This is a genomic window from Streptomyces sp. CLV115 (assembly GCF_038448545.1).
Classification (GTDB): Bacteria; Actinomycetota; Actinomycetes; order Streptomycetales; family Streptomycetaceae; genus Streptomyces; species Streptomyces sanglieri.
The window spans coordinates 1-115,343 of sequence record NZ_JBCEWQ010000009.1 but is presented as its reverse complement, the minus strand read 5'-3'; the positions used below and the strand labels follow the sequence as shown (position 1 = coordinate 115,343).

At 69.0% G+C, this 115,343-nt stretch carries 101 protein-coding genes, 3 tRNA genes and 2 pseudogenes (1 of these 106 running past the window's edge); 61 read left to right on the top strand and 45 right to left on the bottom strand.

Going from position 1 to position 115,343, the window contains the following annotated elements; genetic code table 11:
• The 3 genes from AADR41_RS05840 to AADR41_RS05830 all read left to right on the top strand — a co-directional run.
• Positions 1 to 140 carry the end of a cystathionine gamma-lyase gene (locus AADR41_RS05840; RefSeq protein ID WP_342280278.1) on the top strand. Its footprint begins 991 nt before the window's first position, so the window shows 140 of its 1,131 coding nt (coding positions 992–1,131); its start codon lies off the left edge, out of view; it ends in the stop codon at positions 138 to 140.
• 189 nt (positions 141 to 329) lie between these two features.
• The gene (locus tag AADR41_RS05835; protein ID WP_342280277.1) at positions 330 to 1,226 is read left to right on the top strand and encodes a LysR family transcriptional regulator; all 897 of its coding nucleotides are present in this window, start codon (positions 330 to 332) and stop codon (positions 1,224 to 1,226) included.
• Between the two features lie 63 nt (positions 1,227 to 1,289).
• Positions 1,290 to 1,769, top strand: a complete 480-nt coding sequence (locus AADR41_RS05830) for an NUDIX hydrolase (protein ID WP_342280276.1) — start codon at positions 1,290 to 1,292, stop codon at positions 1,767 to 1,769.
• Between the two features lie 162 nt (positions 1,770 to 1,931).
• Here the strand turns inward: AADR41_RS05830 and AADR41_RS05825 are convergent, their stop codons facing one another.
• Complete coding sequence (locus tag AADR41_RS05825) at positions 1,932 to 3,305, bottom strand: globin domain-containing protein (RefSeq protein WP_446750983.1); 1,374 nt, start codon at positions 3,303 to 3,305, stop codon at positions 1,932 to 1,934.
• A gap of 134 nt (positions 3,306 to 3,439) precedes the next feature.
• On the opposite strand from AADR41_RS05825, the gene AADR41_RS05820 reads away from it, so the two are divergent.
• Positions 3,440 to 3,967, top strand: coding sequence for a DUF2269 family protein (locus AADR41_RS05820; RefSeq protein WP_342280274.1), 528 nt, complete (start codon positions 3,440 to 3,442; stop codon positions 3,965 to 3,967).
• Positions 3,968 to 3,972: 5 nt separating this feature from the next.
• Positions 3,973 to 4,842: a GNAT family N-acetyltransferase gene (locus tag AADR41_RS05815; RefSeq protein ID WP_342280273.1), complete on the top strand. Its 870-nt coding sequence runs from the start codon at positions 3,973 to 3,975 to the stop codon at positions 4,840 to 4,842.
• Between the two features lie 17 nt (positions 4,843 to 4,859).
• Here the strand turns inward: AADR41_RS05815 and AADR41_RS05810 are convergent, their stop codons facing one another.
• Together AADR41_RS05810 and AADR41_RS05805 are read right to left on the bottom strand one after the other, a co-directional pair.
• Positions 4,860 to 5,285: a GlcG/HbpS family heme-binding protein gene (locus tag AADR41_RS05810; protein ID WP_342280272.1), complete on the bottom strand. Its 426-nt coding sequence runs from the start codon at positions 5,283 to 5,285 to the stop codon at positions 4,860 to 4,862.
• 126 nt (positions 5,286 to 5,411) lie between these two features.
• Entirely contained in the window at positions 5,412 to 6,623 is a 1,212-nt protein-coding gene (locus tag AADR41_RS05805) for an MFS transporter (RefSeq protein ID WP_342280271.1), read from the bottom strand.
• 141 nt (positions 6,624 to 6,764) lie between these two features.
• Here AADR41_RS05805 and AADR41_RS05800 point away from each other — a divergent pair, with 141 nt between their 5' ends.
• Together AADR41_RS05800 and AADR41_RS05795 are read left to right on the top strand one after the other, a co-directional pair.
• Complete coding sequence (locus tag AADR41_RS05800; RefSeq protein WP_342280270.1) at positions 6,765 to 7,232, top strand: MarR family winged helix-turn-helix transcriptional regulator; 468 nt, start codon at positions 6,765 to 6,767, stop codon at positions 7,230 to 7,232.
• A gap of 74 nt (positions 7,233 to 7,306) precedes the next feature.
• Positions 7,307 to 7,759 (top strand): GNAT family N-acetyltransferase, encoded by a 453-nt coding sequence (locus tag AADR41_RS05795; RefSeq protein WP_342280269.1) that lies wholly within the window; start codon positions 7,307 to 7,309, stop codon positions 7,757 to 7,759.
• 292 nt (positions 7,760 to 8,051) lie between these two features.
• Here the strand turns inward: AADR41_RS05795 and AADR41_RS05790 are convergent, their stop codons facing one another.
• The 5 genes and pseudogenes from AADR41_RS05790 to dnaB form a co-directional block, all read right to left on the bottom strand.
• Entirely contained in the window at positions 8,052 to 9,428 is a 1,377-nt protein-coding gene (locus tag AADR41_RS05790; protein WP_342280268.1) for a serine hydrolase domain-containing protein, read from the bottom strand.
• Positions 9,429 to 9,834: 406 nt separating this feature from the next.
• Complete coding sequence (locus AADR41_RS05785; protein WP_342280267.1) at positions 9,835 to 10,980, bottom strand: cytochrome P450; 1,146 nt, start codon at positions 10,978 to 10,980, stop codon at positions 9,835 to 9,837.
• Positions 10,981 to 11,481: 501 nt separating this feature from the next.
• Positions 11,482 to 12,371, bottom strand: a pseudogene (locus tag AADR41_RS05780) (MFS transporter); the annotation flags it as partial.
• A 722-nt stretch (positions 12,372 to 13,093) separates the two neighbouring features.
• Entirely contained in the window at positions 13,094 to 13,525 is a 432-nt protein-coding gene (locus AADR41_RS05775) for a DUF5958 family protein (protein ID WP_342280266.1), read from the bottom strand.
• Between the two features lie 221 nt (positions 13,526 to 13,746).
• A complete protein-coding gene (dnaB, locus tag AADR41_RS05770; RefSeq protein ID WP_342280286.1) occupies positions 13,747 to 15,207 on the bottom strand; it encodes a replicative DNA helicase in 1,461 nt (486 codons plus the stop codon).
• Positions 15,208 to 15,684: 477 nt separating this feature from the next.
• On the opposite strand from dnaB, the gene AADR41_RS05765 reads away from it, so the two are divergent.
• The gene (locus AADR41_RS05765) at positions 15,685 to 17,022 is read left to right on the top strand and encodes an MATE family efflux transporter (RefSeq protein WP_342280265.1); all 1,338 of its coding nucleotides are present in this window, start codon (positions 15,685 to 15,687) and stop codon (positions 17,020 to 17,022) included.
• A 194-nt stretch (positions 17,023 to 17,216) separates the two neighbouring features.
• Here the strand turns inward: AADR41_RS05765 and rplI are convergent, their stop codons facing one another.
• The 4 genes from rplI to rpsF form a co-directional block, all read right to left on the bottom strand.
• Positions 17,217 to 17,663: a 50S ribosomal protein L9 gene (rplI, locus tag AADR41_RS05760; RefSeq protein ID WP_342280264.1), complete on the bottom strand. Its 447-nt coding sequence runs from the start codon at positions 17,661 to 17,663 to the stop codon at positions 17,217 to 17,219.
• Positions 17,664 to 17,681: 18 nt separating this feature from the next.
• The gene (rpsR, locus tag AADR41_RS05755) at positions 17,682 to 17,918 is read right to left on the bottom strand and encodes a 30S ribosomal protein S18 (protein ID WP_003967857.1); all 237 of its coding nucleotides are present in this window, start codon (positions 17,916 to 17,918) and stop codon (positions 17,682 to 17,684) included.
• A gap of 43 nt (positions 17,919 to 17,961) precedes the next feature.
• The gene (locus AADR41_RS05750; RefSeq protein WP_124719894.1) at positions 17,962 to 18,576 is read right to left on the bottom strand and encodes a single-stranded DNA-binding protein; all 615 of its coding nucleotides are present in this window, start codon (positions 18,574 to 18,576) and stop codon (positions 17,962 to 17,964) included.
• Positions 18,577 to 18,650: 74 nt separating this feature from the next.
• Positions 18,651 to 18,941, bottom strand: a complete 291-nt coding sequence (gene rpsF, locus AADR41_RS05745) for a 30S ribosomal protein S6 (protein WP_072487610.1) — start codon at positions 18,939 to 18,941, stop codon at positions 18,651 to 18,653.
• A gap of 276 nt (positions 18,942 to 19,217) precedes the next feature.
• On the opposite strand from rpsF, the gene AADR41_RS05740 reads away from it, so the two are divergent.
• The 3 genes from AADR41_RS05740 (at position 19,218) to AADR41_RS05730 (ending at position 22,058) form a co-directional block, all read left to right on the top strand.
• The gene (locus tag AADR41_RS05740; RefSeq protein WP_342280263.1) at positions 19,218 to 19,532 is read left to right on the top strand and encodes a hypothetical protein; all 315 of its coding nucleotides are present in this window, start codon (positions 19,218 to 19,220) and stop codon (positions 19,530 to 19,532) included.
• Between the two features lie 226 nt (positions 19,533 to 19,758).
• On the top strand, positions 19,759 to 20,877 hold the full coding sequence (locus AADR41_RS05735; protein WP_124719892.1) for a lipid II:glycine glycyltransferase FemX: 1,119 nt from the start codon (positions 19,759 to 19,761) through the stop codon (positions 20,875 to 20,877).
• 149 nt (positions 20,878 to 21,026) lie between these two features.
• The gene (locus AADR41_RS05730; RefSeq protein WP_124719891.1) at positions 21,027 to 22,058 is read left to right on the top strand and encodes an alanine racemase; all 1,032 of its coding nucleotides are present in this window, start codon (positions 21,027 to 21,029) and stop codon (positions 22,056 to 22,058) included.
• 67 nt (positions 22,059 to 22,125) lie between these two features.
• Here the strand turns inward: AADR41_RS05730 and AADR41_RS05725 are convergent, their stop codons facing one another.
• Positions 22,126 to 23,625, bottom strand: a complete 1,500-nt coding sequence (locus tag AADR41_RS05725; protein WP_342280262.1) for a glycosyltransferase family 87 protein — start codon at positions 23,623 to 23,625, stop codon at positions 22,126 to 22,128.
• Positions 23,626 to 23,727: 102 nt separating this feature from the next.
• Complete coding sequence (locus AADR41_RS05720; RefSeq protein WP_342280261.1) at positions 23,728 to 26,460, bottom strand: transglycosylase domain-containing protein; 2,733 nt, start codon at positions 26,458 to 26,460, stop codon at positions 23,728 to 23,730.
• Between the two features lie 400 nt (positions 26,461 to 26,860).
• On the opposite strand from AADR41_RS05720, the gene AADR41_RS05715 reads away from it, so the two are divergent.
• The 3 genes from AADR41_RS05715 to AADR41_RS05705 all read left to right on the top strand — a co-directional run bounded on the left by AADR41_RS05715 (position 26,861) and on the right by AADR41_RS05705 (position 30,105).
• On the top strand, positions 26,861 to 27,568 hold the full coding sequence (locus tag AADR41_RS05715; RefSeq protein ID WP_342280260.1) for a PadR family transcriptional regulator: 708 nt from the start codon (positions 26,861 to 26,863) through the stop codon (positions 27,566 to 27,568).
• A 62-nt stretch (positions 27,569 to 27,630) separates the two neighbouring features.
• Positions 27,631 to 28,713: an inositol-3-phosphate synthase gene (locus AADR41_RS05710; RefSeq protein WP_266731319.1), complete on the top strand. Its 1,083-nt coding sequence runs from the start codon at positions 27,631 to 27,633 to the stop codon at positions 28,711 to 28,713.
• 123 nt (positions 28,714 to 28,836) lie between these two features.
• The gene (locus tag AADR41_RS05705) at positions 28,837 to 30,105 is read left to right on the top strand and encodes an MFS transporter (protein WP_342280285.1); all 1,269 of its coding nucleotides are present in this window, start codon (positions 28,837 to 28,839) and stop codon (positions 30,103 to 30,105) included.
• Positions 30,106 to 30,163: 58 nt separating this feature from the next.
• On the opposite strand, the gene AADR41_RS05700 is transcribed toward AADR41_RS05705, so the two are convergent.
• Positions 30,164 to 31,606, bottom strand: coding sequence for a CCA tRNA nucleotidyltransferase (locus AADR41_RS05700; protein WP_342280259.1), 1,443 nt, complete (start codon positions 31,604 to 31,606; stop codon positions 30,164 to 30,166).
• A 182-nt stretch (positions 31,607 to 31,788) separates the two neighbouring features.
• Here AADR41_RS05700 and AADR41_RS05695 point away from each other — a divergent pair, with 182 nt between their 5' ends.
• The 8 genes from AADR41_RS05695 (at position 31,789) to trxA (ending at position 41,897) form a co-directional block, all read left to right on the top strand.
• Positions 31,789 to 34,086, top strand: coding sequence for a DUF6049 family protein (locus AADR41_RS05695; protein ID WP_342280258.1), 2,298 nt, complete (start codon positions 31,789 to 31,791; stop codon positions 34,084 to 34,086).
• Positions 34,087 to 34,135: 49 nt separating this feature from the next.
• A complete protein-coding gene (murJ, locus tag AADR41_RS05690; protein WP_342280257.1) occupies positions 34,136 to 36,295 on the top strand; it encodes a murein biosynthesis integral membrane protein MurJ in 2,160 nt (719 codons plus the stop codon).
• 127 nt (positions 36,296 to 36,422) lie between these two features.
• The gene (locus tag AADR41_RS05685; protein ID WP_342280256.1) at positions 36,423 to 38,144 is read left to right on the top strand and encodes a protein kinase family protein; all 1,722 of its coding nucleotides are present in this window, start codon (positions 36,423 to 36,425) and stop codon (positions 38,142 to 38,144) included.
• Between the two features lie 71 nt (positions 38,145 to 38,215).
• Positions 38,216 to 38,665: a hypothetical protein gene (locus AADR41_RS05680; protein ID WP_342280255.1), complete on the top strand. Its 450-nt coding sequence runs from the start codon at positions 38,216 to 38,218 to the stop codon at positions 38,663 to 38,665.
• 109 nt (positions 38,666 to 38,774) lie between these two features.
• Positions 38,775 to 39,482: an RNA polymerase sigma factor SigM gene (sigM, locus tag AADR41_RS05675; protein WP_342280254.1), complete on the top strand. Its 708-nt coding sequence runs from the start codon at positions 38,775 to 38,777 to the stop codon at positions 39,480 to 39,482.
• Entirely contained in the window at positions 39,479 to 40,435 is a 957-nt protein-coding gene (locus tag AADR41_RS05670; protein ID WP_342280253.1) for a hypothetical protein, read from the top strand. Before sigM ends, AADR41_RS05670 begins: the two co-directional genes overlap by 4 nt.
• A gap of 121 nt (positions 40,436 to 40,556) precedes the next feature.
• Positions 40,557 to 41,519 (top strand): thioredoxin-disulfide reductase, encoded by a 963-nt coding sequence (gene trxB / locus AADR41_RS05665; RefSeq protein ID WP_342280252.1) that lies wholly within the window; start codon positions 40,557 to 40,559, stop codon positions 41,517 to 41,519.
• 48 nt (positions 41,520 to 41,567) lie between these two features.
• Entirely contained in the window at positions 41,568 to 41,897 is a 330-nt protein-coding gene (gene trxA / locus AADR41_RS05660) for a thioredoxin (protein WP_266731331.1), read from the top strand.
• A 78-nt stretch (positions 41,898 to 41,975) separates the two neighbouring features.
• Here the strand turns inward: trxA and AADR41_RS05655 are convergent, their stop codons facing one another.
• From AADR41_RS05655 to rpmH, 9 genes are all read right to left on the bottom strand, one after another.
• Complete coding sequence (locus tag AADR41_RS05655; protein WP_342280251.1) at positions 41,976 to 42,593, bottom strand: GNAT family N-acetyltransferase; 618 nt, start codon at positions 42,591 to 42,593, stop codon at positions 41,976 to 41,978.
• A gap of 297 nt (positions 42,594 to 42,890) precedes the next feature.
• The gene (locus AADR41_RS05650) at positions 42,891 to 43,991 is read right to left on the bottom strand and encodes a ParB/RepB/Spo0J family partition protein (protein ID WP_342280250.1); all 1,101 of its coding nucleotides are present in this window, start codon (positions 43,989 to 43,991) and stop codon (positions 42,891 to 42,893) included.
• A complete protein-coding gene (locus AADR41_RS05645; RefSeq protein ID WP_124720173.1) occupies positions 43,988 to 45,064 on the bottom strand; it encodes a ParA family protein in 1,077 nt (358 codons plus the stop codon). The genes AADR41_RS05650 and AADR41_RS05645 overlap by 4 nt, the downstream gene beginning before the upstream one ends.
• A gap of 301 nt (positions 45,065 to 45,365) precedes the next feature.
• Positions 45,366 to 46,082: a 16S rRNA (guanine(527)-N(7))-methyltransferase RsmG gene (rsmG, locus tag AADR41_RS05640; RefSeq protein WP_072487588.1), complete on the bottom strand. Its 717-nt coding sequence runs from the start codon at positions 46,080 to 46,082 to the stop codon at positions 45,366 to 45,368.
• Between the two features lie 110 nt (positions 46,083 to 46,192).
• Positions 46,193 to 46,702: a Jag family protein gene (locus tag AADR41_RS05635; protein WP_124719874.1), complete on the bottom strand. Its 510-nt coding sequence runs from the start codon at positions 46,700 to 46,702 to the stop codon at positions 46,193 to 46,195.
• A gap of 14 nt (positions 46,703 to 46,716) precedes the next feature.
• Positions 46,717 to 47,979 (bottom strand): membrane protein insertase YidC, encoded by a 1,263-nt coding sequence (yidC, locus tag AADR41_RS05630; protein ID WP_342280249.1) that lies wholly within the window; start codon positions 47,977 to 47,979, stop codon positions 46,717 to 46,719.
• 3 nt (positions 47,980 to 47,982) lie between these two features.
• Complete coding sequence (yidD, locus tag AADR41_RS05625) at positions 47,983 to 48,342, bottom strand: membrane protein insertion efficiency factor YidD (protein WP_342280248.1); 360 nt, start codon at positions 48,340 to 48,342, stop codon at positions 47,983 to 47,985.
• Positions 48,339 to 48,710, bottom strand: a complete 372-nt coding sequence (gene rnpA / locus AADR41_RS05620; RefSeq protein ID WP_093895046.1) for a ribonuclease P protein component — start codon at positions 48,708 to 48,710, stop codon at positions 48,339 to 48,341. Before rnpA ends, yidD begins: the two co-directional genes overlap by 4 nt.
• Before the next feature lie 18 nt (positions 48,711 to 48,728).
• Entirely contained in the window at positions 48,729 to 48,866 is a 138-nt protein-coding gene (gene rpmH / locus AADR41_RS05615) for a 50S ribosomal protein L34 (RefSeq protein WP_030930485.1), read from the bottom strand.
• 380 nt (positions 48,867 to 49,246) lie between these two features.
• Here rpmH and dnaA point away from each other — a divergent pair, with 380 nt between their 5' ends.
• From dnaA to AADR41_RS05565, 10 genes are all read left to right on the top strand, one after another.
• Positions 49,247 to 51,064 (top strand): chromosomal replication initiator protein DnaA, encoded by a 1,818-nt coding sequence (dnaA, locus tag AADR41_RS05610; protein ID WP_342280247.1) that lies wholly within the window; start codon positions 49,247 to 49,249, stop codon positions 51,062 to 51,064.
• Between the two features lie 1,138 nt (positions 51,065 to 52,202).
• Entirely contained in the window at positions 52,203 to 53,333 is a 1,131-nt protein-coding gene (gene dnaN, locus AADR41_RS05605; RefSeq protein WP_072487582.1) for a DNA polymerase III subunit beta, read from the top strand.
• 165 nt (positions 53,334 to 53,498) lie between these two features.
• Complete coding sequence (gene gnd / locus AADR41_RS05600) at positions 53,499 to 54,377, top strand: phosphogluconate dehydrogenase (NAD(+)-dependent, decarboxylating) (RefSeq protein WP_124719870.1); 879 nt, start codon at positions 53,499 to 53,501, stop codon at positions 54,375 to 54,377.
• An 84-nt stretch (positions 54,378 to 54,461) separates the two neighbouring features.
• A complete protein-coding gene (recF, locus tag AADR41_RS05595; protein WP_342280246.1) occupies positions 54,462 to 55,592 on the top strand; it encodes a DNA replication/repair protein RecF in 1,131 nt (376 codons plus the stop codon).
• Positions 55,589 to 56,161 (top strand): DUF721 domain-containing protein, encoded by a 573-nt coding sequence (locus tag AADR41_RS05590; protein WP_342280245.1) that lies wholly within the window; start codon positions 55,589 to 55,591, stop codon positions 56,159 to 56,161. The genes recF and AADR41_RS05590 overlap by 4 nt, the downstream gene beginning before the upstream one ends.
• A 414-nt stretch (positions 56,162 to 56,575) precedes the next feature.
• The gene (gyrB, locus tag AADR41_RS05585; RefSeq protein ID WP_342280244.1) at positions 56,576 to 58,681 is read left to right on the top strand and encodes a DNA topoisomerase (ATP-hydrolyzing) subunit B; all 2,106 of its coding nucleotides are present in this window, start codon (positions 56,576 to 56,578) and stop codon (positions 58,679 to 58,681) included.
• Positions 58,682 to 58,727: 46 nt separating this feature from the next.
• Positions 58,728 to 61,358 (top strand): DNA gyrase subunit A, encoded by a 2,631-nt coding sequence (gene gyrA / locus AADR41_RS05580; protein WP_342280243.1) that lies wholly within the window; start codon positions 58,728 to 58,730, stop codon positions 61,356 to 61,358.
• Between the two features lie 93 nt (positions 61,359 to 61,451).
• Positions 61,452 to 62,060 (top strand): DUF3566 domain-containing protein, encoded by a 609-nt coding sequence (locus tag AADR41_RS05575; RefSeq protein ID WP_342280242.1) that lies wholly within the window; start codon positions 61,452 to 61,454, stop codon positions 62,058 to 62,060.
• A gap of 71 nt (positions 62,061 to 62,131) precedes the next feature.
• Positions 62,132 to 62,208, top strand: a tRNA-Ile gene (locus tag AADR41_RS05570).
• Positions 62,209 to 62,303: 95 nt separating this feature from the next.
• Positions 62,304 to 62,702, top strand: a complete 399-nt coding sequence (locus AADR41_RS05565) for a hypothetical protein (protein WP_342280241.1) — start codon at positions 62,304 to 62,306, stop codon at positions 62,700 to 62,702.
• A gap of 37 nt (positions 62,703 to 62,739) precedes the next feature.
• Here AADR41_RS05565 and AADR41_RS05560 read toward each other — a convergent pair whose 3' ends face one another.
• Positions 62,740 to 63,111: a DUF6344 domain-containing protein gene (locus tag AADR41_RS05560; RefSeq protein WP_342280240.1), complete on the bottom strand. Its 372-nt coding sequence runs from the start codon at positions 63,109 to 63,111 to the stop codon at positions 62,740 to 62,742.
• A gap of 308 nt (positions 63,112 to 63,419) precedes the next feature.
• Between AADR41_RS05560 and AADR41_RS05555 the strand changes: the two genes are divergently transcribed.
• The 3 genes from AADR41_RS05555 to AADR41_RS05545 all read left to right on the top strand — a co-directional run bounded on the left by AADR41_RS05555 (position 63,420) and on the right by AADR41_RS05545 (position 66,997).
• Complete coding sequence (locus AADR41_RS05555) at positions 63,420 to 63,554, top strand: DLW-39 family protein (RefSeq protein ID WP_003958712.1); 135 nt, start codon at positions 63,420 to 63,422, stop codon at positions 63,552 to 63,554.
• Between the two features lie 147 nt (positions 63,555 to 63,701).
• Positions 63,702 to 65,654 carry a vWA domain-containing protein gene (locus AADR41_RS05550; RefSeq protein WP_342280239.1) on the top strand — a complete coding sequence of 651 codons (1,953 nt, stop codon included), beginning with the start codon at positions 63,702 to 63,704 and terminating at the stop codon, positions 65,652 to 65,654.
• Entirely contained in the window at positions 65,654 to 66,997 is a 1,344-nt protein-coding gene (locus AADR41_RS05545) for a hypothetical protein (RefSeq protein WP_342280238.1), read from the top strand. Before AADR41_RS05550 ends, AADR41_RS05545 begins: the two co-directional genes overlap by 1 nt.
• Positions 66,998 to 67,076: 79 nt before the next feature.
• Here AADR41_RS05545 and AADR41_RS05540 read toward each other — a convergent pair whose 3' ends face one another.
• On the bottom strand, positions 67,077 to 68,432 hold the full coding sequence (locus AADR41_RS05540) for a serine/threonine-protein kinase (protein WP_342280237.1): 1,356 nt from the start codon (positions 68,430 to 68,432) through the stop codon (positions 67,077 to 67,079).
• An 86-nt stretch (positions 68,433 to 68,518) separates the two neighbouring features.
• Positions 68,519 to 69,067 carry a helix-turn-helix domain-containing protein gene (locus tag AADR41_RS05535; protein WP_342280236.1) on the bottom strand — a complete coding sequence of 183 codons (549 nt, stop codon included), beginning with the start codon at positions 69,065 to 69,067 and terminating at the stop codon, positions 68,519 to 68,521.
• 171 nt (positions 69,068 to 69,238) lie between these two features.
• Here AADR41_RS05535 and AADR41_RS05530 point away from each other — a divergent pair.
• Positions 69,239 to 69,311 (top strand) — tRNA-Ala (locus tag AADR41_RS05530).
• Between the two features lie 170 nt (positions 69,312 to 69,481).
• On the opposite strand, the gene AADR41_RS05525 is transcribed toward AADR41_RS05530, so the two are convergent.
• Positions 69,482 to 70,216, bottom strand: coding sequence for a DUF5324 family protein (locus AADR41_RS05525; RefSeq protein ID WP_342280235.1), 735 nt, complete (start codon positions 70,214 to 70,216; stop codon positions 69,482 to 69,484).
• Between the two features lie 391 nt (positions 70,217 to 70,607).
• Between AADR41_RS05525 and AADR41_RS05520 the strand changes: the two genes are divergently transcribed.
• Together AADR41_RS05520 and AADR41_RS05515 are read left to right on the top strand one after the other, a co-directional pair.
• Positions 70,608 to 71,135, top strand: coding sequence for a peptidylprolyl isomerase (locus AADR41_RS05520; RefSeq protein ID WP_342280234.1), 528 nt, complete (start codon positions 70,608 to 70,610; stop codon positions 71,133 to 71,135).
• A gap of 156 nt (positions 71,136 to 71,291) precedes the next feature.
• Positions 71,292 to 72,194 carry a rhomboid family intramembrane serine protease gene (locus tag AADR41_RS05515; protein ID WP_342280284.1) on the top strand — a complete coding sequence of 301 codons (903 nt, stop codon included), beginning with the start codon at positions 71,292 to 71,294 and terminating at the stop codon, positions 72,192 to 72,194.
• A gap of 358 nt (positions 72,195 to 72,552) precedes the next feature.
• Here the strand turns inward: AADR41_RS05515 and crgA are convergent, their stop codons facing one another.
• The gene (gene crgA / locus AADR41_RS05510; RefSeq protein ID WP_093548084.1) at positions 72,553 to 72,807 is read right to left on the bottom strand and encodes a cell division protein CrgA; all 255 of its coding nucleotides are present in this window, start codon (positions 72,805 to 72,807) and stop codon (positions 72,553 to 72,555) included.
• A 140-nt stretch (positions 72,808 to 72,947) separates the two neighbouring features.
• Between crgA and AADR41_RS05505 the strand changes: the two genes are divergently transcribed.
• The 7 genes and pseudogenes from AADR41_RS05505 to AADR41_RS05475 all read left to right on the top strand — a co-directional run.
• Complete coding sequence (locus tag AADR41_RS05505; protein WP_342280233.1) at positions 72,948 to 73,718, top strand: DUF881 domain-containing protein; 771 nt, start codon at positions 72,948 to 72,950, stop codon at positions 73,716 to 73,718.
• Between the two features lie 52 nt (positions 73,719 to 73,770).
• Positions 73,771 to 74,487: a class E sortase gene (locus AADR41_RS05500; RefSeq protein ID WP_342280232.1), complete on the top strand. Its 717-nt coding sequence runs from the start codon at positions 73,771 to 73,773 to the stop codon at positions 74,485 to 74,487.
• 56 nt (positions 74,488 to 74,543) lie between these two features.
• Positions 74,544 to 74,726 (top strand): hypothetical protein, encoded by a 183-nt coding sequence (locus AADR41_RS05495; RefSeq protein WP_266914546.1) that lies wholly within the window; start codon positions 74,544 to 74,546, stop codon positions 74,724 to 74,726.
• Positions 74,723 to 75,361, top strand: coding sequence for an aminodeoxychorismate/anthranilate synthase component II (locus AADR41_RS05490; RefSeq protein WP_342280231.1), 639 nt, complete (start codon positions 74,723 to 74,725; stop codon positions 75,359 to 75,361). The genes AADR41_RS05495 and AADR41_RS05490 overlap by 4 nt, the downstream gene beginning before the upstream one ends.
• On the top strand, positions 75,358 to 76,917 hold the full coding sequence (locus AADR41_RS05485) for a class E sortase (protein ID WP_342280230.1): 1,560 nt from the start codon (positions 75,358 to 75,360) through the stop codon (positions 76,915 to 76,917). Before AADR41_RS05490 ends, AADR41_RS05485 begins: the two co-directional genes overlap by 4 nt.
• A 27-nt stretch (positions 76,918 to 76,944) precedes the next feature.
• Positions 76,945 to 77,673, top strand: a complete 729-nt coding sequence (locus tag AADR41_RS05480) for a class E sortase (protein WP_342280229.1) — start codon at positions 76,945 to 76,947, stop codon at positions 77,671 to 77,673.
• A 250-nt stretch (positions 77,674 to 77,923) separates the two neighbouring features.
• A pseudogene (locus tag AADR41_RS05475) lies at positions 77,924 to 78,148 on the top strand (IS481 family transposase); the annotation flags it as partial.
• Between the two features lie 2,112 nt (positions 78,149 to 80,260).
• Here the strand turns inward: AADR41_RS05475 and AADR41_RS05470 are convergent.
• From AADR41_RS05470 to AADR41_RS05440, 7 genes are all read right to left on the bottom strand, one after another.
• Positions 80,261 to 81,072, bottom strand: a protein-coding gene (locus AADR41_RS05470; protein ID WP_446750982.1) for an IS5 family transposase whose coding sequence is annotated in 2 segments (ribosomal slippage) — positions 80,261 to 80,721 and positions 80,721 to 81,072 — 813 coding nt in all. Because the reading frame shifts where the segments join, the coding sequence is not laid out codon by codon here.
• A gap of 273 nt (positions 81,073 to 81,345) precedes the next feature.
• On the bottom strand, positions 81,346 to 83,328 hold the full coding sequence (gene pknB, locus AADR41_RS05465; protein WP_342280227.1) for a Stk1 family PASTA domain-containing Ser/Thr kinase: 1,983 nt from the start codon (positions 83,326 to 83,328) through the stop codon (positions 81,346 to 81,348).
• A 167-nt stretch (positions 83,329 to 83,495) separates the two neighbouring features.
• Positions 83,496 to 84,953, bottom strand: a complete 1,458-nt coding sequence (locus AADR41_RS05460) for a penicillin-binding transpeptidase domain-containing protein (RefSeq protein ID WP_342280226.1) — start codon at positions 84,951 to 84,953, stop codon at positions 83,496 to 83,498.
• Entirely contained in the window at positions 84,950 to 86,350 is a 1,401-nt protein-coding gene (locus AADR41_RS05455; RefSeq protein ID WP_342280225.1) for an FtsW/RodA/SpoVE family cell cycle protein, read from the bottom strand. Before AADR41_RS05455 ends, AADR41_RS05460 begins: the two co-directional genes overlap by 4 nt.
• Positions 86,351 to 86,373: 23 nt before the next feature.
• Positions 86,374 to 87,885 (bottom strand): PP2C family protein-serine/threonine phosphatase, encoded by a 1,512-nt coding sequence (locus tag AADR41_RS05450; protein ID WP_342280224.1) that lies wholly within the window; start codon positions 87,883 to 87,885, stop codon positions 86,374 to 86,376.
• 129 nt (positions 87,886 to 88,014) lie between these two features.
• A complete protein-coding gene (locus AADR41_RS05445) occupies positions 88,015 to 88,530 on the bottom strand; it encodes an FHA domain-containing protein FhaB/FipA (RefSeq protein WP_326766599.1) in 516 nt (171 codons plus the stop codon).
• A 10-nt stretch (positions 88,531 to 88,540) separates the two neighbouring features.
• Positions 88,541 to 89,410 (bottom strand): DUF3662 and FHA domain-containing protein, encoded by an 870-nt coding sequence (locus AADR41_RS05440; protein WP_342280223.1) that lies wholly within the window; start codon positions 89,408 to 89,410, stop codon positions 88,541 to 88,543.
• Between the two features lie 317 nt (positions 89,411 to 89,727).
• On the opposite strand from AADR41_RS05440, the gene AADR41_RS05435 reads away from it, so the two are divergent.
• Positions 89,728 to 89,810, top strand: a tRNA-Leu gene (locus tag AADR41_RS05435).
• Between the two features lie 176 nt (positions 89,811 to 89,986).
• Here the strand turns inward: AADR41_RS05435 and AADR41_RS05430 are convergent.
• Positions 89,987 to 90,457: a MarR family winged helix-turn-helix transcriptional regulator gene (locus tag AADR41_RS05430; RefSeq protein WP_342280222.1), complete on the bottom strand. Its 471-nt coding sequence runs from the start codon at positions 90,455 to 90,457 to the stop codon at positions 89,987 to 89,989.
• A gap of 90 nt (positions 90,458 to 90,547) precedes the next feature.
• Between AADR41_RS05430 and AADR41_RS05425 the strand changes: the two genes are divergently transcribed.
• The 4 genes from AADR41_RS05425 (at position 90,548) to AADR41_RS05410 (ending at position 94,854) form a co-directional block, all read left to right on the top strand.
• Positions 90,548 to 91,699: a hypothetical protein gene (locus AADR41_RS05425; protein ID WP_342280221.1), complete on the top strand. Its 1,152-nt coding sequence runs from the start codon at positions 90,548 to 90,550 to the stop codon at positions 91,697 to 91,699.
• 159 nt (positions 91,700 to 91,858) lie between these two features.
• On the top strand, positions 91,859 to 93,310 hold the full coding sequence (locus AADR41_RS05420) for a DUF2252 domain-containing protein (RefSeq protein ID WP_342280220.1): 1,452 nt from the start codon (positions 91,859 to 91,861) through the stop codon (positions 93,308 to 93,310).
• 58 nt (positions 93,311 to 93,368) lie between these two features.
• The gene (locus tag AADR41_RS05415; protein ID WP_342280219.1) at positions 93,369 to 94,463 is read left to right on the top strand and encodes a J domain-containing protein; all 1,095 of its coding nucleotides are present in this window, start codon (positions 93,369 to 93,371) and stop codon (positions 94,461 to 94,463) included.
• A 46-nt stretch (positions 94,464 to 94,509) separates the two neighbouring features.
• Positions 94,510 to 94,854, top strand: a complete 345-nt coding sequence (locus AADR41_RS05410; RefSeq protein WP_342280218.1) for a rhodanese-like domain-containing protein — start codon at positions 94,510 to 94,512, stop codon at positions 94,852 to 94,854.
• Positions 94,855 to 95,006: 152 nt separating this feature from the next.
• Here the strand turns inward: AADR41_RS05410 and AADR41_RS05405 are convergent, their stop codons facing one another.
• The 6 genes from AADR41_RS05405 to paaA form a co-directional block, all read right to left on the bottom strand.
• Entirely contained in the window at positions 95,007 to 96,206 is a 1,200-nt protein-coding gene (locus AADR41_RS05405; RefSeq protein WP_342280217.1) for an acyl-CoA dehydrogenase family protein, read from the bottom strand.
• A 115-nt stretch (positions 96,207 to 96,321) separates the two neighbouring features.
• A complete protein-coding gene (locus AADR41_RS05400; RefSeq protein WP_342280216.1) occupies positions 96,322 to 97,380 on the bottom strand; it encodes a 2Fe-2S iron-sulfur cluster-binding protein in 1,059 nt (352 codons plus the stop codon).
• Positions 97,381 to 97,887 carry a 1,2-phenylacetyl-CoA epoxidase subunit PaaD gene (paaD, locus tag AADR41_RS05395; protein WP_342280215.1) on the bottom strand — a complete coding sequence of 169 codons (507 nt, stop codon included), beginning with the start codon at positions 97,885 to 97,887 and terminating at the stop codon, positions 97,381 to 97,383.
• Complete coding sequence (gene paaC, locus AADR41_RS05390; protein WP_342280214.1) at positions 97,881 to 98,582, bottom strand: 1,2-phenylacetyl-CoA epoxidase subunit PaaC; 702 nt, start codon at positions 98,580 to 98,582, stop codon at positions 97,881 to 97,883. The genes paaD and paaC overlap by 7 nt, the downstream gene beginning before the upstream one ends.
• On the bottom strand, positions 98,579 to 98,869 hold the full coding sequence (gene paaB, locus AADR41_RS05385; protein WP_093548044.1) for a 1,2-phenylacetyl-CoA epoxidase subunit PaaB: 291 nt from the start codon (positions 98,867 to 98,869) through the stop codon (positions 98,579 to 98,581). Before paaB ends, paaC begins: the two co-directional genes overlap by 4 nt.
• On the bottom strand, positions 98,866 to 99,882 hold the full coding sequence (paaA, locus tag AADR41_RS05380; RefSeq protein ID WP_342280213.1) for a 1,2-phenylacetyl-CoA epoxidase subunit PaaA: 1,017 nt from the start codon (positions 99,880 to 99,882) through the stop codon (positions 98,866 to 98,868). The genes paaB and paaA overlap by 4 nt, the downstream gene beginning before the upstream one ends.
• 115 nt (positions 99,883 to 99,997) lie before the next feature.
• Here paaA and AADR41_RS05375 point away from each other — a divergent pair, with 115 nt between their 5' ends.
• The 3 genes from AADR41_RS05375 (at position 99,998) to AADR41_RS05365 (ending at position 102,809) form a co-directional block, all read left to right on the top strand.
• On the top strand, positions 99,998 to 100,759 hold the full coding sequence (locus AADR41_RS05375) for a DUF5819 family protein (RefSeq protein ID WP_342280212.1): 762 nt from the start codon (positions 99,998 to 100,000) through the stop codon (positions 100,757 to 100,759).
• Positions 100,654 to 102,009, top strand: a complete 1,356-nt coding sequence (locus AADR41_RS05370; RefSeq protein WP_342280211.1) for an HTTM domain-containing protein — start codon at positions 100,654 to 100,656, stop codon at positions 102,007 to 102,009. Before AADR41_RS05375 ends, AADR41_RS05370 begins: the two co-directional genes overlap by 106 nt.
• Before the next feature lie 155 nt (positions 102,010 to 102,164).
• Positions 102,165 to 102,809 (top strand): TrmH family RNA methyltransferase, encoded by a 645-nt coding sequence (locus tag AADR41_RS05365; RefSeq protein ID WP_342280210.1) that lies wholly within the window; start codon positions 102,165 to 102,167, stop codon positions 102,807 to 102,809.
• 146 nt (positions 102,810 to 102,955) lie between these two features.
• Here the strand turns inward: AADR41_RS05365 and paaN are convergent, their stop codons facing one another.
• Entirely contained in the window at positions 102,956 to 104,656 is a 1,701-nt protein-coding gene (gene paaN, locus AADR41_RS05360; RefSeq protein WP_342280209.1) for a phenylacetic acid degradation protein PaaN, read from the bottom strand.
• A gap of 123 nt (positions 104,657 to 104,779) precedes the next feature.
• On the opposite strand from paaN, the gene AADR41_RS05355 reads away from it, so the two are divergent.
• Positions 104,780 to 105,373: a TetR/AcrR family transcriptional regulator gene (locus AADR41_RS05355; protein ID WP_259930212.1), complete on the top strand. Its 594-nt coding sequence runs from the start codon at positions 104,780 to 104,782 to the stop codon at positions 105,371 to 105,373.
• Positions 105,374 to 105,485: 112 nt separating this feature from the next.
• On the opposite strand, the gene AADR41_RS05350 is transcribed toward AADR41_RS05355, so the two are convergent.
• A complete protein-coding gene (locus AADR41_RS05350; RefSeq protein WP_124720168.1) occupies positions 105,486 to 105,992 on the bottom strand; it encodes an Lrp/AsnC family transcriptional regulator in 507 nt (168 codons plus the stop codon).
• Between the two features lie 264 nt (positions 105,993 to 106,256).
• On the opposite strand from AADR41_RS05350, the gene pdhA reads away from it, so the two are divergent.
• The 7 genes from pdhA (at position 106,257) to AADR41_RS05315 (ending at position 115,181) form a co-directional block, all read left to right on the top strand.
• Positions 106,257 to 107,420 carry a pyruvate dehydrogenase (acetyl-transferring) E1 component subunit alpha gene (gene pdhA, locus AADR41_RS05345; RefSeq protein WP_342280208.1) on the top strand — a complete coding sequence of 388 codons (1,164 nt, stop codon included), beginning with the start codon at positions 106,257 to 106,259 and terminating at the stop codon, positions 107,418 to 107,420.
• A complete protein-coding gene (locus tag AADR41_RS05340) occupies positions 107,417 to 108,448 on the top strand; it encodes an alpha-ketoacid dehydrogenase subunit beta (protein ID WP_342280207.1) in 1,032 nt (343 codons plus the stop codon). The genes pdhA and AADR41_RS05340 overlap by 4 nt, the downstream gene beginning before the upstream one ends.
• Complete coding sequence (locus tag AADR41_RS05335) at positions 108,448 to 109,980, top strand: dihydrolipoamide acetyltransferase family protein (protein ID WP_342280206.1); 1,533 nt, start codon at positions 108,448 to 108,450, stop codon at positions 109,978 to 109,980. Before AADR41_RS05340 ends, AADR41_RS05335 begins: the two co-directional genes overlap by 1 nt.
• Before the next feature lie 109 nt (positions 109,981 to 110,089).
• On the top strand, positions 110,090 to 110,938 hold the full coding sequence (locus AADR41_RS05330; RefSeq protein WP_342280205.1) for an NTP transferase domain-containing protein: 849 nt from the start codon (positions 110,090 to 110,092) through the stop codon (positions 110,936 to 110,938).
• Positions 110,939 to 111,327: 389 nt separating this feature from the next.
• On the top strand, positions 111,328 to 112,932 hold the full coding sequence (locus AADR41_RS05325; protein WP_446750981.1) for a molybdopterin-binding protein: 1,605 nt from the start codon (positions 111,328 to 111,330) through the stop codon (positions 112,930 to 112,932).
• The gene (locus AADR41_RS05320) at positions 112,890 to 114,032 is read left to right on the top strand and encodes a potassium channel family protein (RefSeq protein WP_342280204.1); all 1,143 of its coding nucleotides are present in this window, start codon (positions 112,890 to 112,892) and stop codon (positions 114,030 to 114,032) included. The genes AADR41_RS05325 and AADR41_RS05320 overlap by 43 nt, the downstream gene beginning before the upstream one ends.
• A gap of 162 nt (positions 114,033 to 114,194) precedes the next feature.
• Positions 114,195 to 115,181 (top strand): NAD(P)H-quinone oxidoreductase, encoded by a 987-nt coding sequence (locus AADR41_RS05315; protein WP_342280203.1) that lies wholly within the window; start codon positions 114,195 to 114,197, stop codon positions 115,179 to 115,181.
• Positions 115,182 to 115,343 lie beyond the last annotated feature (162 nt).

The window sequence follows — 115,343 nt, the reverse complement described above, 5'->3', positions numbered from 1 at the left end:
CCACCGCCGAGCGCCGGGCGCGCTGGGGCGGTGACGCGGTGCCCGAGGGCTTCATCCGCTTCTCGGTCGGCGCGGAAAGCCCCGACGACCTGGTCGCGGATGTGGAACGGGCACTCGACGCGGCATTGGGCGAGCGCTGACCGACGGTGGTACGGGTGGTCCGAGCCTCCCCCCTCGCGGCTCGGACCACCCCGGTTCCCCTGCGAAGAACCGCCCGAACAAGGCTAGTTGACTCTCCGTCAGTGTCCAATCACAGTAGCGACAGCGACCTATCGACATATTTATAGGTGTACGGGCCCGAAGCGTCACGAGGCTGGGAGGGACAGGGCATGGACCTGACCCTGCTGCGCACATTCGTCATGGTGCACCGGGCCGGTTCCTTCACCAGGGCCGCTGCCCTGCTCGGCCTCTCCCAGCCCGCGGTCACCTCACAGATCCGGACCCTGGAGCGGCAGCTGGGCCGCCCGCTCTTCCTGCGCAGGGCCCGCGGTGTGACCCCGACGACCATCGGCGACGAACTCGCGCACCGGGCGGCGCCCCATCTGGACGCGCTGATCGAGATCGCCGAGGCGGAGCTCGACGAGGAGTCGGGCGTACGGACGCTGCATCTGGCCGGACCGCCCGAGTTCACATCGATGCGCGCCCTGCCCGCGCTCACCCCGCTCGTCGCGCAGGGCCTGGCCCTGCGCAGTTCCTTCTTCACCGGCGCCGAGGAAGCGCTGGAGGGGCTGGCCGCCGGACACCATGACCTGGCCGTCGCGACGGCCCGTCCGCGCGGTGGTCTGCTCGCCGCGACCGCGCTCTGCGACGAGGAGCACGTACTGGTTGCCGCGCCACGCTGGGCCGGGCGCCTCGGTCCGGGGGCGCTGCGGCGCAAGGGGCCCGTGGTGCTGGAGCAGCTGCCGGTCGTGGAGGTCCATGAGAGCCTGCCGCTCGTCTCCCGCTACTGGGCCGCCGTCTTCGAGAGCCGGCCCGCACTCGCGGGAACGGTCGTCGTGCCCGATCTCCGGGCGGTCCTGGAGTGCACCGCGGCGGGCGCCGGACTCGCCGTGCTGCCGCGCTATCTGTGCGAGAAGGCGCTGGAGCGGGGCGAGGTGGTGGCCCTCCTCGATCCTCCGGTTCCGCCGCTGCGCACCTACTTCCTGGCGGTGCGGACCGGCACACTCGCGCTGCCCCACATCGCGCGGGCGCACGAGTGGCTGCTGCGTGCTGCCGCCGGCTGGTGAGCGCAGGGCCGCCCAGCACCGGTCCGGTGTTTCAGAACCGGTTCTGCGGGCCACTCTCTTGCCATGACCGAACGTCCCGTGGTCAAGCGCACCGCACGCGCCATCCTGCTCGACGGCAACGACCTGATCCTCATCAAGCGCACCAAGCCCGGAGTGGATCCCTACTGGCTCACGCCCGGCGGCGGGGTCGAACCCGAGGACGCAACCGTCGTCGAGGCCCTGCACCGCGAACTGGACGAGGAACTCGGCGCCAAGATCACCGATGTGGTGCCCTGCTTCGTGGACACCGTGGAGCACATCGAGGGCGGCGGGGTGAAGGGCGTGAAGGTCCAGCACTTCTTCGTCTGCCGACTGGATTCGATGGACCTGTCCCGGCGGCACGGCCCGGAGATCGACGATCCCTGCGGGGAGTACGACGTCGTGCGGGTGCCGTTCAGCCGGATGGGAATCGCCGCCGTCCACCTCGTACCGCTGTCGCTGCGGCACTATCTGGACGGCAACATCGAGGGCGTACGCGCGATGCACGCACCCGATCTGGGCTGAACGCAGCCGGTGGTCCGGGGCCCGTGGTCCCGAGCTGGTGGTCTGTGGCCGGTGGTGGCCCGGGACCGGTGGTGGTCCGGGGCTGCGGTGGCGGCCGCGGTTCCGGGGTGATCGCCTCTGCCGTGGTGGTGACCGCCTGCGCCGTGACCGCCTGCGCCGTGGTCAGGCGGGGCCGGTCGCGGCCAGTCCGTCGAAGAAGTCGTGCCGGATGCGCTCGGCCGGCATTCCGATGCCCCGGAGCACGTCCACCCCGCTGCGGATCATGCCGGGCGGGCCCGAGAGATAGGCCTCGTACTCGGGCCACGGGCCGCACTCCCGCACCGCCTCGGGCAGCAGCCCCCGCATCAGGCCCCCTCCCGTTCCCCGGCCCGTGGAGACCACCGGCCGGACCGCGAGCCAGGGATAGGTGTTCTGGAGCCGCATCATCGTGTCGATGTCGTACAGGTCGTGATCGCTGCGTGCCCCGTAGAAAACCTCCACCGGACGCCGGTCGCCGTGCTCCGCGACGTCCTCGACGAGCGCCTTGATCGGTGCGATGCCCGTGCCTCCGCCCAGGCAGAGCAGACCATTGTGGGTGGAGTGGTCGACCGTCATCGAGCCCGTGGGAGGGCCGAGGCGCAGGATGTCCCCGGGCCGGGCCCGGTGCACCAGGGCGTTGGAGACCCAGCCGGCCGGAACCGCCTTGATGTGGAAGGTGAGCAGACCGTCGGGGCGGGGTGCCGAGGCGAAGGAGTAGTGCCGCCAGTTCCGGGGCCACCACGGGGTCTCGACGGCCGTGTACTGGCCGGCGAGAAAGGGGTAGGCCTGGTCGGGGCGGAGCGTGAGCACCGCTATGTCCCGGGTCCTGAGATCGTGGGACACGATCTCCGCGTGCCACCAGGCAGGAGACCACCGTTCGTCCTCGGCGGCTGCGTCGATCATGATCTGCGATATCGCGGTGTAGGCGCGCACCCACGCAGCTTCTGTCTCCCCGTCCCAGGTGGTGGTCGCGTAACGGCTCAGCGCGCCCATGAGCGCCTCCCCCACCGCGGGATAGTGCACGGGCCGCGTGCCGTACTTGCGATGGCCCCGCCCCAGTCCGCCGAGATACTCGGCAAGTGCCTGCGGATCGTCCAGCCGATCGGCCGCGGTGAGGATGGCCCGGAGGAGCCGGTCGCGCTGGACGTCCATCGCGACCGGGAACAGCTCCCTCAGCTCCGGGTGGCGCACGAAGAGCAGCGCGTAGAAGTATGAGGTCGCCTGGTCCGCGACGGGCGAGATCTCGGTCAGGGTGCGATGGATCAGGATCGCGTCGGCGGATCTGCCCGTTCCGTCTTCGGTCCACCCGGTGGCCGGAGCATCCATACTTGTGCCTCGCCTCGTACGTCTCGTGGTCGCCTTACGCACCAGCACGGCCCGTGGTCCCCTTTGCCCGCGAACGCGGTCTGGCCCCGCTGACGGCCTTCGTACGGCCACCGTCCCCGATTCCCCGGCCCAGCATGCCTTGCGACGGACACGGGCAGGTCGTGAACCGATGACTGGCGCCCATGAGCGCATCAGCACCGGGCAGAACAGAGACTCGCCCGGCAGGGAAGCCCGCAGATGAACGTTTGCCGTACGCCGAGGCTAGTACGAGCGATTACTCCCGCTGTCAGACGCCCGATCGTCTCGCTCCCGGCACCGTGTTTCACGTGAAACCACTCAAACGCTCCGCCCGCCGAAGCCTCCTGGTGGCCCATGTCGCGGTATCCGTGAGCTGGCTGGGACTGACTGTCGGACTGCTCACGCTCGGAATCGCGGCCTTCTCCACCGGGGATCCCGCCACCGCGCAGGCCGCCACCCGCGCCATGAAGATCTTCGGGGACTGGCTGATCGTGCCGATCTCCCTGTTCTCGCTGATCAGCGGCCTCGTCCTGGCACTGCGCACCCCGTGGGGACTGGCCAGGCACCGGTGGGTCCTGACGAAGTTCTGGCTCACCCTGATCACCGTGGCGCTGTCCATCTTCTCCCTGCGGCCCGGCATCGACGAGGCCGTGGCACGGGGGGCCGTCGACATCGATCTGGTGGTCGCACCGTCGGTGGCGACGGCGACGTACCTCTTCGTCACCGCGATATCGGTACTGAAACCCTGGGGGCCGACCCGGCGCGGCCGTCGGCTGCGCCGTTCGTCCGGAGTCGGTAAAGGGGTGGACGAGCGAACATGGGGTCGTACAGCCTGACCTTCATGCCCAGCTCACTGCCCCTTCCGATCACCGAACTGCCTGTCCGGCGCCTCACCCCGGGCGACCTGGTCGCCTGCGCCGATCTCAGCGAAGACCGTGGCTGGCCACGAGATGAGCACAGATGGGGCCTGCTCCTCGCGGCCGGAGCCGGCTACGGCGTGGACGACCCCGAGGGCAAGGGCCTGATGGCCAGCTGCGTGGTGACCTCCTACGGCCCCCGGCTGGCCGCCATCGGCATGGTGCTCGTCGCGGAGCGCTACGCACGGCAGGGAGTCGCACGGCAGCTGATGCTCCGTGTGCTCGCCGAGGCCGGGGACACTCCGCTCAGTCTCTACGCGACAACCGCGGGGCAGCCGCTCTACGAACAGCTCGGTTTCTCGGTCGTGGGCCACGCCCAACGGGTCACCGGCTTCTTCCGGCCGGCCGGCGGCAGGCCCCCGGCCGCGACCGTCCGCCCGGCCACGGCGGAGGACCTGCAGGCCATGGTCCGGCTGGACGCGGATGTCTTCGGCGCCGACCGGACCCATGTCCTCGCCCGGCTGCCCGCGTTCGCCGACCACATCCGCGTGGCGCACGACGCAGGACGTCTCATCGGCTACGCGGCCGCCTGGCCGAGCGACCGGACGTATGCGGTCGGCCCTCTGGTCGCGCGCGACACCGCCACGGCCCGGGCCCTCGTCTCCTCGCTCGCGGAGGCGACGGATCGGCCGCTGCGCGCGGACATCGACGCACGCCATACCGAACTGCTCGACTGGTTCGAGGAGTGCGGCCTGCAATCCGGCTCCACGACCGCGGTGATGTCACGTGGAGCCTCGGACCTGCCCGGCGACTGGACCCGTCGCTACGCCTCGCTGACCGTGGCGATGGGCTGACCGCCGACGCGAGCTCTTCAGGCGAGCGACCGTACTGCGGCCGTCGCGAAGCCGTGGTCCTGGTCGGGGGCGCCGCCACCGACGCCGATGGCGCCTATGAGGCGGCCGCCGCGGTGCACCGGAACGCCACCTGCGATGAAGAGCAGCGGCCGGTCGAGGGCGGTGGGCAGAGTGTGGAAGAGCCCGCCGGGCTGGACGGCGTCGACCAGGTCGGCCGTGGGGGCATTGAGCTGAAGGGCCGTGTACGCCTTGCGGGTGCTGGTCTCGCCGGCGACGAGGACGGCCCGGTCGTCCCGCCGGAAGGCCAGCAGGTGACCGCCCGCGTCGAGGACGGTGACGGCCACCGCGACGTCGGCGGCCTCTGCGGTGGCACGGGCCGCGTCGATGAGTGCTTCGGCTTCCTGGGTCGTCAGCGGGGCGACGGCGACAGTGGTGGTGCTCATGGGGTGACTCCTTGGTGCGCTGTGGTGCGACGAAGTTCTGTGCGGTGGGGTTCTGTGCGGTGCGGTGAAGCGTGGTGCGGCTCTCTGTGGTGCGGCGAGGCCCTGCGTGTCGCTCTGTGAGCGGGGTCAATTCCGGGACGCGGAGGTCAGGACCGGCTCGGGGCTGTGCCTGGCGACGAGCCGACTGGGTGTGACCGTGCGGCGTTCCAGCGCGCCGGAGACGATCGCGAGGGCCAGGGCGGAGGCAGCCAGTGCTGCGCCGACCCAGTTGGGCGCGGTGTAGCCGAGGCCGGCCGCGATGACGACGCCACCGAGCCACGCCGAGAGCGCGTTGCCGAGGTTGAAGGCGCCGATGTTGGCCGCGGAGGCGAGGGTCGGGGCACCTGCCGCCTGGTCGAGCACCCTCTTCTGCAACGGCGGTACGGTCGCGAAGCCCAGGCCACCGATCAGCACGATGGTGACTGCTGCGGTGATCTTGTTGTGCGCGGTCAGGGTGAACAGGGCAAGGACCACGGCGAGGGCGCCCAGCGACACGTACAGCATGGGCATCAGACGGCGGTCGGCGAACTTGCCGCCGATCAGATTGCCGCCCACCATGCCCAGTCCGAGAAGGACGAGCAGCCAGGTGACGGACGACGTGGAGTAGCCGGCGACCCCGGTCATCATCGGAGTGATGTAGGTGATCGCGGCGAAGACTCCGCCGAAGCCCAGCACGGTCATTCCCATGGCGAGCAGGACCTGCACATTGCGGAACGCGGCCAGTTCGTCGCGGAGCCGCACGGCTTCGTTCCGCGGCTGTTCGGGGACGAGCCTGGCGACACCGAGAAGGCCGACGACGCCGATCGCGGCGACGACGAAGAACGTGGTGCGCCAGCCGACGCTCTGCCCGATGTAGGTGCCCAGCGGAACGCCGACGACATTGGCCACGGTGAGGCCGGTGAACATCATGGCGATCGCGCCGGCCCTCTTCTGGGGAGCGACCAGGTCCGCCGCGACGACCGTTCCGATGCCGAAGAAGGCACCGTGGGTGAGCGAGGCGATCAACCGGCCGACGAGCATCACGCCGAAGACCGGGGCGACCGCGGAGACGACGTTGCCCACGACGAACAGCCCCATGAGCAGTACCAGCATGCGTTTGCGGGTGATCCGGGTACCGAGGGCCGTCATCAGCGGGGCGCCGAGGACGACGCCGAGGGCGTATCCCGTGACGAGGAATCCCGCGGTGGGGATCGAGACCTGGAAGTCCGCGGCCACCTCGGGGAGCAACCCCATGATCACGAACTCGGTGGTCCCGATACCGAAAGCCCCGATGGCGAGGGCCAGAAGCGCCAGCGGCATGGGTTTCACCTTCCTTGAAGATTGCGTATGCGCCTTATGAACGCCCACAATAATTGCAGGCGCCGTTTAATTGCAAACGCGGGCTATTGCGGCAGTCGCCTATCCTGGAGGCAAGCGGCTTTGAGACGGAGGAAAGACCTCATGACAGCGACAGACCCCGCACCCACCGCCCTCGCCCAGGGCTGGTGCGCTCTCTCCTTGCTCCACGGAAGGATCGAGACCCGTATCGAGCGGGCACTGCAGTCCGGGCACGGACTCAGCGTGCGGGAGTACTCCCTGCTCGGCGTTCTGAGCAAGCAGCACAACGGTCCCGGTGGGCATCTCCAGATGAAGCAGGTCGCGGACGCGGTCGTGCTCAGCCAGAGCGCCACCACCCGCCTGGTCACCCGCCTTGAGGACCGCGGACTGCTGACGCGGTATCTCTGCGACACCGATCGCCGCGGCATCTACACCGATGTCACCGAGGCCGGCCTGGCCCTGCTCCATGAGGCCCGGCCGACCAACGACAGCGCGCTGCGTGCCGCGCTGGACGAAGCCGCGAAGAGCCCCGAACTGGCCCCGCTGGTCGAGGCCGTCGAAGCGCTGAAGGCCCCCGTACCGGCCGTGTGAGCCGCCCGGCCTCGGACCGCCCCCGTCGGGCCTGACCCGCGCGCCGCCCGGCCGGTCTGCGTAACCTGCGGATCATGAGTGATCTGGAGATACGCCCTGCCGCCCTCACCGACATCCCGGTGATTGTTGCCATGCTCGCCGACGATCCGCTGGGCGCCCGGCGTGAGTCGCCGGACGATCTCACCCCGTACCGCACCGCGTTCCAGCGCCTGGCGGACGACCCGAACCAGCACCTGATGGTTGCCGTGCGCGAGGGCCGCGTCGTCGGCACTCTGCAACTGACGGTGATTCCCGGGCTCTCCAGGCGCGGCTCGACCCGCTCGGTCATCGAGGGCGTACGCATCCACGCCGACGAACGCGGCAGCGGCCTCGGCACCCTGCTGATCGAATGGGCCGTGGACGAATCCCGGCGCCAGGACTGCCAGTTGGTGCAGCTGACGTCCGACGCGACCCGGACCGATGCCCATCGCTTCTACGAGCGGCTCGGCTTCACCGCCAGCCATGTGGGCTTCAAGCTCGCCCTCTGACCGCAGCCCGAATCCGGGGGCGCCCGTGTGGATCTTCCCGGCCTTCGTGGCCGACGCGGCTCTCCACGGGGGTGTCCCGCCGGCCCGGCGGCTCTTCGTGCGAAACGCCTTCTTCGTCAGGCTGTAGGACATCGGCCGGGATGCTTCTGCCGCAATCGAGGCGCAAGCATCCCGGCTTTCGCGATGGGTGGGTCAGGCCCTGGTCACCCCAGGCTTCCGTGCCCCGCTGGAACGGGAGTTGACGGCCTGGGCCGACCCTCGCTCCGTTTCACGTGAAACATGGCGCCCGGCCTCACAGACCCCGCCAGCCGCCCTCGTCCACGCCGCCAGGAACCGCTGCCGCCGGGTCGTACGGCTCCCGAGTGAAGACGAACGACCCCAGGTCCAGGTGGTTCACACTGCCGTCACCGTTACGGACCACGCGCAGCGTCTCCCCCGCGTAGTAGCCGTCGAGACCGGTCCAGGTGCCGTCCGGCTGAGCGGTGAACCGGGCACCTCGGCCGACGCCCTGCAGGGGGCCAAGCTCCAGCCCACCGTCCGGGGCCATCCGCAGAACGTTCGCACGCGTGCCCCAGTACCAGGGACCGGTCAGCGCGAGCAGTTCGGCATCCACCTCCGGCAGCGGGCGCCAGGGCTCCGGAATGCGGGGCTCGGCCTCGGCCACGATGTCCACGAGGTCGGCTGCGACGCCACCGACCATCAGTCCCGCCGTCGTGTTGGTGAGCACGACCGCCGCCACATCGTCCTCGACACTGATCCACAGGGCGGCCAGGAATCCGGGCAGCGAGCCCGTGTGGCCGATCAGCGTGCGGTTGCCGCTCCGTACCACCTGGAGGCCCAGACCGTAATTGAACTGCCAGTCACCGGGCTCACCCGGCGCGGACGGTTCACGCATCTGCTCCACGGAGGCGGTACGGAGCACCCGGTCGTCGCCATCGGCCAGGAAGGACGCGAAGCGCAGGAGGTCATCGGTCGTGGACCAGAGCTGACCTGCCGGAGCCATCAGTCCGAGATCCTCGGCCGGTTCGGCCAGCATGACATCGGCCCAGGGATGCACGGCCCAGCCGCCCGCGTGCGGTGCCTGCGGCTGGGGGCCGGTGCGGTGCATGCCGAGCGGTTCCAGGATCTCGCTGCGGAGCACCTCCGCCCAGCTCGCCCCGCGCACCTTCTCGACGAGTGCGCCCAGCAGCGTGTAGCCGGGGTTCGAGTAGTGGTGACGGTGCCCCGGACTGTGCATCCGCGTCTGCGCGCCGAGCACGTCGGCCAACTCGGGCCGCAACGTACCCGGGGTCCGCTCCCACCAGGGCGCGGGGGACTCGGCGCCGAGTCCCGCACTGTGTCCGAGCAGTTGATGGATCGTCACATCGCCGACTCCGGTGCCCGGCAGATGCTTCTCCAGCGGATCCTCCAGATCCAGCAGCCCCTCGTCACGCAGGCGCAGCACCAGCACCGAGGTGAAGGTCTTGGTCAGGGAGCCGATCCTGAACTGCGTGTCGCCGTCCGGGGCGTGCCCGTCCACACAACTGCGGGCACCGCTCCAGACGGTCTGCCCCTGCCTCCGCACCGCGGCGACGAGCGAGGGCGTCCGGCCCTCCGACTGAGCGGTGGCGATGCGGTGCAGCAGGGCGCGCTGCGTCCCCGGAAGCAACTGTTCGACTGAGTAGGTCATGCTCAAACAACTACCCGCAGAACCGGGTGGAGGCGAGCCCATTTCCCCGGTACTCCGCCCGGGGCCCCGGGCAGGCTGCGGAAACTCGCGATCCGCGCCCCAGACGATCGCTCTGACCTGCGGTTCTTGAAGGTTCCTCATGAAATGTCATGGCGGGTTCGTCTCAGGATGCGCGTCATTTCCTAGGGTGCAGGCCGAAGCCTCCGGCCTGCACCCGAGGGCAACCACCTGTGGTTCGCGGCCTACGTGAGATCTGCGGCCGGCCGGGTTCCCGTGGCCCGTAGTGGGCAGCTGCTGCCCCTCCCTGAGCAAGTGCCGGCGGTCCCTGCACCGGCAGCGGTCGCCGCATTCACCGTGCGGACGGAGAGGTCGCTGCATCGTCTCGGGGGAGCCTCATCGGTCGCCGTCACCAGGTCGCGGGCAGGTGGAGGGGGCTGCGCGTGACGGTGCCGTGCCGCCATACGAGGTCGTCGGCGGTGATGGTGAGGCGCAGGGCGGGCAGACGGGTGGCGAGGCGGTGGAGGGCGAGCTGGAGTTCGGCGCGGGCGAGCCAGGTGCCCAGGCAGTAGTGCCGGCCCACGCCGAAGGAGAGGGAGGGCTTCGGCAAGGGGGTGAACAGATTGTCGTGGTCGTGGGGGTCGCCCGGGAAGGCCGCCGGGTCGCGGTTGGCGGCGACATGGTCGGTCGTGACGAAATCGCCGGTGCGGATCATCACGCCGCCGAGCAGGGTGTCCGTGGTGGCGGCGAGGACATGACCGAGGCGTTCCTCGCGGTCGCCGAGAGGAATCAGGTGGATCAGGCGCTCGGTGAGTACCTCGGCGGCCTGTTCGTCGGAGCCGAGCCGCGCCCAGGCCTTGTCCTGCTCGGTCAGCAGGTAGAGCAGAGAGTTGCTGAGCATGGTCATGGTGGTGTCGTGACCGCCGACGATCATGGTGGAGATCAGGTTGACCAGCGTGGCCTCGGAGATGCCGCCCTCATGGTCGGTGGCGCGGACGACCGAGCTGACCAGGTCGTCGCCGGGGTCTTTGCGCCGCTTGGCGATCAGCGCGGTGGTGAAGTCGGTCAGTTCGCAACGGGCTCGGTCCCCCTCTTCCGGCGTCGCGGTCGCTCCGGCAAAGGCGTGTTCGGCCCAGTGGAACAGCTGCTCGGTGGGAACGTCGTCCACGGCCAGCAGCCGGTGGATGACCCTGCAGGGCAGGGGCAGGGCGAAGTCGGTGACGAGGTCGGCAGGCGGCCCCTGTACGACGAGGCCGTCGAGGAGCTGGTCGACGACGCCGGCCACCCACGGCCGCATGTGCTCGACCGCGCGCGGAGTGAAGGCCCGGCCAACAGCACGCCGGAGGCGCAGATGCGCGTCGCCGTCCTGCCGCCCGATGGAGTCGCGGCTGTCCAGCAGGCTGGGGCTTTCGACGATCGGTGGCGTGTCGGGGGCATGGACCGGTGCGCGTTCGAAGTGGGGGTCGGAGAGAACCTGGTGCACGTCGTCGTACCGGGTGACGAGCCAGACCGGGGTTCCGTTCGGCAGTTCGATGAGCCGGGGTGGCCCCGGCACCGGGGCAGATACCCGGTGCAGAGGGACAGTGCGGGCGACGGGCACGGTGTTCCTTCCTGCTTCGACGGCAGCCCGGACGGCCGGGCACACCTCACACCCGATCAACGACATACCCTGCCCCAGGTCATCAGGCGGTTCAGGAACCGTCCGGGCGTCGGCCGAGGCCCTGACCAGGTCGGAACAGCAGTTCGCGCCCTGGTGGGGACACTCGCCCGCAAGCTTGTTGCCGCCGACCGGCGGCCAAGGTTCGGCGGCGAGGCCGAGGACGCCCCTGGGCAGTCCGGCCCTGTCGGCGTGCTGGTCGGTGAGCGCGGTGCGGACCATGGCGACGAAGGCTGTTCCGGCTGAGCACGAAGCACAACCGGGGCATCGCCGATCGGCCGTGTGGCATGGAGGACGTCCATGTCCCCGCTCGCGGCCGGAGCGAGTGGCCGGACTCGCACGGTGCGTGTCACTTTCCTCAACAGACGGAAAGCTGCCGGCCGCCAACGGGCGGTGGATCTACTCGACGGACTCCAGTCCCGAACGCAGCAGTCGGCCGCCGAGCAGCACAACGCAGGCCGCGGTGGTCAGCAGCCCGCCGGCGAGGAAGGTGCCCCGCACGCCGGCCAGTGGCAGGATCAGCCCGCCGAGCGCGGCGCCCGCCGCGATGCCGGCGTTGTACAGACCGGAGTTGGCCGCGAGCGCGAAATCCGTTCGGCCCGGCGCGCAATGCAGCATCGCGTTCTGGGTGGTCATGAACACCGGCCCGAGTGCACCGCCCGTCATCACCAGGAACACCGCCGCGGCCACTGGATCGCTGCCGACCGCGCAGAGGCCGAGCATGCCCACCGCCTGCGTCACCACGGCAGTGGTCAGCGTCGCCTGCGGAAAGCGGTCCAGCAGCACCCCGGTGATGCTCACCCCGGCAAGACACGCCACGCCGAAAACCACGAGCAGGGCGCTGACCGCGCTCGGGGAGAACCCGCTCACGTCGCCCAGGAACTTCACGATGTAGGTGTAGCCGGCGAACGCCCCGGCGGCGGACAAGGTCCCGGCCGCCAGCACGATCCCGAACCGGCGGGCGTCGGGACTGCTCCCGTAGGCAGCAGCCTCTTCCTCCGGCCGCGAGGTCGGCAGCAGGACGGCGATCGTCATCAGAGAGACGAGCCCCAGCGCCGCCAGCAGGGCGACGGGCACCGGCCAGCCGTTCTGTCGGCCCAGCCAGGTCCCGCCGGGAACCCCGAGCACGAGGGCGAGCGAACCGGCGACGGACAGCGCTCCGACCACACGTCCACGGACCTCGGACGCGACAGGCCCACCGCGACGGGCCCCATCACGGCCCAGATCAGCGCCTGGGCGAGCGCGGTCAGCAGCCGCGCGAAGAGGAGCACCCAGTAGGAGGTAGCCAGCGTCCTGCTCCGCGGCACTTCCCATGCAGGCAGCTCACCGGGCTGCCCAGTCCCACCGCAACCGAATTCGTCTGCCGTGCGGGGAGCTCGGAGGATCGAGCCCGGCCTTCGTGGATCACCGTTCGGGGCGGGTCAGGTGTCCGCAGGGCCTGGTCTCGTGGCAGAGGCTTGCGGGCCATGCCGTCCAGGTGGGCCTTGAGCAGAAAGGGCCGGGCGACGATGTGCCGCACCTCCGGAGCGGAGTGGGCGGACAGCAGCCGGTCCGGCTCCGGCCGCGATCGTAGCTGCCGTGATCGCCCGCGGTCGCCGACCAGTACGTGTCCGAGCAGCGCTGCCGCCCCCTGGGACCACCGTGTCCTGTTGGCCACGCGGTGGCCGTCGCTGATGGAGAGCGGCCACGGGATCTGGATACCTGCGGCCAAGCTGTAGGTTCTCACTTTCGGTGTCAGGCGCCGACGCTGTGACCTGGACGTTCCCCTCCAGTCTCACGACGTTTCGGCAGGCGGCTGTCTCAGATCGGTGTCATTTCCTCAGACTGTCAGTCGGCTGCCCCGGACCTCATGAGCCTGTGATGAGGCTCGTTGAATTTCCCCACCCGATGCTCAGAGGTTCCCCAGGCCTGCTCACACTTCTCCCCACCCGCAGCGCGTGGACCTGCGGACGGATGTCACTCAGGAGGGGCCGCTCGATAACCAGCCCAGCCCGAGCTGGAACGGCCGATGCTATGGATGCTCGGTCGCCGCCGGCAGGTTGTGCCATGCATGTCCGCAGGCGCCTTTGCAGTACCTCTCGCGGCGGCGAGTGTCAGCAACGGCGAACACGGAAACGAGGACGCGGAACGCCTTGACGTGTTCGGCGGAGGGCAGGCCCGCAAACCCGTAACGGGGCGGGTCCATGCAGATCATGACCGAGGGGTTAGCCGTGGGCTTCACACCAGACCGCGCCACCCCCGCACGGCCGTCCGCACCTGTAATGTGCGCCTGCATCGCATAGCCAGCGACTTCCTGAAGAACCATCTGCTGGCGTGTCGGGGCGAGGTCGGAGAACCAGCTCACCCCAGCGTCCAACGTGCGGAGTCCTTGGGCGATCTCGTTGACGACCCGCTCGGTCTCGCGCCGGAACGTGCGGCCGTCGTCGCTGCTCGGTTCAGTCATCGCTGGATGATTTTACGACGCTGCTTCCGGGCGAGGGCCGGCACCAGCACCCGACAAAGCACGGGCGCCCCGGCCATCGTTGCCTCCGGCAATCAAGCGGGGGCGACGAGCAGCACTGGCGATTTCACAGATCCTCGTCACCTGCATCGGCGGCCGTCCGTTCCATATGCAGTCGGCCCTGAGATTATGAAGCTGAATTTGAGACCCTACACAAGCGCCGATCAGGTCTGCGCCATGTCCACGAAGCGCGAGTAGTGGCCCTGGAAGGCCACCGTGATCGTTGCCGTCGGACCGTTTCGGTGCTTGGCCACGATCAGGTCGGCCTCGCCGGCGCGGGGGGACTCCTTCTCGTACGCGTCCTCGCGGTGCAGCAGGATCACCATGTCGGCGTCCTGCTCGATGGACCCGGATTCACGCAGGTCGGAGACCATCGGCTTCTTGTCCGTGCGCTGCTCGGGACCACGGTTCAGCTGAGAGAGCGCGATGACCGGAAGCTGAAGCTCCTTGGCCAGCAGCTTGAGGTTTCGGGACATGTCCGAGACTTCCTGCTGGCGGCTCTCGGCTCGCTTGGAGCCGCCGGACTGCATCAGCTGCAGATAGTCGATGACCACGAGCTTGAGGTCGTTGCGCTGCTTGAGGCGCCGGCACTTCGCCCGGATCTCCATCATGGAGAGGTTCGGGGAGTCGTCGATGTAGAGCGGGGCGGCCGAGACATCGGGCATCCGGCGGGCCAGCCGCGTCCAGTCCTCGTCGGTCATCGTGCCGGAGCGCATGTGGTGCAGCGCCACCCGGGCCTCGGCGGAGAGCAGACGCATCGCGATCTCGTTGCGTCCCATTTCGAGGGAGAAGATAACGCTGGGCAGATTGCTCTTGATCGAACAGGCCCGCGCGAAGTCGAGAGCCAGTGTGGACTTACCCATGGCGGGGCGGGCGGCGATGACGACCATCTGGCCCGGGTGCAGGCCGTTCGTCAGGGCATCGAGGTCGGTGAAACCGGTCGGCACTCCGGTCATCTCACCGCTGCGCGAACCGATCGCCTCGATCTCGTCGAGCGCGCCCTCCATGATGTCGCCGAGCGGCAGGTAGTCCTCGCTGGTGCGCTGCTCGGTGACCGCGTAGATCTCGGCCTGCGCCGAGTTCACGATGTCGTCGACATCGCCGTCCGCCGCGTATCCCATCTGCGTGATCTTCGTGCCGGCCTCGACGAGCCGCCGCAGCACCGCCCGCTCATGGACGATCTCCGCGTAGTACGAAGCGTTGGCCGCGGTCGGTACGGACTGGACCAGGGTGTGCAGATACGGCGCCCCGCCCACCTTGGTGATCTCGCCGCGTTTGACCAGCTCGGCCGCCACCGTGATCGGGTCGGCAGGCTCGCCCTTGGCGTAGAGGTCGAGGATCGCCTGGTAGACGGTCTCGTGCGCGGGGCGGTAGAAGTCGTGGCCCTTGATGATCTCCACGACATCGGCGATGGCGTCCTTGGACAGGAGCATGCCGCCGAGGACCGACTGCTCGGCATCGAGGTCCTGGGGCGGAACCCGCTCGAAACCGGGCGATCCGTCCTCCCAGCCGCCGCTCTCCCTGCCGCGTTCGTGCTGCTCGCCGCGGTCCCTGCCCTCACCGCGGCGCTGCCGGGAAACGGGCAGACGGTCGCTGGGACCGGCCTCGGCCCAGGGGTCGTCCAAAGGCTCGGGAATGCTCACCGGGCCACCTCCTCCCGTCCGCTCCGCGGACCTCGCCATGCCACTCTTTCTTACGGCACAGCACCGACAAACAAGACGCCCGACTCCGGTTCCGGGGCGTCGAGTTCTGAGTGGTTCCGGGTCCGGAACGGGGTGCGGGCGCCGGTCCACGGTAGGCCGCTCGGCACCGTCAGCCAATCTGGTTATCCACAGGGCATGTGGACGACCGACCAGATGCTGTGGAGAACTCCGCGGATCCTGTGCACGGAGCGGGGGACAGCACTGTGGACAAACTCATAACACCCACAGCATCACCGCGCTGACCTGGCCTTTCCCCATCCACGGCCTGTGGGGGAGAAAAACTTTCCGAGTCAGCACAAGATCACGACAAACGGCCCACGGGAGAACGCCGAGCGCGAGCAAATGTAAGGGCTACTAAGCCATTGCATCTATTACCTGTGGAAGATTAGATTGGCCCCCATGATCCAGGCCCCGGCGCCCCCGCCACCCAGTCGTCGACGGCACGACCGCGAGATCATCTCGCTCGCCGTACCCGCCTTCGGCGCACTCGTCGCCGAGCCGCTCTTCGTCATGGTCGACAGCGCCATCGTCGGCCATCTCGGTACGCCGCAACTGGCCGGCCTGGCCGTCGCCGCCGCTCTGCTGACCACTGCTGTCAGCATCTTCGTCTTCCTCGCCTACGCCACCACCGCGGCAGTGGCACGGCGGGTCGGAGCGGGTGACCTGGCCTCAGCGATCCGGCAGGGCATGGACGGCATCTGGCTGGCGATCCTGCTGGGCATCGCCGTCATCGCCGTCACCCTCCCCACGGCCCCCTGGCTGGTGGATGTCTTCGGCGCATCCGACACGGCCGCCCCCTACGCGATCACCTATCTGCGGATCTCCAGCCTCGGTATCCCGGCCATGCTCGTGGTGCTGGCAGCGACCGGTGTTCTCCGCGGCCTGCAGGACACCAGGACCCCGCTCTACGTCGCCATCGGAGGCTTCGCCGCCAACGGAGCCCTCAACGCGGGACTGGTCTACGGCGCCGGCCTCGGGATCGCCGGATCGGCCTGGGGCACCGTGATCGCCCAGGTTTCGATGGCAGTCGCCTATCTGATCGTGGTGGTACGGGGAGCCAGGCGGCACGGCGCCTCGCTGCGTCCCGATGCCGCAGGTATCAGAACCAGCGCCCGGGCCGGCGTGCCACTGCTGGTCCGTACGCTGTCGCTCCGCGCGGTACTGATGATTGCCACAGCCGTTGCCGCCCGCCTCGGAGACACCGAGATCGCCGCGCACCAGATCATCCTCTCGCTCTGGAGCCTGATGGCCTTCGCCCTCGATGCCATCGCCATCGCCGGTCAGGCGATCATCGGCCGCTATCTGGGGGCCGACGACGCCGAGGGCGCGCGCGAGGCATGCCGTCGTATGGTCCAGTGGGGCATCGTCTCCGGGGTGGTGTTCGGAGCACTGATCGTCCTCGCCCGACCGCTGTTCGTGCCCTTGTTCACCAGCGACGGGGCCGTACAGGACACCCTGATCCCGGCACTGCTGGTGGTGGCACTGTCCCAGCCGATCGCAGGAGTGGTATTCGTCCTGGACGGAGTACTGATGGGTGCAGGCGACGGGCGGTACCTGGCCTGGGCCATGCTCGTCACTCTCGCGGTCTTCGCCCCGGTCGCCCTGCTGGTGCCGGTGATCGGTGGCGGCCTGACGGCGCTGTGGTGGGCGATGGCCCTGATGATGACCGTCCGCATGGTGACGCTCTGGCTGCGCACCCGCTCCGGCAAGTGGATAGTCACCGGGGCCACCCGCTGAGCCACCCGGCCGCGTTCCTGTTTCACGTGAAACAGGAGAACCGAGGAGCCGGTCGACACCACTCGCCGCCGCTCAGCGCCGCCGAAAGAAGCTCAGCGCCGCCGAAAGACACGGCGAAACCTACGACGAAGCCCACGGCGAAGGGCCGCACCCCGTGGGGTGCGGCCCTTCAACTGCTCAGGTGAGCTGTGCCCTTAGGCAGCAACGACCTCGATGCCGAGGCTCGCAGCGACCTCGGGGTGCAGACGCACGGAGACCTGGTGTCCGCCGAGCGTCTTGATCGGCGAGCCGAGCTCGACGCGACGCTTGTCGACGTCGGGGCCACCGGCGGCCTTGATCGCCGAGGCGATGTCGGCCGGGGTCACGGAGCCGAAGAGACGGCCGGCGTCGCCGGAGCGAACGGCCAGACGGACCTTCACGGCCTCAAGCTTGTTCTTGATCTCGTTGGCCTGCTCGATCGTGGCGATCTCGTGGATCTTGCGGGCGCGGCGGATCTGCGCCACGTCCTTCTCGCCACCCTTGGTCCAGCGGATGGCGAAGCCACGCGGAACCAGGTAGTTACGGGCGTACCCGTCCTTGACGTCGACGACGTCGCCCGCAGCACCGAGGCCGGAGACCTCGTGGGTGAGGATGATCTTCATGATTCGGTCACCCTTCCCTTATCGCGCGGTGGACGTGTAGGGCAGCAGCGCCATCTCACGGCTGTTCTTGACTGCCGTGGCGACGTCACGCTGGTGCTGCGTGCAGTTGCCGGTGACGCGGCGGGCACGGATCTTGCCGCGGTCGGAAATGAACTTCCGCAGCATGTTCGTGTCCTTGTAGTCCACGTACTGGGTCTTGTCCTTGCAGAACGCGCAGACCTTCTTCTTAGGCTTGCGCACAGGCGGCTTCGCCATGGTGTTTCTCCTGTGTGATCAAGAAGTGGGGGTACGAGCTGCCCTAGAAGGGGGGCTCGTCCGAGTAGCCGCCGCCAGAGCCGCCGGAACCGCCGGAGCTTCCGCCCCAGCCGCCTCCGCCGCCCTGCTGACCCCCGCCCTGCTGACCGCCGGACGGCGCGCCAGTGGCCCACGGGTCGTCGGCGGGAGCGCCGCCGCCGCCCTGCTGGCCACCGCCACCGGGACCGCCGCCCCAGTTGCCGCCGCCCTGCTGGCCACCGCCGTATCCACCCTGGCCGCCCTGACCACCGCGACCGGTGGTCTTGGTGACCTTGGCCGTGGCGTTCTTCAGGCTGGGGCCGACTTCCTCGACGTCCAGCTCGTAGACCGTGCGCTTGACGCCCTCGCGGTCTTCGTACGACCGCTGCTTCAGCCGGCCCTGCACGACAACGCGCATGCCTCGCTGGAGCGACTCGGCGACGTTCTCCGCCGCCTGCCGCCAGACCGAGCAGGTGAGGAACAGGCCTTCGCCGTCCTTCCACTCATTGGTCTGCCGGTCGAAGATGCGGGGAGTGGACGCGACACGGAACTTCGCGACCGCCGCACCGGACGGGGTGAAGCGCAGCTCGGGGTCGTCGACGAGATTGCCGACGACCGTGATGACGGTCTCGCCTGCCATGGGTGAACCTCTCGGCGGGGATTGCTTCTGGCTGCTTGCTGCTACTCGAACCCGATGACCACTGAGCTAGATGCTCAGTGGGACTCGGGACGGAGGACCTTGGTCCGGAGGACCGACTCGTTCAGGTTCATCTGGCGGTCGAGCTCCTTGACGACCGCAGGCTCGGCCTGCAGGTCGATGACCGAGTAGATGCCCTCGGGCTTCTTCTTGATCTCGTAAGCGAGACGACGACGGCCCCAGGTGTCGACCTTCTCGACCTTTCCGTTGCCCTCACGGACGACGGAGAGGAAGTTCTCGATCAGCGGGGAGACAGCGCGCTCCTCGAGATCGGGGTCGAGGATGACCATCACCTCGTAGTGACGCATGTGGAACCCACCTCCTTTGGACTCAGCGGCCACGGTCGTTCCGTGGCAGGAGGGTCGTGATGCGTGAGCATCGGTGTCTCCGAGTAGAACAGCCGCCACTGACAACGCCCTCCATGGAGAGGGGTTGCCGTGCTGGCCTGGGCAGACACCGGTGCAGACCGTACAGAGTACCCGCACAACGGCTTCCGGTTGAAATCCGGTGGTCAGGAGACGCAATCTGGACACATCGGGTGTGAGCGGCGCCACCACGCGCCCCATTCGGCCAGGAGGTACTCCATGGCACAGGCAATACGACCCCGTCCCCCCGTTTCCCTGCTCGCCACGGACGGCAAGTCCCATCCGCTCCAGGAAACCCTGGTGGCGGTGACACTGATCCTCGGTGTGCTCGCCTTCGTGACGGCGATGTTCCACAACCTGCATCTGATCAGTTCGTGGGCCGGACTCATCGGGATCCTCACGGGTGCGTACGGGCAGTACGTCTCGGTGACCACCCGCGAACGGTTCCCGCTGATCATCGGCATGGGCGCGGCCGCGATCGGCTTCTTCCTGGGCATGGCCCACGGCGGCCTCTTCGGCGGCTTGGTGGGCTGAATCGCGACAGACACAGCAGTCACAACCGGACAGGCGGAACGGCGCGGGAACCTCACGGGGTCTCCGCGCCGTTCCCCGTGGGAAAGGACCCGGCAACCCGGGTCGCGACGGCGGCGGAGCGGCAAGGCCATAGGGCCAGACGGTGTACTCGTCGGCCACAGTAGGCTTCGGCGCGAGAGCCGGAGCCCCTGACCGATGGGGACACACCTGCCGAGGAGCGCCCCGCATGAGCCTGACCCTGAGGACCATCAGCCGAGAGCAGCATCTGGCATACATCCAGAATCTGCCCGCGGCGAGTCACATGCAGGTCCCGGCATGGGCAGATGTGAAGGCCGAGTGGCGCTCGGAGAGCCTCGGCTGGTTCGACGGGAACGGACAGCTCGTCGGCGCCGGCCTGGTGCTCTACCGGCAGCTGCCCAAGATCAAGCGGTACCTCGCCTATCTGCCCGAGGGCCCGGTCATCAACTGGTACGCCCCGAATCTGGACGACTGGCTGCGGCCGATGCTGGCGCACCTCAAGCAGCAGGGCGCCTTCTCCGTGAAGATGGGCCCGCCCGTCATCATCCGCCGCTGGGACGCGGCCGCCATCAAGTCGGGCATCCAGGACCCGGAAGTGAAGCGCCTGCGCGACGTCGAGGCCACCCACATCGAGCCGCGTGCCTTCGAAGTGGCGGACCGGCTGCGGAAGATGGGCTGGCAGCAGGGCGAGGACGGCGGCGCCGGATTCGGTGACGTACAGCCCCGCTACGTCTTCCAGGTGCCGCTGGCCAACCGGTCGCTCGAAGACGTCCACAAGGGCTTCAACCAGCTGTGGCGACGCAACATCAAGAAGGCCGAGAAGGCCGGCGTCGAGGTCGTGCAGGGCAGCTACGCCGACCTCGCCGAGTGGCAGCGTCTTTACGAGATCACGGCGGAGCGCGACCACTTCCGGCCGCGTCCGCTGGGCTACTTCCAGCGCATGTGGACGGCCCTCAACAACGAGGACCCGAACCGGATGCGGCTGTACTTCGCCCGGCACGAGGGCGAGAACGTCGCGGCCGCGACCATGCTGATCGTCGGCGGGCACGTCTGGTACTCCTACGGCGCCTCCGCCAACCACAAGCGCGAGGTCCGGCCCTCGAACGCGATGCAGTGGCGGATGCTGCGCGACGCGTACGCCATGGGAGCCACCGTCTACGACCTGCGCGGCATCTCCGACTCGCTGGACGAGACCGACCACCTCTTCGGTCTGATCCAGTTCAAGGTGGGCACCGGCGGCCAGGCGGCCGAGTACCTCGGCGAGTGGGACTTCCCGCTCAACAAGCTGCTGCACAAGGCGCTCGACATCTACATGTCGCGCCGCTGACCCGCGTCGCACCGTTCGCGTCGCACCGCTGACCCGCGTCGCCTGTTACGCGTCGCCCCGCTGACGAAACCGGCTTCATTGGTTTCAATGGGGGCTTCGGCTTCACACACCTCCCACACAGCAGCCACCAGAAGGGTTCCGGACCGGCCATGGCGCTCTCCCTCTACGTCGACACCGCGCGCTGGCGGGCGCACCAGAAATCCGTCCTCGACCAGTTCCCCGGCCTCGTGCCGGTCTGCAAGGGCAACGGATACGGCTTCGGCCACGAGCGGCTGGCCGACGAGGCCATCCGCTTCGGCTCCGACATGCTCGCCGTCGGGACCACCTACGAGGCGGCCCGCATCAAGGACTGGTTCAGCGGCGATCTTCTGGTCCTCACCCCGTTCCGCCGGGGCGAGGAGCCGGTACCGCTGCCCGACCGTGTGATCCGGTCGGTTTCCTCCGTGGACGGCGTCCACGCCCTGGTGGGCGCGCGGGTCGTCATCGAGTGCATGAGCTCGATGAAGCGCCACGGCGTCAAGGAGGAGGAGCTCGGACAGCTGCACGCCGCCATCGAGGACGTACGGCTCGAAGGCTTCGCCCTGCACCTGCCGCTGGACCGCACGGACGGCTCGGACGCGGTCGAGGAGGTCATCGGCTGGATGGACCGGCTGCGCGCGGCCCGGCTGCCGTTGCACACCATGTTCGTCAGCCATCTGCGCGCCGAGGAGCTGGGCCGGCTCCAGCAGCAGTTCCCGCAGACCCGTTTCCGCGCCCGCATCGGTACCCGGCTGTGGCTCGGCGACCACGAGGCGACGGAGTACCGGGGTGCCGTCCTGGACGTCACCCGCGTGGCCAAGGGCGACCGCTTCGGCTACCGCCAGCAGAAGGCCGCCTCGGACGGCTGGCTGGTCGTCGTCGCCGGCGGTACGTCGCACGGCGTGGGCCTGGAGGCCCCGAAGGCCCTGCACGGCGTGATGCCGCGGGCCAAGGGAGTCGCCCGCGCGGGCCTGGCCACCGTCAACCGCAACCTGTCGCCGTTCGTCTGGGCGGGCAAGCAGCGCTGGTTCGCCGAGCCGCCGCACATGCAGGTGTCGATCCTGTTCGTCCCGTCGGACGCCCAGGAGCCGAAGGTCGGCGACGAGCTGGTCGCCCATCTGCGCCACACGACCACCCAGTTCGACCGCCTCGTCGACCGGTAGTACGACCGCTGACCGGCCTGTACGGCCGGTCCTGGGCCGGGCCCCTCCCACCGGGAGGGGCCCGGCTTCAGTCTGCGACCGGTCCGCTCGCCGCCCCCCATTCCACCCGCGGTCCTTCCACCGCCGGGTGGGCATGCCGCTCCGGATGCGCCGCCCGCCCCAGCACGAACACGTCCGGGGCCCCGTCGAGCACCCCGCCGGACGGATCGTCCGACCCGTCGCGCCGTACGACGTCCCGCTCCGGCTTGAGGACGTCCCGCACGACCACGGCGCAGAGGTACAGCGTGCCCAGCAGATGCAGGGCGATCGCCAGCTGGTACCCCTCGGTGGGCAGCCCCTGGTGCTTGTCCCCGCTCGTCGTGTACGCGAGGTACATCCAGATCCCCAGGAAGTACATGACCTCGCACGCCTGCCAGATCAGGAAGTCGCGCCAGCGCGGCCGGGCCAGTACGGCCAGGGGGATCAGCCACAGCACGTACTGCGGCGAGTAGACCTTGTTGACGAGGATGAACGCCGCGACGACGAGGAAGGCGAGCTGCGCGAAGCGCGGCCTGCGCGGTGCCATCAGGGTGAGCGCGCCGATCGCCGCGCACAGCAGGACCGTCGTCAGCGTCGAGACCGTGTTGACGGTCGGGACCTCGATGCTCTCACCGGTGCGCTGGGTGATGATCAGCCAGAAGGAGCCGAAGTCGATGCCCCGCTCCTCGCTGAACGTGTAGAACTTCTTCCACCCCTCGGGCGCGAAGGCCATCACCGGCAGATTCACCACCAGCCAGGACACCGCCGCCCCGAGCGTCGCCCTGCCGAACTCCCGCCACTTGCCCGCCCGCCAGCACAGGACGAACACCGGCCCCAGCAGGAACACGGGATAGAGCTTGGCGGCCGTGGCGAGCCCGATGAGGACGCCGAACGCCAGCGTCCGCCCCCGGGACCACATGAGCATCGCCGCGGCCGTCAGCGCGACGGCCAGCAGGTCCCAGTTGATCGTCGCGGTGAGCGCGAAGGCCGGCGCGAGGGCGACCAGCAGCCCGTCCCAGGGGCGGCGCCGGTGCGTACGGGCGACACAGACGGCGATGGTCACGGCGCAGATCATCAGCATGCCCGCGTTGACCATCCAGTACATCTGCTCCTGGTGCTGGATGGATCCGCCCGGCGTCAGCCAGGCGGCGACCTGCATGAACACACCCGTCAGGACGGGGTACTCCAGGAACTGCATGTCGCCGGGCAGCCGGTCGAAGTACGGCACCAGGCCGTCGGAGAATCCACGGGCGGCAAAAAGGTGTGGAATGTCCGAGTAGCAGGCATGCGTGTACTGCGAGCCCGCGCCCCTGAACCAGGCCCAGTTGTAGCAGGGCAGCTTCTGCACCATGCCCAGCGCGAACATCCCGAGGGCCACCAGCGCGATGGCACCCACCGGCGTGAGGGCCGTGCTGCCGAGCCGTGTCCAGCGCCCCGACCGCCCGCCGATCAGCTCGCTGCCGGCCGCGGCGACCTCGTCCTGATGCGTGGGCCGTACGACCGACTGTTCCTCGTGCTGCTGCACACTGGTGTCTTCTGCGCTTGGCATGCCGCTCATCCTGCCGTACGGCGCTGTGGAAACGACGAGGGCCGCCGCACCGTGTGGTGCGGCGGCCCTCATGACCGGGTCGGCCCGGAGGCCGCGCGGGCGCTATCCGGCCGGCCCGCCGAAGAATCCGCTGTCGCCGTTCCCGCCGTTCCCGCCGTTTCCGTTTCCGTTCCCGTTCCCGTTCCCGTTGCCACCGTTCGGTGGCTCGGGGGACATCGACGTACTTTCGCTGGGCCCGCCGGCGTCTCCGCCGTTCGCACCACTGCTGGTCCCGCCGTTGTTGTGCTGGCAGTCCCAGTCCCACGTACCGCAGGTCTGGGTGGGGTCCGGCGGCGGCGGGGTCAGGCTCGCCGAGGGCGACTCGCCCACCGTCATGGACGGCGAGGGGGTGTCCGGCGCCGTGGGCGTCGGCGTGGGGCTCTGCGCACCGCCGCCGTAGACCTTGTCACCGATCGGGCCGGGCTCCGGGAAGTTCAGGACCGGCTTCCCCTTCAGCGCGCCCACCATGTAGTCGTGCCAGATCTGGGCGGGGAACGACGCACCGTGGATCGTCCGCTCGCCACCCGTGCCGTACATCTTCTCGAACTTACGGTCCTTGTTGGTCGCGTCGTCGTCGAGCCGGTACATGCTGATGGCCGTGGACAGCTGCGGCGTGTAGCCGACGAACCAGGCCGACTTGTTGTCGTCCGTCGTACCCGTCTTGCCCGCCACGTCCCGGCCCGGAATCTGCGCGGGAGTACCGGTGCCCTTCTCGACGACGTTCTTCAGGACATCGGTGACGTTGTCGGCGATCGCGGCGTCGAAGGCACGCTTGGCGACATCCTTGTGCCGGTAGACGGTCTTGCCGTCGTACTTCGCCTCGGAGACCGAGAAGGGCTCACGCTGCTGGCCGCTGGCCGCGAAGGTCGCGTACGCGCCCGCCATCCGGATCGCGCTGGGCGAGGACGTACCGATGGAGAACGACGGCACGTGCGAGTCCGCCATCTGTTCGTCGTCCTTGAGCCCCGCGGCTATGGCGATGTCCTTCACCTTGTCGGTGCCGACATCCATGCCGAGCTGGACGTACGGGGAGTTGGCGGACCACTGCATCGCCTCGCGGAGGGTGATGTTGCCCTTCGACTCGTGGCCGTCGTTGGCCTGCAGCCACTCCTTGCCGTTCTCGTCGGTCCAGATCTCGCCGTTGTACTTCTTGATCTTCAGCTTGTCGTCGGCGTTGTAGATGCTGAGCGGTGACACCTTCGTACGCTCGGACGGGCCCTGGTCCTCCGAGAGCGCCGGGTTCCGCTTGCCGTACTCCATCGCCGCCGCCAGCACGAACGGCTTGAAGGTCGAACCGACCTGCGCACCGGTGGGGTTGGCGTTGTTGGTGAAGTGCTTGGTCGCGTCCTGGCCGCCGTAGATCGCCACGATGGCCCCGGTCTTGGGATCGACCGAGCCGCCGCCGAACTGGACGTGGGTGTCCGTCTTCGGGCGCTCCTTCGGCTTGATCTTGCTGTCGTAGACCTTCTTGACCGCGGAGTTGAGCTCCTTGACCTTCTTCTTGTTGAAGGTGGTGCGGATCTGGTAGCCACCCAGGGCCAGCTTCTCCGCCGTGACGCCGTGGTCGTTGTTGCTGAGGAAGTACTGCCTGGCAAGTTCGACCAGGTATCCGGTCTGGCCCGCCAGCTGGGCGTTCTTCTTCGGCGGATCGGGCATCGGGAACTCGGTGTACTTGGCGCGCTCCGTCGGCGAGAGGCGCTTGTCCTTCACCTCTTCGTCGAGGATCCACTTCCAGCGCTTGATGGCCCGGTCGGTGTTCAGCTTCGGCGTCGCCTGCACGGGGTCGACGTCGGTGGCACCCGCCGGGTCGTAGTAGGACGCGCCCTTGAGCAGCGTGGCCAGGAAGGCGCACTCGCTCGGGTCCAGGTCGACGGCGTCCTTGCCGTAGTACGTACGGGCCGCCGCCTGGATCCCCGAAGCACCTCGCCCGTAGTACGAGACGTTGAGGTAGCCCGCCATGATGTCGTTCTTCTTCATGTCGTTGCTGACCTTGAGCGTGATGAAGAGTTCCTGGAACTTCCGGCTCAGGGTCTGCTCCTGGGACAGACGCGAGTTCTTCACGTACTGCTGGGTGATGGTCGAACCACCCTGCGTCTCGCCTCCTGTCGCCATGTTGAACAGGGCTCGCGCGATGCCCATGGGGTCGATGCCCCGGTCATGGTCGAAGGACTTGTTCTCGGCCGAGATGACGGCGTCCCGCATCGCTTCGGGAATCTGCTCGAAGCCGATGATCTGGCGGTTGACCGCACCGCCCGTGGCGATCATCTGCGTGCCGTCGTCCCAGAGGTAGACGTTGTTCTGCGCTTCCGCGGCTTCGTTCACCTTGGGCTTCTCGACCATCGCGTACGCGATGCCGGCGACGCCCATGAGCAGGCCGAGGAAGCCGATGCAGAGGCTGGAGACCAGCTTCCACGACGGAACCCAGCGCCGGAAGCCGTACTTGCCGGCGCGCGGGTAGTCGATGAAGCGTTTCTTGGCAGGACGCTGGGAGCCCCGGCCCCGCCCGCGACCCGGTCCCTCGTGCCCGCCGTCGCCGCCACCGCGGCGACGGCCTCCGCCCCCGCGGCCCGCTCCGCCACCCTCGGCGCGACGGCTCCCGCCGCCCCGCTGTGCGGCACGTCTGGCCTCGGCGCGGCCGCCGTACGGGCTGTCGCCGCCGTGCGAACCGGAAGGTGACTCGGAAGTTACTCCACGTGACGGGGCGGCGCGGCGTCCTGAGGACTGCTGGGCGGCTCGTCTGGCCGCTGCACGCCCACCACCTTGTGGTTCCGGCGTTTTGCGACGGTGCTCGCTCATCGAACGACTACTCCTCGGGCAGGCGAGAGCGCCTGGAAGCGGCAGTTGAGATCCGGTCCCCCCGAATTACGGACAAGCCTCGCGACGGGCTCGTCCGCCATGCGTCCGGCTGGTCCGCGAAGACTGACGCGCGGGGGCGTCACGCGGTTCCCGGTGGTCTGCATGCCGCACAGACTACGCACGGTCAAAACCCTCCTAGGGCCGAACTTCACCCCAAACAACGCAAGTCGGTGCCTACGAATTCACGATGTGACGCCGTTCACGATGACTCCCCTTGTCGCATCGCGGCGACCGATCTATCGTCGTGATGTATCGAGTCGATACATCAGCTCGGTACATCGGCCCGGCACCGGGCTCCAGCAGGAGCACTCGGACCCACACGGAGACGGAGGAGGCGAAGTTGAGCAGACGCTCCGGCATCCTCGAATTCGCCGTTCTCGGCCTGCTCCGTGAGTCCCCGATGCACGGCTACGAGCTGCGCAAACGTCTCAACACCTCGTTGGGGATCTTCCGCGCCTTCAGTTACGGCACCCTCTATCCCTGCCTCAAGACGCTGGTCGCCAACGGCTGGTTGATCGAGGAGCCGGGTGCGGCTCCGGTCGCCCAGCCGCCCGCCACCGGCCGTGCGGTCGCCCCCGCCTCCTCACTGGCCGGGCGCCGCGCCAAGATCGTCTACCGGCTGACGGCGGAAGGTAAGGAGCACTTCGAGGAGCTGCTCTCGCACACCGGCCCCGACTCCTGGGAGGACGAGCACTTCGCGGCCCGCTTCGCCTTCTTCGGGCAGACGGAGCACGAGGTGCGGATGCGGGTGCTGGAAGGCCGGCGCAGCCGGCTGGAGGAGCGGCTGGAGAAGATGCGGGCCTCGCTGGCCCGCACCCGTGAGCGCCTCGACGACTACACACTTGAGCTGCAGCGACACGGCATGGAGTCCGTGGAGCGCGAAGTGCGCTGGCTGAACGAGCTCATCGAGAGCGAGCGGTCGGGACGGGATCAGCGACGATCCTCGCCCGGGAGCGAAGCTCAGCAGAACACCGCAGGAGAGACGGACGGCCTGCCCCGGCGCCGGGGTGACACCCCGCCGGATCCGTCCGACGACACCGCAAAGTGAGGCCCCCGCAGATCCGCGGGGCCTTCATCGGGAACATCCAAAACACACAGGGAGCAACCGGAATGGGTTCGGTTCGCGTAGCCATCGTCGGCGTGGGCAACTGCGCCGCCTCGCTGGTCCAGGGCGTCGAGTACTACAAGGACGCCGATCCGGCCGGCAAGGTGCCCGGCCTGATGCACGTCCAGTTCGGCGACTACCACGTGCGGGACGTCGAGTTCGTCGCCGCCTTCGACGTCGACGCGAAGAAGGTCGGTCTCGACCTCGCGGATGCCATCGGTGCCAGCGAGAACAACACCATCAAGCTCTGCGACGTGCCGAACGCCGGCGTCACCGTCCAGCGCGGCCACACCCACGACGGTCTCGGCAAGTACTACCGCCAGACCATCGAGGAGTCGGCCGAGGCCCCGGTCGACATCGTCCAGGTCCTCAAGGACCGCAAGGTCGACGTCCTCGTCTGCTACCTGCCCGTCGGCTCCGAGGTCGCTGCGAAGTTCTACGCGCAGTGCGCCATCGACGCCAAGGTCGCGTTCGTCAACGCTCTCCCGGTCTTCATCGCCGGCACCAAGGAGTGGGCGGACAAGTTCACCGAGGCCGGTGTCCCGATCGTCGGCGACGACATCAAGTCGCAGGTCGGCGCCACCATCACGCACCGCGTGATGGCGAAGCTCTTCGAGGACCGGGGTGTCATCCTGGACCGCACGATGCAGCTGAACGTCGGCGGCAACATGGACTTCAAGAACATGCTTGAGCGTGAGCGCCTGGAGTCCAAGAAGATCTCCAAGACCCAGGCCGTCACCTCCCAGATCCGGGACCGCGAGCTCGGTGCGGACAACGTCCACATCGGCCCGTCGGACTACGTGGCCTGGCTGGACGACCGCAAGTGGGCCTACGTGCGCCTTGAGGGCCGTGCCTTCGGTGACGTTCCGCTGAACCTGGAGTACAAGCTGGAGGTCTGGGACTCCCCGAACTCCGCCGGTGTCATCATTGACGCCGTCCGTGCCGCGAAGATCGCCAAGGACCGCGGCATCGGTGGCCCGATCCTCTCCGCGTCGTCCTACTTCATGAAGTCCCCGCCGGTCCAGTACTTCGACGACGAGGCCCGCGAGAACGTCGAGAAGTTCATCCGCGGCGAGGTCTCCAACTGACGCAGCCGGACACGGCACGTCCACGCGGCCGGGTGCCGAGCGGCAACGCTCATCCCCTTCCGTGCTGTTGAGGGTCCCCGGGCATCTGCCCGGGGACCCTCAACGTATGTGACTCTTGATCACATGGCCGTCGTGGGTGATCTGCGCGTTCTTCTGCGCCTTCGGAACTTCCGTCGTCTGCTGGCCGTACGACTTCTCTCCCAGTCGGCCGACGGTGTCTTCCAGGTGGCGCTGGCGGCTCATGTCGTCTTCTCGCCGGAGAAGCAGGCTTCGGCGGGTGCCATCGCCTCCGCCATGGCGGTACTGCTGCTGCCGTACTCGCTCATCGGCCCCTTCGCCGGTGTCCTGCTGGACCGCTGGCCGCGCCGCCAGGTCTTTCTGTACGGAAACCTGCTGCGTGCCGCGCTCGCCTGCTGCACGGCGCTCCTCATCCTCGGCTCCGCACCCGACTGGCTCTTCTACGCCTCGGCGCTGTGCGTCACCGCGGTCAACCGCTTCGTGCTGGCCGGGCTCTCGGCCGCGCTGCCGCGCGTCGTCGACAGCGACCGGCTGGTGCTGGCCAACTCGATCTCGCCGACCGCCGGGACGCTCGCGGCCACGGCGGGCGGTGGCCTCGCCTTCGCCGTGAGACTGCTGGTCTCGGACTCCGATGCCGTGGTGGTGCTGCTGGGGGCGGCTCTCTACCTCACGTCGGCGCTGGCCTCCCTGTCCCTTGCCACGGGGCTCCTCGGGCCGGACCGGGACGGACACCGGACCGGGCTGCGGGAAGCCCTGACCGCCACCGCGCGGGGACTGTACGACGGGTTGCGCCATCTGGCGCAGCGGAAGCAGGCCACCCGCGCGCTGGCCGCCATGACCGTGATGCGCTTCTGCTACGGAGCGCTGACCGTCATGGTGCTGATGCTGTGCCGGTACGCCTGGACCGACAGCGAATCCGAGGGCCTGGCGCTTCTGGGGCTGGCCGTGGGGGTCTCCGGTGCGGGATTCTTCGCGGCGGCCGTACTGACGCCGTGGGCCGCGGGCCGGCTCGGCCGACTGCGATGGCTGACCGTGTGCGCGGCAGGGGCAGCCGTCCTCGAACCCGCACTTGGGCTGTGGTTCGTCCCCGCCCCCATGCTGGTCGCGGCGTTCGTCCTCGGGCTGGCCACGCAGGGGGCGAAGATCGCGACCGATACGGTGGTGCAGACCTCGGTGGAGGACTCCTTCCGCGGCCGGGTGTTCTCCCTCTACGACGTGCTGTTCAACGTCGCCTTCGTGGGAGCCGCCGCAGTCGCCGCCCTGATGCTGCCCCCTGACGGGCGATCGACCGCGGTCGTGGTCGGGGTGGCCGCCCTCTACACGATCGTCGCGGTGCTGATGTTCCGGTGGAGCCGTACCGGAGAAGCTGTCTAGCGTCAGCGAGGGGCCGTCGTTTCACGTGAAACATGACGGCGCTCCCGCAGGATCGGGCTCAGCCCTGAGCGGCCCACCACTCCTTGAGCTTCTCGACAGCTGCGTCATGCTCCATCGGGCCGTGCTCCAGGCGCAGCTCCAGCAGGAACGCGTACGCCTTGCCGATCACCGGCCCGGGGCCGACACCCAGGGTCTTCATGATCTCGTTGCCGTCCAGGTCGGGGCGGATGGCATCCAGCTCCTCCTGCTCCTGCAACTGCGCGATGCGCTCCTCCAGCCCGTCATAGGTCCGCGAGAGGGCGGCGGCCTTGCGCTTGTTCCGCGTGGTGCAGTCCGAGCGGGTCAGCTTGTGCAGCCGCTCCAGCAGGGGGCCGGCGTCCCGCACATAGCGACGGACCGCGGAGTCCGTCCACTCCCCGTCGCCGTAGCCGTGGAAGCGCAGATGCAGCTCCACCAGCTTCGAGACGTCCTTGACCATGTCGTTGGAGTACTTGAGCTCGGTCATCCGCTTCTTGACCATCTTCGCCCCCACCACTTCATGGTGGTGGAACGAGACGCGCCCGTCCTTCTCGAAGCGTCGCGTCCTCGGCTTCCCGATGTCGTGGAGGAGCGCGGCGAGGCGCAGAACCAGATCCGGGCCGTTCTGCTCCAGGTCGATGGCCTGCTCCAGAACAGTGAGCGAATGCTCGTAGACATCCTTGTGACGGTGATGCTCGTCACTTTCCAGCCGCAGTGCGGGGAGCTCCGGCAGCACCTGCTGCGCCAGTCCCGTGTCGACGAGCAGCGCCAGACCCTTGCGAGGGTGCGTGGAGAGCAGCAGCTTGTTGAGCTCCTCCCTGACCCGCTCCGCGGAGACGATCTCGATGCGCCCGGCCATCTCCGTCATCGCGGTGACCACGTCGGGAGCGACGTCGAAGTCCAGCTGGGCCGCGAAGCGTGCGGCGCGCAGCATCCGCAGCGGATCGTCCGAGAAGGACTCCTCGGGCGTTCCGGGGGTGCGCAGAACGCGCTCCGCCAGGTCTTCCAGGCCTCCGTGCGGGTCGACGAACTCCTTCTGCGGAAGCGCGACGGCCATCGCGTTGACCGTGAAGTCACGACGGACCAGGTCTTCCTCGATGGAGTCGCCGTAGGACACCTCGGGTTTCCGCGAGGTCCTGTCGTACGCCTCCGACCTGTAGGTGGTGACCTCGATCTGGTAGCCGTCCTTCTGTGCGCCCACCGTGCCGAAGGCGATCCCGACCTCCCACACCGAGTCCGCCCACGGCCGGACGATCTTCAGTACGGCATCGGGACGGGCGTCGGTCGTGAAGTCCAGGTCGTTCCCGAGCCTGCCGAGAAGTGCGTCCCGGACCGAACCTCCGACCAGCGCGAGACTGAACCCGGCGTCCTGGAAACGGCGAGCGAGGTCGTCGGCGACCGGGGACACCCGCAGCAGTTCGCTGACTGCGCGGTGCTGCACCTGGGTCAGGGCACGGGAGCTGTCTTCATTGGCGTTCGACACAACAGAAAAGGGTACGTGCCCGGACCGGCCCGGTCGCCCTGGTTTCGGACCGCCCTGCAAGACTCTTCCGATCATGTAGCGAACTCCCCAGCACTTGGCACCCGCGCAGATCGTTACCATGCGTGGACGCAAGAACCGACAACCATCGACACCAGCTGACGACGACGAGGGACGGGTAGCGCGTGGCCGAGGCGGCAGACATCCAGGGGATCGGTCCCTCTCCTGCCCGCCGGTGGCTGCGGCGCACAGCCGCCCTGATCGTCGGGGCGCCGCTCGTCGCGGCGCTGCTGGCCGGTCCGGCCGCACCCGCGGCGCAGGCCGGCGGGACCGGCAAGGCCCCCACCGGGTCCGAAACGGTGGACGTGGCCCTGAACACACTGGCTCCGAGCGCGCCGGTCAAGGGGGACACCCTGACCGTCTCGGGCACCGTGACCAACCGGGGCAAGGAAGCGATCACGCAGGCCGTGGTCGACCTGCGGGTGGGTCCGAAGCTCGACAGCAGGACGGAGATCGACACCGCCGCCAGGCGCACCGGGTATGTGCTCGGCAGCGACCCCGCTCCGATCGGCGGCAAGTACACGGTGAAGTTCGCGAAGCTGCCCTCCGGGATCAGCCAGGACTTCACGCTCTCCGTCCCGGTCGGCAAGCTGGGGCTCGGCGACGACGGCGTCTACCAGCTCGGTGTCTCGCTGACGGGACAGACCTCCCGGGTCCAGTACGACCAGGTGCTGGGCATCGAGCGCACCTTCCTGCCCTGGCAGGAGGAGGAGCGCGACTCCCGGACGAAGGTCACCTACCTCTGGCCGCTCATCGCGCCGGCCCATGTCACCGCCGAGACGGGCACCGACGATCAGCAGACGCCCGTGTTCGCGGACGACGACCTGGCCACCGAGCTGGCTCCGGGCGGACGGCTCGAACAGCTGGTATCGCTGGGCAGCCGACTGCCCGTGACCTGGGTGATCGACCCGGACCTGCTGGCCAGCGTCGACGCGATGACGGGGAACTACCGCGTCAAGTCCGGCGACACCACCGTCGCCGGCAAGAACCAGGCCGTCGCCAAGCAGTGGCTCACCGCGCTCGAAGCCGCGGTGACGGACGGGAAGGTCGTCGCGCTGCCGTTCGCCGACCCCGATCTGGCGTCCATCGCACACCGGGGCAAGAACGTCTCCGGCACCCTCAGCCACCTTCAGACCGCCACCGAAGTGGCCGGGACGACGGTACAGACGATCCTCCATGTGAAGCCGTCGACCGACTTCGCGTGGCCCGTCGACGGGGCGATCGACCCGTCGGTCGTCGATGTCGCCACCTCGGCCGGGGCCCACAAGGTGATCGCCCGCAGCGACAGCCTCCAGGAGACGGGCGGTCTGACGTACACGCCGACCGCTGCCCGGCCGATCGGCGGCGGAACCACTGCGGTCGTCGCCGACGCCCGGCTCTCCACGGCCTTCCAGGGCGACATGTCGAAGGCGGGGAAGTCCACCCTCGCCGTGCAGAAGTTCCTCGCTCTGACGCTCGCCCTGACCGAACAGGACACGGACATCGAGCGGAGCATCGTCGTCGCACCGCAGCGGATGCCCACCGTGGCCCAGGTCCAGTCGATGGCCCGTGCCCTGCACGGACTCGACGACGGGCGCTGGACACAACCCCTCGGACTGGTGGACGCGGCCGGGGAGAAGCCCGACGCGGACGCGACGACCAGCGTCCCCGGGGCCTCCCAGTACCCGAGGAAGCTCCGCAGCCAGGAGCTGCCCACCCAGGCCTTCCAGGACATCAAGTCCACCCAGGTGTCGCTGAACAGCTTCCAGGTCATCCTCACCCAGCCCGAGCGGGTGGTGACCCCCTTCGGCAACGCGCTCAACCGGTCCATGTCGACGTCGTGGCGCGGCAGGCCGCTGGAGGCCCAGCAGTACCGGGACTCGGTCCGCGGCTATCTGCAGGACCTCGTCGGCGAGGTCCAGCTCATCTCGAAGTCGGACGTCACCCTGTCCGGCCGCAGCGCCACGATCCCGGTGACCGTGCAGAACAGGCTGCTGCAGGGCGTGGACCATCTCGTTCTCCGGCTGAAGTCGGAGAACGCGACCCGCCTCAAGCTGAACGACGGCGGGGCCGTGGCGGAGCAGCCGATCCGGATCGGTGCCGGCCACAGCCAGTCCGTGAAGTTCGACGCGGCCGCCAACGTCAACGGCCAGGTGCAGATGACGGCACAGCTCTACACCGAGGACGGCACACCGTACGGCGGAGCGATGACCTTCACCGTGAAGGTCTCCGAGCTCACCCCGACCGTGCTGCTGGTCATCGCCGGCGGACTGCTGCTCCTGGTTCTCGCGGGCATCAGGATGTACACCCATCGCAAGCGCGCCAACGCGGGTGGCACGACCGGCGAGGACGGCGGCGAACCCGAGCAGCCGAGTGACCCGACTCCGGACACCGGTCCGGAAAGCGGGGAGCCGTCGGACTCGGGTGAGAAAGTGGAACGTTGAGCGATGTCTGTCGTGGCCGGTCGGCCGGGGACGATGAGGTGGGGTTTCGATGAACGCGCCGTACGACGGTGACCGCGGTCAGGGTGCGGGCGGAGCCGGGTCTTCCGGCGGGCCCCCGGTGCCCCCGGGACCTGGCCAGGTTCCGCCGATGCCCGATCCGTACCTGCAGGACGCCTACGACTGCGATCCCTACCGAGCTCAGGACCTGTCCGTCCAGGACCCGGTGGCCGAGGCGCTGTACGACCGGGCCGCGCACCCGCCGCCGCCTCCGGGTACCTACCAGCAGCCCCAGCCCCTCTACCAGCAGCCGCCCGCGGCCCAGTACCCGCCCGATCCGCGTATCTGGGCGCAGACCCCGCCGCCCGAGCCCGGTGGCCCGTCGCGGCACCTGCCGTACGGCGACAATCCGGCGACCACCCAGTTTGTCGGGGTGGACGACCTCGTCAGCCAGGCGTCCCGGGACGACGAGCAGCCGGACGCCTTCGCCCACCTCTTCCGGGACCAGGAGGGCCCGGCCGGGTCGGCCCCCGTCCCCCCGGAGCCCGAGCCCGCTCCGGCGCCCGCCCCGCCCAAGTCCGGCGGCCGGGCCGCCGGGATACTGAAGTCCAGCGCGCTGATGGCGGCCGGCACGCTCGTGTCCCGCCTCACCGGATTCGTCCGCAGCCTCGTGATCACCGCTGCGCTCGGTGCGGCGCTGCTCGGCGACAGCTTCACCATCGCGACCGCCCTGCCCACGATGATCTACATCCTCACCGTGGGCGGCGGCCTCAACTCGGTCTTCGTGCCCCAGCTCGTCCGGTCCATGAAGGACGACGAGGACGGCGGTGAGGCCTACGCCAACCGGCTGCTGACCCTCGTCATGGTCGCGCTCGGGGTGATCGTCGCGCTCGCGGTCTTCGTCGCTCCGTGGCTGATCCACATGATGTCGCCGACGATCGCCAACGACGCCGCGGCCAACAGCGTCGCCGTGACCTTCGCCCGATACTGCCTGCCGACCATCTTCTTCATGGGCGTGCATGTCGTCATGGGCCAGATCCTCAACGCCCGCGGAAAGTTCGGCGCGATGATGTGGACCCCGGTCCTCAACAACATCGTCATGATCTTCACGTTCGGCATGTTCATCTGGGTCTACGGAACGTCCGCCGAGTCCCAGATGGGCGTCCAGACCATTCCGCCGGAGGGTGTCCGGCTCCTCGGCATCGGCACGCTGCTCGGTCTCGTCGTCCAGGCCCTGGCGATGGTCCCGTACCTGCGTGAGGCCGGGTTCCGTTTCCGCCCGCGCTTCGACTGGAAGGGACACGGGCTCGGCAAGACGGTCAAGCTGGCCAAGTGGACCGTCCTGTTCGTGCTCGCCAACCAGGCCGGCGTGATCGTCGTCACTCAGCTCGCGACGTCGGCGGGCAAGCTGTCCGGCAAGGACGGCACCGGCTTCCTCGCCTACTCCAACGCCCAGCTCATCTGGGGCATGCCGCAGGCGATCATCACCGTTTCCGTCATGGCGGCCCTGCTGCCGCGTATCTCCCGCGCCGCCCACGACGACGACCCGGGCGCCGTCCGTGACGACATCTCCCAGGGGCTGCGGAACTCGGCTGTCGCGATCGTGCCGGTGGCCTTCGCCTTCCTCGCCCTCGGCCTGCCGATGTGCACCCTGCTGTACGCCTCCGCCGGCACCGAGGCCGCCCGCTCCATGGGCTTCATCCTCATGGCCTTCGCACTCGGTCTGATCCCGTACTCCGTTCAGTACGTCGTGCTGCGCGGCTTCTACGCGTACGAGGACACCCGCACGCCCTTCTACAACACGGTCATCGTCGCCGCGGTCAACGCGGCCGCCTCGGCCCTCTGCTACGTGGTCCTGCCCGCCCGGTGGGCCGTGGTCGGCATGGCCGCCTCGTACGGGCTCGCCTACGCCGTCGGCGTGGGCATCGCCTGGCGGCGGCTGCGCAACCGCCTGGGCGGGGATCTGGACGGTGCCCACGTCGTGCGTACGTACGCCCGGCTGTGCCTGGCCGCGACCCCGGCAGCGGTACTCGGCGGCGGTGTGGGCTTTGCCGTTCTCCTGGGTCTCGGCGAGGGTGCCTTCGGCTCGCTCGCCGCTCTGATCTGCGGCGGAGCCGTACTGCTCGGCGTCTTTTTCGTCGCTGCCAAGCGGATGCGGATCGAGGAGATCAACGGCATGGTCGGCATGGTCCGAGGGCGACTCGGTCGCTGAGAATCAACCGCCGCACAACCATCACCACCCCTTGCGTGTCGTGCATAGCGCCGGAGTGTGGGCACAATTGGCGTGACTGTGCAGAGCTGGCTGGCATCGCGCAACGGATGGGGAGGCAGGAACGACGGTGGCGGAACGTAGCACGGCTGCCGTCGACGTGGCCGACAACAGCGGCGATGAGCCGCTGACCGCCAAGGCGGACGAGGCCACGACCGACGGGACGGCAGAAGCTCAGGACATCAAGGGCGAGAAGCCGCAGGACACGGATGGTGAACGCATCGGTTCCGAAGTCACCCTGCCGACCCCTGACCTGCACAGTGGGCACAAACTTGCCAGACGCTACCGGCTGGAGGAGTGCGTCACCCGTCTGGACGGCTTCAGCAGCTGGCGCGCCGTCGACGAGAAGCTGCGCCGCGCGGTGGGCGTCCATCTCCTTCCGGCCGACCACCCGCGTGCCCGCTCCGTGCTGGCCGCGGCCCGCTCCTCCGCGCTGCTCGGTGACCCGCGCTTCGTGCAGGTCCTCGACGCGGTGGAGGAGGACGACCTCGTCTACGTCGTCCACGAATGGCTCCCCGACGCCACCGAGCTCACCTCCCTGCTGGCCTCGGGGCCGATGGAAGCGCACGACGCCTACCAGCTCGTCAGCCAGGTCTCCCAGGCCATGGCGGCGGCCCACCGGGAAGGCCTCGCGCATCTGAGGCTCACCCCGGGGGCGGTGCTGCGGAGCTCGACCGGGCAGTACCGGATCCGCGGCCTCGCGGTGAACGCCGCCCTGCGGGGCATCACCGCCGACAGTCCGCAGCGTGCGGACACCGAGGCCATCGGCGCTCTGCTGTACGCCGCGCTGACCCAGCGCTGGCCGTACGAGAGCGACGCGTACGGCCTGGCCGGGCTGCCCAAGGGTGTGGGGCTGATCGCCCCCGATCAGGTGCGCGCGGGCGTCCACCGCGGCCTTTCCGAGCTCGCCATGCGCGCCCTCGCCAATGACGGCGCGACTGCCTCCCGGCAGGAACAGCCGTGCACGACGCCGGACGAGCTGGCCAGGGCCGTTGCCGCGATGCCCCGTATCCGCCCTCCGGAGCCCGTCTTCACGGCGCCGCCCGAGTATCAGCGCACGACCTATCAGCAGGGTTCCTACGGGCGCCCGCCCGCCCGTCCCGGCGCACCCGTGACCAAGCCCGTGATGGTCGTACCCCCGGCGCCGCTCCAGAGCCGCACCGGCAAGGCCCTCAAATGGGCCGTTTCCGCATTGCTGATCGCTGCCCTGGGCCTCGGCAGCTGGCAGCTGGCCGAGACACTGCTCAACAACGAATCGAGTGACCCCGGCAGCACGCAGACCGACCCGAAAAGCGGTGACGCCGGCAAGAAGGAGCCCACGGGCCAACTGCTCACGGTCAAGGACGCGGTCGAGTACTTCCCGGATGGAAAGGCACAGCACCCCGACGACGTCCACCTGACGTACGACGGCGACAGCGCGACGTACTGGCGGTCCAAGAGCTTCATAGGCGGCCCCAAGCTGGCTCCCTTCAAAGAGGGCGTCGGCATCGTGTATGAACTCGATTCCGCTCAGTCCATTTCGTCAGCCTCCGTAGGCCTGCAATTCGGTGGCGATCACACCACCGCCTCGCTCTACGCGACCGACTCTCTCAACTCGTCAACGCCTCTGTCGTCGATGACGAAAATCGCAACGACCGAGACGGTCGGCACAGAAGCGAAACTGCAGACGAAGAAGCCGGTAAAGACCCGGTTCGTACTCGTATGGCTTACCGACATGCCGAAGTCGCCCGCCGATCGCTACAGCGGCGCCGGCTACAAACAATCCATCACCGAAGTTAAATTCATGGGCTGACCACCGGCTCGCGGGTCATCACACTCGCCCCCCCCTTTCACCGATGCCGCGCGTTCTCCACGAGGCCGATCGTGTCGGTGAGGATGCCCCCGCTTCCTCCCGGTGGTCTTCTTCCCGGCGTCGAGGTCGTCCACCGCGTCGGCTCAAGGGCCTACGGCAAGGCAGCCTGCCGGGCCCTGCCCGACGCGGTGCGGGTAGGCGACCGCCGGCACATCTGGGAAGACCTCTGCCCGGGATCCGCTCCCACAGTTCCTGCTGACAGCCTGCGGGACAAGGGCACCGAGCTCCGGCGGCACCTCACCGCCGCCTGCCCCGCGAACAGGCACATCGCCAGCGCGAAACAAACCACCGCCTGCGGCGTCAGGAGCCGAGCGCACGGGCCAGAAGGGCCGCACTCGGCGATCACCCGGGTTCTCGGCTCCGGCGAGAACGTGCCTGCCGGCAGTCATTGGTATTGTTCAGCCTCGATCGGCACCGACTTCCACACCTACAACCTCGACCCGGACCACAAAAGCCGCTGACCTCGTCGTCGGCTCAAGGCCCTCGGTCACGGCGTCCCCTCGTCCCGGCAGCCGCCTGACAGCACAAAGCCCGAGGTCAAGGCTACTTTTAGGCATTTAGGGGTATCGCGTGGTTGCTGAATCCTTAGAACCCGACTCCAGCGACTCAGAACTCCTCGCCCGCCATGTGGCCGGTGAACCGGACGCCTTCGGCGAGCTCGTACGGCGCCACCGCGACCGGCTGTGGGCCGTGGCGATACGGACCCTGGGGGACCGTGAGGAAGCCGCGGACGCCGTCCAGGACGCCCTTGTCTCCGCCTTCCGGGCAGCCCACACCTTCCGTGGTCAGTCCGCCGTCACCACCTGGCTGCACCGCATCACGGTCAACGCCTGCCTCGACCGGGTCCGCAAGGCGGCCAGCCGCAAAACCGCGCCGATCAATGACACCGAACGGTTCGAGCAGCTCCTGGAACCGCACGAATCCGCGGAGGCACCCGCAGAGCGCCGGGACCTGCACCGCGAGCTCCTGGCCGCGCTCGCCACTCTGCCCGCCGAGCAGCGGGCCGCACTCGTCCTCGTGGACATGCAGGGCTACCCCGTGGCCGAGGCAGCACGCATCCTCGATGTACCGACAGGCACCGTGAAAAGCCGCTGCGCGCGGGGGCGGGCCCGGCTGGCGCCGCTACTCACTCATCTGCTCAGCGAGGTCGCGGGGGTCGACGAGTCGGCCACAAGGAACCGGACGCCGCATACATCCGTCCCACCGGCATCGGGGCCGAGAGATGCGGCCACCACAAGCGATCCCGCTTCAGTGAAGGGCGGAGGTGGGCGCACATGACGTCAACGGCCGACACGACCCAGCATCCGGATGTCACGGAGATCTCCGACCTGACGGAGGAACTGCTCCCACCATCACGGGCGACAGAAGTCCGGGACCATGTGGACGGCTGCGAACTTTGCGGTGAGGTCCATGCCTCTCTCATGGAGATCCGCGAGCTACTCGGCACCGTGCCCATGCCGCAGCACATGCCGGATGACATCGCGGACCGCATCGACGCCGCACTCGCCGCTGAAGCGGCTCTCGACGCCACGCCGCCATCCGGCTCGCTGCATGTTTCACGTGAAACAGAGCCGCCCGCAGCGGAGAAGTCGAACCCAGAGCCCAACACCTCGGACCGTCCCGCAGGACGCCCCCGGGCGGCCACCGGCCCCGGCCGGCGGCCGCTCCGACGCCGCCGTCGCACAGCCGTGCTCGGGGCCGCTCTCGGCGCGGCCGTGGTCGGTCTGAGTGTCTTCCTGCTGCAGAACGTCCAGTCGTCCCAGAATTCCGGGAGCCTCAAGGCGGCGGACCGCAGTTCCAGCGCCGAGGAGAGCGGTGGAGGGACGTTCTCGGAGTCCACGCTTGAGGGCCGGGTACACGCGCTTCTTCTGAGCACCGGCTCGAAGCCGTCGAAGTCGGCGGACAGTGTGGGGGCCGAGGAGCAGACTCCGTCCACCGGGGCGCACTCGACACCCGAGTCCGCTTCCGCCGGATCCGATTCGCTCCAGACTCCGTTGCGCGCACCCACCGTGCCCGTCCCGCCCTGCGTGGAGCAGGGCACCGGGCGCGATACTCCAGCGCTCGCCATGGAGCAGGGCACCTACGAAGGCACGGATGTCTTTCTCGTCGTTCTCCCGCACCCGTCCGATGCGACACAGGTGCAGGCGTACGTCGTCGATGCGGCCTGTGTCCAGTCGGAGCCCGCGGGCAAGGGTGAACTCCTGCTGACTCGTACCTACCCGCGCCACTGAGAATCCCCCGGCAGCTTGCCTCGGCACGTCGGGGAATGCATGCCCCGTAGGATCCGTTGGGTGGGGTGAGAGTCGTTGAACCGGCCCCAGTAGGCAGTCTGCAGAGACGAGGAAGAAACCCGTGAGCGACGTCCGTAATGTGATCATCATCGGCTCCGGCCCCGCGGGCTACACGGCCGCCCTTTACACCGCACGCGCCTCGCTGAAGCCGCTGGTGTTCGAGGGCGCCGTCACCGCCGGTGGCGCGCTGATGAACACCACCGACGTGGAGAACTTCCCGGGCTTCCAGGACGGGATCATGGGCCCCGAGCTCATGGACAACATGCGCGCCCAGGCCGAGCGCTTCGGCGCAGAGCTCGTCCCGGACGACGTCGTCTCCGTGGACCTCACCGGAGACATCAAGACGGTCACGGACACGGCCGGTACGGTGCACCGCGCCAAGGCCGTCATCGTGACGACCGGCTCCCAGCACCGCAAGCTCGGCCTGCCCAACGAGGACGCCCTTTCCGGACGCGGCGTCTCCTGGTGCGCCACCTGCGACGGCTTCTTCTTCAAGGACCAGGACATCGCCGTGGTCGGCGGTGGCGACACCGCGATGGAGGAGGCGACCTTCCTCTCCCGCTTCGCCAAGTCGGTCACCATCGTCCACCGCCGGGACACGCTGCGTGCCTCCAAGGCCATGCAGGAGCGGGCCTTCGCCGACCCGAAGATCAAGTTCGCCTGGGACAGCGAGGTTGCCGGAGTACAGGGCGAGCAGAAGCTGTCCGGTCTGACCCTGCGGAACACCAAGACCGGCGAGACGTCCGAGCTCGCGGTGACCGGCCTGTTCATCGCGGTGGGCCACGACCCGCGCACCGAGCTCTTCAAGGGCCAGCTCGACCTCGACGAAGAGGGCTATCTCAAGGTCGAAGCCCCCTCGACCCGGACCAACCTGACCGGTGTCTTCGGTGCCGGTGACGTCGTCGACCACACCTACCGGCAGGCCATCACGGCCGCCGGCACGGGCTGCTCGGCCGCTCTCGACGCGGAGCGCTTCCTGGCCGCACTCGCCGATGCCGAGAAGGCCGCTGCGGCCACCGTCTGACTCACGCCTCTCACCCCACTACCCCCCCAAGAAGTTAAGGAGGCCGCCGTGGCCGGCGCCCTGAAGAACGTGACCGACGACTCCTTCGACGAGGTCGTCCTGAAGAGCGAGAAGCCCGTACTGGTGGACTTCTGGGCAGCCTGGTGCGGTCCGTGCCGCCAGATCGCCCCGTCCCTGGAGGCCATCGCCGCCGAGCACGGCGACCAGATCGAGGTCGTCAAGCTCAACATCGATGAGAACCCGGCCACAGCCGCCAAGTACGGCGTCATGTCCATCCCGACCCTGAACGTCTACCAGGGCGGCGAGGTCGCGAAGACCATCGTCGGCGCCAAGCCGAAGGCCGCGATCGTCCGCGACCTTGAGGCCTTCCTCGGCTAGGCACACCGCACGCCGATGTTTCACGTTGCCAGGAACTCTCGGATCCTCATGGTTCTTCGATCGTCCTGCGATCCCGGATCACAGCGGCCTGAGCGCCGGCTCCTTCTGCACTGCGCCCAGCAGCCGGTCCAGTGCCAGTTCGACGTCTTCCTTCCAGGACAGCGTCGTACGCAGTTCCAGTCTCAGCCTCGGATGGACAGGATGCGGCCGTACGGTCTTGAAGCCGACCGCCAGCAGATGATCCGCGGGAAGCACACAGGCCGGCTCCTTCCACCGGGCATCACCGAACGCCTCGATCGCCTTGAACCCCCGGCGCAGCAGATCCTTGGCGACGGTCTGCACCATCACCCGGCCCAGCCCCTGCCCTTGGTAGCCGGGCGTGATCCAGGCAGTCATCAGCTGCACGGCGTCGGGGGAGACGGGGCTGGTGGGAAACGCGGTCGAACGCGGCACATAGGCGGGCGGGGCGTAGAGCACATAGCCCACCGGCACATCGTCGACATAGACGACCCGGCCGCACGACCCCCACTCCAGGAGAACGGCCGAGATCCAGGCCTCCTTCTCCAGCCCGGGCGTCCCCGCCTTTACCGCAGCTTCCCCACTGACCGGATCAAGCTCCCAGAAGACACACGCACGGCATCGTCTGGGGAGATCGGAAAGGTTGTCCAGTGTGAGCGGTACGAGCCGACGCCCCATGAAGGCTGTTCCTCGCTTCCTTCGGCCGCCGCATCACGTGCGACGGTCAGTGCACTCCGTTCGAGGAGCAGGCTGCCGACGAACCCGCCGACCGCCCCCAGGCCCAGCCCGACTGTCATCAGCCGGCTGCGGCTCACTGATCGCATGACCCTCCCTGCCGAGGCGGTCAAGCCGGATGTGCCATACCAGAACGCATCGTATCCACCCAGGAATGAAGCCGACACCGAGAAAGAGCAAAGGGCGGGCCGTGTTCCGGTAACCACCGGAACACGGCCCGCCCGACAACCTCAGAGAGGGTCAGCCCTCGTCTTCCTCAGCGGACTCCTCGGACGGTGCCTGATCCAGCACACGCCCTTCGCCCGGTGCCAGGCTGCCGAGAATACGGTCCAGATCCTCCATCGATGCGAACTCGACGACGATCTTCCCCTTCTTCTGGCCGAGGTCGACCTTCACCCTGGTCTCGAAGCGGTCCGAGAGCCGGGTGGCGAGATCGGACAGAGCGGGTGACACCCGGCCGCCGGCCCGCGGCCCCCTGGCCTTCGCAGGGCTCGTGGGATTGGAGCCCATGAGCCGCACGATCTCCTCGACCGCCCGCACCGACAGCCCCTCGGCCACAATGCGATGAGCCAGCCGGTCCTGCTCCTCCGAGTCGTCCACGGAGAGCAGAGCCCGCGCATGACCGGCCGAAAGTACCCCGACCGCCACCCTCCGCTGCACCGGAGCCGACAGCTTCAGCAGACGCAGCGTGTTGGACACCTGCGGCCGGGAACGCCCGATCCGGTCGGCCAGCTCGTCGTGCGTGCACTCGAAGTCCTTGAGCAGCTGGTCGTACGCGGCTGCCTCCTCCACCGGGTTCAGCTGAGCCCGGTGAAGATTCTCCAGGAGCGCGTCCAGGAGCAGCTTCTCGTCTTCCGTGGCCCGGACGATAGCCGGGATCCGCTCCAGGCCCGCCTCACTGCAGGCCCTCCAGCGCCGCTCGCCCATGATGAGCTCGTAGCGCTCCGGCCCCACCTCCCGCACGACGACGGGCTGGAGGAGGCCCACCTCCTTGATGGAGGTCACCAACTCCGCGAGGGCGTCCTCGTCGAACACATCGCGAGGCTGGCGGGGGTTCGGAGTGATGTCGCCGATAGGAATCTCGGCGAAGTATGCCGCAGCAGGTTCCACCGAAGCATTGGCCGCTCCGGACCCCGACACCGGCGCGCTCGGCTCCGGCACGAGCGGAGCGCCCGTACGAGCGGCCACCTTTGCCGCGGCCACCCCCCGCTCTGCCGTCAGCACGGGATTCGCCCCCGCAGAGGTCGATCCCATCCCCATGGACGGCACCTGCTTCTCCTGCGGAGCGGCGGGGATCAAGGCACCCAGCCCACGCCCCAACCCTCTTCGACGCTCGCTCACTGAATCCCCTCCGAAGTGCTCTGCTGGCTGTTCCCCATGCCCGTCCGGGCATGCTGGGGCTCGTAGTGGATCCCGACACCCCGCAGGGCGATCTCACGCGCCGCCTCAAGGTACGAAAGCGACCCGCTGGAACCCGGGTCATAGGTCAACACGGTCTGCCCGTAGCTGGGCGCCTCCGAGATCCTCACCGATCGCGGAATGTTCGTCCGCAGCACCTCCTTGCCGAAGTGGCTGCGCACCTCCTCCGCGACCTGAGATGCGAGCCTGGTCCTGCCGTCGTACATGGTGAGCAGGATCGTCGAGACATGGAGATCGGGGTTGAGATGCCCCCGCACCAGGTCCACATTCCGCAGCAGCTGACCCAGCCCTTCCAGCGCGTAGTACTCGCACTGGATGGGGATCAGCACCTCGGCCCCGGCGACCAGGGCATTGACCGTCAGCAGACCGAGCGAAGGCGGGCAGTCGATGAGGATGTAGTCCAACGGCTGCTCATACGCCTGGATCGCCCGCTGCAGTCGACTCTCCCGCGCCACCAGCGACACCAGCTCGATCTCCGCACCGGCGAGATCGATGGTGGCGGGGGCGCAGAAGAGGCCTTCGACGTCCGGTACGGGCTGAACCACTTCGGAGAGCGGCCTGCTCTCCACCAGGACGTCATAGATGGAGGGGACTTCAGCATGGTGATCGATACCCAGAGCCGTAGAGGCATTCCCCTGCGGGTCGAGGTCGACCACCAGAACACGGGCGCCGTGAAGCGCGAGCGAAGCAGCAAGATTGACCGTCGTGGTCGTCTTGCCCACTCCGCCCTTCTGGTTGGCCACCACCATGACGCGCGTCCGGTCAGGACGGGGCAGGCCCTCGCCGGCGCGGCCAAGGGCCTCAACCGCCAGCTGGGCCGCGCGACCGATGGGTGTGTCGTCCATCGGCGGCGGTGTTTCACGTGAAACACCGTCCCCCGCCGATTCGGTTCGGGGACCGGGGACCGGATCGGTCATCGGTCCCGCGATGTTGGCGTCGGACCGCAAGGATTCACTCTCCTCGACTTCAGGCTCGCAATGAGCAGAGCCTGCCATGCTTTCGGGGTCGTGAACCAGCGAGGCCCGCTCTTCTGTGGATGAATCCACTTCTGTGGACAACCCCGTAGCCCTAACGGGCCTGCGATGCCGCGGCGCGGCAGCCGCGCGACCGCGGCTGATGATTCCATGCAGCAGAGAGCGACGTTTCACGTGAAACACGATGCCCCCGCAGCCTGGCTACGGGGGCACGACACTCCGTATGGGTACATACAGCTACGTACCGGACCCGCGACCGGCAGACGGCATGTACCGCACGCACCACTCGGTTCCACAGAGTGAAGCGGAGCGGATGGAGACGTCAGCGACGACGCCTCGTACGACTCGTCCTGGCGGCCTTGGCCCGCTTTGCGGCGAACCTCACACCGCCCGGGCTCTCGCCGACCACCACCCGCACCACGGTGGACATCGGGTCGACAACGCCTTCCCCGACGTGCAGGACCTCGGTCTCCACCACTCCGAGCTTGCCCAGGGCCGCACGTGCCCCGGCGATCTCCTCCTCGGCGGTGTCCCCCTTGAGGGCCAGCATCTCCCCGTACGGACGCAGCAGCGGAACGCCCCAGCCGGCCAGCCGGTCCAGCGGTGCCACGGCCCGAGCGGTCACCACATGCACCGGCTGGAGCGAGCCCAGAACCTCCTCGGCCCGACCACGCACCACCGTCACATGGTCCAGGCCCAGCAGCTCCACCACTTCCTGGAGGAAGTTCGTGCGCCGTAGCAGGGGCTCCAGCAGGGTGATCTTGAGGTCGGGGCGCACCAGCGCCAGCGGGATGCCGGGAAGACCGGCCCCCGAGCCCACATCGCAGACCGTGACGCCCTCGGGCACGACCTCGGAGAGCACCGCGCAGTTCAGCAGATGCCGCTCCCACAGCCGCGGCACCTCACGCGGGCCGATCAGCCCCCGCTTCACTCCGGCGTCCGCCAGCAGTTCCGCGTACCGGACAGCCTCCGGGAAGAACTCGCCGAAAACCGCCCGCGCCCCTTCGGGCGCCTGGGGAAGCTCTACTTCCGCCGTCACGGGAACCGTCCTTCCATACCGCACTACCGCACTGTGGGTGGCTGATCTATCAGGCTGACAAAGATCGGCCCCGCCTGCGAACAGACGGGGCCGACAGAACTAGGGTCCGGTCAGGCCGGGAGGACGACGACGAAGCGCTCCGGCTCCTCGCCCTCGGACTCGCTGCGCAGGCCGGCGGCCGCAACCGCGTCGTGCACGACCTTGCGCTCGAACGGCGTCATCGGGTCCAGCTTCACCGGCTCGCCGGTGCTCTTGACCTCATCCGCGGCCTTGGCACCCAGCTCGGCGAGCTCCGCCCGCTTCTTGGCCCGGAAGCCCGCGATGTCGAGCATCAGCCGGCTGCGGTCCCCGGTCTCCCGGTGAACGGCAAGCCGCGTCAGCTCCTGGAGCGCCTCCAGCACCTCACCGTCGCGGCCCACGAGCTTCTGCAGATCACGTGCCGAGTCGCTGATGATCGAGACCGCGGCCCGGTCCGCCTCGACATCCATGTCGATGTCGCCGTCGAGGTCGGCGATGTCGAGCAGACCCTCAAGGTAGTCCGCTGCGATCTCGCCCTCCTGCTCAAGGCGGGTCAAGGTGTCGCTGCCCTCAGCGGCCGTGGAGGTGGTGCCTTCCGTCACGGATGGACTCCTTCTTACTTCTTGGACGGGTGCTTGGGCCGCTGCGGACCCTTGCGCTGTCCGGACTTGGCTTGGCGTGAGGAGCCGGACGCGGACTTGCCCGCCGGCTTGGGCTTTTCGCCCTGTGCGGCATCCCGCTTCTGCAGGGAGGTCTTGGAACCCGACTCGCTGGAGTCGGCGTCCTTGCCCCCCGCCTGCGCGGTACCGGTCTGGCGCTGGGACTTGGTCTGACGCTTGGGCTGCTGACGCCGCTGTGCGGCTCCGCCCTCGGCCTCGGCGGCAGCAGTGTCGCTCTTGATCACAGTGCCGTCCTCCTGGGCGGCGAGGCCCAGCTTGGCCAGCCCCGTGATGAACTTCCGCTCGATGTCATTGCGGTCCGGGCCCTTGGACACGATCCGCTTGACGGTGTTGCGCCGGGTCTTGCCGCGGACCTCGCCGTGCGTGGTGACGCTCTTCAGCAGACGTCCGAGGTACTGGTCCTGCGCCTTGCTGCCCGGGGTCGGGTTCTGGTTGATCACGTACATCTGCTGACCCATGGTCCAGACGTTGGTGGTCAGCCAGTAGACGAGGACACCGACGGGGAAGTTGATGCCCATGACGGCGAAGATCACCGGGAAGATGTACATCAGCATCTTCTGCTGCTGCATGTACGGCGTCTTGACCGTCAGGTCGACGTTCTTCGTCATCAGCTGGCGCTGGGTGAAGAACTGCGACGCCGACATCATCACGATCATGATCGCGGTGACGACCCGGACGTCGGTCAGAGAGGCACCGAGCGCCTGGACCTTCTCCTCGCTGTCCATGAACTTGGCAGCGAGCGGAGCACCGAAGATGTGTGCCTGACGGGCGCTGTCGAGCAGCGACTGGTCGATGACGCCGATCTTCTTGTTCGAGGCGATGGCCGACAGCACGTGGTACAGGGCGAAGAAGAACGGCGACTGCGCCAGGATGGGAAGGCACGAGGAGAGCGGGTTGGTACCCGTCTCCTTGTACAGCTTCATCATCTCTTCGGACTGACGCTGCTTGTCGCTCTTGTAGCGCTCCTGGATAGCCTTCATCTTCGGCTGGAGCACCTGCATGTTGCGGGTCGACTTGATCTGCTTGACGAAAAGCGGGATCAGGCAGATCCGGATCAACACCACCAGCGACACGATGGACAGGCCCCAGGCCCAGCCGGTGTCAGGGCCGAAGATCGCCCCGTACATCTTGTGGAACTGGACGATGACCCATGAGACGGGCCAGGTGATGAAGCTGAACAGACTGGCAATCGTGTCCACTAATCAGGCTCCTTGAGCATTGGGCGAAGTCTCTGCGGCCTCGCTCGGGGATTCGGAGACCGATCCCCGGGCAGGCACATCAGCGGCGGAGTCCCCGCCCTTGCCACCGCGCATGGCATTACGCAGCAGTTCATGCCAGCGCGGACGTTTGCGTGGTGGAACATGGTCCACGCCGCCGGGTGACCACGGATTGCACCGAAGGATGCGCCAGGCTGTAAGCGCGGTTCCCTTGATCGCTCCGTGCCGGTCGATCGCCGTATATCCGTAGTGGGAACACGACGGGTAGTAACGGCAGACAGGCCCGAGAAGTGGGCTGATCGTCCACTGGTACAGCTTGATAAGAGCCAGCAGCGGGTACTTCATCGCGCGCCCCCTCCCAGCAGCCGCTGCAAAGCGGCGTCCAGGTCTCGGGCCAGCTGTTCATGGTCGGCGTCGCCCGCTCCGGGCAACGCTCGTACGACAACCAGGCTACCGGGGGGCAGCAGGGCAAGCCGTTCGCGGACCAGGTGGCGAAGCCTGCGCTTCACCGCTGTGCGCACAACCGCTCCACCCACTGCTTTGCTGACAACGAAACCCGCACGCGGCGGGGGAGCATTCTCCCCAGTCACGTGCGGGTCCGTTGCACCGCTGCGTAGATGAACGACGAGTAGCGGGCGGCCGGCCCGGCGTCCTCGGCGTACTGCGGTCGCGAAGTCCTCGCGCCGCCTCAGCCGATTCTCGGTAGGCAGCACGTCATGACCTGTAAGCGATCAGGCGGACAGGTTGGCGCGACCCTTGCCACGGCGGGACGCGAGGATCGCGCGGCCGGCACGGGTGCGCATACGCAGCCGGAAGCCGTGGGTCTTCGCGCGGCGGCGGTTGTTCGGCTGGAAGGTGCGCTTGCTCACTAGGGGGCTCCAGAAATGACTCGTGTGTTGGCGGGACATCGCCTGGCTGTCACCGTGCGCCCACGAGAGACTCGCGTAAACGCTCTAGTGCACCGCTTCACAATCACAGATCGTGATCTTTGCCCATCGGAGGCAGGCGGCAGCAGCCATCGACAACTCGACCTGGTCACGGTACGCGCGGCTACGCCATCCGGTCAAACCGGCTCCACAGCACCCCCCGCTGTGCACAGGCTGTGGACAACAACTTGAACCACGCGGGTCGCCCTGACTACCGTGGCTGAGCTCCGGTTCTTTTCTTACTGCCTGCCGGTCCTCACCCGTCCCGACCCATCCCGTCCCGAGAACCACACATTCGTGGGACCAGCGAGAGAGCGTGCCCTGTGGCTGACGTACCTGCCGATCTTGCCGCAGTGTGGCCGCGAGTGCTGGAGCAACTCCTCGGGGAGGGCCAGCAGGGGATCGAGCCGAAGGACAAGCAGTGGATCGAGCGCTGCCAGCCGCTCGCCCTGGTCGCCGACACGGCGCTGCTCGCGGTGCCCAATGAATGGGGCAAGCGCGTCCTGGAGGGCCGGCTCGCGCCGCTCATCAGCGAGACGCTGAGCCGCGAATGCGGCCGCCCGATCCGCATCGCGATCACCGTCGACGACTCCGCGGGCGAGCCGCCGAGCCCGCCCGCGCCGCCGATGCACCAGTCCCAGCAGCCTCAGCAGCACCGCTACCAGGGACCGCAGCACGACGAACGGCAGCACAACGACGCGTACGACGGGTACGGACACCGGCCCTCCGACGACGGCATGCCGACCGCCCGGCCGGCCTACCCCGACTACCAGCAGCAGCGTCCCGAACCCGGCGCGTGGCCGCGCACCCAGGAGGACCTCTCCTGGCAGCAGCCCCGGCTCGGCGGGTTCCAGGACCGCGAGGCTCCCGCGGAGCAGTGGCGCGAGCCGTACGCCGGCGGCCGCCAGCAGCCGCAGCACGACTATCGGCCGCAGCCGCCCGAGCGCCAGGGTTACGAGCAGCAGCGCCCCGAGCACCACGACATGCAGGAGCCCCAGCACCAGCACCAGCCGCAGCACCGGCAGGGCGGCGCCGGTACCCATCGGCCCGGCGGCGCCACCGGGCCGATGGGTTCGCAGCCCACTCCCACGCCAGGCCCCGGCGAGCCGGCGGCCCGGCTGAATCCGAAGTACCTCTTCGACACGTTCGTCATCGGCGCCTCCAACCGGTTCGCGCACGCGGCTGCGGTCGCGGTCGCCGAAGCCCCCGCCAAGGCGTACAACCCGCTCTTCATCTACGGGGAGTCCGGGCTCGGCAAGACCCACCTGCTGCACGCCATCGGGCACTACGCCCGCAGCCTCTACCCGGGCACCCGGGTGCGGTACGTGAGCTCCGAGGAGTTCACCAACGAGTTCATCAACTCGATCCGCGACGGCAAGGGCGACACCTTCCGCAAGCGCTACCGCGACGTGGACATCCTGCTCGTCGACGACATCCAGTTCCTGGCGAGCAAGGAGTCGACGCAGGAGGAGTTCTTCCACACCTTCAATACGCTCCACAACGCGAACAAGCAGATCGTGCTGTCCTCCGACCGGCCGCCCAAGCAGCTGGTGACCCTGGAGGACCGGTTGCGGAACCGTTTCGAGTGGGGGCTGACCACCGATGTGCAGCCGCCGGAGCTGGAGACGCGGATCGCGATCCTCCGCAAGAAGGCGGTGCAGGAGCAGCTCAACGCCCCGCCGGAGGTACTGGAGTTCATCGCCTCCCGCATCTCCCGGAACATCAGGGAGCTGGAGGGGGCGCTGATCCGGGTCACGGCCTTCGCCAGCCTCAACCGGCAGCCGGTGGACCTCGGACTGACCGAGCACGTGTTGAAGGACCTGATCCCGGGCGGCGAGGACTCGGCCCCGGAGATCACGGCGACGGCCATCATGGCCTCGACCGCGGACTACTTCGGGCTCACGGTGGACGATCTCTGCGGAACCTCGCGCAGCCGGGTGCTGGTGACGGCCCGCCAGATCGCCATGTATCTCTGCCGGGAGCTCACCGATCTCTCGCTGCCCAAGATCGGTGCGCAGTTCGGCGGCCGCGACCATACGACGGTGATGCACGCGGACCGGAAGATCCGCGCGCTGATGGCGGAGCGGCGCTCCATCTACAACCAGGTCACCGAGCTCACCAACCGCATCAAGAACGGCTGACGCACCGACGCCGGCGGACGCGCCACACGCGCCGACAGGGCGCCCGAGCAACCTCAACAGGGTTTCTCGGGCGCCCTTTTCGTTCCCCGGAGGACGCCCGGAAGCGGTCTTGAGCGGGCTCGGGAACGGTCCCGAGTCGGCTCAGGAGGGGTCCGGGGCGGGTCCTGAGCCGGGCCCGAGCCGCTCCTGCACCGGGCCCGACCGATTCCTGAGCGGGTCCTGAGCCGGCCCCGTGCCCGTCCTGAGACCGTCTGAACGCTCCCTGAACGGCTGCTGAATGCTCCCTCGGAGCCGTCCACGGCCGACCCAGGCCTCACCCCGAGGGCCGTCCCGGACCCGCTGCCGCCGTTCCGGCGCCGCCGCGCTGTTCGAATACCTGCCGCTGACCGCCTGTTCTCCACAGATCTGGGGAGTTTTCTCCCTCCACAGCCTGGGGATCCGGAAGTTGTCCATATTGCTTCCACAGGGGCGACTGCCGATACTCCATCAGGCCAGGTCAAGGGGTTGGGGATTTGTGGTCAACAATGATCCACAGCCTGTGGACAAAATATTCGTCCACAGGGCGTGGATGAAGTTGTCCACTGGAGACCCACAGGCCGAGCCGTCTTGTCCCCAGCTTCACGCCGCTTCTCCACACCTCTGTCCACTGTTCGGCAACGCGGCACCGCCTTTCACCGCGCCGAGTGAAAGGCGTCACACCAAGAGGGTCGGTTGGGCTGTGGGGAACCTGGGTAAAGCTGGGGACAGCCCTGGGGAGAAACCCCCCTGTCCTGTGCATCGGGTGTGCAGAACTTTCCTGTGTCCACAGAAGCGCCGTGTTGTCCACCGGTGCCGCCCACAGGTGCAGTGGATAAAAAACAGGACCTGACCTGCGGAAACGACGTTATCCACGGTTTCCACAGGCCCTACTACTACTGCCACATAGAGTTAGCCCGGAATCCGCTTCGAAGTGGGGCCTGTGCACAACTCGGCGCCGGAGCTCTCCGAACCTCTTGTCGCGACTTGACCCCGAGCAGCACCGAGTGTCGGTGCCGTACGTCAGACTGGTCCCCGGCGTCCTCGCTGCTTCGGCGGCAAAGGACGCGATCAGACGACGAAGGCCAGCAGGGCGAGCGAGCAACAGCAGGAGGCGGTTCCGGTGAAGATCCGGGTGGAGCGCGATGTACTCGCGGAGGCTGTGGCCTGGGTGGCCCGTAGCCTCCCGGCCCGTCCGCCGGCGCCCGTTCTTGCGGGCCTTCTGCTGAAGGCTGAGGACGGCGCCCTCAGCTTCTCCAGCTTCGACTACGAGGTCTCGGCCCGGGTCTCGGTGGACGCCGAGGTCGAAGAGGACGGCACGGTGCTGGTCTCCGGCCGGCTCCTCGCCGACATCTGCCGCGCCCTCCCCAACCGCCCGGTGGAGATTTCCACAGACGGTGTACGGGCGACCGTGGTCTGCGGCTCCTCGCGATTCACACTCCACACCCTTCCTGTGGAGGAGTACCCGGCACTCCCCGAGATGCCGACCGCGACCGGCACGGTGCCCGGCGAGGTCTTCGCCTCGGCCGCTGCCCAGGTCGCCATCGCCGCGGGCCGCGACGACACGCTGCCGGTGCTGACCGGTGTGCGGATCGAGATCGAGGGCGACACCGTCACCCTGGCCTCGACCGACCGCTACCGCTTCGCGGTCCGCGAGTTCCTCTGGAAGCCGGAGAACCCGGACGCCTCCGCGGTCGCCCTGGTGCCCGCCAAGACGCTGCTGGACACCGCCAAGGCCCTGACCAGCGGTGACACGGTCACCCTGGCGCTGTCCGGCTCAGGTGCCGGTGAGGGTCTGATCGGTTTCGAGGGCGCGGGCCGGCGTACGACCACGCGGCTGCTCGAAGGCGATCTGCCGAAGTACCGCACGCTCTTCCCCACCGAGTTCAACTCGGTCGCGGTCATCGAGACGGCGCCGTTCGTCGAGGCCGTCAAGCGCGTGGCCCTCGTCGCCGAGCGGAACACCCCGGTGCGGCTCAGCTTCGAGCAGGGCGTGCTGATCCTGGAAGCCGGTTCCAGCGACGACGCACAGGCTGTGGAGCGGGTCGACGCGGTGCTGGAGGGCGACGACATCTCGATCGCCTTCAACCCGACCTTCCTGCTGGACGGGCTGAGCGCGATCGACTCCCCGGTCGCCCAGCTCTCGTTCACGACGTCCACCAAGCCCGCGCTGCTCAGCGGCCGCCCGGCCGTGGACGCCGAGGCGGACGACGCGTACAAGTACCTGATCATGCCGGTCCGCCTCTCCGGCTGACCCGCTCCTTTGGCCGGTCCCGCCGATCGGCCGATCCGGTCATCGGTCCTGTCACGGCGGTTCCCGACGGGCACGCTCGGCGCCGAGCATGCCCGTCGGTCCGTCCCCGGCCGGGCGTAGGCTCGTCCTCGGGTACGAATCGGCACAACGCTTAAGGAATCTCTGATGGAGCTCGGTCTCGTCGGCCTCGGCAAGATGGGCGGCAACATGCGCGAGCGCATCCGCCGCGCAGGCCACACCGTCATCGGTTACGACCGCAACCCGGACGTCTCCGATGTCCACAGCCTCGAAGAGCTTGTGGGCAAGCTGAAGGGGCCCCGGGTCGTCTGGGTGATGGTTCCGGCCGGCGCGCCGACCCAGGCCACCATCGACGAGCTCGCCGGTCTCCTCTCCCCCGGCGACATCGTCGTGGACGGCGGCAACTCCCGCTGGACCGACGACGAGAAGCACGCGGTCGAGCTGGGCATCAAGGGCATCGGCTTCGTCGACTGCGGCGTCTCCGGCGGCGTCTGGGGCCTGGAGAACGGCTACGCGCTGATGTACGGCGGCGACGCCGAGAACGTGGCGAAGGTCCAGCCGGTCTTCGACGCGCTGAAGCCCGAGGGCGACTTCGGTTCCGTCCACGCGGGCAAGGTCGGCGCCGGCCACTTCGCGAAGATGGTCCACAACGGCATCGAGTACGCCATGATGCAGGCCTACGCCGAGGGCTGGGAGCTCCTGGAGAAGGTCGACTCCGTCACCGATGTGCGCGAGGTCTTCCGCTCCTGGCAGGAGGGCACGGTCATCCGTTCCTGGCTGCTCGACCTGGCGGTCAACGCGCTGGACGACGACGAGCACCTCGACAAGCTGCGCGGCTTCGCCGCCGACTCCGGCGAGGGCCGGTGGACGGTGGAGGCCGCGATCGACAACGCGGTGCCGCTGCCCGCGATCACCGCGTCGCTCTTCGCGCGTTTCGCCTCGCGCCAGGAGGACTCCCCGCAGATGAAGATGATCGCCGCGCTGCGCAACCAGTTCGGTGGCCACGCGGTCGAGAACAAGAAGTAACGCAACGGGAAGCGGGCCGGGCCACGGCGGCCGGTCCGCGCCACGAAGCACGGAGCAGGAAGCCGGGAAGGTCGGCGTACACCCATGCATGTCACGCATCTCTCGCTGGCCGACTTCCGCTCGTACGCCCGGGTCGAGGTACCTCTCGAACCGGGCGTCACCGCTTTCGTGGGAGCCAACGGCCAGGGCAAGACGAATCTGGTCGAGGCGGTCGGCTATCTCGCGACGCTCGGCAGCCACCGGGTCTCCTCCGACGCGCCACTGGTGCGGATGGGCGCCGACCGGGCCGTGATCCGTGCCGCCGTGACACAGGGGGAGCGTTCGCAGCTGATCGAGCTGGAACTCAATCCCGGTAAGGCCAACCGGGCCCGTATCAATAGATCGTCGCAGGTCAGACCACGTGACGTGCTGGGGATAGTACGTACGGTGCTGTTCGCGCCGGAGGACCTGGCGCTGGTCAAGGGCGACCCCGGGGAGCGCCGGCGCTTCCTCGACGAGCTGATCACGGCCCGTTCGCCGCGGATGGCCGGGGTGCGCTCGGACTACGAGCGGGTGCTGAAGCAGCGCAACACCCTGCTGAAGTCGGCGGCGATGGCGCGCCGGCACGGCGGCCGGTCGATGGACCTGTCCACGCTCGACGTCTGGGACCAGCACCTGGGCCGGGTGGGCGCGGAGCTGCTGGCGCAGCGGCTGGATCTGATCGCCACCCTTCAGCCGCTGGCGGACAAGGCGTACGCGGATGTCGCGCCGGGTGGCGGCCCGCTGGCGCTGGAGTACCGCAGCTCGGTCGGGGCGGGCGTGGAGTCCGCGCGTACCCGTGAGGAGCTGTACGAGCAGCTGATCGCCGCCCTGGCGGAGGTCCGCAAGCAGGAGATCGAGCGGGGCGTGACGCTGGTCGGGCCGCACCGCGACGATCTGCTGCTGGGGCTGCGGGGCATGCCGGCCAAGGGGTACGCGAGCCATGGCGAGTCCTGGTCGTACGCGCTGGCGCTGCGGCTGGCCTCGTACGACCTGCTGCGCAGCGAGGGCAACGAGCCGGTGCTGGTGCTGGACGACGTCTTCGCGGAGCTGGACGCCCGGCGCCGGGAGCGGCTGGCGGAGCTGGTGGCCCCGGGCGAACAGGTGCTCGTGACGGCCGCGGTGGACGACGACGTTCCGGGGGTGCTGGCGGGAACCCGGTTCGCGGTGTCCGCGGGTGAGGTGGAGCGGCTGTGAGCGGCCGGGGCGACGGAGCCGGGGAGCCGGGGCAGGAGCGTGCCGGCGGTGGCAGGGCGCCGGAGCCCTCGGGCGTCGATCTGGCGCGGGTCGCCCTGCGCGCGGCGAAGGAGCAGGCGCGGGCGCGCGGCGCCGCCGCACAGCAGAAGAAGCAGGCCCGGCGGGGCGGCGGGCTGCGGTCGGGCGCGCGGGCCGACGGGCGCGACCCGCAGCCGCTGGGCTCCGCGATCAACCGGCTGATCACCGAGCGCGGCTGGGAGACCCCGGCGGCGGTGGGTGGGGTCATGGGGCGCTGGCCGCAGATCGTGGGTGAAGATCTGGCCAAACATTGTGTGCCTTTGAAGTACGACGAGGACCCGGACGAGCGGGTGCTGACGGTGCAGTGCGACTCGACGGCATGGGCGACGCAGCTGCGGCTGCTGGCGCCCCAGCTGGTGGCCCGGCTGAACGCGGATCTGGGACAGGGCACGGTCCGGATGATCAAGGTGCTGGGGCCCGGCGGCCCGCAGCGCAGGTTCGGTCCGCTGCGCGCACCCGGGAGCACCGGCCCCGGCGACACATACGGCTGACCTGCGCTTTTCTCCTGGCCGACCGGCATCCGGGCTGTTCCCGGGCATTGCACGGTCCCCCTTCCCGGCTCTGCCGCGGCTCCGTGCCGACCGCCCGGGGCTCCTGTCCGCCGGGTCCGTCTTGTGCGGGTCTGTGGTGGTTGCGGCCACGCGGTGAGAGTGGGGCGTCCCTCACGGTAGCGGGAGGTTGACAGGCCGAAGCGCTCAAGGCCCGCGTGAGCCTCCTGGGGGCCCTCCCTGAATATGGGGAGTCGTCAGCCGCTCATTCAGGGCGGCACATGCGTACTCAGGTACCGGCAAACCCCCATTCATGTCGGCGCTACCGGTAGACTGGTGAACAATCCCGCGTCCTTGCGGGAGTCGTCGATACAAGCCGAACGACGCAGCCGCTCCCGTTTGCCCGGAGAACGGCCTGTGCTGTGCCAGAAAGGGCGCTTCGTGGCCGATTCCGGCAACCCCAACGAGAACATTCCGTCCACACCCGGTGAGAGCGCCGAGGCTTTCGCCGCGGTCGAGTCCGCCGGCGCGGGCGAGGTCACGGCCTCGTACGACGCCAGCGCGATCACCGTCCTGGAGGGTCTGGACGCGGTCCGCAAGCGGCCTGGCATGTACATCGGTTCCACCGGTGAGCGCGGCCTCCACCACCTCGTGTACGAGGTCGTCGACAACTCGGTCGACGAGGCGCTGGCCGGGCACGCGGACACGATCGACGTCACGGTCCTCGCCGACGGCGGGGTCCGCGTGATCGACAACGGCCGAGGCATCCCGGTCGGCATCGTGCCGTCGGAGAAGAAGCCCGCGGTCGAGGTCGTGCTGACGGTGCTGCACGCCGGCGGCAAGTTCGGCGGCGGCGGCTACGCCGTCTCCGGCGGTCTGCACGGTGTCGGTGTCTCCGTGGTCAACGCGCTGTCGTCGCGGGTCTCGGTCGAGGTCCGGACGGACGGATACCGCTGGACCCAGGACTACAAGCTCGGTGTGCCCACGGCGCCGCTGGCCCGCAACGAGGCCACCGAGGAGACGGGCACGTCCGTCACCTTCTGGGCCGACGGGGACATCTTCGAGACGACCGAGTACTCCTTCGAGACCCTGTCGCGCCGCTTCCAGGAGATGGCGTTCCTCAACAAGGGCCTGACGATCAGGCTCACCGACGAGCGCGAGTCGGCGAAGGCGACGCTGGGCGCGGACGTCGCCGAGGTGGCCGAGGCCGGCGAGGCGGAGCAGGCCCGCACGGTCACGTACCACTACGAGGGCGGCATCGTCGACTTCGTGAAGTACCTGAACTCCCGCAAGGGCGATGTCATCCACCAGTCGGTGATCGACATCGAGGCCGAGGACAAGGAGCGTCTCCTCTCGGCCGAGATCGCCATGCAGTGGAACACCCAGTACAGCGAGGGCGTCTACTCCTTCGCGAACACGATCCACACGCATGAGGGCGGTACCCACGAGGAGGGCTTCCGCGCCGCGCTGACCACGCTGGTCAACAAGTACGCGCGCGAGAAGAAGCTGCTGCGCGAGAAGGACGACAACCTCACGGGTGACGACATCCGCGAGGGTCTGACGGCGATCATCTCGGTGAAGCTGGGCGAGCCGCAGTTCGAGGGCCAGACGAAGACCAAGCTGGGCAACACGGAGGCCAAGACCTTCGTCCAGAAGGTCGTTCACGAGCAGCTCACGGACTGGTTCGACCGCAATCCCAACGAGGCGGCCGACATCATCCGCAAGGGCATCGCGGCGGCCACGGCCCGCGTCGCGGCCCGCAAGGCGCGCGATCTGACCCGCCGCAAGGGGCTCCTGGAGAGCGCCTCGCTGCCGGGCAAGCTGAGCGACTGCCAGTCCAACGACCCGACGAAGTGCGAGATCTTCATCGTCGAGGGTGACTCCGCCGGTGGTTCGGCGAAGTCCGGCCGCAATCCGATGTACCAGGCGATCCTGCCGATCCGCGGCAAGATCCTGAACGTCGAGAAGGCCCGGGTCGACAAGATCCTGCAGAACACCGAGGTCCAGGCGCTGATCTCGGCCTTCGGTACCGGGGTCCACGAGGACTTCGACATCGAGAAGCTGCGCTATCACAAGATCATTTTGATGGCGGACGCCGACGTCGACGGTCAGCACATCAACACCCTGCTGCTGACGTTCCTCTTCCGCTTCATGCGTCCGCTGGTCGAGGCCGGCCACGTGTACCTGTCCCGCCCGCCGCTCTACAAGATCAAGTGGGGCCGCGACGACTTTGAGTACGCGTACTCGGACCGGGAGCGCGACGCCCTGGTCGAGCTGGGCAAGCAGAACGGCAAGCGGATCAAGGAAGACTCGATCCAGCGCTTCAAGGGTCTCGGCGAGATGAACGCCGAGGAGCTGCGCGTCACCACCATGGACGTCGACCACCGGGTTCTCGGCCAGGTCACGCTGGACGACGCGGCGCAGGCCGACGACCTCTTCTCGGTGCTGATGGGCGAGGACGTCGAGGCGCGGCGCTCGTTCATCCAGCGCAACGCCAAGGACGTCCGCTTCCTCGACATCTGAGTCGGCCGGACCAGCAAGCCGCCGCCCGAAAGGACTTTGACCAGCAATGGCCGACGAGAACACCCCTGTGACACCCGAAGAGGAGCCCGCCGCCGCGGTGGGCATGCGTGTCGAGCCCGTGGGGCTCGAAACGGAGATGCAGCGCTCGTACCTCGACTACGCGATGTCCGTCATCGTCTCGCGTGCGCTGCCGGACGTACGGGACGGCCTCAAGCCCGTCCACCGCCGGGTGCTGTACGCGATGTACGACGGCGGCTACCGGCCCGAGAAGGGCTTCTACAAGTGCGCCCGTGTCGTCGGTGACGTCATGGGTACGTACCACCCGCACGGTGACTCGTCGATCTACGACGCCCTGGTGCGTCTGGCGCAGCCGTGGTCGATGCGCATGCCGCTGGTGGACTCCAACGGCAACTTCGGTTCCCCGGGCAACGACCCGGCCGCCGCCATGCGGTACACCGAGTGCAAGATGATGCCGCTGTCCATGGAGATGGTCCGGGACATCGACGAGGAGACCGTCGACTTCCAGGACAACTACGACGGCCGCAACCAGGAGCCGACGGTCCTGCCGGCGCGGTTCCCGAACCTGCTGGTCAACGGTTCGGCGGGGATCGCGGTCGGCATGGCGACCAACATCCCGCCGCACAACCTGCGCGAGGTCGCGGCCGGTGCGCAGTGGTACCTGGAGCACCCGGAGGCCTCGCAGGAGGAGCTCCTGGAGGCGCTGATCGAGCGGATCAAGGGCCCGGACTTCCCGACCGGCGCGCTCGTCGTGGGCCGCAAGGGCATCGAGGAGGCGTACCGCACCGGCCGTGGCTCGATCACGATGCGCGCGGTCGTCGCGGTCGAGGAGATCCAGAACCGGCAGTGCCTGGTCGTCACGGAGCTTCCGTACCAGACCAACCCCGACAACCTCGCGCAGAAGATCGCCGACCTGGTGAAGGACGGCAAGGTCGGCGGGATCGCGGACGTCCGTGACGAGACGTCGTCGCGTACCGGGCAGCGGCTGGTCGTCGTGCTGAAGCGGGACGCGGTCGCCAAGGTCGTGCTGAACAACCTGTACAAGCACACCGACCTGCAGTCGAACTTCGGCGCCAACATGCTGGCGCTGGTCGACGGGGTGCCGCGCACGCTGTCGATCGACGCGTTCATCCGCCACTGGGTGACGCACCAGATCGAGGTCATCGTCCGGCGTACGAAGTTCCGGCTGCGCAAGGCGGAGGAGCGGGCGCACATCCTGCGCGGTCTGCTCAAGGCGCTGGACGCGATCGACGAGGTCATCGCGCTCATCCGGCGCAGCCAGACGGTCGAGGTGGCGCGCGAGGGCCTGATGGGCCTGCTGGAGATCGACGAGATCCAGGCGAACGCCATCCTGGAGATGCAGCTGCGCCGGCTGGCCGCGCTGGAGCACCAGAAGATCACCGCCGAGCACGACGAGCTCCAGGCGAAGATCAACGAGTACAACGCGATCCTGGTGTCGCCCGAGCGGCAGCGGAAGATCGTCAGCGAGGAGCTGGCGGCGATCGTCGAGAAGTTCGGCGACGACCGGCGCTCCAAGCTGGTGCCCTTCGACGGTGACATGTCCATCGAGGACCTGATCGCCGAGGAGGACATCGTCGTCACGATCTCGCGCGGCGGCTATGTGAAGCGCACCAAGACGGACGACTACCGCTCGCAGAAGCGCGGCGGCAAGGGCGTGCGCGGCACGAAGCTCAAGGAAGACGACATCGTCGACCACTTCTTCGTGTCGACGACGCACCACTGGCTGCTGTTCTTCACGAACAAGGGCCGGGTGTACCGGGCGAAGGCGTACGAGCTCCCGGACGCCGGCCGCGACGCCCGCGGTCAGCACGTCGCCAACCTGCTGGCCTTCCAGCCGGACGAGCAGATCGCGCAGATCCTGGCGATCCGCGACTACGAGGCCGCGCCCTATCTGATCCTGGCCACGAAGGGCGGTCTGGTGAAGAAGACCGCGCTGAAGGACTACGACTCGCCGCGTTCCGGTGGCGTCATCGCGATCAACCTCCGCGAGATGCCGGACGGTGACGAGGGCACCGCCGACGAGCTGATCGGTGCGGAGCTGGTTTCGGCCGAGGACGACCTGCTGCTCATCAGCAAGAAGGCCCAGTCGATCAGGTTCACCGCGACGGACGACGCGCTGCGCCCGATGGGCCGTGCGACCTCGGGTGTCAAGGGCATGAGTTTCCGCGAGGGCGACGAACTGCTCTCGATGAATGTTGTCCGGCCGGGTACGTTCGTGTTCACTGCCACCGACGGTGGTTACGCGAAGCGGACCCCCGTCGACGAATACCGGGTTCAGGGCCGTGGCGGTCTGGGCATCAAGGCTGCCAAGATCGTCGAGGACCGGGGCTCGCTGGTCGGCGCGCTGGTGGTCGAGGAGACGGACGAGATTCTCGCCATCACGCTCGGCGGTGGTGTGATTCGCACGCGAGTCAATGAAGTCAGGGAGACGGGCCGTGACACCATGGGCGTCCAACTGATCAATCTGGGCAAGCGCGATGCCGTCGTCGGTATTGCCCGTAACGCCGAAGCCGGTCGTGAGGCCGAAGAAGTCGAGGGGTCCGAGGACTCCGAGGCCGCTGTGGCGGAGGGTGTCGAGAGCACGGTCGAGGGCAATGTCGAAGGCACGTCGCCTTCGGCAGGGGAGCACGAGGAGTAGAGCGTGAGTGGAGCCACGGGCGCCGGTTCGGCCGCTTCCGGAGCTGGAGCGAACGGTGCCCGTGGCCCTGCCACGGACTCCCAAGGGGGCATTGTGACGGATACCCGGGGGCCTCAGCCCCAGTACGAGGGCTACGCGACCGGGCCGTTGCCGGGTGAGCGGGAGCCCGCGCCGGGGCAGGCGAGCGGGCCGTACCACCCGCCGCAGGCATACCCCTCGCCCGCGGGCGGGACCCAGGGCGGCCGGCCGCAGGGCACCCAGGGCGGTGCGCAGGGCGTCGGCGCCGCGCAGGCGGCCCGGCGGCCGCGGACGGGGGCGCGGACGACCCCGCGTACCCGCAAGGCGCGGCTGCGGGTGGCCAAGGCCGATCCGTGGTCGGTGATGAAGGTCAGCTTCCTGCTCTCCATCGCGCTCGGCATCTGCACGGTGGTGGCGTCGGCCGTGCTGTGGATGGTGATGGACGCCATGGGCGTCTTCGAGACCGTGGGCGGCACGATCAGCGAGGCCACCGGCTCGAACGAGGGCAACGGCTTCGATCTCCAGTCGTTCCTGTCGCTGCCGAGGGTCCTCATCTTCACCTCGGTCATCGCGGTGATCGACGTCGTCCTGGCGACCGCCCTGGCGACGCTGGGCTCCTTCATCTACAACTTGTCGGCGGGTTTCGTGGGCGGTGTCGAGCTCACGCTGGCCGAGGACGAGTAGGGCGCCGGGTATCGATTTTGGGACTGGCCCCGACGTGCGCTAATCTTCAGAAGTCAGCGCAGCAGCGCGGCGGGGCTATAGCTCAGTTGGTTAGAGCGCATCCCTGATAAGGATGAGGCCACAGGTTCAAATCCTGTTAGCCCCACCAGCACGAAGGCCCCTCACCGGAAACGGTGGGGGGCCTTCGGCATTGCGGCGGGAATTACGGCTGACGGCCATGACCGGCGTAAGCAGGTTGGCCGCATGTCCTCCGTACTTGTGGTCGGTTACGACCCGCAGGCACTGCCCGGTACTGACGCGGAGACCGTGCGCGCGGCTCTCGACGGGGCGCTGAAGGGGTTCGCGGAGATCGGCGTCGAAGCGGCCATGACGCCGGTCGTGTCCGACGGGTCCGCCGAACCCGCGCTCGTCGCGTCGCTGGCCGAGCGTCCGTGGGACGTGGTGGTCGTCGGGGGCGGGATCCGCGAGACCGAGCAACTGCTCCCGCTCTTCGAGCAGATCGTGAATCTGATCCACCGCCATGCGCCGCAGGCCGCCATCGCGTTCAACACCGGTGCCACCGACACCGTCGAGGCGGCGCAGTGCCGGCTCGGGTGGCCGAGAAGGCCGCTGAGGGCACGGAGAAGCCCCCGTCCGGTGTGAACCGGCCCGGGGGCTCAGCAGGTCAGTGGAGCGGCTCTCAGGGTGGCAGCAGGGACGCGTCCCCCGCCGGGGCGCCGTGGCTGGTGCGGGCGGCGTTCCTGATGTCCGTGGTGTCCGTGGCGTCCACGGACAGATGGCGGGTGGCGGGCGAGGAGCCGTGTGCCTCGGCGCGGATGCGCTGCTTCATCGTGGGTGGCAGTGCCCGGTCGCGCGGAAGGGTCCATCGCACCGACGGGGTGGTCGCGGTTGCCGCGGTCGCTCCCGTGTGCTCCTGGTTCGTGGTGGTCGGCTCCGTGGCGCTCTGCTCCGTGGCCGCCGCCGGGGTGCTCATGAATCCCAGCGCGGTGAGCAGAGCGAAAAGGGCGGTGACGAAGGCGGTCCAGATGCTCTTGGGCTTGAAGGTGCTCATGGCCCCTCGCTTTCGGGTGGTCCGGTTTGCTTACCTTTCTGATGATGTGGATGTGGCTCCCGATTTCATGGACCGACGCCACCGATCCGCCGATCTTCGGATGAACACCACTCGTATGGTTCAACCGGAGTCGACGGACTCCTACGGGGTCGCGTACCGGGGTCCGTTCCGTCGGCCGGAGCGCTCCTCGCAGGAGCGCTCTTCCCCGGGCGCCAGTTGGGTCGCGGGCAGGTCACCGGTTGATATCGGCCGGTGTGTATAGTCGGGCGGCAGAAGTCCCCTACGTCAAGGAAAGACGAGGTCGCGCGGTGAAGAAGCTTCTCCTGGTCGCACTGGCCGCCATCGGCGGGCTCCTCGTGTACCGCCAGATCCAGGCGGATCGCGCCGAGCAGGATCTGTGGACGGAGGCGACTGACTCCGTGCCCGCAGGTTCGGGTGTGTGAGACAGAACAGCCTGATTGCGGGCCCCGGTCGCTGAGCGGCCGGGGCTTCGTGCTGTTGCGGGACCGTGACACCTGTGCTCTTGAGTTCACCCGAGCAAATCAATACGTTGCGTAAGCAAAATTGCCGGGTGGGTCGAGGGGGCACGGGTGAAGGCACGGGACCGGTTTCGCAGCGCAGTCGCGGGGGCGTGGATCGGTGGGGCGCTGCTCGCCCTGATCGCGGGCGGGCCGCCGGCTGTGGCGGCACCCCCGGGCGGTGCGGCCGCCGGACCGGAGCCGTCCGGGGCCGGCCGGAACGGCGGCCTGGTCATGGTCCTCGACTCGTCCGGCTCCATGGCGGACGACGACGGCACCGGGCGCTCCCGCATGGAGAGCGCCCGTAGGGCCGTCGGGACCGTCGTCGACGGTCTTCCCGACGGCTACCCGACCGGGCTGCGGGTGTACGGAGCCGACCGCACCCGGGGCTGCGCGGACACCCGGCTGGTACGGCCGGTGCGCGGACTCGACCGGGCGGCCCTGAAGCGGGCCGTGGCGGCCGTACGGCCCCGGGGCGACACCCCCATCGGTCCGTCGCTGCGGAAGGCCGCCGAGGACCTTCCGAGGCCCTCGGCAGGTGCCGTCGGTACGCGCACGATCCTGCTGGTCTCCGACGGTGAGGACAACTGCGGAGCGCCGGGCCCCTGCGAGGTCGCCGAGCGGCTCGGCAAGGAGGTCACCGGGCTGCGGATCGACACGGTGGGCTTCCAGGTGAGGGGCGCGGCCCGCGAGCAGCTCGAATGCATCGCTGCGGCGGGCGGCGGCCGCTACTACGACGCACCGGACGCCGATTCGCTGGCCCGGCAGCTCCAGCGGGCCTCACAACTCTCCGCGGACGGCTACCGGTTGCGGGGCGAGCGGGTCACGGGCACGGCGACGGCCGCGGGGGCGCCCGTGCTCGTACCGGGGCAGTACCTCGACACCATCGGACCGGGCGAGAAGCGGTACTACGCGGTGGACCTGGACGACGTCTCGACGGCGGACTTCTCGGTCACGGCGGTGCCGCAGGCCGGGGCGGCCGTCGACACCTTCGACGCGATGCGTACCAGCATCGCGTACGGCACCGACAATTCCTGCGGTACGGAGACCGCGCGTTTTCTCCAGAAGGAAGGGGCGACCCCGCTGACCTCGGCGGTCGCCCGTGTCCCCTCGGCGCGCGGCACGGGCCCCTGCGACCGGGCGGGGCGGTACCGGCTGGTGGTCGAGCGGGAGAGCAAGAAGGGTTCCGACGCCGCGCGTTGGCCGCTCGAACTCGTCCACGGGGTGGAGCGGCCCCTGAAGAAGGGCGTCGTGCCCGCCCAGTCGCAGCCGGAGTACGGCAAGGGCGGCGAGGACGCCGTGCTGCCCTCCGGCGATCCGCGCGACGTGCGGGGCGGCACCGGCTTCAACGACGCCGAGGAGATCGGCCGGGGCGTGTGGCGCGACCGGATCCTCCCGGCGCAGACCCTCTGGTACAAGGTCCCGGTCGGCTGGGGCCGGCAGGTGCGCTACGACGTGGAGTTCGCCAACGAGCCCACCCTGGAGCGGGGCGGCTCCACGTACTCGTACGGGGCGACGCAGCTGTTCACCCCGGCCCGGTTCCCGCTCACCGGGGGCGGCGAGTTCGACCCGACGACCATGTACAGCGGCCGGCCGGCGGCGATCGCGATGGGCGGCGTACCGGTCGCCTGGACCAACCGCTACGAGAGCGCCCCCCAGGTCCGGCCCGTGCACGCCGGAGGCGACTTCTACATCTCGGTGACGCTGGGGGCGCGGGCCGCGGACATCGCGCGGAACGCGCGGATCGGTGTGGTGCTGCGAGTGGCGGTGCTCGGCGACGAGTTGGCCGGACCCGAGCACAACGCCCCTGCCGCAGCCGGGAAGGCGGGCGGGGCTGTGGACAAGAAAGCGGACAACAAGGGCAATTCGAGCAGTGTCGGAGACAGCGGCGGTACGGGCGGGGCAGGATGGACCGGCATTGCGGCCGCTGCCGGGGCGGGCGCCGTGGTGGTGGTGATCGCAGGGCTCGTGTTCGTACGCGGGCGTCGCGGGCGGACCGCACAGACGACGAGGGGGAGCGCGTGATGAGGCAGCGCAGCAGGGGCCGGGTGGCGCTGGCCGCGGTCGCGGCGATGTGCGCGGCGGCGGCGCTGCCGGGGCAGGCGTACGCGGCCGGGGAGCCCGCCGCGTACACCTTCGATCCCGGGGCGAAGAAGGTCGACGGTGCGGAGGCCAGTACCGACGCGTCGGCGCTGACGCCGGGATCGGTCTACCGGAGCTCGATCAAGCCCGGCCAGAAGCTCTACTACCGCCTGAATCTCGACGCGAGGACGAACGGCTACGTCTCGGCGGTGGCCGTGCCCAGGGGGGCCGGCCAGGTCGCCTACGGGGACGGCGTCACGGTCAGCATCCGCGACAGCTCGGACCTCCAGTGCAGTTCGGAGGACGCGCGCTTCGAGTCGGCGGAGTTCCCGCGCCCGATCGCGGCGTACGCCTACCGGACCGTGACGAAGGACAGCAGCACCTGCCAGGAAGCCGGTACGTACAACGTCCTGATCGAGCGGGAGAGCAAGGAGACCTCCGCCCCCGGCGAGTGGGATCTGGAGCTGCGCTACGAGTCGGAGCCGCAGCTGAAGTCGGCCGGTTCGATGCCGACCGACGCGCCGGAGGACTGGCCGTCGGCCTCGCCCGTGCCGCCCACCACCGCCCCGCAGAAGCGGTCGGGCGGCAGCGGCTACTACGACGCGACCGGCCTGTGGACCGGCGAGTGGAAGGAGGAGGGCGGCATCAGGCCGGGACAGACCCTCTTCTACCGCGTGCCGGTGGACTGGGGTCAGCAGGTCTTCGCCACCGCCACCCTCAGCAACAACAACGCCTCGGACGAGTACATCGGCAACGCGCTCGCGCTGTCCCTGGACAATCCGGCGCACGGCCACGTCGACTCCGCGACGCCGCTGTCGTACTCCGGGAAGCCCACCTCCGTCTCGCTGGATCCGCTGCCCCCGGTGGCGTACGAGAACCGGTACGACTCCTCCAGCAGCGTCAGCGCCATGCGGTTCGCCGGCTGGTACTACCTGTCGGTGACGCTCAGCCCGCAGGTCGCGAAGTCGTACGGCAAGAACGGGATTCCGCTGACCATCAGGGTCAAGGTCGAGGGGACGGCCGGGAAGTCGCCCTACGCGGGGGGCGCCGGGATCTTCTCGGTCACACAGGACGACAGGGGCATGGCGGAGAAGGGCCTGAGCGGCCCGCAGGCGGTCAAGAGCGGCCGGATGAAGGTGATCGGCGCGGCCGGGATCGGCGCGGGATCGGTGCTGGTGCTCGGGCTCGGGGTGTGGACACTGCTGGCCCGGCGTCGCGCGGCCGCCGCCCCGGCGGCCCCGTCCGGCGGCAGCCGGCCGTACGGAGGCCCGCCGCAGGCCTGGTAGCCGGGGCGGGGCAGGGGCCGGGCCCTGCAGGACACGGCCCCGGGCCCTGTACGGCGTGGACCCGGGGCGGTCGTAGGAATCAGCTCTGGGTCAGCGCCCAGATGCCCACCGCGAAACAGATCAACGCGACCACCAGCACCGGGACCGCCACCTTCGGGGACGGTCCCGGACGGTTCTGCGGGGCGGGCGTGTGCGCCGGAGCGGGCGCTGGTGAATGCGCCTGCGCCGGTGGTTGTGCCTGTGGCTGTCCGGCGGTGTACGCGCGGGTGGGCGCCGGTTCGTGCTGCACGGCCGCCGTGGGCGCGTGCGAGGCATCCGGGACGGGAGCGGCGTACGGGGACGCGGCGGGCGCCGGGAACGGAGTGTGCGGTGTGACCGGCTGGGCCGGCTGAATCTGCTGGGGCGACGGTGTGGGCTGCTGCGGAGGAGGCGGGAGGTGGAAGCTGCCCGTCTCCGACATCGGGACCGGCGGCTGGGCGTAGGGCTGTTGTGCGCCCTGCGCGTGCTGCGTTCCCTGCGTGCTTTGTGTGCTCTGTGGGTTCTGCGCGGGGGACGGGGCCGGTCCATCGGGGCCGAAACCCGCGGGCAGCGGCCCGAGTTGGTCGAAGACCTCGACCGGCTCGTCCTCGTCCGCGGGCTCCGGCAGCATCTCGACCGCGGCCGTCAGCGCCTTGCGCGCACCCGTGGCCGTACGGAACCGGGCCTGCGGATCCGGCTGCAGCAGCCCCGCGAGGACCTGCCACAACGGCTCGGGGATCCCCTCCGGGGCGGCGGGCGTGCCGTACGAGGCGAAGTGCTCGACGAGCGCCTGCGCGTCGGGCTTCTTGCCCTGGAGCAGATACAGCGCGACGAGCCCGACCGCGAACAGGTCCGCGGGGAAATCGGGTTCGGCGCCCATCATCTGCTCGGGCGCGAAGTAACCGGGCGTACCCACCACGTAGTTGGTCTCGGTGAGGCGCGGCTCCCCCTTGCGCATGGAGATGCCGAAGTCGGACAGCCGCAGATGCGGCCGTCCGGTACCGGTCGCCTCCATCAGGATGTTGGCCGGCTTGATGTCCCGGTGCACGACGCCCTCCGCGTGCACCGTGGACAGCCCGGACAGCAGCTGGTCGAGGAGCGTGCAGACGAACCGGGGCGGCAGCGGTCCGTAGTCGCCGATGACGTGCGCCAGCGAACCGCCGCTCACCAGGTCCATGGTGAACAGCACCTTGTCGTCGTCCGCGGCCCAGCTCGCCGGGGCGAGCACATGCGGATGCTCGATCCGCAGCGCCTGCTCGCGGACGAAGCGCAGCAGCGTGTGCGCGTCGCTCTGCTGGAGGACCTTGGCCGCCACGTAGCGGCGGCGCCGATGGTCCCAGGCCCGCCAGACGGCGCCGACCCCACCACGTCCGATCGGATCGATCAGTTCGTACCGACCGGCGAAGACCTCACCCATTGCGCTGTGCCCGCTCCCAGTTCCTTATTTCGGCCCACGGCCGGCTTTCGGGGGACAGTGCCCGGGCCCGACCCGGACGAACGGTCCTAGCTCTGGTGTCCCTCGTAGTGCGCCACCGCGTCCGCGGTGCGCCCGGCGCCGTACACCCTGAGGAACTCTGCCAGTTCCGGGTGGGTCGGGGCGAGGGAGTCGGCGGCATCGATGATGTCACCGGCCGCCGCGACCGACCGCATCAGCGACTGGATCTCGCGGACCACGCGCCGGACGGTGGGGGCGCCGCCGGTGTGCGAGGTCTGGCCGGTGCCGGTCAGGACGGAGCCGCCCTGCGACTTCTTGATCTCCTCCATGCGGTCGGTGGCCTCGCCCGCGCTGACGCTGCCGTCCGCGACCTGACCGGCCAGCTCCTGGAGCGCCTGGACCCGCTGGACGACCGCCGGGTTGCCGATCTTCGCCCGCTGGCCGCTCATCAGCTGGGAGAGCATGGGGGCGGACAGCCCGAGGACGGCGGCGAGCCTGGCCTGGTTCAGGCCGAGATCATCGATCAGCCGGCGGAAGAGCGCACCGAGGGGTTCCCCGTACCAACTGCGCTGAAGCTCCCTGGCTCTGGCCGTTGCCTCTTGCTGCGCTGCGTCCATGGCGTCTCCCCTTCGCTGCGGCTTCGCTGCTGCGAACCTCGACGTGCATCTTACGGAGAGTGGTCGCCGACCGGGAGCCCCCATCTTTTTTGCAGGATTCCGGGGAGTACCCGGTACTGTTGTCTGCGGCGGTGGCCGGAACGCTGGGGCGTTCGGGGCTGTCCGTTGTTCGGGGCCTTAGCTCAGTTGGTAGAGCGCTGCCTTTGCAAGGCAGATGTCAGGAGTTCGAATCTCCTAGGCTCCACATCGAGAAAATGCCCTCCGATCTGCGGAAACGCAGTATCGGAGGGCATTTTTCGTGCCTGTGGGAGTTCGAGTGCGGAGGGCGGGGCCGTAGGCCCTGAGCGCTTCGGGCCGGTGCCGGGCGGGGGTTCTCCCGTCGGATCCCCGCCGGTCGCCGCGCCGCCGCTCGGCTCAGCGGCGGCCGTCCGGGCCGGAGCCGTTCACGCCTTCCGGGCCGTCCGTCCCGTCGGTCTCGGTCCCGGCCTGCTCGGCCCGGACCTCGGGGTCGAGCGGGGTAGGGCCGCTGCCGTCGACCGAGGTCAGGGGTGCGCGGTCGGAGACCTCCGTGGCGGCGGGCGGTTCGACCAGCCAGTCGGGGTTGGCCTGCTTGTCCCACCACCGCCAGGCGGCGTAGGCGCCGCCCACCACGAGGCCGGCCACGACGAGCCCCTTGAACAGCCGGCCGGCCCTCGCCCGCCGCTCGTGCTTCCTGACCAGCTGTTTGATCTCCTGCGCCGTGACCTGGCCGCGCAGTGCGGCCAGTGCGGCGGCGCTGCGGGCCGAGGCCTCCTCGGCCACCGGCTGGGCGACGGCCATCGCGTGCTCGACGCGCGGCACCGTGTAGTCCGCGGCGGTCCGGGCCGCCCGGCGGGTGCGGCGCGCGGCGCGCCGGCCGACCTCGTCGACCTTGGGGGGCACATGGGTCAGGGCGAGTTCGATACGCGGTGCCAGATGCGCGTCGTACTGGACGCGGGCCTGCCGGGCCGCCCTGGACACCTTCGGCGCGAGCCGCGTGCGGGCCTCGTGCGCGAGATGTGCGGCCTGGTCCTTGGCCGTGTCGGCATAGGGCGCCACCACTTCCGCGGCGTGCTGCACGCTGTCCTTCGCCGAGTCGGTTGCGGCGCGCACGCTGTCGATGCGGGTCACGGGATCCTCCTCCTTGGTGGCGGGTAGACACTCCGCCTTTCCACCCATTTCGAGATCATGCCTGCCTCATTCCGGTATGGCATGCCGGGCGGGCATCCGGGTCATTCAGGACATGAGTGACACTTTGGGCAATGCGGTGCAAGGGGAGCTTGTCGACGACAATGCCACGGTTCGATCCGGCCCGCGCCGGTACGTCACGCACTTGGCCGCATTTGTTGCTGCGGACCGCGGAATGCGGAATGCGGAATGGGGCAGGAAGGTGAGTGCCGTGCGCCCGACGGTGGTGGCCGGGCGCCGGAACGTACGGTCCGTGCGAGGATCGGTGGCGTCACTGAGACGCAACGTCACCGAAGAAGACTCAGCGTCACCGAAGACTTACGGAAGGCAGATCGTGGCCGAGCAGCTTTACGCCACCTTGAAGACCAATCAGGGCGACATCGAAATCCGGCTCCTGCCGAACCACGCGCCCAAGACGGTCAAGAATTTCGTCGAGCTCGCCAAGGGTGAGCGCGAGTGGACGCACCCCGAGACGGGTGAGAAGTCGACGGACAAGCTGTACGACGGCACCGTCTTCCACCGTGTCATCAGCGGCTTCATGATCCAGGGCGGCGACCCGCTCGGCAACGGCACCGGTGGCCCGGGCTACGAGTTCGCGGACGAGTTCCACCCCGACCTCAGCTTCAACAAGCCGTACCTGCTGGCCATGGCCAACGCCGGACCGGGCACCAATGGTTCGCAGTTCTTCGTGACCGTGTCGCCGACCGCCTGGCTGACCGGCAAGCACACCATCTTCGGCGAGGTCGTGGACCCCGCCAGCCAGAAGGTCGTGGACGCCATCGCGGGTACCCAGACCAATGCCCGTACCGACCGCCCGGTGCAGGACGTCGTGATCGAGTCGGTCGTCGTCGAGACCCGTTGATCACCAGCGGTCGCCGGTCGATCACACGCTGATCTCCCTTCCGGGAACCAACCGCCCTGCCCGTCCGTACTGATACATAGCGGACGAGCAGGGCGGCGTCGTGCGTGCCGTGCCCGTCATGACCAGGACCGAAGGGACCGGGAAGCGATGGGACCGATGGACCGGCAGCCGCCGGAGGGCAGTGACCAGTCCGCCGCGGCGGGCGGCTCGCTCAGCTGCTACCGCCACCCCGGTCGCGAGGCGAACATCCGCTGCACCCGCTGCGAGCGCCCGATCTGCCCCGAGTGCATGATCGACGCCTCGGTCGGCTTCCAGTGCCCGGACTGCGTCCGCCGGGGATCGGGTACGGGACACGGGCCCGCCGCCGGCCGGCCGCGCACCGTCGCGGGCGGCAGCATCACGGCCGATCCCCGCCTCGTCACCAAGATCCTGCTCGGCATCAATGTCGCGGTGTACCTCGCGGTGCTGGCGAGGGGCACCGCGCTGGTCGACGACCTGATGCTGCTCGGCCGTGCCGCGACCTATTACGGCGGCCCGCCCGAAGGCGTCGCGGAAGGCCAGTGGTACCGGCTGGTGACGTCGATGTTCCTGCACCAGGAGATGTGGCACATCGCGTTCAACATGCTGGGGCTGTGGTGGCTCGGCGGACCATTGGAAGCGGCGCTCGGCCGCGCCCGCTACCTCACGCTCTACCTGGTGTCCGGGCTGGCCGGCAGTGCCCTCACCTACTGGCTCTCCGCACCCCAGCAGGGCTCGCTCGGAGCCTCCGGGGCGATCTTCGGACTGCTGGGTGCCACCGCCGTGCTGATGCGCCGGCTCAACTACGACATGCGCCCGGTCTTCGCGCTCCTCGCGGTGAACCTGGTCATCACCTTCAACCCCTGGGGCGGGATCGCCTGGCAGGCGCATGTCGGCGGTCTGGTCGCGGGCACGCTGATCGCGATCGGCATGGTGCACGCACCCCGCGAGCGGCGCGCGCTGGTGCAGTACGGCACCAGCGCCCTGGTCCTCGCGGCCGTGATCCTCGTCGTCGTCTTCAGAACGGCCGCGCTCACCTGAGCGGATATCGTCCCGGGGTGGCACATCCACAGCCCTGGTTGTCCACAGCGGGTGCCAGATCTTGTGCATTCTGTGGGAACAACTGTGCCCCTTGTCGCTGAGCTGGGTTTTTCCAGCAGGGACAAGGGGCGTGTCATCCCCCGATGGGGGAGACTGCAGTCACATCGGCGTCAACCGTCAGGGAGTTATCCACAGATCGTCTGACCTTTTCCCCTGCCTGTGGATAACGCTGTGGGTAACTCGGGGCAAGGGTTGCGGGGCGGGGCCCCGCTGTGCAAAGGGCAACGCGACCACGAAGGCCGCGGTGCCGGCTCCGCCGCGGTTCTGCTTCCGTCGCCGTGCTACTTCTGTCGTCGTGCTACTTCCACTGTGTGGAGACGCCGAAGCCGCCGGCGATGAAGCCGAAGCCGACGACGATGTTCCAGTTCCCCAGGTCCTTGATCGGCAGGTCGCCGTCCGTCACATAGAAGACGACGATCCAGGCCAGACCGATCAGGAAGAGCGCCAGCATCACCGGCGCCACCCAGCTGCGGCTGGTCAGCTTTATGTTGGTTGCCTGCTTCGCCGGAGGGGGCGTGAAGTCGGCCTTCTTGCGGATACGTGACTTCGGCACGAGGAACTCTCCTGTCGATGCGCTGCGTGACCGCGCAGGGAACTGTGGCTGGCGCCGGGGCGGAGCTCGAGGAGAATGCTGCCTACCTCGGGCGTCCGTTAGCGTAGTGCTTCCCTGGCGCCGAAGGAGATAAGGGTACGTTGAGCAATTCTGCCGACTCCCCCCAAGGCCCGGTCCGGCGCACCTTCCGGCACCCGGCCCGTGTGCTCACCGCTGCCGTGTTCGCCCTCGCCGGACTGATCTTCGTCACGAGCGCCAACACGGCCAAGGGCACCAACATCCGGACCGACTCGTCGCTGCTGAAGCTCTCCGACCTCATCCAGCAGCGCAGCAACAAGAACGCCCAGCTGGACGAGACCACCGCGGCCGTGCGCGACGACATCGACGCCCTCGTCCGGCGGGACGACGGCAGCACCGAGGCGGAGGAGGCCCGGCTCAAGGAACTGGAGCGGGCCGGCGGCACCACGAAGCTCACCGGCCGGTCGGTGTCCGTCACCCTCAACGACGCCCCGCCCAACGCCACCGCCAACCCCGGCTACCCCGACCCGCAGCCCAACGACCTGGTCATCCACCAGCAGGACCTCCAGGCGGTCGTCAACGCCCTCTGGCAGGGCGGCGCCCGGGGCATCCAGGTCATGGACCAGCGGCTGATCTCCACCAGTGCGGTGCGCTGCGTCGGCAACACCCTGATCCTCCAGGGCCGGGTCTACTCCCCGCCCTACAAGATCACCGCGGTCGGCGACCCGGGCAAGCTGAAGAAGGCCCTCAACGACTCCCCTGCGATCAGCAACTACCTGCTGTACGTGAAGGCGTACGGGCTCGGCTGGAAAGTCGATGAGCACGAGGCGGTGACTCTTCCCGGCTACTCGGGCACAGTGGACCTCCACTACGCGGAGCCCGTGGAGCAGTAGCGGGCGGCCGTGAAGCTGTGAATCGGCGAGCGGCTGTGGGGAGGCCGGCCAGGTGTCGGTGCGACTGATCGTCAGGACGTTCAGCGAACTCTGCGTCACCGTCGGCGCCCTGATCGTTCTCTTTGTCGTGTACGTGCTGTTCTGGACCGGGGTGCAGGCGGCCGACGCCACCGAGGGGCAGATCGACGACCTGCGCAGCCGGTGGGCGCAGGGCCCGGTGTCCGCACCCGCGCCGCAGCCCACCGCGACGTCGAGGACGCCGGACGCGCCCGAGCAGCCTCCCGCTCCCGCCGCCTACCGGGACGGCAAGCCGTTCGCGATGCTGTACATACCCCGCTTCGGCAAGGACTGGGAGTGGCCCGTCCTGGAGAACACCGGGGTCCGGACCCTGCAGAAGGGCCTCGGCCACTACTCGGGGACCGCCCGCCTCGGTGCGACGGGCAATTTCGCGGTGGCCGGACACCGCCGTACGTACGGCGACCCGTTCAAGGACTTCCCGAAGCTGCGTCCGGGCGACGCGGTGGTGCTGAGCGACGGCACGACGTGGTTCACGTACCGCATCGACAAGCCGCCCTACCGGACCGTGCCGAGCGACATCGGGGTCATCGACCCCGTCCCGCGCAAGTCCGGATTCGACGGGCCCGGCCGCTATCTCACGCTGACCACCTGCGACCCGGAGTGGGGCAGCAGCCACCGGCTGATCGCCTGGGCCCACCTCGATGCCACCCGGCCGGTCTCCGAGGGCGAGCCGGCGGCTTTCCACAGCTGACCCACGCTTCTGCCCCGGCCCTTTAGTCTGGTCTCGTACCGAATGGAGGGGACAACATGTACGGCTGGATCTGGCGGCATCTGCCGGGCAACGCATGGGTGCGTGCGCTCATCTCGCTCGTGTTGGTACTGGCTGTTGTCTACGCGCTTTTCCAGTACGTCTTCCCCTGGGCGGAGCCGCTGCTTCCGTTCGGAGATGTGACGGTCGACGGCTCGACCGGGACGGAGGGCGGACAATGAGCGCCCGCATTCTCGTCGTGGACAACTACGACAGCTTTGTCTTCAACCTCGTCCAGTACCTCTACCAGCTCGGCGCCGAGTGCGAGGTGCTCCGCAATGACGAGGTGACCACGGCACACGCCCAGGACGGCTTCGACGGCGTCCTGTTGTCGCCCGGTCCGGGCACCCCGGAGCAGGCGGGCGTCTGCGTCGAGATGGTGCGCCACTGCGCGGCCACGGGTGTCCCGGTCTTCGGGGTCTGCCTCGGGATGCAGTCGATGGCGGTGGCGTACGGCGGTGTCGTGGACCGCGCCCCCGAGCTGCTGCACGGCAAGACCTCGAAGGTGACCCATGAGGGCACGGGCGTCTTCGCCGGCCTCCCGTCCCCCTTCACCGCGACCCGCTACCACTCGCTCGCCGCCGAACCGGACACCGTCCCGGCGGAGTTGGAGGTGACGGCGCGGACCGCCGACGGGATCATTATGGGGCTGCGCCACCGTGAGCTGCCGGTGGAGGGCGTGCAGTTCCACCCGGAGTCGGTGCTGACCGAGCACGGGCACCTGATGCTGGCCAACTGGCTGGTGCAGTGCGGCGACACGGGAGCCGTCGCACGGTCGGCGGGGCTCGCACCGGTGGTGGGCAAGGCCGCCGCGTGACCTCGCACCGCCCCGAACCCGACGCCGGTCAGGACGGCCCGTACGAGCCAGGAGCGTACGGGGCGGCCGGAGCGTTCGAGGCGGCGGTCGACCGGCTGGCCGACCCGTTGAACGATCCGCTGCCGGGGCCTCGCACCTCGCCGTGGTTCAGGTCCGGCAATGCTCCGGCCGGGCCGGCCGAGGCGCCGGCGGCCGGACGGGGACAGCACCGTGCCCCGGACGGACCGGCACAGTCGCAGCAGGGGCCCGCCCAGGCACAGGCGTCGTACGGGGCACAGAGCCCCCAGGGCGCTCCGCAGGAGTGGTACGACCCGGAGGGGTTCGCACGGGACTGGTACGGCCCGCAGACGGCTGTACCGGCACCCGTGCCGACACCCGTCCCGGAGCAACAGACGCGGCCCGTGCCGCCGCCCATGGCGCAGCAGCTGGTTCCGCGGCAGCCCGTGCCGGAGGAGCTGACGCAGCCCCTTGCCGTCGCCTTCCCGGTCGGCGACGAGGCGGTCGGCCCACGGACGGCCGGCGCCCACCGGCCGGACGGCCGGGCGACGACGGCCGGACGGCCGGTTCCGGGCCCGGATCCGGCGGGCGACACACAGATCTTCGCTGAGGCTGCCGAGGTGGCCGAGGCGGCTGGAGCAGCGATATCAGCGGCGGACGCCGACTCGTACTCCGCGACCCCGCGCTCTGCGTCGGACCCCGGTGAGGGCTCCGACGGCACCGATGCGGAGCCGCGTACCGGAGGCCGTGCCGAGCGCCGTCGCGCCGCCAAGGGCCGGGGCCGACGCCGTGCCGATCAGCGGCCGGAGGCCGCGTCGACCACCGCCGCGCAGCCCGACAGGCCGATGTCGCGCGTCGAGGCACGGCGGGCGGCACGTGCGGCCAAGGACAGCCCGGCCGTGGTGGCCAGCCGGGTAACCGGCGAGCTGTTCATCACGCTCGGCGTGCTGATGCTGCTGTTCGTCACCTATCAGCTGTGGTGGACGAATGTGCGCGCCGACCAGTACGCCGGCAAGGAGACGCACAAGATCCAGGACGACTGGGCCAAGGGCGACCGCAGCCCAGGGGAGTTCGAAGCGGGGCAGGGGTTCGCCATCATCCACATCCCCAAGCTGGATGTGGTCGCTCCGATCGCCGAGGGCATCAGCAAGGAGAAGGTCCTCGACCGGGGCATGGTCGGCCACTACGGCGAGGGCACGCTCCGCACCGCGATGCCCTCCGCCAAGAAGGGCAACTTCGCCCTGGCCGGGCACCGCAACACGCACGGCGAGCCGTTCCGCTACATCAACCGGCTGAACCCCGGCGACCTGATCGTGGTCGAGACGCAGGACGCGTACTACACGTACAAGACGGCCAGGACCCTGCCGCAGACATCGCCGTCCAACATCTCGGTGATCGACCCGGTGCCGCGCGATTCCGGGTTCAACGGGCCTGGCCGATACATCACTCTGACGACCTGTACGCCGGAATTCACAAGTACGTACCGTTTGATCGTCTGGGGCAAGATGGTCGACGAACGACCGCGCAGCGAGGGGAAGCCCGACGCGCTCGTGGGCTGAAACATCATCACGACAGGGACTGGTGCGGTGACAGCGAGGACCGAGCACGAAGAGCGAACCGGCGAGTCCGTGCCCCCGCCCCGGCGCAGGGGCCGCCATCCCGTCGCGACCGCGGTCAGTCTCTTCGGTGAACTCCTGATCACCGCGGGCCTGGTGCTCGGACTCTTCGTCGTCTACTCCCTCTGGTGGACGAATGTGCTCGCCGACCGTGAGGCCACCAAACAGGGCCACACCATCCGCGACCGCTGGGCGGAGGGGCCGGGCGCGCTGGACACCAAGGACGGCATCGGCTTCCTGCACGTCCCGTCGATGAAGAACGGCGAGGTGCTGGTCAAGAAGGGCACCGACACCGAGAACTTGAACGACGGAATCGCGGGCTACTACACGGAGCCGGTGAAGTCGGCCCTCCCGTGGGACAAGAAGGGCAACTTCACCCTGGCCGCCCACCGCGACGGGCACGGCGCCAAGTTCCACAACATCGACAAGGTGAAGACCGGGGACGCTGTCGTCTTCGAGACCAAGGACACCTGGTACGTCTACAAGGTCTTCAAGGAGCTTCCCGAGACGTCGAAGTACAACGTCGACGTGTTGCAGGAGGTGCCGAAGGGGTCGGGCGCGAAGAAGCCCGGCCGCTACATCACGCTGACGACCTGCACGCCGGTCTACACGTCGAAGTACCGCTACATCGTGTGGGGCGAGCTGGTGCGTACGGAGAAGGTGGACAAGGACCGGACGAAGCCGGCGGAGTTGCGCTAGCCGATACAATGATCTGACCCCCGAAGTCGCAACTAATCCCTGCAACTTCGGGCCTTCTGCCGCTCCGGTCAGCTGCTCCTAATTGAGTACCTGCAGCTTCGATTCCGCGCTCTAGTTGTTCCGTCGCGGGAAGTTGTGGACGGGCGGCGCAGGTCTCGTTGAGGGATCTTGAACGGGCGAGGTCTTTTCGGTTCGGTGTGGATCGCGACGTCTGTAGCAGGTGAAAGCACCTCGCACCCCACAGTAATGCACCCGCACCGAATGCCGGATCAACAAGGTTCGTCTCGCGCGCCGGTGGGGATCTGCCCGCATCGCTCACATGCTCGGACTAGTGCCCTCCACCGTGCATCGCGTACTGATCCGCTTCGGCTTGGCCCGCCTTACGTATCTAGACCGGACGATCGGGCGCGTCGTACGACGCTACGAACGCGGCAGATCCGGCGAACCGGTGTACGTGGACATCAAGAAGCTCGGCAACCCACAGCTATTGCTGGTAGGCGTCGCGCCTCCCAGAAGGCCGCGGGGCACGGCGCTGCCGTCGCTCTGCATCGCGATATCGAGCGCCTCGCGGGAGAGAGAACAGGGCAGCCACGCACACAGCAGCATCCGCTCGGTGTAGATGAGGTGGTTGTTGATAACGGCTTTTGCGATCTCGAAGTAGGCGGCGCCTTCGCATGTTGTCTAAGAGTGAAGCCGGTGGTTTGCACGTCCTTGTAACCCGCCCCGCCGACCATTCCTGGATAAGGTGTAGCGATCTGCCAGTAAAAGCGATGGATCGCTACACCTTATCTAGAGTAAGGGAAGTCTAGGCTTCTCCAGATTGCCAAACGTCATCACAAGTGCTCACCTTCTTGGTGCTGTAGGTGCCGTTGCATTCTACGACCAAGATTGGAGTTCCCTCGGTTATGTTATGTCCTACCGATGTAGGTCCGTTGTTCGCTCCGTTGTGATCCCAGATAGCGAAGTCGTATCCCCAGCCGCTGTGGTAAGGCTTGGCGTCAACAAGTAGCACTGCCGCCCCGCCGTCTGCGCATGTGTCCTCTGAGGTAAATATGTCTCCTGTGGCATAAAAATCTCCTTTCCCGCCATAGACGCACTTGGGGTGGCCGAGCTTGGGTGGGGCGTATGAAACATTAGAATTCTGTTGTGCTTGGGCTGGTGCGATGGAGAAACAGGCGAACGTGAGCGCCCCAATAATTGGGGTGGCGAAGCGTGCTCGCTTTATCTTTTGCGTCTGCGACATCAAGGGATCCTCTCGGTCGACTAATTGGTAATCTTTTTCAGATTAGCGACCTGGTTGGCGTGTGTCAATTTTTAAGGTTGATGTTTTCTGGAAAGCGGAGATTCTTCAAATGTTGTGAATTGGGGTGAAGTGTATGAATTGGGTGCAAGTTTTCGGCCAGGTCGTTATTTTAGCTTTCGATGCGTAAGGTGCCGTTTTGGTTGGCCTGCTTGTTGCTGGATTGGGGTAAATTGCATCGCTTTAAACTCGATCTCGTGTCTGTATTCAGACTGGTTGTTATCAGGCAGCTGTTGATGAAGTGTGGCTGGTTTCAGCTGTGTTCGTGAGTGAGTGCCAAGCCGTGGATTCCGGTACCTGCGAAAAAGCTGCATCAAGCGCACAATCCCGGAGTCAGAAGACCAACCCGCCGACCGGCGACGGCTGCCCGGCGTATTTACCCGCAGGCTTTGACTTCGAGGGCTATGGCCGCTGCGGCAAGGGCGAACGGGCCATGAGCCGAATCAAGAAATCCCATGCTGTGGCGGCCCGACACGACCAATTGGGCCGACATCTTCCACGGAGCAGTCACCTCAGCGTGAAAGTAGTGGATAGTTCATACTCTCGGTGGATGACGATGGCAGGACAGTGGAACGAGCCAGTCGTGGTCGGTTTACTGAAGGCTGAGTTACTGCTGATCGAGGACGAGCGTGAGATGTTGGCGCGCTCGTTGAGGAATTGCACACCCTCGCAAGCCGCAGTTCTGCGGTGCCAGATAGCGCTGGGGAACGCAACGGGTGTGACGAACAAGGATGCTATCGTCCGGCTCTGTATCGAGAGCGCACACGGTCGGTCGGGGCTCGGTTCGTCCGCGACCGATGGAGCGCCTGGCTGATGAGCCACGGTCGGGCGGCCCTGAGCGACGGACAGGTAGCAGAGGTCGTCGTGCGCACGCTGGAAGCTTCACAGAAGCACGCAACGCATTGGTCGACGTGGGAAATGGCCCAGCAGACTGGGCTGTCCCAGTCGACCGTCTCGCATATATGACGCCAGCACCTGGTGGATGCACCAGCCGTCCAAAGCCCCGCAGCTTATTGAGAGGGCCTGCGACGCGGTCAGGCTTTACCTCTCCCTGCCGGACTGGGGGCTGGGTGCGGATGGGAAGGCGTTGGGCCGGTCGGCCCCTATGCTGCCAGATATGGAGCGGCGTCCACAGAATGTCCAGAGTCTGGAGAAAGGCACCTGGATCTGGGTCAAGGCTTGGAACAAAGAGCCGCACTCCTACGTCTGAGCAAAGACCGCAGAAGAGATTTCGAACGCCTCGCCGGACACCTGAACCGAGTTTCTAACTTAAAGCACTAAGAGGTCCTAACAAAGGCGTTGGACGTGTCGGTGGGTGATGAGGCAGGTGGCGAGGCCGAGGAAGGCTTCATGGATGTCGTCGCGTCGCTCCCAGCGGACACGTAGGCGTCGGAAGCCGTGAAGCCAGGCGATGGTGCGTTCGACGACCCAGCGATGAACGCCGAGACCGGATCCGTGCGGGACACCGCGGCGGGCGATGACCGGTTTGATGCCCTGGGCCCAGACAAGACGGCGGTACTTGTCGTGGTCGTAGCCGCGGTCGGCCAGCAGCGTGTCCGGTCGCCGTCTCGGCCGGCCGACCAGGCCAGCGACGGACGGGACCTTCGCCGGCAGGGGCATCAGCTGGGTAACATCGTTGCGGTTTCCGCCGGTCAACGACACCGCGAGCGGGATGCCCTGCCCGTCGACGAGGACGTGGTGCTTGCTGCCCGGACGTGCTCGGTCGACCGGGCTGGGCCCGCTTTTGGGCCGCGTCGAGCGGCCCGGACATGGCTGGAGTCGATCACCGCCCTCGACCAGTCCAGCTGCTTTGCCAAGCGCAGCTTCGTCAGCAGGACCGCAGGAAGCCGGTCCCGGACACCGGCCTCTTTCCACGCGGCAAGCCGCCGCCAGCACGTCATGCCGGACCCGAACTCCTGGGGCAGGTACTCCCACTGGATCCCGGTGTGGAGCACGAACAGAATCCCGCACAGAGCCTGCCGGTCAGGCACCCGAGGCCGCCCCGCCGCCAGCTTCGGCGCCGAAACCGGCAACAACGGCTCGATCAGCAACCACAGTTCGTCCGAAACGATCGACGGTCGGGAGTTCCTCTTCGCCACGAACGGACCAACGAGCAACCAAGCCGACAGTCACATGATCAACAGCTTCTGTTAGGACCTCTAAGGTGCAACTTTGGCCCGTGCCTCGGTCACGTTGACGCCGACACTTTCGTCGACGAGTAGCCGAGCCGAACGCTCGGAGGGGAGACCCCGGCCAACCGTTCGGCGCGCAGACGGTTGGCCGACTGATCAAGCAAATCACGTGTTGCAACAATTCCTGGGAACTGTTTTGCCCCGACGAAGTCCCTTATCGTTCATCCGTGCGATTCGGAGTTAGCCTCGTCTGCCGGACGGGCCGCCGAAGATGTTCCCGTTTCCGCCGCCCGGCATGGTCATCACGTTGACCGCGCTGTTCTTGTCGACCGGCTGGTTCGCGCCGGGCTGGAAGGTGACGACCTTGGCGTTGTCGTCGTTCGGCCCCTGTACCTGGCCGAGTTGCAGCCCGGCCGCGGTGAGCAGGCCCTTGGCCTCCCCGAGCGTCCTGCCCTGGAGATCCGGAACGGTGGTCTGCTCGGGCTGCTGCGGGCCCTTGGAGACCGTCAGCACGATCTGGGTGGTCAGCGGCTGCATCGAGTCGGGGGGCGGCGTCTGGCTGATCACCTGGTTCGCCGGCTTCTCCGAATCGACGTCGGTCCTGGAGACGTTGGTGAAGCCCAGGCCGTTGAGCTGGGCCACGGCCGCGTTGTAGTCCCGGTCGGCCACGTTCGGCACCTTCTGGGTGGCCTGCTTGGCGACCGTGATGGTGACTTCGGAGTTCTTCTCGGCCTTCGTGTTGCCCTCGGGGTTCTGCTTGATGACCGTACCGGCAGTCTTCTCGGACTCGACCGAGGTGACGTTCACCGTGAAGCCCTTGGCTTCGAGGTCCTTGCGGGCCGTCGCCTCGGTCTTCTCCACGACGTCCGGGACATCGATCTTGCGCGCCCCGGTGGAGACGACGACCGTGACGGTCTCCTTCTTCGCCATCGTCTCGTCGTCGGTCGGGGTCTGACTGCAGATCTTGCCCTTGGGCTGGTCCTCGCACGGCTCGGACGAGCCGATCTTCAGGACGATGCCGGCGTTGTCCGCGAGCCGCTCGGCCTCCTTCACGGTCGAACCGACCATGTTCGGCACATCGACCTTGTCGCCGTCGCTGTCGCGGTTGCTGAACACCGACTGGCCGATCAGGACCGCGCCGATCAGCACCAGGACACCCGCCACGATCAGCAGGATCGTCGAGGTGTTGCTCTTCTTCTGGCGACGGCGGTCCGGGCGGTCGTCGTAGCCGTAGCCGCCGTCGTCCGGGTTGACCGGGGGCAGCATCGACGTCTGCGCGCCGTTCTGGTCCGCGGCGCGCAGCGCGGTGGTCGGCTGGTCGTTGCCGTATCCGTCGTAGCCGCCGTAACCGGCCGCGCCCATCGCCGCGGTGGCGGCGACCGGCTGGCCGTCGAGGCAGGCCTCGATGTCGGCGCGCATCTCGTCGGCCGACTGATACCGGTAGTCGGGGTCCTTGACCAGGGCCTTCAACACGATCGCGTCCATTTCTGGCGTGATCTCGGGGTCGAAGTTGCTGGGCTTCTGCGGCTCTTCCCGTACGTGCTGGTAGGCGACCGCGACCGGTGAGTCACCGATGAACGGCGGCCGTACCGTCAGCAGCTCGTAGAGCAGACAGCCGGTCGAGTAGAGGTCGGACCGCGCGTCGACCTGCTCGCCCTTGGCCTGTTCCGGGGAGAGGTACTGGGCGGTGCCGATGACGGCGGCGGTCTGGGTCATCGTCATTCCGGAGTCGCCCATGGCGCGGGCGATGCCGAAGTCCATGACCTTGACCTGACCGGTGCGCGTCAGCATGACGTTCGCCGGCTTGATGTCCCGGTGGACGATCCCGGCGCGGTGCGAGTACTCCAGCGCCTGGAGGATGCCGACGGTCATCTCAAGGGTGCGCTCGGGCAGCAGCTTGCGGCCGGAGTGCAGTAGTTCCCTGAGCGTCGACCCGTCGACGTACTCCATCACGATGTACGGAATGGAGACCCCGTCGACGTAGTCCTCGCCGGTGTCGTAGACGGCGACGATCGCCGGGTGGTTGAGCGAGGCGGCGGACTGGGCCTCACGGCGGAACCGGGCCTGGAAGGACGGATCGCGGGCCAGATCGGCGCGGAGCGTCTTCACAGCTACGGTGCGGCCGAGCCGGGTGTCGTGTGCGAGGTAGACCTCGGCCATGCCACCACGGCCGAGCACCGAGCCCAGCTCGTACCGGCCGCCGAGGCGACGCGGCTCTTCCATAACTGTTTCAGCCCTCTCCGTCAGTCCCGACCGCACCGGTGTGTGGTCCGGCGGTGTGCTGCTCGCGCATACGCTACCGGCCGCGCACTACCCGATCGGCCCGGAGTCCGGACCTGATACCTGACCGGTATCCCGATGTGCAGGTATGGCACCCGATGTGATGGGTGTCACTTCTTGCTGTCGATGACCGCTGTCATCACGTCCCGCGCGATCGGGCCGGCCAGGCCGCCACCGGAGATGTCGTCGCGGTTGGCGTCGCTGTCCTCGACGACCACGGCGACGGCGACCGGGGAGCCGCTGTCGGTCTTGGCGTACGAGATGAACCAGGCGTACGGGTTCTCGCTGTTGTTCAGGCCGTGCTGGGCGGTGCCGGTCTTGCCGCCGACAGTGACGCCGGGGATGAGGGCCTTGGTTCCCGTGCCGTTCTTGACGACGGTTTCCATCATCTGCTGCAGCTTCTGCGCGTTCTCACCCGAGAGGGGCTGGCTGAACTGCTCCTTCTCGTGGGTGTAGATCGCGTCCAGGCTGGGGGCCTGGCGCTCGGCGACCATGTACGGCTGCATCAGCTTGCCGTCGTTGGCCACGGCCGCGGCGACCATCGCCATCTGGAGCGGGGTGGCCCGGTTGGACGCCTGGCCGATGCCGGCCATGGCGTTCTGCGGGCGGTTGTCCTTGGGGTAGACGCTGGCGTCGGCGCGGACCGGGGTGAAGATCTCCTTGTTGAAGCCGAACTTGCCGGCCTCGTCGATCATCTTCTGGTTGCCGAGGTCATCGCTGATCTTGCCGAAGACGGTGTTGCAGGACCACCGCAGCGCTTCCCGGAGCGTGGCGTTCTCGCACGGGATGTTGCCCTCGTTCGCGAGGTTGCCGGTGGTCAGCGGGAGCCGCCAGGGCAGCGGGGAGTCCGTCTTGTCGTCGATCCCCTTGTACAGCCCGTTCTCCAGGGCCGCGGCGGCGGTGACGACCTTGAAGGTCGAGCCGGGCGGGTAGGTCTCGCGCAATGCCCGGTTGAGCATCGGCTTGTCCTTGTCCTTCAGGAGCTGCTGGCGGGCTTCGGCGTCCTTGAGGGAATTGCCCGCGAAGACCGACGGGTCGTACGAAGGAGTGCTGACCAGGGCCAGGATGGCGCCGGTCTGCGGGTCGAGCGCGGCCACGGCGCCCTTCTTGTCGCCGAGACCCTTGAAGGCGGCCTTCTGGGCGGCGCCGTTGAGGGTGGTGACGATGTTGCCGCCGGTCTTCTTCTTGCCGTTGAAGAGGGACAGCGTGCGGTCGAAGAACAGCTGGTCGCTGTTGCCGGTGAGGATTCCGTCCTCAAGGCTCTCCAGCTGCGAGGCGTCGAACGCCTGCGAGGAGTACCCGGTGACGGGGGCCCACATGGGGCCGTTCTTCCAGACCCGCTTGTACTTGAAGTCGCTGCCCTTGGTTTCGACGGACCCGGTGACGGGGGATCCGTCGACGATGATGTTGCCGCGCTCGTGGGCGTACCGCTCGATCTGGACACGGCGGTTGTGCTCGTTCCCGTTCAGTTCGTCGGCGCGGACGTACTGGAGCCAGTTGACGCGTACCAGGAGAGCGAGGACGAGCAGTCCGCAGAAGAGCGCAATCCTGCGAAGGGGCTTGTTCACGGTCGGACCACCTGGGTCATCTCGGCATCGGGCGAGGGCGCCGGGGTCGGGGCGGGACGGCGCGCGGTGTCGCTGATCCGGAGCAGGATGCCGATCAGGGCCCAGTTGGCGATGACCGACGATCCGCCTGCCGCGACGAACGGCATGGTCATACCGGTCAGCGGGATGAGCCCCATGACACCGCCGGCGACGACGAAGACCTGGATGGCGAAGGAGCCGGAGAGCCCGATCGCGAGGAGCTTGCCGAACGGGTCGCGGGCGGCGAGGGCGGTGCGGACGCCGCGCTCGACGATCAGGCCGTAGACGAGCAGGATGGCCATCATCCCGGCGAGGCCGAGCTCTTCGCCGACCGTGGCGAGGATGAAGTCGGAGTTCGCGGCGAAGCCGATCAGGTCGGAGTTGCCCTGACCGAGCCCGGTTCCGAGGGTGCCGCCGGAGCCGAAGGCCATCAGGGACTTGGCCATCTGCTCGCTGGCCGCCAGCTTGCCCCAGCCGTCGAACGGGTCGAGCCAGGCGGTCACACGCTGCTGTACGTGGGGTTCGAACGTGGCCACACCGACGGCGCCCGCCGCAGACATCAGAAGACCGAAGACGATCCAGCTGGTGCGCTCGGTGGCCACGTACAGCATCACGACGAACATGCCGAAGAACAGCAGGGACGAGCCCAGGTCCGTCTCGAAGACCAGGATCAGGATCGAGAAGGCCCAGACCATGAGGATGGGACCGAGGTCACGGCCCCGGGGGAGATAGAGGCCCATGAAACGGCGGCTGGCCAGGGCCAGCGCGTCCCGTTTGACCATGAGGTAGCCGGCGAAGAACACCGCAATGATGATCTTGGCGAATTCTCCCGGCTGGATCGTGCCGACGCCGGGGATCTTGATCCAGATCTTGGCGCCGTTCACCGCGGGGAAGAACATCGGAAGGATCAGCAGGAACAGCGCCACCAGCATGGAGATGTAGGTGTAGCGCTGCAGAATGCGGTGGTCCTTCAGGGCCAGCAGAACGACGACCAGCAGCGCGACGCCCGCGGCCGAGAACAGCAGCTGCTTGGAGGCGGCGGGTGCGAAGTTCTCGGTTGCCTGGAACCGCGGGGACTGGTCCAGGCGCCAGATGATGGCCAGTCCCAGCCCGTTCAGCAGCGTCGCCAGCGGCAGCAGCAGCGGGTCCGCGTACGGGGCGAATCTGCGGACGGCGAGGTGGCCGATGCCGCCGAGCAGGGCGAGTCCGAGCCCGTATCCGAGCATGCCGGAGGGCAGTTCGCCGTTGAGGGCGAGTCCGACGTTGGCATAGGCGAACACCGAGATGGCGACGGCGAAGACCATCAGCATCAGCTCGGTGTTGCGGCGGCTCGGTGCGTCGATCGCGCCGATCGTGGTCGTATTGGTGACAACGCTCATGGTGCTGAAGGCCCCCTACGGCTTTACTGCTTACCGCACTGCGGGACCAGCTTTTTCTCTTCCTCCGAGAGGCTGGGACCAGGAGTGGGAGTTTTGGTCGGCTTGGTCTTGGCTGCGTCGGACGTCTTCGCGCCACTGGTGGTCCCGGCGGACTCCGCGTCCGTACCCGGTGCCTGGGCCTCGTCGGCGCCGGCCTTCTCGGCGGCTCGTCGTTCGGCGTTCTTCTTGCAGGCGGACGCCTGGACGGAGAGTTCGCCGATCTTCTCGCGGGCGGCGGAGATGTTGCCCTCGGCGATGGTGGCCTCGACCTGCTTGCGCTGGTAGGGCGGGAGGTACTTGAGTTCGATCTCGGGGTGGTCCTTCTCGACCTCCGAGAGCGAGACCCAGGCCAGGTCCTGGCTGATGCCGCGGAACAGCGCGACGTGCTCGTTCTTCGCGCCGACGTAGAACTGGCTCTGTGTCCAGCGGTAGCCGCCGTAGAGGCCGCCGCCGACGACGGCGAGCGCCAGCACTGTGTACAGGGACCTCTTCAGCCACTTGCGGCCGCCGCCGGGCTTGACGAAGTCGTCGTCGGTGTACGCGTCGAAGGAGCCGTCGGGCATCCCGCCGTAGCCGCCGTCGTCGCCGCTTCCGGGCGGGCCGAACCCCCCCGAGGGCGGCGGTACGGACCGGCCGAGGCCGGCCGCCCGTCCGGCGGGGGTCTGCATGGCGGCCGTGCTCTCGGCGTCGCTCATCTGCGCCGCCTGGTTCTCGGCGACCGCGCCGACGACGACCGGGGTGTCGTTGAGCTGAACGGCCAGGGTGTCGTTGCTGTCGACATCGAGGACGTCGGCGACGATGCAGGTGATGTTGTCGGGGCCGCCGCCGCGCAGGGCGAGCTGGATCAGGTCCTGGATGGTCTCCTGCGGACCCTGGTAGCTGGCGAGCGTCTCTTCCAGGGTCTGGTGGGAGACGACGCCGGACAGGCCGTCGGAACAGATCAGATAGCGGTCGCCGACCCGGACCTCACGGATGGAGAGGTCGGGTTCGACGTGCTCGCCACTGCCCAGTGCCCGCATCAGCAGGGCGCGCTGCGGGTGGGTGGTCGCTTCTTCCTCGGTGATCCGGCCCTCGTCGACGAGCCGCTGCACCCAGGTGTGGTCCTGGGTGATCTGGGTGAGCACGCCGTCGCGCAGCAGGTACGCGCGGGAGTCGCCGACGTGGACGAGGCCGAGGCGCTGGCCGGTCCAGAGCAGGGCGGTGAGCGTGGTGCCCATGCCCTCCAGCTGGGGGTCCTCCTCGACCATCACGCGCAGCTGGTCGTTGGCCCGCTGGACCGCGGTACCGAGCGAGGTGAGGATGTCCGAGCCCGGGACGTCGTCGTCGAGCTGGACGAGCGTGGAGATCACCTCGGAACTGGCGACCTCACCGGCTGCCTGGCCGCCCATGCCGTCGGCGATCGCGAGAAGGCGGGGCCCGGCGTAGCCGGAGTCCTCGTTGCCCTCCCGGATCATGCCCTTGTGCGATCCGGCGGCGAAGCGCAGGGAAAGACTCATGCGCACCTCTCCCGTCGGCTCGGGGTATAGCCGGTCTCGAGCCACACTGCCCACCCTCCGGTCGGGAGCCGGGCGGGGGCCGTTGCCCGGACCGCCGCGGCTCGCTCGCTCCGCTCGCTCATTGTCGTACTACTTCCGCAGCTCGATGACGGTCTTGCCGATCCGGATCGGCGCGCCCAGCGGAACGGGTGTCGGGGTGGTGAGTCGGGTCCGGTCGAGATACGTGCCGTTGGTGGACCCGAGATCCTCGACGATCCACTGGCCGTCACGGTCGGGGTAGATCCTGGCATGCCTGCTGGACGCGTAGTCGTCGTCCAGCACGATTGTTGAATCGTGCGCCCGGCCCAGCGTGATGGTCTGCCCCTGGAGCGCCACCGTGGTGCCGGTGAGGCTGCCCTCGGAGACGACCAGCTTCGTGGGTGCCCCCCGGCGCTGCCGGCCCGGCTGCTGGCGTTGCTGCGGCGGCGCCGCAGCATTCTGGCGTGCCTGTGGAGGCCGTGCGTCGTTCGCATTGCGGCGTGAGCCGCGCTGCGTGACGCGCGTTCCGAACAGGTCACTGCGAATGACCTGAACGGCCACGATCACGAACAGCCACAGAACAGCCAGGAAACCTAGCCGCATGACCGTCAGGGTCAGCTCTGACATTGCCCCCGCTTCACCCTTCGGCTTGCCGGTAAACGATGGTGGTGCTGCCCACGACGATCCGCGAGCCGTCGCGGAGCGTAGCGCGGGTGGTGTGCTGCCCGTCTACCACGATGCCGTTGGTAGACCCGAGATCCTGGATCGTCGAGGGCGTTCCGGTCCGGATCTCACAGTGCCGGCGCGATACGCCGGGGTCGTCGATCCGCACGTCGGCGTCGGTGCTGCGTCCCAGCACCAGCGTCGGGCGGGAGATCTGATGGCGGGTGCCGTTGATCTCGATCCAGCGCCGCACCTGCGCGTTCGGCAGGGGGCTGGGCCCGGCCGGCGGGTGCCGGTCGGTGCTGGGTGCTCCGGGCCTGCCGGTGCCCGGCGGCGGGGCCGCGGGCATGGGCGGGGCGGCGCTGGGCGGGTATCCGTAGCCGCCGGTGGGCTGAGCGGACCGGCCGGGACCCGGGTGGGGAGGCTGGCCCTGCAGTCCCTGGCGGCCCTGGGGGTCCTGCTGTGACGAACTCGACGCCAGGGTGCGGCTGCGTACCCGGTAGAGCCCGGTGTCGAGGTCGTCGGCCTTCTCCAGGTGGACCTTGATGGGGCCCATGAAGGTGTACCGCTGCTGCTTGGCGTAGTCGCGGACCAGCCCGGAGAGCTCGTCGCCCAGCTGGCCCGAGTACGGGCTGAGCCGCTCGTAGTCGGGGGTGCTGAGCTCGACGATGAAGTCGTTGGGGACGACGGTCCGCTCGCGGTTCCAGATCGTCGCGTTGTTGTCGCACTCGCGCTGGAGGGCTCCCGCGATCTCGACCGGCTGGACCTCGGACTTGAAGACCTTGGCGAAGGTGCCGTTGACCAGACCTTCGAGACGCTGCTCGAAACGCTTCATGACTCCCATGGGGCACCTCCTCCGTTGTAGTCGTCCCTGTACTGCTTACTGATCGTATCCACGCGTAGGGAAATCGGCTGGTTCCCCTTGTCTGCCCTGTGGATGAGTGTCACCTCTCACACGGATCGTAGAGGTGGCCTCCTCACAGTGTCCCGCACCCGGGGTGCACAGAGGAGGAGTGGGGGCGGCCGCTCGGCGTTCCCGGTTCCCTCTGGTCGGTCGGTGAAACAACGGATGTGAATCCACCCTGTCCAGCGTGCTAATCTTCCGGATGTCGCCAGGCACTCGCACCAAACAGTGCGAGAGAGTCTGGAAACACCACTCTTGCGCGAGTGGCGGAACGGCAGACGCGCTGGCTTCAGGTGCCAGTGTCCTTAGGGACGTGGGGGTTCAAATCCCCCCTCGCGCACAAGTAGGAAGCCCCACAGGCCAACGGTCTGTGGGGCTTCTTCGTTCCCGGATCCGGTCGCGCACTTTCTTGCGAGTTCGCGCCCGGATTCTTGTTTCACGTGAAACGTCTGGTTTGAGACTTCCTGCGGTCCGATGGGGCCGAAAGATGCCAATGGCGTCGACCGGGCCGTCCGGTCAGGTTCGCGGTGCCTGGGGGGTGGTCGTGGTGGTGTTGCCCGCCGAGTTGTAGCGCAGCAGGTACTCCGCGAACCGGGCGAGATCATCTTCCGTCCAGTCCGCGAGGCGTTCCTGGTAGGCCGTGCGGCGACTGGCCTGGGTGGAGGCGAGGGCCTGGGTTCCGGCCGCGGTGGGATGCAGCACCTGGATCCGGTGGTCGTCCGGGTCCGGGTGGCGCTCGACCAGTCCCAGCTTCTCCAGGGTGGCGATCTGCCGGCTGACCGTCGATTTGTCCAGCATGTAGTGGGCGGCGAGATCTGTCGCACGGCAGCCGTGCCGGTCCTCGATGTGCGCCAGCAGCGTGTACGAGACCAGCGGAAGCTCCGGGTGGAGGCGGGCCGCCGCGGCTCGGGCGCGGCGCGCGAAGGCGGTCAGTTCCCGCTGGATGACATCCAGCGACTCCTCGCGTTCCTCGGGGGTGCCTGGCACTGTTCCGCCTTCCGTTTCGTGGTTCCCGGTTTTCAGTTGTATAGTACAACGAGTTAGGAGTTGTAAAAGCCAACCATTGGAGTGTTCCGCATGTCCGCAGGCCCGAGTGCCGCCCCCGGCTCCACCGCCGCAGCTCTCCGTCATGTGCTGGGCCATTTCGTCACGCCGCTGCTGATGTGCATCGGTATGGGGCTCGCCTACCTCGGGGCCTTCCACGCCCCGGAGCCGCATGATCTCCGGGTGGACGTGGTCGGTTCGGGGCCGAGCGCGCAGGTGCTCGCGCAGACGCTGCAGGACAAGAGCGACGGGGCGCTGAGCGTACGTACGGTTCCCGACCGCGCCGCGGCGGTGGATCACCTGAAGACGCAGGCGAGTTACGGCGCCTACCTGCCGGGGAAGCACCCCGAACTGCTCGTGGCCGGCGCTTCCTCGGACACCACCGCCACGGTGGTCGAAAAGGTGTTTACCAAGGTTGCCGCCGGACAGGGTGACCCGCTGAAGGTGACGGACACGGCACCGACCGCGGACGGTGATCCGACCGGCCAGGGCATTTTCTTCCTGCTGGTCGCGGTGAGCATCGGCTCGTATGCGTCGGTCGCGGTCATCGGTGGCGCGGGTGCCGTGCTGGCGCTGCGGATCAGGGCCGCACTGGCCGTCGCCGCTTCGCTGGTGGTGAGCGTGATCGGAGTGGCTTTCGCGGGGCCGGTGTTCAGCCTCGTGGACCATGGGCTCGGCGGTCTCTGGGCGATGGCCTGGCTGTACTCCGCGGGCATCCTCTTGATCGGTGTCGGACTGCACACCTTCCTCAAGCGGTGGACGACGCTCAGCCTGATGGTGCTGTTCGTGATGCTCAACTTCACCAGCTCCGGCGGCATCTTCCGGCCCGAACTCCAGTCCGGCTTCTTCGCCTCGCTGCACTCTTTCTGGAACGGTGCGGGCTTCGTCGAAGGTGTACGCAGCCATGTGTACTTCGGCGGACACGCGCTCGGCGGACATGTGCTGGTGCTCGCGCTCTGGTTCGTGGCGGGCATGGCCCTGATCGGTCTGGCGGGCCTGGCCGAGTCGAAGCGGCGGAGGGCCGCAGTGGAGACGGCGGCCGACGCCGGCGCGGTCGCGGGTTCCGCCGAGGCCGGCGGGGCGCACGGGCCCGGGCACGCCGCCAGGACCGGGGCCGGGGCCCGGACCGAGGCGGGCGACGCGCAGGAGATCGAGGAGGAGTTGGAGGAGACCGTCGGCGTCTGACCAGGACGGATCGTTGTCCACAGGTCGCAAGACGGGTTTTCCACAGGGGCAGACGGCTTTCGGCCGACGGCTGTACCTTCATCGCAATTGATTGATCTGCTGATCTGCGACAGGGCGTCGGGCCAAGGCGCAGGGCGAGAGCGGGGGAGGCTGCGCGCCATGGGTGACATCGAAGCGGCAGTGCCGGTCCAGCGGGCCGTGACAGGTGATCGGCGGATTCCGGTCGTGCCCGGATTCGCGCGACGGGCGGCTGCCGCGGGCGGGGGCGCGGCGCGGTCGCCGAAGGCGACGGGCAAGGGGATGCGGGAGCGGGTGCCCAGGGCCTCGCACGCGTTTCTGGACCTGCCGGCCGGGCGGCCCGACGCGGTGCGGGCGGTCGAGGAGTCGAGCCGGGGCAGAGTGCCCGCTCTCGCCCCGATCAGAGTGGGGCGGATGGCTGCCACGCCCTTCGCCTTTCTGCGCGGTTCGGCCGGGCTGATGGCCCATGACCTGGTGGGCACACCGGTCAGCGGGGTGGGCGCCCAGCTCTGCGGCGATGCGCACGCGGCCAACTTCGGGCTGTACGGCGATGCGCGCGGCAGCCTGGTCATCGATCTCAACGACTTCGACGAGACCGTGTACGGCCCCTGGGAGTGGGACCTCAAGCGTCTGGCCACCTCGTTGGTGCTCGCGGGGCGCGAGGCCGGGGCGGACGAGGACACCTGCCGGCAGGGCGCGTACGACACGGTGGGCGCTTACCGGCGGACGATGCGGCTGCTGGCCAAGTTGCCCGCGCTCGACGCCTGGAACGCCATCGCGGACGAGGAGTTGGTCTCGCACACCGATGCGCGGGATCTCCTGGGCACCCTGGAGCGGGTCTCGGAGAAGGCCCGCAACAACACCAGCGCCCGCTTCGCGGCCAAGTCCACCGAGGACGCCGGGAACGGCGGACGCCGCTTCATGGACGCGCCGCCGGTGCTGCGGAGGGTGCCGGACGAGGAGGCCGCGGCGGTCGCGGCGGGGCTCGGCGACTATCTGGGCACGCTCTCGGAGGACCGGGTTCCGCTCCTTGCCCGGTACGCGATCCACGACGTGGCGTTCAGGGTGGTCGGTACCGGGAGCGTCGGCACCCGGTCGTACGTGGTGCTCCTGCTCGATCACCGCGGCGAGCCCCTGGTGCTCCAGGTGAAGGAGGCACGGCCCTCCGTGCTGGCGCCGTATTTGCCGACGGTCGGCTTCGAGGTGCCGGAGGTGGCGCACGAGGGACGCCGGGTGGTGCTCGGGCAGAAGCGGATGCAGGTGGTCAGCGACATCCTGCTGGGCTGGGCGACGGTGGACGGGCGCCCGTTCCAGGTCCGGCAGTTCAGGAACCGCAAGGGCAGCGTGGACCCGGCGGCGCTGGCGGCCGACCTGGTCGACGACTACGGCCGGATGACCGGTGCGCTGTTGGCACGGGCCCACGCGCATACCGCGGATCCCCGGTTGATCGCGGGCTACTGCGGCAAGAACGAGGAACTGGACGAGGCGGTGGCGGCGTTCGCGGTCACCTACGCGGACCGTGCGGAGGCGGATCACGCCGAGCTGGTGCGGGCCGTCGGATCGGGGCGGATAGCCGCCGAACTGGGCGTCTGAGGGGCATCGGGCCGACCGCGTGTCCTCGGGACGTGGGCGGTGGCCATACGCTGGACGGGTGACCCACGAAGCCGCCGGGGTGCCGACCACCCGGAACGACGATGACCGGCAGGACAGCGACCGGCAGGACAACGACCGGCAGCGCGAGCAGCATGCCCCGAACGAGCCGCTTGGGCAGCAGGCGCAGGGCGGGCCGTCCGAGCAGCACGGACCGGCCGGTGCCGGTCCGGAGACCGGTGCTGACGGTGGTTCCGGCGCCGCTGCGGGCAGCGCCGGGGGCGGGCCTGCCGATGCGGCCGCAGGTGGGTCGGCAGACGGGGAAGCCGGCGGACCGGCGGGTGGTGACGCCGGTGGCGGGACGGACGGCCGTGCTGAGGGGGAGCGGCCCGAGGCTCGGCTCGCGAGGGCGGTTCGGGCGGCGGAGCAGGCGCTGATCGAGTTCGAGATCGCGGTGGAGACCTTCCGGGTCGAGGTGGAGAACTTCTCCCGGCTGCACCACCAGAAGCTCGGGCCCATGTACACCCGCCTCGATGAGCTCGACGCACAGATCGCGGAGGCCCGGGCCGCCAGGACGGGTGACCCGGAGGACATCCGCAAGGCGCAGGAGGCCAGGGCTGTCGTGATGCCGATGCCCGGCGTCGAAGAGCTCTTCCACGACTGGATCGACTCCGACGGGCTCTCCCCCGAGGCTGCGGCGATGCTGACCGAGCAGCCGGTCCGGCCGCCCAAGCGGGTCCGGCCGACCGAGGAGGCGCGCAAGCTCTACCGCGACCTGGCGCGCCAGGCCCACCCGGACCTGGCACAGGACGAGACGGAGCGGGCCCGCCGGGACGAGTTCATCGCCCGGGTGAACGCCGCGTACGGGCGGGGGGACGAGGCGCTCCTGATGGAGCTGGCGCAGGAATGGGCGGCGGGCCCGGCGGCCCCGGAGACGGAGCTCAGCGAGAGCGAGGAGCTCTACGCCCGGCTGAACTGGCTGACCCAGCGCAAGGAGCTTCTGACGGTCCTTGCCCAGGAGCTGGAGGAGAGTGCGATCGGGTCCATGCTGCGGATGGCGCCGGACGATCCGGACCGGCTGCTCGACGAGATCGCCGAGCAGCTCCTGGGCGAGGTCGCGCAGCGCGAGGCGGAGCTGGCGGGGATGGTGCAGTAGCGTTCCGGGTGACTCTGGAGCGTACGTACGAGAGAAGGCATGACCCATGAATTTCGCCCCGCTGCCCTCGGTGGACGTCGCGGCGGTGCCGTCGGACGGCTTCGTGCTGGACGTCCGTGAGGACAACGAATGGGCGGCCGGGCATGTCGAGGGCGCCCTGCACATCCCGATGAGCGGGTTCGTGGCCCGCTTCGGTGAGCTGACCGAGGCCGCCGACGACGGTCGGCGCGTGCACGTCATGTGCCGGGTCGGTGGCCGGTCGGCCCAGGTCACGCAGTACCTGGTGCAGCAGGGCATCGACGCCGTGAACGTCGACGGCGGGATGCTCGCCTGGGACGGCGCCGGACGCCCGATGGTCACGGACAGCGGCGACCCGGCCTTCGTGCTCTGATCCGCAGAGCTGTTCCCGGCCGCTGAGCCGTTCCGGGCCGGGGTGCTCCCGACCGGGGCGGCGTCGGCAGGGACGGCCCTGTTGCCGGTCGGCTGCCGGGTGGGCTGTCCGACGTTCGGCCGACGCCGGCCGGGCAGGTGCTTCGACCGGGGTCAGTCGAGCAGGTGTGCGGCCAGAAGGTTGCCCAGTGCCTCCTCGTGTGCCGCCGCCGGGCCGAGGGACAGTTCGATCTGCTTCGCCCAGGCGTGAAAACGGTGCAGTGGGTAGTCCGTGTCCGCGCCGAAGCCGCCGTGAAGATGCTGTGCCGTCTGTACGACCCGCCGGATTCCGTCCGATGCCCAGATCTTCGCCACGGCGATGTCGCCCTCGGCAGGCAGCGCCCCGTCGGCCCCGGTGGAGATCCGCCAGGCCGCCTGCCAGAGCGTCACTTCCATGGCGCGCAGGTCGATGTACCGGTCCGCCGCCTGTACCGCGACGGCCTGGAACGTTGCCACCGGAAAGCCGAACTGCTCGCGTTTGCCCGTGTATTGGCTCGTCATGGCGAGCACGGCCTCACCCAGGCCCAGCGCCAGCGCGCACGTCCCGGTGGTGAGGACCGCGCGCAGCCACTCCCAGGCCCCGGCGCCGTCGATCAGCGCGCGGTCGTCGATACGTACCGACTCCAACCGGACCTCGGCGAACCGTTCGCCGCTGGTGGAGACCTGCTCGGCCAGGGTGACGCCGTCCTGGGCGGGCCGGACCAGGGCGACGACCGCCCGGCCCTCGTCCGTGTGGGCCGGAATCGCGATCCAGTCCGCCGCCTGCGCCCACGGCACCGCTGACTGCATCCCGTCGAGCACCCAGCCGACGGCGGCATCGGCAGGGGTGGCTGCGGCCCCGCCCTGGGCCGTGTCCTTCCCGGAGGTTCCCGTCCTCGCCCTCCGGCGGGCCTTGACCGCGAGTTCGGCCGGATCGTGGCCGGACCGGCCGTTGGACCCGGCGGTGAGGACCAGCTCGCCCCGGCCGATCCGGGGCAGCAACTCGGCGGCCAGCCCCGGGTCTCCGTACCGCTGGAGCGCCATCGCGACCGCGCACGTCTCCAGCAGCGGCACCCTCGCGAGCACCTTGGCGGACTCGCGCAACACCAGGCACAGCGCGACGAGATCGAGCCCGGCACCGCCGTGTTCGGGCAGCAGCGTCAGGCTCAGCAGGTCGCTCGACGCGAGCCCGGCCCACAGCGGGCGGTCGATGTCCTCGGCCACCGCGCCCGGCACCAGAGCGGGGCTGGGAACCCCGTCCGGTACGACTCCCGACAGGACCGCGCGCGCTGCCTCCGCGGCCGCCTGCTGTTCCTCGGTGAAGGTGAAGTCCACTGTCCTGGCCTCCCGTTGACCGGTGCCGCCCGAATGCCCGCCCGGATCTGACGGACCGTCAAGATAGAACAGGTTCTATGAGAAGGGAACACGGGAGGAGCGGCGACGGGGTCGGTCAGCGGTCGAAGTCGAGTTCCACCTCCGGCGTGACCGGATGGGACTGGCACGCCAGCACATAGCCCGCGCCCGTCTCCTCGGGCTCCAGCGCGAAGTTGCGGTCCATCCGCACCTCGCCCGAGACCAGGAACGCCCGGCAGGTCCCGCACACCCCGCCCTTGCAGGCGTACGGTGCGTCGGCGCGGCTGCGCAGCACGGTCTCCAGCAGCGATTCGCCCTCCTCCACGGGCCAGGTGCCGGAGCGGCCGTCCAGGGTCGCGGTGAGCCTGCTGTGGGCCGGTGAATCGATCCGGGGGCGCGTGGACGCGCTCGGGCCGTCGTCCACGTGGAAGATCTCCTGGTGGACGCGGGTCCGGTCGACACCCAGGCCGCGCAGCGCCCGGTCCGCCGCCAGGACCAGCCCGAACGGCCCGCAGAGATACCAGCCGTCCACCTCGGCCGTCGGAAGCAGCGCGGGCAGCAGCTCGGTGAGCCGGTCCTGGTCCAGCCGGCCGGAGGGAAGGCCCGCCTGCTGCTCCTCCCGGGAGAGCACCGTGACCAGCTGGAACCGGTCCGGATAGCGGTCCTTGAGGTCGGCGACTTCGTCCAGGAACATCGTCGAGAGCGCCGTTCGGTCGCTGCGGATCAAGCAGAAGCGGGCGTCGGGCTCCCGAGCCAGCAGCGTGGCCGCGATCGACAGCACCGGCGTGATCCCGCTGCCCCCGACGATTGCCGCGAAGCGTCCGGCGCGGGGCTCCAGCACGAAGCGGCCCATCGGAGACATCGCCTCGACCACGTCACCGACGGCGAGTTCCTTCAGGGCGTACGTGGAGAACGCGCCGCCGTCGACGAGCCGGATGCCCACCCGCAGTACCGGATCGGCCGGTTCCTCGACTGCCGGGGAGCAGATCGAGTACGAGCGGCGGATCTCCTCGCCGTCGACCGTGTACCGCACATTGAGATGCTGGCCGGGCTTGTGGCGGAAGGTCTCGCGCAACTCGGGCGGCACGGCGAGGGTGACGGCCACCGAATCGTCCGTGAGCCGTTCGACGGCGCGGACCCGGAGCGGATGGAACATCTACAACTCCTTGAAGTGGTCGAACGGCTCGCGGCATGTCACGCAACGCCGCAGCGCCTTGCACGCGGTGGAGGAGAACCGGCTCAGCAGCTCCGTATCGGTCGAGCCGCAGTGCGGGCATCGCACCGAGAGCGTGAGCGGCACCGGGCCGCCCGCGGGGGCCGTGACGTCGTGCGGGCGTGGGGGCGCTATGCCGAACTCCGCCAGCTTGCGCCGCCCTTCCGCGCTGATGTCGTCCGTGGACCAGGCCGGTGAGAGCACCTTGACCACGGAGACCTCCGGTATGCCGTGGTCGTGCAGCACCCGTTCGATGTCCGCGGACATGGCCTCGATAGCTGGGCAGCCCGTGTAGGTCGGGGTGAGGCGCACGGTGACCTTGCCGGGGGCGAGGACGTCCACGCCCCGGAGCACACCCAGCTCGTCCAGGGTCAGGACCGGCAGTTCGGGGTCGGGCACGGAGCCTGCGATGCGGTGCAGCTCCTCCTCCAGGAGTGTCTCGGTCACCATGACGCCCCCGGGTGGCTGCGATGCAGATGCTGCATCTCGGCGATCATGCGGCCGAAGGGTTCCGTGTGGATGCCCTGGCGTCCCGCACCCGCCGTCCACGCCCCGGACCGCGGGCCGGACGGCAGCGTCAGCGTGGCCCGGTCCAGCACCGCGGAGACGGACTCCAGCCAGTCGCTCCGCAGCGACTGCCAGTCGACCTCCAGGCCCTCGACCGGTTCGAACAGCTCGCCGGTGAACCGCCAGAGGGCGTCCACGCCGCGCTGCATCCGGTCATGGCTCTCGTCCGTGCCGTCGCCCAGCCGCAGCGTCCAGTGCTCCGCGTGGTCCTGGTGGTACGCGACCTCCTTGACGGCCTTCGCCGCCAGACCTGCGAACGCGCTCCCGCCCGATGCCAGCTGCTCGTACAGCGGCCGCTGGTAGGCGGAGAAGTAGAGCTGGCGGGCGATGGTGTGGGCGAAGTCGCCGTTCGGCTGCTCGACCAGCTGGACGTTGCGGAAGGCACGTTCCTCGCGCAGATACGCCAGCTCGTCCTCGTCCCCGGCCATGGAGAGCAGCAGCCGGGCCTGGCCCAGCAGGTCCAGGGCGATGTTGGCCAGGGCCACTTCTTCTTCCAGCACGGGCGCATGGCCCGCCCACTCCCCCAGCCGGTGCGAGAGCACCAGCGCGTCGTCGCCCAGGGCGAGGGCCGCGGTCACAGGTGCTTCACCCCTTCCGGGATCTCGTAGAACGTCGGATGCCGGTACGGCTTGTCACCGGCCGGCTCGAAGAAGGAGTCCTTCTCGTCCGGTGAGGAGGCCGTGACCTGTGCGGACGGGACCACCCAGATCGAGACGCCCTCGGAACGGCGGGTGTACAGATCGCGCGCGTTGCGCAGGGCCATCTCCGCGTCCGGGGCGTGCAGGCTGCCGGCGTGGGTGTGGGAAAGACCCCGGCGGGAACGCACGAACACCTCCCACAGTGGCCATTCGGTCGAGCTGCTCATGCTGTCGCCTCCCCGTTCCTCGCTGCTGTGTGCGTTGCTGTGTGCTTCTCGGCGTAGGCAACCGCCGCGTCCCGGACCCAGGCGCCCTCCTCGTGTGCCCGGCGGCGCTGGCTGAGGCGCTGCTCGTTGCACGGGCCGTTGCCCTTGAGGACCTCCTGGAACTCATTCCAGTCGATCGCGCCGAAGTCGTGCTGTCCGCGCTCCTCGTTCCACCGGATGTCCGGGTCGGGGAGGGTGAGCCCCAGCGCCTTCGCCTGCGGGACACAGATGTCCACGAAGCGCTGCCGCAGCTCGTCGTTGGAATGCCGCTTGATCTTCCAGGTCATCGACTGCGCCGAGTGGGCCGAAGCGTCGTCCGGCGGGCCGAACATCATCAGGGACGGCCACCACCAGCGGTTCACCGCGTCCTGCGCCATCTCGTGCTGAGCCGGGGTGCCGTTGCTGAGGGCGAGCAGCAGCTCGTAGCCCTGACGCTGGTGGAAGGACTCCTCCTTGCAGATGCGGACCATCGCCCGCGCGTAAGGACCGTAGGAGCAGCGGCACAGCGGCACCTGGTTGGTGATCGCGGCGCCGTCGACGAGCCAGCCGATCGCGCCGACGTCCGCCCAGGTCAGCGTCGGGTAGTTGAAGATTGATGAATACCTCTGGCGGCCCGCGTGGAGCTTGTCGAGCAGCTCCTCGCGGCCCGTGCCGAGGGTCTCCGCCGCGCTGTAGAGATAGAGCCCGTGGCCCGCCTCGTCCTGCACCTTGGCCATGAGGATCGCCTTGCGGCGCAGCGAGGGCGCACGCGAGATCCAGTTGGCCTCCGGCTGCATGCCGATGATTTCCGAGTGGGCATGCTGGGCCATTTGCCTGACCAGCGAGGCCCGGTACGCATCGGGCATCCAGTCGCGTGGCTCGATGCGCTCGTCCGCCGCCACAGCGGCGTCGAACGCCGCCTCCAGGGCCCTGTCCGCCCCTTCGGGCCTGTCCGCTCCCGCCTGCGCTGTCTGGTCCGCAGTCACTGCCGCCATCCCGGGCTCCCTACCGACCGATCGTTCGGTTCAATGTCTTCAATGGTGAGTCGGTGGCCCGTAGGGTGTCAACCCTGTGGATAACTGACCGGGGATCGACGGGGATCGGGGCGGGATGGATTCGTACGACGACAGGGGCTCCGAGAGCGGGAACGGGAGCGTCGAGCCGGGGCCGGATCGACGCGAGGAAGAGCCCTCCGGCGCTGGTCAGGCCCTGGAATCAGGCCCTCGTGCCGGGATGGCCGCCCTGTCCCTTCCGTACCAGATCGTTGCCGCGGTCGCACTGTCGGTCATCGGACTGGTCGCCTGTGGACAGCTGGTCATGGTGTTTCTTCACGTCGCCCCCTCCAACACCCTGACCAAGCAGCACGGCGAAGCGGTCGACGAGTGGGTCTATCCCGAGTTCGAGCAGAACTGGAAGCTGTTCGCCCCGAATCCGCTCCAGCAGAACGTCGCCGTCCACGTACGGGCCGAGATAGCCGGCACGGACGGCCGTCGCACCACCCGTTGGATGAGCCTTTCCAACGAGGACGGCAAGGCGATACGCGGCAATCTCCTCCCCAGCCACGTCCACCAGAACGAACTGCGGCGCGGCTGGGACTTCTACCTCAGCTCCCACGACAACGAGAACCGGGCCAACGGCCTTCGCGGACAGCTCTCCGAGCGCTACATCCGCCGCATCGTGATGCTGCGCCTCGGCGAACACGACTACGGCGGCACCGTCGAGCGCATCCAGATCCGTTCCGAGGTGCGGTCCGTCGCGGCGCCCCCATGGAGCGAGGAGAAGATCAGTACGCGGCCGTCCTACCGAGTACTGCCGTGGTGGACGGTCACTTCCGACGACCTTCCCGAGAGCGCCGAGGGGGCGGACAAGTGAGTACTGCCGTCCTCGACCGCAAGGCCGACCACAAGGTCGCCCGCGGAATCCAGCGCATCACCTCCACGGCCCTCGGCCGGTACCAGAGCGCCGTCATCAGGATCGGCTTCTCGGCCACCTATCTGTTCTTCCTGCTGCGCGAGCTGCCGCACCGCCACGAGATGTACGGCCCCGACGCCCCGTGGCGCTGGGACATGGCGCAGCAGCTCATATCCGGCAACCAGTCGTTCACGGCGCTCATGTGGTCGGACAGCACGGTCTGGTTCGAGACCGTGTACGCGGTCGCGCTGATCTCCGCGGCGCTGCTGATGGTCGGCTGGCACACCCGCGCCATGTCGGTCCTCTTCATGGCCGGAGTGCTCTCCCTGCAGAACCGCACCATCTTCATGGGCGACGGCGGCGACAACGTCATCCACCTCATGGCGATCTATCTGGTGCTCACGCGCTGCGGACGGGTCTGGTCGCTGGACGCCCGGCGGGCGGCGCGGCGGGAGCGGGCGGAGGCGGCCGGGCAGCGGCGCCCGGTGTGGGAGAACGCGGCCGGTCCGGTCCTCTGGGTGGTGCTCGGCCTTGTCCTGATCGTGGCCAGTGTGACGGACGGGCTCGGCGGTACCTGGTGGCTGCCGACCCTGCTCTGGTTCCTGTGGGTCGGAGAGGGTGCCTGGTGGGCCGTGAACCGCTTCGCACCGCGGAGCCAGTCGAGGATCCTGCTCGATGTCGTCGCCAACCTCGCCCACAACGCGACCCTCGTGGTGATCATGGCCGAGGTCTGTCTGATCTACGCCACCGCGGGGTGGTACAAGATCCAGGGTTCCCGCTGGCAGGACGGCACGGCGCTGTACTACCCGCTCAAGCTCGACTACTTCACGCCCTGGCCGGCGCTGTCGGACCTCCTGGCCTCCAACGGCGTCATGGTGATGATCCTCACGTACGGCACGGTCATCGTGCAGGTCGCCTTTCCGTTCACCCTCTTCAACCGGCGGGTCAAGAACGTGCTGCTCGTCGTCATGATGGTGGAGCACGCCGGCATCGCCCTGCTGCTCGGGCTGCCCTTCTTCTCCATGGCGATGATCGCCGCCGACTCCGTCTTCCTGCCGACCGTCTTCCTGGTCTGGCTCGGCGGCCGGGTGACCCTCGCCCGGGGGCTGCTGTTCCCGGGCCGGAGCAAGGTGCCCGGGCCGCGGCGTGGCGAGGATGACGAGCAGGCCCCGCAGCACAGCGACGACGGGGGCCATACGCTCGTCGGGTGAGCAGTGAGAGCGGCAGTACGGGCAGCGCAGGCAGTGGCGGCGGGGAATCGTTGACCGAGGGGGCCACCGGGCCTGAGGCGCCCGTCGTGTCGGCGGCACCGGGGGAGCCCGGGGCAGAGGCGGCACCGGCGGGGCCCGGGACAGAGGCGGAACCGATGCAGTACGACGACGGGTTCGGGACGGAGATCGGCGTCGGGCCGCACCCGCTGCCCTGGCCCGTGGGCGAGCGGTACGACCCCGAGCTGCTCGCCCACGGCGACCGGCGCAATGTGGGCGACGGCTACCGGTACTGGACCCGGGAGGCGATCGTCGCCGATCTGGATCTGCGCCGCCACGACTTCCACGTCGCGGTCGAGAACTGGGGCCACGACTTCAACATCGGCTCCGTGGTGCGTACCGCGAACGCCTTTCTCGCCAAGGAGATCCACATCGTGGGCCGGCGGCGCTGGAACCGGCGCGGTGCGATGGTCACCGACCGGTACCAGCATGTGCGGCACCATCCCGACACGGAATCGCTGACCGCGTGGGCCGAGTCCGAGGGCCTGCCGATCATCGGGATCGACAATCTGCCGGGAGCGGTGCCGCTGGAGCGGACCGAGCTGCCCCGGCGCTGTGTACTGCTCTTCGGGCAGGAGGGGCCCGGGCTCACCGAGGAGGCCCGCAAGCACGCGGCGATGGTGTGCTCCATCGCACAGTTCGGCTCGACGCGGTCGATCAACGCGGGGGCCGCGGCCGCCATCGCCATGCACGCGTGGGTGCAGCGGTACGCGGAGATTCCCGAGGCGGGACAACGCGGCTAGGGTCTCCCGGCTTGGACGGGGCCGGCCGGTTTTGGACGGGGCCGGTCGGTTTTAGGGCCCCGGCCCCCACTTCCCGGCCCCTCACTTCCCGGGCCCCGCTCCCCGGGCGCCTTGGAGGCCGCGGGGAGCGGAGACGCGGGACGCGGCTATGCCTGGCGGCGGACCTCCACCATGCGGAAGCGGTTCGATACGAAGGCTCCGTCGCACAGCGCCGCGTTCGCCGCCGGGTTGCCGCCCGAGCCGTGGAAGTCGGAGAAGGCCGCGGTCTGGTTGACGTACACCCCGCCGGTCAGATTCAGCGACAGCTGGGCCGACTCGTCCAGGCAGACGTCCTCCACCGCGCGCTCCACCTCCGGTGAGGTGGTGTACGCGCCGACCGTCATCGCGCCCTGGTCGCGGACGGTGCGGCGGAGCAGCTCCACGGCGTCGGCCGTCGAGTCGACCGCCACCGCGAAGGCGACCGGACCGAAGCACTCCGACAGGTAGTGCTCCTCGTCGTCCGGCTTGGTGGCGTCCAGCTTGACGACGACGGGGGTGCGGACCACGGCGTCGGGGAACTCCGGGTTGGCCACCTCGCGGGAGGGCAGGGCGACCTCGCCGAGATCCGCGGCCGCCTCCAGGCGGGCCTTCACATCGGGGTTGACCAGGGCGCCGAGCAGCGCGTTCGCCCGGGCGTCGTCGCCCAGCAGGCCGGTGACCGCGGCCGCGATGTCGGCGACCACATCGTCGTACGTCTTGTCGCCGGCGTCGGTGGTGATGCCGTCCCGGGGGATCAGCAGGTTCTGCGGGGTGGTGCACATCTGGCCGCTGTACAGGGACAGGGAGAACGCCAGGTTGGACAGCATGCCGCGGTAGTCGTCCGTGGAGTCGAGGACGATCGTGTTGACCCCGGCCTTCTCCGTGTAGACCTGGGCCTGGCGGGCGTTCGTCTCCAGCCAGTCGCCGAAGGCGGTCGACCCGGTGTAGTCGATGATCCGGATCTCGGGCCGGAGAGCGAGGGTCTTCGCGATGCCTTCGCCAGGTCGTTCGGCGGCCAGGGCGACCAGATCGGGATCGAAGCCCGCCTCGGCGAGCACCTCGCGGGCCAGCTGCACCGTGAGCGCGAGCGGAAGCACGGCGCGGGGGTGCGGCTTGACCAGGACTGGGTTGCCGGTGGCCAGGGAGGCGAAGAGGCCCGGGTAGCCGTTCCACGTGGGGAAGGTGTTGCAGCCGATCAGGAGCGAGATGCCGCGCGGGGCCGCGGTGAACGACTTCTGCAGCTGGAGCGGGTCGCGCTTGCCCTGCGGCTTGGACCAGTCGGCGCTCTGCGGGGTGCGGATCTGCTCCTCGTACGCGTACGCCACCGCCTCCAGGCCGCGGTCCTGGGCGTGCGGGCCGCCCGCCTGGAACGCCATCATGAAGGCCTGGCCGCTGGTGTGCATCACGGCGTGAGCGAACTCGTGGGTCCTGGCGCTGATCCGCGCGAGGATCTCCAGACATACCAGGGCCCTGGTCTCGGGGCCGGCCGCACGCCAGGCGGGCATGCCAGCCCGCATCGCCGGAAGCAGGACGTCCAGGTCGGGGTGCGGATACTCGACGCCGAGCTCCGGCCCGTACGGCGAGACCTCTCCGCCCGTCCAGCCGTCGGTGCCGGGCTGGCCGAGGTCGAGCCGGGTGTTCAGCACGGCGTCGAACGCGGCCTTGCCCTCGGCGGCGCTCAGGCTGCCGGGGGCGCCGCCCTCGCCGTAGGCCTTCGGATGCTCGGGATGCGGGGACCAGTAGGCGCGCGTACGGATCGCGTCGAGGGCCTGGTCGAGCGTGGGGCGGTGCTTCTCGGACAGCAGTTGCGGGGAGAGCTCGGCGGCCATGACGGACCAACTCCTCATCGAGCTGGGCAGGGACGGGCGGACAGAGTTAGAGTAACCGAACGATCGGTCGGGACAAGGGGGCCCGCCAAACCTGTGGACAACTCGTAGGGGAGGATCGCGGACATGACCACGGCCAAGCGGGACACGTACACCCCGGAGACTCTGCTCACCGTTGCCGTCCGTGTCTTCAACGAGCGCGGCTACGACGGCACGTCCATGGAGCACCTCTCCAAGGCGGCGGGCATCTCCAAGTCGTCCATCTACCACCACGTCGCGGGCAAGGAGGAGCTCCTGCGCCGCGCGGTCAGCCGTGCGCTGGACGGGCTCTTCGGAATTCTCGACGAGCCGGGGGCGACTCAGGGGCGTGCGATCGAGCGGGTCGAGTACGTCACCCGCCGCACCGTCGACGTGCTGATAGCCGAACTGCCCTACGTCACGCTGCTGCTGCGGGTGCGGGGCAATACGAAGACCGAGCGCTGGGCCATGGAGCGGCGGCGCGAGTTCGACCACCGGGTGACCGATCTGCTCAGGGCCGCGGTCGCGGACGGCGACCTCCGCTCCGACGTGGACATACGGCTGGTGACCCGGCTGCTCTTCGGAATGGTCAACTCCCTGGTCGAGTGGTACCGGCCGCTGCCCGACGGCGGGGCGGACGGCGAGCGCCTGGCGGACACGCTCGTCCGCGTGGCCTTCGAGGGGATGCGCTCCAGTCGTTGAGTCGTCGAGTCGTCGAGTCGTTGAACCGTTGACGGTCGCGGGGCGCCCGTGCGCCGAAGCGACAGGGCTTCGGCGCACGGACCGATTCTCCGGTGGCTGCGGGGCGACGGGCTCAGGTCAGCTCGGTGGGCCTGTCCGTGCCCGGGGTCAGGTCCGTCTCCTCGAACACCAGGAGTGTGCGGGTGGAGAGCACCTCGGGGATGGCCTGGATCTTCGTCAGGACCAGTTCGCGCAAGGACCTGTTGTCCTGGGTGTGCACCAGCAGCAGGACGTCGAAGTCGCCGCTGACCAGTGCGATATGGGTCGCCCCCGGCAGCGCCTGGAGCTCCTCGCGCACCGTCCGCCAGGAGTTCTGGACGATCTTGAGGGTGATGTACGCGGAGGCCCCTTGCCCCGCCCGCTCGTGGTCCACGCGCGCGGTGAAGCCGCGGATCACGCCGTCGTCGATGAGCCGGCTGATCCGGGCGTAGGCGTTGGCCCGGGACACGTGGACGCGGTCGGCCACCGATCGTATCGAGGCGCGGCCGTCCGTCTGGAGCAGTCGCAGGATGCCGCGATCGATGGCGTCCAGCGGCCGCGCGGGCGGCAGCCGTACGGGATCCTCGCCCCCGTCGGCCATTTGTTCAGCTGACATGTGCCCCCGCCTTCCTGTCCTGGACGACCTGCCTCTATCCCAGGCTGTGGAGAACCGTTTGTCCACAGGCTGAAGGTGCCTGTAGCCAAAATGCGCTCGCGACCGAACAATCGGTAGGTGAGGCGCCCCGCATTCGTGCCTCGGACAGCGCTCGACATTTCGAAGTATTTCGACACCCCTCGGCATCGGGCGATCCCCCGATGCCGACAGACGCCGCTCGAAAACCCTCGATGCCAGGAGGTGCTTGTCATGACGGTCCAAGAGCTGCCCGGCGCGGCTGCTTACCGGCCCACGCCGCCCCCGGCCTGGAAGCCGCTCACCGATCCCGCGCCGCTGCTCCCGGACCCCGAGCCGTATCGCGTGCTCGGTACGGACGCCGTGGCCGATGCCGACCCCGAGCTGCTGCTGAGGCTCTACGCGGAGCTGGTCCGCGGCCGTCGGTACAACGCGCAGGCCACCGCGCTCACCAAGCAGGGCCGGCTCGCCGTCTACCCGTCGAGCACGGGGCAGGAGGCCTGCGAGATAGCGGCCGCGTTGGTGCTGGAGGAGCGGGACTGGCTCTTTCCCAGCTACCGGGACACTCTTGCGGCGGTGGCGCGCGGCCTGGACCCGGTCGAGGCCCTGACACTGCTGCGCGGCGACCGGCACACCGGTTACGACCCGCGCGAGCACCGCATCGCGCCGCTCTGCACGCCCCTTGCCACCCAGCTGCCGCACGCCGTCGGTCTCGCCCATGCGGCGCGCCTCAAGGGCGACGACGTGGTGGCGCTCGCCATGGTCGGCGACGGCGGGACCAGCGAGGGCGATTTCCACGAGGCGCTGAATTTCGCGGCCGTCTGGCGCGCCCCTGTCGTCTTCCTCGTGCAGAACAACGGCTTCGCGATCTCCGTACCGCTGGCGAAGCAGACCGCCGCCCCGTCCCTGGCGCACAAGGCCGTGGGGTACGGGATGCCGGGCCGGTTGGTGGACGGGAACGACGCGGCCGCGGTGCACCAGGTCCTCGGTGAGGCGGTGGCGCGGGCCCGGAGCGGCGGCGGGCCGACGCTCGTCGAAGCGGTGACGTACCGCATGGACGCCCATACGAACGCGGACGATGCCACCCGCTACCGCGTCGACAGCGAGGTGGAGGCCTGGCGCGCGCACGACCCGATCCAGCTTCTGGAGCGGGAGCTGACCGGTCGGGGGCTGCTCGGCGAGGAGGGGATCGAGGAGGCGCGCGCGGCCGCGGAGCGGATGGCGGCGGCGCTGCGCGAGCGGATGAACGCCGATCCGGTGCTGGACCCGATGGACCTGTTCGCCCATGTATACGCGGAACAGACCGCACAACTGCGGGAGCAGGCCGCCAGGTTGCGGGTCGAGCTGAATGCCGAGCTGGACCAGCACGGCCAGGACGACGTGGAGGAAGGGCGATGACCACCGCAGCGGTGACGGCCGGAGAGCGGACGACGAAGGCCAAGCCCGCCACGATGGCACAGGCGCTCGGACGGGCGCTGCGCGACTCGATGGCGCAGGACCCGACCGTGCATGTGCTCGGTGAGGACGTCGGCACGCTCGGCGGGGTCTTCCGGATCACCGACGGCCTGGCCAGGGAATTCGGCGAGGATCGTTGCACGGACACCCCGCTGGCCGAGGCCGGCATTCTCGGGGCGGCCGTGGGCATGGCGATGTACGGGCTGCGGCCCGTGGTGGAGATGCAGTTCGACGCCTTCGCCTATCCGGCGTTCGAGCAGCTCATCAGCCATGTCGCGAAGATGCGGAACCGGACGGCCGGCGCCATGCCGCTGCCGATCACGGTCCGGGTGCCGTACGGCGGCGGGATCGGCGGGGTCGAGCACCACAGCGACTCGTCGGAGGCGTACTACATGGCGACGCCCGGCCTCCAGGTCGTCACGCCCGCCACGGTCGAGGACGCGTACGGGCTGCTGAGGGCCTCGATCGCTTCCGACGATCCTGTGGTGTTCCTGGAGCCGAAGCGGCTCTACTGGTCGAAGGCGGACTGGTCGCCGGAGGCACCGGTGGCCGTGGAGCCGATCGGCCGGGCCGTGGTCCGCCGGCCGGGCCGCAGTGCGACGCTCATCACGTACGGGCCGTCGCTGCCCGTCTGCATGGAGGCGGCGGAAGCGGCCGTCGAGGAGGGCTGGGACCTGGAGGTCGTGGACCTGCGCTCGCTGGTGCCGTTCGACGACGAGACCGTTGCCGCTTCGGTCCGGCGTACGGGGCGTGCGGTCGTCGTCCACGAATCCTCCGGGTTCGGCGGTCCGGGCGGTGAGATCGCGGCCCGGATCACCGAGCGCTGCTTCCACCATCTGGAGGCCCCGGTGCTGCGGGTCGCCGGGTTCGACATTCCGTATCCGCCGCCGATGCAGGAGAAGCACCATCTCCCCGGTGTGGACCGGGTGCTGGACGCGGTCGCCCGCTTGCAGTGGGAGGCGGAGAGCTGATGCCCCAGGTACTCGAATTCAAGCTGCCGGACCTCGGCGAAGGCCTCACCGAGGCGGAGATCGTGCGCTGGCTGGTGGAGGTCGGCGATGTCGTCGCCATCGATCAGCCGGTCGTCGAGGTCGAGACGGCCAAGGCGATGGTGGAGGTGCCGTGCCCGTACGGGGGCGTGGTGACGGCGCGGTTCGGTGAGGAGGGCGCGGAACTTCCGGTCGGGGCGCCGTTGTTGACGGTGGCGGTCTCGGTGGGAGCGGATACCGGGTCGCCCGAGGAGGGGGCGGGGGCGGTCTCCGGTTCCGGCTCGGGTGGTGCTGGGGTCGGTTCCGGTTCGGGTGTGACAGGCGCCGGCTCCGGTACGGGTGGGGCCGCTCCTGGTTCTGATTCCGGTCCTGGTTCTGGTTCCGCTGAGGTGGAGTCGTCCGGCAACGTGCTGGTCGGGTACGGGACGGGCGCACCGGTGGCGCGTCGTCGGCGGGTCCGTCCCACAGCGGTGGCCGCGGCCGTTCCGGCACGGGTGCCGGTGGCTCCGGTGGTTCCGGTCACGGCTCCCGATCCGGTGCCGGACGCGGTGCCGGGGCCGGTGGCCGTGGTGTCGCCTCTGGTACGGAAGCTGGCGCGGCAGCATGATCTGGATCTGCGGAAGCTGGTGGGTTCCGGACGGGACGGCCTGATCCTGCGGGCCGATGTCGAATCCGCGATCAGGGCGCTGGCGGAGGGTACGGCGGTCCCGCTGTCGGCCGGGGTCGCGGCGCCGGTGGCCGGGGCGGCTCCGGAGCCGGAGGCCGTTCCCGTATCGGTGGTGTCGTCGGCCGGCCGTACGGCGGCGGGCTCGGCCGCACAGCGGATTCCGTTGCGCGGTGTACGGGGCGCGGTCGCCGACAAGCTCTCGCGCAGCCGGCGGGAGATCCCCGACGCGACGTGCTGGGTCGATGCCGATGCCACCGAGCTGATGGCGGCCAGAGCCGCGATGAACAGCACAGCCGGTCCGGCTGCCGGGCCCAAGGTGTCGGTGCTGGCACTGCTGGCGCGCATCTGCACCGCGGCGCTGGCCCGGTTCCCCGAGCTCAATTCCACGGTGGACCTGGAAGCGCGGGAGATCGTGCGGCTGCCGGAGGTCCATCTCGGGTTCGCGGCTCAGACCGAGCGGGGACTGGTCGTCCCTGTGGTGCGGGACGCGCAGGCCAGGAATGCCGAGTCGATCGGGGCGGAGATCGCCAGGCTGACCGAGGCGGCGCGGGACGGGCGACTGACTCCGGCGGAGCTGACCGGCGGGACGTTCACGCTGAACAACTACGGGGTGTTCGGAGTCGACGGCTCGACCCCGATCATCAACCACCCCGAGGCGGCGATGCTGGGCGTCGGCCGGATCGTGCCCAAGCCCTGGGTGCACCAGGGGGAACTGGCCGTACGGCAGGTGGTCCAGCTCTCGCTGACCTTCGACCACCGGGTCTGCGACGGCGGCACGGCGGGTGGCTTCCTGCGCTACATAGCCGACTGCGTGGAACAACCGGCGGTGCTGCTGCGCACGTTGTAGGCGAGAGCTGCCGCGGGCTTCCGTCTCCTCCCCCCGCTGGGTCCGGTCGACCGGCTCGATCGCCGACCGGGCGGATCGACGGAAGCCTGCGGCCCGCATACTCGGATGCATGACCGCGTATGACGCCATCGTTCTTGCCGGAGGGGCCGCCAAGCGGCTCGGCGGCGCCGACAAGCCGGGGATCCGGGTCGGGGGCCGTGCGCTGCTCGACCGGGTGCTCACGGCCTGTGCCGACGCGTCGACGACGGTGGTGGTGGGCGGGCGCCGGACCACCGTGCGGCCGGTCATCTGGACGTACGAAGAGCCCCGGGGCGGCGGTCCGCTGGCCGCGCTCGACGCGGGGGTCCGACGGACCACGGCGCAACGGGTTCTCGTGCTCTCCGCCGACCTGCCGTTCCTCGGGACGGGGACCGTCGCAGCGCTGCTGGCCGCCGCCGGGGAAGGCCGGCGGGACGGGGCCGTGTGCACGGACCGGGAGGGCCGCGACCAGCCTCTCGTCGCCGTCTACCGTGCCGAGCCGTTGCGCCGTGAGCTCGCGCTGCTCGCCACCGAGCACGGCGGCCTGTCCGGGCTCCCCCTGCGCCTGCTGACGCATGAACTCGACCTGGCCCGGGTGGCGGCCGACCCTCTCGCCTCCTTCGACTGCGACACCTGGGAGGACATTGCGTCGGCGCGGGCCCGCATCAGAGAGCATGGGACCGTGCTCGATGAATGGATCACCGCAGTCAAGAACGAACTCGGCATCGAACTGGACGTCGACACCGACGTCCTGCTCGACCTCGCCCGTGACGCCGCCCACGGTGTAGCCCGGCCCGCCGCGCCGCTCACCACCTTTCTCGTCGGGTACGCGGCGGCCATGGCGAGCAGCGAAGGCGACAGCGCCACAGCGGTGGCCGAGGCTGCCCGGAAGGCTGCGGCGCTCGCCGTTCGCTGGGCGGACGAGAACGAGACGCAATGACTGCCGGTGGCGGCGGGACCGGCCGGCCTCCGGCTGCGGACACCACTTCGCCGGTCTCCGGGCCCGCGCCGGTCTCCGGGCCGGGGGCGGACATGGGGCCGGGGGCAGGTTTCGGGTCTTCGGCGTGTGAGCGGCCTCGTGGTGGGGAGCGGTGCCCGACTCCGGAGGAGGTGCGGGCGGCCGAGGAGGAACGGGCCGTCGAGCAGGCCCTCGCACTGGTCGGGAGCCGGCCGTCCGGTGAGCACGGCCCGGCGGGTCGGCTCCGGTCCGAGGGGTGGCCTCACGCGACGGATCGGCCGCGGTCCGCAGAAGCGGAAACCGGCACCCCGCGGCGTCAGCCGCGCTCCTCGGAGACGCCCTGCCCCGAGAGCGATCCCCCGGCCGATCCCATGGCTGATCCCCCGGCCAATCCCATGGCCGATCCCACTGCCGATCCCACTGCCGAGCCCACTGCTGTGCCTCGTTCGTCGGTCCCGGACCAGGGCTCCTCTGCCGCTCCCGGGCAGGACCGGCACGAGCACGAGCACGGGCAGAGGCGTCGGCAGGGGCATGGGCCCGCGGCCTCCTGGCCGGAGGCCCGTGCACTGGCCGCCCGGTCCGGGAGATCCGGGATGCCGTGGAGGTTCGGGCGGTCCGGCTCTGCCGCCAGGACCGTCGGGACCGGGGCCGGTCGGCTTCCTCTCGGCCAGGCGCTCGGGCACGTACTCGCCGAGCCGCTCGTCGCGCTCACCGACCTTCCGCCCTTTGACACCTCTGCCATGGACGGCTGGGTCGTCTCCGGACCGGGGCCCTGGAACGTCCGTGAGGTCGCCGGGGCCGGGGCCGGGGCGCGAGCCGGAGCCGGCTCGAACCGGGACCTGGGCATCCTCGCCGGGCGGAGCGCGCCCGGCACGCTTCCCGACGGCGACGCCGTACGGATCGCCACCGGCGCCCGCATTCCGGCAGACGCCAACGCCGTGATCCGCAGTGAACACGCTCGTGTGGACACGGCCACGGGGCTGCTCCACGCGGAACATCAGGTGCTTCCCGGACAGGACATCAGGCCCCGTGGCCAGGAGTGCCGGACCGGCGACCGGCTCATGCCCGCCGGATCGTTCGTGACGCCCGCCGTTCTCGGTCTGGCCGCCGCGGCCGGGTACGACACGCTCGTCGTGGTGCCGCGGCCCCGCGTCGACGTCCTCGTGCTCGGCGACGAACTGCTGACCGGCGGTCTGCCGCACGACGGGCTGATCCGTGATGCGCTCGGGCCGATGATCGGCCCCTGGCTGCGTGCGCTGGGCGCCGAGGTCTCGGCCCCGCAGCGGCTCGGTGACGACGCGGCCGCCCTGCGGCATGCCCTCGCCACCTCCGACGCCGACCTCGTCATCACCACCGGCGGTACGGCGGCGGGCCCCGTCGACCACGTCCACCCGGTCCTTGCCGAGATCGGGGCGGAGTTGCTGGTCGACGGAGTCGCCGTCCGCCCCGGCCACCCGATGCTGCTGGCCAGGCTCAGGAAGGACGAGGAACCGGTGGACGGTTCGGCGGGCAGCCGGGACGAGGCGCGGAACGGGGGCCCGTATCTCGTCGGGCTGCCGGGCAACCCCCTGGCCGCCGTCTCCGGGCTTCTCACCCTCGCCGAGCCCCTCCTGCGCGGGCTGGCGGGCCGGGAGCCGGAGGCGCCGTACCGGGTCGCTGTACGCGACGACGTGCACGGGCACCCGCACGACACCCGGCTGGTGCCCGTGGTCCACCGGGCCGGCAGCACGGCTGACAGCCGGTCGGTCAGCGGGTACGGCAGCGGCGGCGAAGGAATCGGCGGCGCGGGAACCGGGAGCGGTGCCGAGTACGTCGTACCGCTGCGATACAACGGTCCGGCGATGCTCCGTGGGATCGCTGCCGCCGACGGGCTGGCCGTCGTACCGCCCGGCGGGGTACGGTCCGGCACCGAAGTGGAGATCCTCGATCTACCGTGGGCCTCGGCGATGCCGTGGACGGAAGGGTGTTTCACGTGAAACTTCCCGGCCACGATGCGATGGCCAGGCGCGCTGACGAGCATGTCCTACCCACACGGGTGCTGCTCCCGCGCAGGGTCGTCGACGGACCGGCGCGGCAGGTCGCCAAGCGGCTGATGATGGCGCTGCTGGTGCTCGCCGCGACGGTGCTGATCGTCTGGATGGACCGTGGTGGATATCACGATGCCGCCGACGACAAGGTCGATCTGCTGGACGCGGTGTACTACGCGACGGTCACCCTCTCCACCACCGGCTACGGCGACATCACTCCGTACGGGGATGCCGCCCGGCTCACCAATGTGGTGCTCGTGACGCCACTGCGGGTGCTCTTCCTGATCATCCTGGTCGGCACCACTCTTGAGGTCCTCACCGAACGGACCCGCGAGGACTTTCGGCTGAAGCGTTGGAGAACCAACTTGCGTGATCACACCGTTGTCGTCGGCTTCGGGACGAAGGGCCGTTCGGCCATCCAGACCCTGTGCGCCACCGGCCTGAAGAAGGAACAGATCGTCATCGTCGACCCGGCGACCAAGGTGATCGAGATCGCCAACGCCGAAGGGTTCGTCGGTGTGGTGGGCGATGCGACGCGCAGTGAGGTGCTGCTGCGGGCCGAGCTCCAGAAGGCGCGTCAGATCATCATCGCGACCCAGCGCGACGACACGGCCGTGCTGGTGGCGCTGACGGCCCGACAGCTCAACCGTGGCGCGAAGATCGTCGCGGCGGTGCGGGAGGAGGAGAACGCCCCGTTGCTCCGGCAGTCCGGTGCCGACGCGGTGATCACCAGTGCCAGTGCGGCGGGCCGACTGCTGGGTCTCTCGGTCCTCAGCCCCAGCGCGGGCACGGTGATGGAGGACCTGATCCAGCAGGGCAGCGGGCTCGATCTCGTCGAACGGCCGGTGATAAAGGCCGAGGTGGGCAAGAGCGTCCGGGAGACCGATGATCTCGTCGTCAGCGTGCTGCGGGGGCACCGGCTGCTGGGTTACGACGATCCGGCGGCCAGCCCGTTGCAGTTGACGGACCGTCTGATCACCATCGTGCGCGCCTCGAACCCATCGCCGTCCGACGGTCCTTCCACCGGCCTGCCACGCCCACGGGACTGACCCGGCCGCCCCTGCCTCGCGTCCGGCGGCGTCCTGCCGCCCACGTCCGGCCGAACCCGTCCCACATGCGGTCCGCCTCCATGCGGTCCGCCTCCATGCGGTCCGCCTCGTTCCGAGCGGCGTCTTCCGTGGTCCCCATCTGCCACGGAGTAGCCTCGCGCCATGTATGCGATCACGATCCCTGAACCGGGCGGCCCCGAAGCACTCGTCTGGGCCGAGGTGCCCGATCCGGTAGCAGGCGAGGGCGAGGTCCTCGTCGATGTCGTGTCCAGCGCGGTCAATCGCGCCGACGTGTTGCAACGGCAGGGGTTCTACAACCCGCCGCCCGGCGCGTCCCCGTACCCCGGCCTCGAATGCTCGGGCCGTATCTCGGCGGTCGGACCCGGTGTCACCGGCTGGGCGGTCGGTGACGAGGTGTGTGCGCTGCTCGCGGGCGGCGGCTACGCGGAGAGGGTCGCGGTGCCGGCCGGGCAGCTGCTGCCCGTGCCGGACGGCATCGAACCGGCCCTGGCCGCGGCGCTGCCCGAGGTGGCGGCCACGGTCTGGTCCAACGTCTTCATGGTGGCCCATCTGCGCCCCGGCGAGACGCTGTTGGTGCACGGTGGGTCCAGCGGCATCGGCACGATGGCGATCCAGCTCGCCAAGGCCGTGGGCGCGCGGGTCGCGGTCACTGCCGGGGGACCGGAGAAGCTGGCGCGCTGCGCGGAGCTCGGGGCCGACATCCTGATCGACTACCGGGAGCAGGACTTCGTCGAGGAACTGCGCAAGGCGACCGACGGGGCCGGTGCGGATGTCATCCTCGACATCGTCGGCGCGAAGTACCTCGACCGGAATGTGAAGGCGCTCGCCGTCAACGGCAGGCTGGCCATCATCGGTCTTCAGGGCGGCGTCAAGGGCGAGCTGAATCTGAGCGCCCTGCTGAACAAGCGGGCCGCCATCACCGCGACCTCGCTGCGGGGCCGCCCGCTCGCCGAGAAGGCCGCCATCGTCGCCGCCGTGCGCGAGCACGTCTGGCCGCTGATCGCGGACGGGGTCGTGCGGCCGGTCGTGGACCGCATCGTGCCGATGCCGGACGCCGCCGAGGCCCACCGGGTGCTGGAGTCCAGCGCGCACGTCGGAAAGGTGCTGCTGCAGGCCCCGACGGGTTGATGCCCGGGCCTGGCGGGCTGACGGGCGGGTCTTACGGTTGATGCCTGGGCCTGGCGGGCTGACGGGCGGGTCTTACGGTTGATGCCTGGGCCTGGCGGGCCGACGGGCGGACCTGACGGTGACGGCTGATGCCAGGGCCTGGGCACCTGCTCGCCCCGCCCC

Bases quoted from the DNA above. Each gene is read 5' to 3' on its own strand.
- AADR41_RS05515 (WP_342280284.1), top strand. From the start codon at position 71,292: ATGGACCGGCAGCCGCCGGAGGGCAGTGACCAGTCCGCCGCGGCGGGC.
- AADR41_RS05400 (WP_342280216.1), bottom strand. From the start codon at position 97,380: ATGTTCCATCCGCTCCGGGTCCGCGCCGTCGAACGGCTCACGGACGAT.
- rplI (WP_342280264.1), bottom strand. From the start codon at position 17,663: ATGAAGATCATCCTCACCCACGAGGTCTCCGGCCTCGGTGCTGCGGGC.
- AADR41_RS05775 (WP_342280266.1), bottom strand. From the start codon at position 13,525: ATGACTGAACCGAGCAGCGACGACGGCCGCACGTTCCGGCGCGAGACC.
- paaB (WP_093548044.1), bottom strand. From the start codon at position 98,869: ATGAGCAGCTCGACCGAATGGCCACTGTGGGAGGTGTTCGTGCGTTCC.
- AADR41_RS05455 (WP_342280225.1), bottom strand. From the start codon at position 86,350: ATGAGCGTTGTCACCAATACGACCACGATCGGCGCGATCGACGCACCG.
- AADR41_RS05495 (WP_266914546.1), top strand. From the start codon at position 74,544: ATGTACGGCTGGATCTGGCGGCATCTGCCGGGCAACGCATGGGTGCGT.
- rpsF (WP_072487610.1), bottom strand. From the start codon at position 18,941: ATGCGTCACTACGAGGTGATGGTCATCCTCGACCCCGATCTCGAGGAG.
- AADR41_RS05450 (WP_342280224.1), bottom strand. From the start codon at position 87,885: ATGAGTCTTTCCCTGCGCTTCGCCGCCGGATCGCACAAGGGCATGATC.
- murJ (WP_342280257.1), top strand. From the start codon at position 34,136: ATGAACGCGCCGTACGACGGTGACCGCGGTCAGGGTGCGGGCGGAGCC.
- rpsR (WP_003967857.1), bottom strand. From the start codon at position 17,918: ATGGCGAAGCCGCCTGTGCGCAAGCCTAAGAAGAAGGTCTGCGCGTTC.
- AADR41_RS05825 (WP_446750983.1), bottom strand. From the start codon at position 3,305: ATGCGCTCATGGGCGCCAGTCATCGGTTCACGACCTGCCCGTGTCCGT.
- AADR41_RS05835 (WP_342280277.1), top strand. From the start codon at position 330: ATGGACCTGACCCTGCTGCGCACATTCGTCATGGTGCACCGGGCCGGT.
- AADR41_RS05540 (WP_342280237.1), bottom strand. From the start codon at position 68,432: ATGGGTGAGGTCTTCGCCGGTCGGTACGAACTGATCGATCCGATCGGA.
- paaD (WP_342280215.1), bottom strand. From the start codon at position 97,887: ATGGTGACCGAGACACTCCTGGAGGAGGAGCTGCACCGCATCGCAGGC.
- AADR41_RS05350 (WP_124720168.1), bottom strand. From the start codon at position 105,992: ATGGCCGACGGGGGCGAGGATCCCGTACGGCTGCCGCCCGCGCGGCCG.
- AADR41_RS05655 (WP_342280251.1), bottom strand. From the start codon at position 42,593: ATGGGGCGTCGGCTCGTACCGCTCACACTGGACAACCTTTCCGATCTC.
- AADR41_RS05670 (WP_342280253.1), top strand. From the start codon at position 39,479: ATGACGTCAACGGCCGACACGACCCAGCATCCGGATGTCACGGAGATC.
- AADR41_RS05535 (WP_342280236.1), bottom strand. From the start codon at position 69,067: ATGGACGCAGCGCAGCAAGAGGCAACGGCCAGAGCCAGGGAGCTTCAG.
- yidD (WP_342280248.1), bottom strand. From the start codon at position 48,342: ATGAAGTACCCGCTGCTGGCTCTTATCAAGCTGTACCAGTGGACGATC.
- gyrA (WP_342280243.1), top strand. From the start codon at position 58,728: ATGGCCGACGAGAACACCCCTGTGACACCCGAAGAGGAGCCCGCCGCC.
- AADR41_RS05440 (WP_342280223.1), bottom strand. From the start codon at position 89,410: ATGGGAGTCATGAAGCGTTTCGAGCAGCGTCTCGAAGGTCTGGTCAAC.
- AADR41_RS05805 (WP_342280271.1), bottom strand. From the start codon at position 6,623: ATGCCGCTGGCGCTTCTGGCCCTCGCCATCGGGGCTTTCGGTATCGGG.
- AADR41_RS05800 (WP_342280270.1), top strand. From the start codon at position 6,765: ATGACAGCGACAGACCCCGCACCCACCGCCCTCGCCCAGGGCTGGTGC.
- AADR41_RS05425 (WP_342280221.1), top strand. From the start codon at position 90,548: ATGTCCGCAGGCCCGAGTGCCGCCCCCGGCTCCACCGCCGCAGCTCTC.
- AADR41_RS05815 (WP_342280273.1), top strand. From the start codon at position 3,973: ATGCCCAGCTCACTGCCCCTTCCGATCACCGAACTGCCTGTCCGGCGC.
- AADR41_RS05340 (WP_342280207.1), top strand. From the start codon at position 107,417: ATGACCACCGCAGCGGTGACGGCCGGAGAGCGGACGACGAAGGCCAAG.
- AADR41_RS05645 (WP_124720173.1), bottom strand. From the start codon at position 45,064: ATGGCAGGCTCTGCTCATTGCGAGCCTGAAGTCGAGGAGAGTGAATCC.
- AADR41_RS05565 (WP_342280241.1), top strand. From the start codon at position 62,304: ATGTCCTCCGTACTTGTGGTCGGTTACGACCCGCAGGCACTGCCCGGT.
- AADR41_RS05705 (WP_342280285.1), top strand. From the start codon at position 28,837: ATGGCCGTCGTGGGTGATCTGCGCGTTCTTCTGCGCCTTCGGAACTTC.
- AADR41_RS05445 (WP_326766599.1), bottom strand. From the start codon at position 88,530: ATGTCAGAGCTGACCCTGACGGTCATGCGGCTAGGTTTCCTGGCTGTT.
- AADR41_RS05710 (WP_266731319.1), top strand. From the start codon at position 27,631: ATGGGTTCGGTTCGCGTAGCCATCGTCGGCGTGGGCAACTGCGCCGCC.
- AADR41_RS05735 (WP_124719892.1), top strand. From the start codon at position 19,759: ATGAGCCTGACCCTGAGGACCATCAGCCGAGAGCAGCATCTGGCATAC.
- AADR41_RS05750 (WP_124719894.1), bottom strand. From the start codon at position 18,576: ATGGCAGGCGAGACCGTCATCACGGTCGTCGGCAATCTCGTCGACGAC.
- AADR41_RS05790 (WP_342280268.1), bottom strand. From the start codon at position 9,428: ATGACCTACTCAGTCGAACAGTTGCTTCCGGGGACGCAGCGCGCCCTG.
- AADR41_RS05330 (WP_342280205.1), top strand. From the start codon at position 110,090: ATGACCGCGTATGACGCCATCGTTCTTGCCGGAGGGGCCGCCAAGCGG.
- AADR41_RS05355 (WP_259930212.1), top strand. From the start codon at position 104,780: ATGACCACGGCCAAGCGGGACACGTACACCCCGGAGACTCTGCTCACC.
- AADR41_RS05795 (WP_342280269.1), top strand. From the start codon at position 7,307: ATGAGTGATCTGGAGATACGCCCTGCCGCCCTCACCGACATCCCGGTG.
- AADR41_RS05365 (WP_342280210.1), top strand. From the start codon at position 102,165: ATGCAGTACGACGACGGGTTCGGGACGGAGATCGGCGTCGGGCCGCAC.
- AADR41_RS05375 (WP_342280212.1), top strand. From the start codon at position 99,998: ATGGATTCGTACGACGACAGGGGCTCCGAGAGCGGGAACGGGAGCGTC.
- AADR41_RS05560 (WP_342280240.1), bottom strand. From the start codon at position 63,111: ATGAGCACCTTCAAGCCCAAGAGCATCTGGACCGCCTTCGTCACCGCC.
- AADR41_RS05725 (WP_342280262.1), bottom strand. From the start codon at position 23,625: ATGCCAAGCGCAGAAGACACCAGTGTGCAGCAGCACGAGGAACAGTCG.
- AADR41_RS05765 (WP_342280265.1), top strand. From the start codon at position 15,685: ATGATCCAGGCCCCGGCGCCCCCGCCACCCAGTCGTCGACGGCACGAC.
- gnd (WP_124719870.1), top strand. From the start codon at position 53,499: ATGGAGCTCGGTCTCGTCGGCCTCGGCAAGATGGGCGGCAACATGCGC.
- AADR41_RS05410 (WP_342280218.1), top strand. From the start codon at position 94,510: ATGAATTTCGCCCCGCTGCCCTCGGTGGACGTCGCGGCGGTGCCGTCG.
- recF (WP_342280246.1), top strand. From the start codon at position 54,462: ATGCATGTCACGCATCTCTCGCTGGCCGACTTCCGCTCGTACGCCCGG.
- AADR41_RS05370 (WP_342280211.1), top strand. From the start codon at position 100,654: ATGGAGCGAGGAGAAGATCAGTACGCGGCCGTCCTACCGAGTACTGCC.
- paaA (WP_342280213.1), bottom strand. From the start codon at position 99,882: ATGGCGGCAGTGACTGCGGACCAGACAGCGCAGGCGGGAGCGGACAGG.
- AADR41_RS05810 (WP_342280272.1), bottom strand. From the start codon at position 5,285: ATGAGCACCACCACTGTCGCCGTCGCCCCGCTGACGACCCAGGAAGCC.
- AADR41_RS05490 (WP_342280231.1), top strand. From the start codon at position 74,723: ATGAGCGCCCGCATTCTCGTCGTGGACAACTACGACAGCTTTGTCTTC.
- AADR41_RS05315 (WP_342280203.1), top strand. From the start codon at position 114,195: ATGTATGCGATCACGATCCCTGAACCGGGCGGCCCCGAAGCACTCGTC.
- paaN (WP_342280209.1), bottom strand. From the start codon at position 104,656: ATGGCCGCCGAGCTCTCCCCGCAACTGCTGTCCGAGAAGCACCGCCCC.
- AADR41_RS05720 (WP_342280261.1), bottom strand. From the start codon at position 26,460: ATGAGCGAGCACCGTCGCAAAACGCCGGAACCACAAGGTGGTGGGCGT.
- pdhA (WP_342280208.1), top strand. From the start codon at position 106,257: ATGACGGTCCAAGAGCTGCCCGGCGCGGCTGCTTACCGGCCCACGCCG.
- AADR41_RS05545 (WP_342280238.1), top strand. From the start codon at position 65,654: ATGAGGCAGCGCAGCAGGGGCCGGGTGGCGCTGGCCGCGGTCGCGGCG.
- AADR41_RS05730 (WP_124719891.1), top strand. From the start codon at position 21,027: ATGGCGCTCTCCCTCTACGTCGACACCGCGCGCTGGCGGGCGCACCAG.
- AADR41_RS05335 (WP_342280206.1), top strand. From the start codon at position 108,448: ATGCCCCAGGTACTCGAATTCAAGCTGCCGGACCTCGGCGAAGGCCTC.
- AADR41_RS05420 (WP_342280220.1), top strand. From the start codon at position 91,859: ATGGGTGACATCGAAGCGGCAGTGCCGGTCCAGCGGGCCGTGACAGGT.
- AADR41_RS05325 (WP_446750981.1), top strand. From the start codon at position 111,328: ATGGCTGATCCCCCGGCCAATCCCATGGCCGATCCCACTGCCGATCCC.
- AADR41_RS05740 (WP_342280263.1), top strand. From the start codon at position 19,218: ATGGCACAGGCAATACGACCCCGTCCCCCCGTTTCCCTGCTCGCCACG.
- pknB (WP_342280227.1), bottom strand. From the start codon at position 83,328: ATGGAAGAGCCGCGTCGCCTCGGCGGCCGGTACGAGCTGGGCTCGGTG.
- AADR41_RS05830 (WP_342280276.1), top strand. From the start codon at position 1,290: ATGACCGAACGTCCCGTGGTCAAGCGCACCGCACGCGCCATCCTGCTC.